The following is an 84,550-nucleotide window of genomic DNA, read 5'->3' on the forward strand; positions in this document are numbered from 1 at the left end:
CCGGCGCGCTCCCGGGCGAGGCCGGAACCTCGGCGGCGGGCGTGACCACCGTGGGTTCCTCGTCGGCGGCGGGTGGGCGGCGTCCGGCGGTGGGCAGATCGTGGTCAGTCACGGGTCACGCCCGGAAGAGGTGGCGGCGGATGGCCGCGACGTTGCCGAAGATCCGCACGCCGAGGACCACCACCACGCCGGTGGAGAGCTGCCCGCCCACGCCGAGCTGGTCGCCGAGGTAGACGATCAGGGCGGCGACCAGGACGTTGGAGATGAACGAGACGACGAACTGCTTGTCGTCGAAGATCCCGTCGAGCTTGGCGCGGACCCCGCCGAACACGGCGTCGAGCGCGGCGACCACGGCGATCGGCAGGTAGGGCTGCAGTGCGGCCGGCACGGTCGGGTGGAACACGATGCCCAGCGCGACTCCGGCGACGAGGGCAAGTACGGCGATCATCGGCCGCCTTCCGAGGGAGAACTGCTTACCGAGGCACTGGTCGAGGGCGCGAGGGAGGGTTCGGCCACCCGTAGCTTCAGCTCCGTCGCGGCCGGCAGCGTCACGTCGTGCGCGTCGGACGCCTCGAACGACATGCCGTACTTCGCGGCGAGCTCCTTGAAGAACCGGCCCGCGTAGCCGTCGCGGAAGTCCTTCGCCAAATCGTCCGGCCCGATCGCGATCACCTCGTACGGCGACGTGACCGGCTGGAAGTCGACCAGCACCGCCTCGCCGGCCTGGCGGATCGTCGACGTCGCGGTGAGCCGCTGCCCGTTGATCGTGATCGCCTCGGCGCCGAGCGACCAGAGCGCGTTGGTGGCCAGCTGCAGGTCGGTGTCCTTGACCTGGGCGACCGTGTTGCGCTCACCGGTGACCGCGTTGATCGGGGTGGGCCCGTCGGCGACCTTGATCTTCGCGCCGTCGCCCTTGACCGGGGCGAGCCCGGTGGCCGCCTCCAGGTCGCGCAGCCGCGCCACGGTGGCCCCGCCGAGCTCGCGCTCGCGCAGCTGGGACACCTCGTCGCCGAGCTTGTCGGCCTGGCTCTGCAGCTGGTCGGTCTGGTCGCGGCGGCTCTGCACCTGCTCGATCAGCGCGGCGCGGGCCTTGGTGCGGGCCGGCTCGTCGGCGACGGTCTGCTGGTAGGCGACGACGAACAGGAAGCCGAGCGCGACCAGGGTGACCAGCGAGATGCCGCTGCTCGCCCACCGCCGGGCGCCGGTCGGGCCGCCCTCGACGGCCTTGCGGGCGGCGGCGTCGGCGTAGCCGGGGTCGAGCGGGTTGCGGAACAGCTCGGTGAGGAAGTCCGGGGCGAAGACCCTTTTGGGCTGTTCGTCCGTCATCCGGCGGCCTCGGTGACCGGTCTGCCGGCGTTCTTGTCGGCCCGCAGCAGCTGCGCGGTCTGGGTCAGGTAGAGCGCCGCGGCCGCCCAGTACAGGCCCAGCGCCCACCAGGCCAGGCCCCAGCCGATCGGGGTGAGCCAGGACGAGGCCGAGTCGACCGCCTGCGCCAGCAGGATCACCGGGAACGCGGCCAGCAGCACGAACGTGCCGGTCTTGCCGACGTAGTGCACCGGCGGCGGGCCGTACCCGTGGCGGCGCAGCACCAGCAGGGCGACGGCGAGGACCGCCTCGCGCAGCAGCAGGGCGCCGGTCAGCCACCACGGCACCACGCCCCGGATGGTGAACCCGATCAGCGTGGCGAGGATGTAGAGCCGGTCGGCGAACGGGTCGAGCAGCTCGCCCAGGCGGCTCACCGAGTTCATCCGGCGGGCCACGAAGCCGTCGACCCAGTCGGTGGTGCCACCGATCGCCAGCACGATCACGGCGGCGACGTCCTTCTCGGGCCCGAGCAGCAGGTAGAGGAAGAGCGGCACGCCGAGCAGCCGGACGAAGCTGATCACATTGGGAATCGTCCAGATCCGGTTGGAGGCGACGGCGGACGGCGCAGGCTGCTGCGACATCGCGACTTCCTCTCCCCCTCCGGCACGGCTGTCCCGACCAGCCGTGACCGGTCACTCGCCCGGCAACTATAACCAGCCCCGAGGTTCGATCCCGTCACCAGTCGCGTGACGCACACCGTGTCCGCCGTCCTAGGACCCTCAGTGGCGGCCCCGGCGCGCCCGGACGTAGTCGTCGACGACGTATCTGCCCAGCTCGGCGGCGTCCGGGCTGAAGACGCGGCCGCCGTTGCGCTCGGCCACCGCGCCGACGAACCGCTGCAGGCCCGGGTCCTCGCCGAGCATGAAGAAGTTCAGCGTGGCGCCGAACCTGGTCAGGTGGTCGACCTCGCGGATCGTGGCGCGGATCGTCTCGGGCAGCGGCGGCCACCAGAACAGCGACTCGCCGTCCTCGAGGTGCGCGGTCGGCTCCCCGTCCGTGACGATCATGACAACCGGCTCCGAGCCCGGGTGCCGGCGCAGGTGGCGGCCCGCGAGGTTGAGGGCGTGCTGCAGGTTGGTGCCCTTCTCGGCGGTCGGGTCGATCGCGGCGAGCTGGCCCTGGGAGAGCACCGAGGCGTACTTGCCGAAGCCGATGATCTGCAGAGAGTCCTGCGGGAACTGGGTGGCGACCAGGTGCGACAGCGCGAGCGCGGTCTGTTTCATCGGCCCCCAGCGGCCGTCGGCGAACATCGAGTAGGACAGGTCGACGCAGAGCGCCACGGCGGCCGAGGCGCGCCGTTCGGTCTCGGCGACCTCGAAGTCGTCCGGTTCGAGCCGCACCGGGAGTGTCGCGGTGCCCGTCCCGGCGCGGCGGCGCACCGCGTTGCCGATCGTGCGCACCACGTCGAGCGGCTGCTCGTCGCCGAACTCCCAGCGCCGGGACGAGCCGATCAGGTCACCGGCCGCGCCGGCGTCGCGCAGGTCGTGCTGGCCCTGCCGCTTGCTCTTGAGCTCGTCGAAGACCTGGGCCAGGGCGGTGCGGCCGAGCCGGCGCAGCGCCTTCGGCGAGAGCGTCAGGCCCTCCTCGTCGCGGGTCACCCAGCCCTGCCGGGTCAATTCCCGCTCGAGGTCGCGCAGGCGGCGCACGTCGTCGGCCGCGGACCGGCCGAGCTGCCGCTCGACCATCTCGACGTCGATGTCGTCGAGGGTGGCGCCCGGGTGTTCCTGGCCGAGCTGGCCGAGCAACTCGTCCAGATCGCCGATCTCGCCGAGGGCGGCGGCCGCGTCGCCGTAGCCGAGGTCCTCGGGGCCGCGCATCCGCTCGCCGCGTCCCCAGTTCAGCTGGGGGCGCAGGGCCCGCAAGTTGTCGGTGAGCTCGGCGAGCTGCCCGCGCAGGGGGCCGTCGCCGAGCGCCTGCTCCATCAGCCGGGACAGCTCCTCCTGCTGCTGGGGGCTGAGCGAGCGCATCAGCCGCTCGGCCGCCGCGGCCTGCCGGGCCAGGGAGTCGATCAGCTCCTCGATGTTCTGCGGGTTCTCCGGGAAGAACTGGCCGTGCTTGTCCATGAACCGCTGGAAGGCGTCGTCCGTGTTCTCCCCGCGGGCGTGCCGCTGGAGCAGGTCGTTGAGGTCGGCGACCATCTCGGAGACGCCGTCGAAGTTGCCGTTCTCCAGCGCCTGTTTCATCCCGGCGAACCGCTGCTCGACGACCTCGCGCCGCAGCCCGTCGAGGATCTGCTGGTAGAGCGCGCGTGCCTCGTCGGAGGCCCAGTCGTACTCCGCCAGTTCCTGCACGGCGCGGGAGGTCGACCGGGGCAGGTTGTCGAGCATGGCCTCGTTGAAGCGGGCGGTGTCGTCGTCGCGCCGGCCCAGCTCGTCGCGCTCGGCCGCCACCGCCTGGTCGAGCAGCTGCTGCGCCCGCGTCACCGCGCCGTCGAGGTTGCCCCGCCGCAGCGCCTCGCGTCGCATCCGCCGGGCCCGGGACCGCAGCTCGTCGAGCCCGCGGCCGTCCCGCGGCCCGCGGCGCACGAGGTCGCGCAGCACGTCCCGCAGGGAGTCGCCCTCCAGGACCCGCTCCCCCACCTCGTCGACGGCCGCCCGCACGTCGTAGGGGGGCGCGAGCGGGTCGGGCCCGTCGCGCCAGGCCCCGTATCGGAACCGATTGCCCGCCATGTCAGCTCCCGTACAGCGTGCGTCCGTCGTCGGTCAGCTCCTTGGCCAGCCGGCGCGTCAGATGCAGCCCCTCCAGCACGAACTCCACCCCCGAGGCGGCCTGGCCCGGGGACGGCGCGTCGCCCAGTCCGAGCCGGTCGAGCACCTTGGCCAGGCCCGGCACCGTCCCGATCTGGCCCAGCAGTTCCTCGGCCGAGACCAGCTCGCCGGTCTCGATGATCGCGCCCTCGGCGACCAGGTCGGTGAACCCGGACAGGTCGAGCCCGCCCAGCCGGTCGCGGAACGTCTCGGCCGTGGCCACCCGCAGCAGGTGGGCGAGGACCTCGGTCTCGCGACCCTCCTCGCCGCTCTCGAACTCGACCTTGCCGCGCAGCGTCGAGGTGACCGAGGCCGTGTCGCCGATGCGCGCCACCGCTTCCCGCTCGCCGCGCAGGCCGGCCCGGCGCAGCGCGGAAGCGGCCACCGTCTCGGCGGCCGCGATCGCGAACCGCGCCGAGATGCCGGAGCGCGCGTCGACGGCCGGCGACTCGCGGACCGCTCGCGTGTACCGTGCGATCACGTCGACCAGGTGGTCGGGCACGGCGGCGACCAGGGCCGCTTCCTGCCGGACCAGCTCGGTCTCGAGCGCGAGGTCGACCGGGTAGTGCGTGCGGATCTCGGCGCCGAACCGGTCTTTCAGCGGGGTGATGATGCGCCCGCGGTTGGTGTAGTCCTCCGGGTTGGCCGAGGCGACCAGCAGCAGGTCGAGCGGCAGCCGCAGCTGGTAGCCGCGCACCTGGATGTCGCGCTCCTCCAGCACGTTGAGCAGGGACACCTGGATGCGCTCGGCCAGGTCGGGCAGCTCGTTGACCGCGAAGATGCCCCGGTTGGTGCGCGGCACGAGTCCGAAATGGATCGTCTCGGGGTCGCCCAGCGCGCGGCCCTCGGCCACCTTGATCGGGTCGACGTCACCGATCAGGTCGCCCACGCTCGTGTCGGGCGTGGCGAGTTTCTCCCCGTACCGCTCGGAGCGGTGCAGCCAGGAGATCGGCAGCAGGTCGCCCGTCTCGTCGGCGAGCCGGCGGGTGGCCGGGGTGATCGGCAGGTAGGGGTGCTCGTGCAGCTCGGACCCGGTGATGAACGGGGTCCACTCGTCGAGCAGGCCGACCAGCCCGCGGATCAGCCGGGTCTTGCCCTGACCGCGCTCGCCCAGCAGCACCATGTCGTGCCCCGCGAGCAGCGCCCGCTCCACCTCGGGCAGCACGGTGTCGTCAAAGCCGACGATGCCGGGGAACCGCGGCGCGCCCGTGCGCAGCCGATCGAGCAGGTTGTCGCGGAGTTCCTCTTTCACCGTGCGGAACTCGTGGCCCGAGGCCCGCAGCTCGCCGAGCGTGCGCGGGAGATCGGCGGGAGGGTTGGGCGTGATCGCGAGAGGTGCGTCTGTCACGGAAGAAAAGCTACTCCCCGGGTGTGACGGGAAAGTGTGATCGTGGTGGCATCGATCCCGGGAATAGGCTCGCGCCATGACGGAGATTCTGCGGCTGGCGGCGTTCAGCGACGATCCGGCGGGCGGCAACCCGGCGGGCGTGGTGCTCGACGCGTCCGGCCTGAGCGACGAGCGGATGCTCGCGATCGCGGCCGAGGTCGGGTACTCGGAAACCGCGTTCATCGTCTCCCGCGACGGCGGGAAGTACCGGGTTCGCTACTTCAGCCCGCTCATCGAGGTGCCGTTCTGCGGGCATGCCACGGTGGCCACGGCGGTCGCCCTCGGGCCGGGTTCGCACGTCTTCGTCACCAACGCCGGCGAGGTGCCGGTCAGCGTCGACGACGAAGGGGTGGCCACGCTGACGAGCGTCGACCCGCGTGTCTACGACCTGGACGACGCGGAGCTGACGGCGCTGCTGGCGGCGCTGCGGTGGAGCCAGTTCGACCTCGACGAGTCGCTGCCCCCGAAGGTCGCGTACGCCGGGGCGTACCACCCGATCGTGGCGGCGGCGAGCCGGAAGCGGCTCGCGGAGCTCGACTACGACGAGGCCGCCCTCAAGGCGCTCATGGAGACGCGCGGGTGGACCACGATCCAGCTGGTGTTCCGGGCCGCCGACGACACGTTCGACGTCCGCGACCCGTTCCCGGTCGGCGGCGTCTACGAGGACCCGGCCACGGGCGCGGCGGCCGCGGCGCTGGGTGGTTACCTGCGCGAGCTGTGGATCGTGCCGGACGAGGCGACGTTGCACCTGCGCCAGGGCGACGACCTGGGACGCCCCAGCCGCATCACCGTCCGCCTCGTGCCGGGATCGGACGGGGTCCGGGTCAGCGGGCGGGCGGTGCCGATCGAGGGCTGACCCGGGCGCCTGCCTAGGATTGCGGGCGAGATGAGCGCGACGATGATTGGCCGCGGGCTGGCGGCGGGGCACGGGGACCGCGTTCTGTTCTCGGGGCTCGACCTCGTGGTCGCCCCCGGGGACGTGATCGGGCTCGTGGGTGCCAACGGTGCGGGAAAGACGACCCTCCTGCGTACGCTGGCCGGACTCGTGCCCCGGGAAAGCGGGACCGTCACGCTCAGCCCGCCCACCGCCAACGTCGGATATCTCCCCCAGGAGCGGGAACGGCGCGCGGGCGAGACGGTGCGCGACTTCCTCTCCCGCCGCACCGGCGTCGGACCGGCCCAGCTGCGGATGGATGAAGCGGCGGCCCGGCTCGCCGACGGGAGCCCGGGCGCCGACGACGAGTACGCGGTCGCGCTCGAGAGGTGGCTCGACCTGGGCGGGGCCGACCTGGAGGAACGCGCCGCGCAGGTGGCCGGCGAGCTCGGGCTGACGATCGCGCTCGACCACGCCATGACCGGGCTCTCCGGCGGGCAGGCCGCGCGGGCCGGCATGGCGTCATTGCTGCTCAGCCGGTACGACATCTTCCTGCTGGACGAGCCGACCAACGACCTCGACCTCGACGGTCTGCAGCGGCTCGAGGAGTTCGTGGCGGGGCTGCGGGCGGGGACGGTGCTGGTCAGCCACGACCGGGAGTTCCTCGAGCGGACCGTCACCAAGGTGCTGGAGCTCGACCTCGCGCAGCAGCAGGTCAACCTGTTCGGCGGCGGCTACGCCTCGTACCTGCAGGAGCGCGAGCGCGGCCGGCGGCACGCGCGGGAGCAGTTCGAGGAGTACGCCGACAAGAAGTCCGACCTGCTCGACCGGGCCCGGATGCAGCGCGCCTGGATGGAGAAGGGCGTCAGGAACGCCCGCCGGAAGGCGCCCGACAACGACAAGATCGCGAAGGCGTACCGGACCGAGTCGACCGAGAAGCAGGCGGCCAAGGCGCGGCAGACCGAGCGGCTGATCGAGCGCCTCGAGGTGGTCGAGGAGCCCCGCAAGGAGTGGGAGCTGCGGATGGAGATCGCCGCCGCACCCCGGGCCGGCGCGGTCGTGGCCACCCTGCGCGACGCCGTGGTACGCCGGGGCGACTTCACGCTGGGCCCGGTCACGCTGCAGATCGACTGGGCCGACCGGGTGGCGATCACCGGCGCCAACGGCTCGGGCAAGTCCACGCTGCTGGCGGCCATGCTCGGCCGGATCCCGCTGGAGTCGGGCAGCGCGCGCCTCGGTCCCGGCGTGGTCGTCGGCGAGGTCGACCAGGCGCGCGGCCTGTTCCTCGGCGACGAGCCGCTGATGACGGCGTTCGGTGCGGCGGTGCCGGACTGGCCGGACGCGGACGTGCGTACGCTGCTCGCGAAGTTCGGCCTGCGCGCGGCCCACGTGCTGCGGCCCGCCGCGACCCTGTCCCCGGGCGAGCGGACCCGGGCGGCGCTGGCCCTGCTGCAGGCGCGCGGGGTGAACCTGCTGGTTCTCGACGAGCCCACCAACCATCTCGACCTGCCGGCGATCGAGCAGCTGGAGTCGGCCCTGGCGAGCTACGACGGCACGCTCCTGCTGGTCACCCACGACCGCCGCATGCTCGACGCGGTACACACCACCCGCCATCTCGAGGTCGCCGACGGCAAGGTCACGTAGACCGCTTTGTCCGATCAGGCGAAAGCCCTCGCCGATCAGGCCAAATCGGTGGCTTGTCACGGCTCGGTGACCGACAGTTAGGGGAGCGTGTCCGACCGGTCCGTGGGGTGGCCCGATGTCGCACGATCCTCGTCCTTCGCAACGCACTCGTTCGCAGCGCCCTCCGGCGCCGGGGGCGGCGCCGCTCCGGCCGCTAGTCGCGGCCCTGCTCGCGTGCGCCGCGGTGCTCGTGCTGTTCGTGGCCGGCGCGGCGGCGTCGCGCTTCGGCAAGAAGCCGGCCGCGGCCACCGCCGCCGACGCGCCCTCGACGGCCGGGCCGACCACCAAGCCGCCGCCCGGCATCGGCGACCCGGCGCGCGACGGCAAGTTCGAGTTCGTGGTCACCCGGGTGGACTGCTCCCGCACGAGCCTGGGCGTCGAGCACCTCAAGCGCACCGCGAAGGGCCGGTTCTGCATCGTCACCCTGTCGGTTCGCGACATCGGCGACGGCTCGCAGTACTTCCTGGGCCACGCGCAGAAGGCGCTCGACGCGGCCGGCGCCGCCTACGGCAACGACGAGATCGCCGGACTCTACGTCAACCGCGACAACCAGACGTTCCTGCGGCGGCTGACCCCGGGCGACCGGGTGACCGGCCAGCTCGTCTTCGACATCCCGAAAACGGCCCGGCTGACCAGTCTCGAGCTGCACGACTCGCTGCTCTCCGGCGGCGTCAAGGTCGCGCTGAAATAGCTCCGGGCACACGTCGGTACTCGCGCGGCGACACGCCCGCGACTCGCTTGAACGCCGTGCTCAGGGCACTTTCCGAGCCGTACCCGACGGCGTGCGCGATTGCCGCGAGGGTGCCGTCGCCGCGGCGCAGGCGGTCGGCGGCCAGTTCGATGCGCCACCCGGTCAGGTAGTCGAGCGGGCCCTGCCCGACGGCCTGCTTGAACCGGGCGGCCAGCGTCGAGCGGGACACCGCCGCGGCCCGGGCCAGCTCGGCGACCGTCCACGGGCGGGCCGGGTCGGCGTGCAGGGCGCGCAGCGCGGGCGCCACGACCGGGTCGGCGAGGCCGCCGAGCCACCCCGGGCCGGCCTGCGGCGCGCCGGCCAGATGCACCCGCAGGATGTGGATCAGCATGATCAGGGCGAGGTGCTCGGCGATCAGTGTGGCGGCCGGCGGGCGGTCGCGCAGCTCGGCGTCGACTTGTTCGAGCGCCCAGCGCAGGGTGGCCGCGGCCGGGGTGCCGCCGGGCACGTGCACGACCGGGGGCAGCGCGTCGAGCAGCAGCGCGCGGGCCCGGTCGCCGAAGTCGAACCGGCCGCCGAGCAGAAACACGTCGCCGCCGTCGCCGGCCCGGGCGATGCCGCCGGCCGCCGCCGCGAACACCGGGCCGGCCGGGACCGGCGGCACCCCGGGCCCACTGGCCAGCACGAAGCGGCGCGGCCGGGTGAGCAGGAAGCAGTCGCCCTCGGCGAGCGGCAGCGGCTCCTCACCCTCGATCGTGAGCAGGCACGACCCGCGGCGGATCGCGTTGAACTTCACGTACGGCGGCGGGTCGAAGTCGAGCGCCCAGGTGCCGCCCGCGACCAGGCCGACGGAGAGCCGGCTGCGGGTGCCGACGAGCGAGAGGACATCGTCGAGGGGATCAACCTGCTGGACGCTCACGCAACTATTCTGGATCGCAGACCATTCTCCGTCCAGTCCGTCAGACGCACGCTGGAGGCATGAGAATCACCACGCCTTTCACGGCGCACAGCACCGCCGCCGACGTCCTCGCCGGCATCGATCTCACCGGCCGCCGGGTGATCGTCACCGGCGGCGCGTCGGGGCTCGGCGCGGCGGCCGCCCGGGCCCTCGCCGACGCGGGCGCGGACGTCACGATCGCCACCCGGAACCCGGCCGCCACTGTTGCCGGCACCCGCACCCTGCCGCTCGACCTGGCCGATCTCAAGGACGTGCGCCGCTTCGCCGAGACCTGGGACGGTCCGGTCGACGCGCTCATCGCCAACGCCGGGATCATGGCGCTGCCGTCGCTGGAGCGGGCCGCGAACGGCTGGGAGTTGCAGCTCGCGACCAACTTCCTCGGCCACTTCGCGCTGGTCACCGGCCTGCGGGAACAGCTGCGCGGCGGCCGCGTCGTCATGGTCAGTTCCGGCGCGCAGCAGGGCGCTCCCGTCGACTTCGACGACCCACAATTCCAGCGTCGGCCGTACGACCCGTGGACCGCCTACAGCCAGTCCAAGACCGCCGACGTGCTGCTCGCCGTCGGGCTCGCCCGCCACTGGCCGGACGACGGGACCACCGCGAACGCGATGGCGCCCGGATCGATCCACACCCGCCTGCAGCGGCACCTCGACGCGGCCACCATGCGGTCGTTCGGCGCGCTGGACGACGACGGCAACCTCGTCACCCCGGACCACTTCAAGACCCCGGAGCAGGGCGCCTCGACCGAGGTGCTGCTGGCCGCCTCTCCGCTGCTGGCCGGCGTGACCGGCCGCTACTTCGGGGAGGACAACCAGGAGGCCGAGGTCGTGCCCGGCGGCGATCGGCGGCCCGGCGCGGTGGCGTCCTGGGCGGTCGACCCGGCCGCCGCCGACCGCCTGTGGGAGCTGGCCCTCACCGCGACGCGGTGAAGGCCGCGCCGATCTTGCCCTCGTTGCCGGACCGGTCGAGGCCGCTCAGGCAGTACACGGCCGAGCCGGCCGGCGGCGCCGGGTCGGCCACCTGCTGCCCGGTGCGCCCGGTCGCCACCAGCGTGGCCTTGTCGCCGCCGACCCGGTAGAGCGCCCAGCTGACCGGCTGCGGCCCGGCGCCCGGCCTGAAGTCGAAATGCCGGGCGTTGCCGGCCCGCCACTCCCGGGTCAGGGTGGGCGCGCCGGGCGGGCCGGCCGGCAGTTGCTTCATGACCGGCACGAGGGCGGGCGCGGAGTAGTGGTTCTTGCTGTACAGCGCGACCGCGCCCAGCTTGTTGCTCCGCACCGACGCGGCGCTGAAATGCACCTCGCCCTGCACGCCGGCCTGCTCGTCCATGGTCAGGTGGCGGTCGATCTCGGCGGGGTTGCTCCAGGCGCCCTTCTCCCCCACCCGGTAGTCGGCCTGCCCGATGTACAGCTGCACGCGGGTGCCCTTCACCAGCGACGTCCACCAGGGCAGCATCTTGGCGTAGTCGGCCTTCGCGAAGCCGACGTTCCAGTACAGCTGCGGCACGATGTAGTCGAGCCAGCCCTGCTGGACCCACTTGCGGGTGTCGGCGTAGATCGCGTCGTACGACTCGAGGCCGCGCGAGTCGGAGCCGGCCGGGTCGGTGGTCTTGTTGCGCCAGATGCCGAACGGGCTGATCCCGAACTTCACCCACGGCTTGAGCTGCTTGATCCGCTGGCTCATCTCGCGGACCAGGGTGTCCACATTGTCCCGCCGCCACTGCGCGCGGTTCTCCCCGTGCCCGTACTTCGCGTAGCTGGCGTCGTCGGGGAAGTCCTCCCCGTTCTGCGGGTACGGGTAGAAGAAGTCGTCGAAGTGGACGCCGTCGATGTCGTACTTCTGCACCGCCTCGAGCATCGCGTCCTCGACGAAGCGGCGGGCGTCGGGGTTGCCCGGGTCGAAGTAGAGGCGGGAGGTCTTTCCGGTCGGGTAGGCGATCGCCCACTCCCGGTGGGCGAGCAGCGGGTGGTTGGGCGCGAGCTTGGTGAAGTCGGCGCCGGGCCCGTCGGGGGCGGGCTGCGTACCGCGGAAGGGGTTGAACCAGGCGTGGAACTCGAGGTTGCGCGCGTGCGCCTCGGCGACCATGAAGGCCATCGGGTCCCATCCGGGTGACCGGCCGTCCCTCTTCCCGGTGAGCCACTCCGACCACGGAGCGTATTGGGACGGCCAGAACGCGTCGCCGCTCGGCCGCACATGCACGAAGATCGCGTTGTGGTGCTGGGCGACGGCGAGGTCGAGCCACCTCTCGTACTCCGCCTTGACCTGCGCCTCGGGCAGTCCCGGCTTGCTGGGGAAGTCGATGTTCATCACCGTGGTGAGCCACATGCCGCGCAGCTGGCGGGTCGCGCTGACCGGGACTCCGGCGCAGGTGCCGGCCGGGCCGGGCGGGGCGGTCGCGCCGGGCGCCGGGGACCAGGAGCCGCCGGCGGCGGCCGGTGGGTCGTAGGCGGCGGCGCGGAGCAGACCCAGGCCGAGGACGGCAAGAGCGAACAGCAGAGACGCCAGGGGGAGGACGAGACGGAGGGACGGACGGCGGCGGTGCATGCCCACCACTATGCCTTGCCGGGCCGGCGGTCCCGGCGGCCGTAGAGTTCTCGGACATGACCGTCGTCGTCGTGGGAGCCGGGATCGCCGGGCTGGCCTGCGCCCGTGAGCTGGTGGACGCGGGCGTGCCGGCCCGGGTGGTCGAGCGGGAGAAGCGGGTGGGCGGCCGCCTCGCGAGCGAACGGATCGGCGGGCGCTGGGTCGACACCGGCGCGGCCTACGTGACGGCGGACGATCCGGCGTTCCTCGGGCGGCTGCAGACGTGGCGGATCGACGGGCTGGCCCGGCCGTGGACCGACACGCTGCGCGGACAGGCCGGTCCGCCGACGATGCGCTGGGCGGCGCCGGGCGGGCTCAACAGTCTCGCCGCCGACCTCGCGCGCGGCCTGGAGGTGACTCTGGGTGAGACCGTTTCCGCGCTTCCGAAGGCGGACGCGGTCGTGCTGGCGATGCCCGGGCCGCAGGCGCTCGCCATCGCCGACCTGGCGGCCGCGCGCGAGCAGTCCTGGTCTCCGGTGGTGACGGCGATTCTCTCGTACGCGCAAAGGGGTTGGCGGGATTTCTCGGGGATCTTCGTGAACGACCACCCGATCCTGTCGACGGTCGTCGACGACGGCGACCGGCGCGGCGACCGGGCGCCGGTGCTGGTCGCGCACTCGACGGCGGCCTTCGCGGAGTGCCCCGACCCGGGACCGCAGATGGCCAAGGCCGTCGCCGAGCTGCTCGGCGCCGGTGACCCGGTGTCGGTGACCACCCGCCACTGGCCGTACGCGGCGCCGAAGCCCGGTCACGGAGGGTTCGCGCGGCACGGCGACGTCTACCTCTGCGGTGACGCCTTCGGCCGGCCGCGTGTCCAGACGGCCTGGCTCAGCGGGCGGGCGGCGGCGCGAGCCATACTTCAGACCACCGAGCGGTAGACCGCCATCGTGTCCTCGGCGATGCGTGACCAGCTGAAATGCTCGACCGCGCGGCGCCGCCCGGCCTTGCCCATCCGCTCGGCCCGCTCGGGATCCTCGATCAGCTTGGTCATCGCGGCGGCGAAGTCCGCGATGAACGCCTCGGGGTGAACGGGCGTGCCCGTTCCGTCGGCGACCTGCTCGATCGGCACCAGAAGGCCGGTCTCGCCGTCGGCCACGACCTCGGGGATGCCGCCGGTCGCGGTCGCCACCACCGCGGTCTCGCAGGCCATCGCCTCGAGGTTCACGATGCCCATCGGCTCGTAGATCGACGGGCAGACGAAGACCGTGGCGTGCGTGAGGATCTGGATGACCTCGGTCTTGGGCAGCATCTCCTGCACCCAGATCACGCCGTGCTCGTCGCGGACCGCGCGCAGCTCGACCGCGAGCGCCTCGACCTCGGCGGCGATCTCCGGGGTGTCGGGCGCGCCCGCGAGCAGGATGATCTGCGTCTCGGCCGGCAGGTCACGGCAGGCGCGCATCAGGTACGGCAGACCCTTCTGCCTGGTGATGCGGCCGACGAAGACGACGCTCGGGCGGCTCAGGTCGATGCCGAGCCGGTCGATCACGTCGGTGCCGCGGTCCGGCCGGTACTGCTCGGTGTCGATGCCGTTGTAGACCACCCGGATCTTCTCCGGATCCACCGACGGGTACGCGGTGAGCACGTCCCGCTTCATCCCGCCCGACACGGCGATGACGGCGTCCGCGTTCTCGATCGCGACGCGCTCGCAGAAGCTGGACAGCGCGTAGCCACCGCCGAGCTGCTCCGCCTTCCACGGGCGCAGCGGCTCGAGACTGTGCGTGGTGACCACGTGCGGGACGCCGTGCAGCAGTTTCGCGGTGTGGCCGGCGAAGTTCGCGTACCACGTGTGGCTGTGCACGATGTCGGTGCCGGCGCAGCCGTTCGCGATCGCGAGGTCGATGCCCATCGTGCGCAGGGCCGCGTTGGCTCCCTCGAGCTCGACCGGCTCGGGATAGGCGGTCACGCCGGGCTCGGTGCGCGGGCGGCCGAAGCAGTGCACCCGCACGTCAGCGAGGCGCCGCAGGTCGCGGGAGAGGTATTCCAGGTGGACGCCGGCGCCGCCGTAAACCTCCGGCGGGTACTCCCGCGAAATCAAGTCGACACGCACCCCAGGGAGCCTAGTGCCTTGGGCGGATCCGGGCGCGGCACCGTTCAAGATCGGGTAACCTGTCCTCGCTTCTTCTTGACCGGCATCCCTGTCGGCTGGCGTTCGAGCTGGCGGAAAGTTAGCGTCCTTCCATGGCTGTCAAGGTGCTTGCGATCGTTCTGGCCGGTGGTGAAGGTAAGCGCCTGATGCCCCTGACCGCCGACCGGGCGAAGCCCGGTGTGCCGTTCGGCGGCATCTACCGCATGATCGACTTTGTTTTGTCCAACCTGGCGAACGGCGGCTATCTCAAGATCGTCGTGCTGACCCAGTACAAGTCGCACTCGCTCGACCGGCACATCACCAAGACCTGGCGGATGTCCACGCTGCTGGGCAACTACGTGACCCCGGTACCCGCGCAGCAGCGGCTCGGCCCCCGGTGGTTCGCCGGCTCGGCCGACGCCATCTACCAGAGCCTCAACCTGATCAACGACGAATCCCCCGACTACGTCATCGTCTTCGGCGCCGACCACATCTACCGCATGGACCCGAAGCAGATGGTCAACGACCACATCGCGTCCGGCGCCGCGGTCACCGTGGCCGGCATCCGCCAGCCCAAGTCCCTGGCCGACCAGTTCGGCGTCATCGACGTCGGCGCGGACGGCAAGCGCATCCGCGCCTTCCGCGAGAAGCCGCGCGACGCCGAGGGACTGCCCGACTCCCCCGACGAGGTGTACGCCTCGATGGGCAACTACGTGTTCACCACGCGCGCCCTGCAGGAGGCCGTGACCAAGGACGCGCAGAACCCCGACAGCAAGCACGACATGGGCGGCAACATCATCCCCATGATGGTCGAGCGGGGCGAGGCCAACGTCTACGACTTCCGCGACAACGAGGTGCCCGGCTCGACCGACCGCGACCGCGGCTACTGGCGCGACGTGGGAACGCTCGACTCGTTCTACGAGGCCCACATGGACCTCATCGCCACGCTCCCGGTCTTCAACCTGTACAACCACGAGTGGCCGATCTTCACGAACTACGGCTCGTGGCCCCCGGCGAAATTCGTCCACGGCTACGACGACCGCCAGGGCCGCGCCATAGAGTCGATGATCTCCCCCGGCGTCGTGGTCTCCGGCGCGCTGGTCGAGCGTTCGGTGATCTCCCCCAACGTACGCGTGAACTCGTGGTCCCACGTCGAGGGATGCGTGCTCATGGAGGGCGTCTCCGTCGGCCGCCGCGCGATCCTCAAGAACGCCATCATCGACAAGAACGTGATAATCCCCGAGGGCGCCCAGATCGGCGTCGACCTCGACCGCGACCGCAAGCTCTACACCGTCTCCGACAACGGCATAGTCGTCATCGGCAAGGGCCAGCGCGTCGAGCTCTAGCCGTTCTCCGCGCCCTACCGCCCTGACGACCCGGCCGCCCCGGATTTCGCTCGCGGAGGATGACGAGCCCGCCCGGTCCGTCCTGAAACAGTTGGCTGCTCAGGACGGATACGGGACGGGAGGATGTCGTGCGATCTCTGGGGACCGAGCGGACGGGTCCCGTCCCGACCGACCGGCCTGGGGTGGGCTGACGACGTGGCCGACGACCTGTCGCTCGGCCTCAGCAGCCTGTTCGTCGTCGCGGTGGTCGCCGCGCTCGCGCCGGTCGCCGTCGGTCTGTTCGCCCGGCTCAGGGTTCCCCAGGTCGTCTTCCTGATCGTCGGCGGCGTCGTCATCGGTCCCGACGTGCTCGGGCTGGCCGACCCGGCGAGCATCGGGCTGCTGTCCAACGTCGGCCTCGGTTTCCTGTTCCTGCTGGCGGGCTACGAGTTGGAGCTGCACCTGTTCCGGGAGCGGCCCGGTGTGCTCGCCCTGGCGGGATGGTTCGTGACGGTCGCCCTGGCCTGCGGCGTCGTGGGTCTGCTGGCGGCCGGCGGCCTCGTGCACGCGTTCGTGCCGGTGGCGCTCGGGCTGACCACCACCGCGCTGGGCACGCTGCTGCCGATCCTGCGCGACAACGACATGCTGGGTGGTCGTCTCGGGCCCTACGTGCTCGCGACCGGCGCCGTCGGCGAGTTCCTGCCGGTCGTGGCGATCGCCATCTTCCTCGGTGCGAACGGCAAGTTCCTCGGGTTGATCTCGCTGCTCGCGGTGGGCGTTCTCGCTCTGGCGCTCACCCTGGCGCCCCGGCTGGCGCGCGGCCGGATCCGGCAGATCCTGGACGAGGGCGAGCACGCCACCGCCCAGACCACGTTGCGCTGGACGCTGGTCCTGCTGCTCCTGCTGCTCGTGGTCGCCGACCGGTTCGGCCTGGACGTGGTGCTCGGCGCGTTCCTCGCCGGCGTGGTGCTGCGCCGCTGGGCGCCCGGTGACGTGCACGCGCTCGAGGAGAAGCTGGACGCCGTCGGCTACGGCTTCTTCATCCCCGTGTTCTTCGTCGCGTCCGGCATGGCGCTGGACCTTGATTCGATCATTTCGGCCCCGGGCCGGCTCGCGATGTTCTTCGTCCTGCTGCTGGTCATCCGCGGCCTGCCGACGCTGCTGCTCTACCGGACCGCGTTGACCTTCTCGGAGCGCGTCGAACTGGGCTTTCTGGCCGCCACCGCGCTTCCGCTGCTCGTCGCTCTCAGCGAGATCGGGCTCGCGAACGGATCCATGCTGCCGGAGAACGCCGCCGCGCTGGTCGGTGCCGGCGTGCTGTCGGTGCTGGCGTTCCCGGCCGCGGCCGTGGCGATCGACCGTCGCCGCGCCCGATCGCGGCCGGCGGTCGATGCCGGGGCCGACCCGCCATGATGAGTCGCGAGCACGTGCGCGACTCGTTGTGGGTCCTACCGGCGCTGTCGGTCGTCGGCGCGCTCGGCGCCGGCGCCGTGCTGTCGGCGGCGAATCTGGACGCCGGGTCGCCGCTCGCGTTCCAGGGCACCCCGGACGACGCCCGGACGCTGTTGATCGGCATAGCGGGCACGATGGTCACGGTCATCGCGCTGCTCCTTGGCCTGACCGTGGTCGCCCTGCAGCTCTCGTCGACCCAGTACTCGCCGCGGCTGCTGCGCAACTTCCTCCGCGACCGCCCGAACCAGCTGGTCCTCAGCGCCTGCGTCGCGACGTTCGCGTACTCGACCGCCGGGCTCTACACGGTCGGCGTGTCGGGTGGCAGCCGGACCACCGAGTTTCCCCGGCTGGCCGTGACCGGGGCGATCGTGCTGCTGTTCGTCAGCCTCGGGATGCTGGTGTTCTTCGCCGACCATCTCGGGCATTCGATCCAGATCGACTCGATCATGGCGGTGGTGGAGCGCAACACTCTCGCCGTCATCCGTGGCGGCCTGCTGGAGGGTGGCGGCACCGGATCGCCGGTCGCCGCGACCGCCCTCGCGGTGCCGGCGCCCCGCTCCGGATACGTCCAGGTGGTCCGGGTCGAGCGAATGCTCGCCGCGGCGCGCGGCGGCGGCCTGCGGGTCCGGCTGCGCCCCCGTCCCGGCGAGCACGTGGTGGCCGGCACGACCCTGTTGTGGATCTGGCCGGCGACGACGGCGAGGCCGGCAGCCACGGCCACCGTGCCCGAGGCGCTCGTCCACGCGGTACACATCGGCCGGGAACGCACCTTCGACCAGGACGCGGCGTTCGGCTTCCGGCAGTTGACCGACATGGCCTGCAAGGCGTTGTCACCGGCGGTGAACGACCCGTACACCGCCGTGCAGGCCATCGAACGGCTGTCGGTGCTGTTCCGCGTGCTGGCGACCCGTCCGCTCGGCTGTCACGTCGACCGGGATCCCGGCGGCGCCGAGGTGACGGTGCCCGGCTGGACCTTCGGCGAGTACCTGGCCACCATGTCCGGCCTGATCCGCCGGTACGGCGCGGCCGAGCCCACCGTCGTCACCGCGCTGCTGCGGCTGCTGAGCACCTGCGCCGCGGTCGACGGGCCGGACCCGGGCCGCCCGGCCGCCATCGAGGAGCAGGCCCGCCTCCTGGTCGAGGACGCCGAACGCGAGGTACGTCAGCCGGCCGACCTCCGCGAGGTACGAGCCGCGGCGGCGGCCGTGCGGGCCGGCCTCGACCGCTGACGGCAAGCCGGGTGCGGCCTTGGTCGCCTGGTCAGGAGATCTGTGCGCCGGGGTCGCCGGCGGTGCAGGTGATGGTCATGGTCACCGCGTCGCTGCCGTGGCGGAAGGTCGCCGCCGGGGACGGGCCGGGCGTGGTGTCGACCGACTCGAGGTGGTAGGAGCGGGCGGGTGACCAGGACAGGATGTGGGCCGTCTCCGGGGACGGGCAGGTTGCGGTGACCGTGCCGCCGGGCGAGGTCAGCACGCGCTCGGACGATACGGGTGTGGTCGCCGTCGTGCCGGGCGGCGATGAGGCGGTGGGCGTGGCCGGCGTCGGCGTCGGCGTCGCCGGCCCGGGTGTCACTGGCGGCGCGCCGGGCACGGCCGGACCGCCGCGTCCATCGGCTGCGGTCGTCCCGGCCGGACCTGAGGGCGTCGCACCGGAGCCGACAGCGGCCGGTGCTCCCCCCACTACGGCGCGCTGGGCGGAGCCGCCGGGAGCGGGCGTCACCGCCGGGCCGGCCGCACCCGGTCGGCCGGATCGCCCTTCGTCCGCCCTGGACGCCAGCCAGCCGGCGGTCGCGGCGGCGGCCAGCACCACCACCGCCGCCATCGCGACGGCCGGCCGCCATCTCGCGCGCCACCACGTCAGCCGGGCCGGGGATCGGAGGATCAGGGACGGCTCGGCGGGGATCGGGGCGCCGGCCGGTGCGGGCGGCGGCGTGTCCTCGACGATCTCGAGGCCGGCGGCGTGCCCGAGCAGGCGGGTGACCTCGCGGGCGGCGGGGCGCTCGGACGGCTCCTTGCGCAGGCAGCGCAGGCAGAGGTCCACGACGTGGCCCGGGACGGGGTGCAGCGGCACCAGCGGCGGCGGCTCGGCGTAGAGGTGGCCGGCCAGCACGATCGTCCGGGACTCGCCCGACCACGGCGCGCGCCCGGAGAGCAGGCGGTAGAGGAGGACGCCCAACGCGTACACGTCGGAGGCCGGGGTGATGATGTCGCCGCGGAGGCGCTCGGGCGCTATGTACGTCGGCGTGCCGAGAACGGTCTCGTCCGGAGCTCGCCGTTCGCGGGCGGCCGATGTCGCGACGGCGATGCCGAAGTCGACGACCTTCGCCCCGCTCGGCGCCAGGATCACGTTGGCCGGCTTGATGTCGCGGTGGACCAGGCCGGCGGCGTGCGCGGCGGCCAGCCCGGCCGCGACCTCGGCGCAGACCCGCAGCGCGAACTGCGGCGGGATCTCGCCGGCCCGCATGCGCTCCAGCAGCGTGCGGCCGGGCACCAGCTCGAACACGACGTACGGGACCGTCTCGCCGGCGACGACGCACTCGCCGTAGTCGTGGACCTGGGCCACGTTCGGGTGCGCCAGCGCCGCCGCCGCGCGGGCCTCGTGCCTGATCAGGTCGAGCGCCCGCGGATCGCGAGCGTGCGGGGCCAGCATCTTCACGGCGACCGTGCGTGCCAGCACGATGTCCCAGCCCCGCCAGACGACCGCCATCCCGCCGGTCCCGACCGGCTCCACCAGGCGGTACCGGCCGCCGAGCAACAGGCCCGGGCGGGCGGCGGGAAGATCGGTCTCCACCCCCGGCAGTCTGCCGCGCCGCGCGAGGATCCGCATCCGGTGATCGTACGATCGCGTGGGGTTGCGGTATTGATTCTCAAGAATTGATCAGCGGCGGTCGCGGAGCGTCTGCGAGGGCGACTCGCCGAATCGGGCTCGATAGGCGCCGGCGAATCTGCCCAGGTGGGTGAAGCCCCAGCGGTACGCCACGTCGCTCACGCTCACCTGCCAGGGGTCCGATCGGGACAGTTCGTGGTGGACGCCGTCGAGGCGTATCCGGCGCAGGTAGGACAGGGGTGACACGCCGACGTGCTGGCGGAACGCCTCCTGGAGCACGCGGACGCCGACGCCGGCGATCTCGGCCAGGTCACCCGCCGTGTACTGGCGCGAGGGCTCGGCGTGCATGGCGTCGAGCGTGCGCTTCACGGTGCGCGGCCGGCGCGGGCCCTGCAGGCCGGCCGGCTCGTCACCGTAGGGGTGCTCGACCGTGAGGGCCAGGCCGCTGATGACCATGTCGCGCCAGCGGGCGGCCATCCGGGGCTGGGCGGCCAGCGCGTCGGGGGCGCACAGCTCGCCGTGCAGCAGGCGGACCAGGGCGACCCACGTACGGCCGGGGGCCTCGGACACGTCGAAGCTCTCGCCGATCAGCAAGGGTGACACGATCTGCTGGTCGAGGGCCGCGTCCAGCTCGCGTTCCAGTGCGGCCCGCTCGACCTTGACGCTCAGCAGGCGACAGGTGCCGGGCCAGTCCAGGTCGATGTCGCCGATCGGGCGGTAGACGGCGGCGCGGGTCGGGTCGGCCAGGACCGCCGTGCCGCGGTGGCGCGAGCGCAGGGTTCCGGTCAGCGGGGCCAGCACGTGGTAGGACGTCTCCAGGTCGGCGATGTTCACCCGGATGTCGGAGCCGTAGCTGATCTGGCCGACGGTGACCGGGCCGATCATCACCACGTCCCCGGCGAAGAAGAAGTTGCTCGCGTCGCCGACGGGAGTCACCTGGAGCGGGCCGTAGAACATCTTCCGGCAGAACGCCCTGGCCTCGTCCACGTCGCTCGTCCGCAATGCCACGTGGACCGGGGAGTCCCCCGGGTGGACAGCCATGCCGTCCACCCTAGACCCGAGGACTCAGGCCGCTACCGCCTCCGACGGCCAGGAGAACTCGGCCACGCCGCCGTCCGGCACGTCGATCTCGGCCAGGGCCGTCACCGGGTCCCGCCAGACCGTGTACCGGCCGGCGGGAAGGCTGTCGATGACCACGGCGAACGACGCGCCGCCCTGGACGTACCGGGCGCGGACCGCGGCGTGCGTGCGCACCGCCGGGTCCGCGACCGGGCTGACCTCGATCTCGTGCCCGTGCAGCCGGCCGGGGGTGTGGATTACCAGGGCCCCGATGCCGGCGCCGATGTTGAGGACGACCGTTCCCTGGCCGGACGGCGTCAGCGTGTGGTGATCGTGGCTCACGGGTTGTTGAATCCATCGAACGGGGTACCGAGGAACGGGAACTTCTTGAGCAGGCCGGAGCTGACGTCCTTGATCGACAGACCCTGCTCGACCAGGCCCGCGGCGGCGTCCGGCTTGAACGTCGCGTCGACCAGCGCGAATGTGACGCCGGCGATGGCGCGGATGGAGATGGACACGACGTCGTCCTCGATCCGCCGGCCGTTCGGGAAGCCGGCCAGGTCCCCGGCGAGCAGGCCGAACGCCTTGGGGTCCTTGGCGGGCGGCACGGCGGTGTTCAGCCGCAGCATGTCCGCCTTGGTGTCGCCGGTGGCGTTCTGGAAGTTGTCGATCAGGCCGTCGGGGATGCCGGTGAGCAGGATCGCGACCAGGTCGGCCCGCGCGGTGCCCGCCTTGTTCAGCTTGGCCAGGTTGTCGAACAGGCCCGGGTACAGCACCGGCAGCAGCGATGCCAACTCGGGCTTCTCGACAAAATGGGAGAACCGTTTGTCCTCGGCCGGGGACAGCGAGTTCCACAGGTCCTTCTGCGCCATCGGCACGATGACCTCGTTGAACAGCGGGTTGCCGAGCCGGGACACCTGCACCTGCGGGCCGACCTCGACGTCCACGTTCTTCTTGTCGCCCTTGCGCACCTGCACCTGGCGGCGCGACGCGGACGTCCAGATGCCGATGACCGCGCCGGGGTCGCGCCCGCGCACCTTCTTCTTGCCGTCCCGGCGCACCGCGGACAGCGGCACCTGGATCGCGATCGAGTGGACGTTCAGCTTGTCGGTGGCATTGACGGCCTTACCGGCGTAGTTGAAAAGCTTCTGACCGACCAGGTGTTTGTCCTGGAACGGCCGCAGCGTGCCGAGGTCGAAGATGGCCCCGAGGTCGACGAAGAACGCGTCGGCGCGCTGGCCGGCGAACACCTTCTCGCCGGTCTTCAGCTTCTTCACCGCGTCATCGGCGAGCTTGCCGTAGTCGGGGATCGACAGCTTGCCGACGTTGCAGGGCGGGCAGGGCAGCTTCTGCGCCAGCACCGTGCTCTTGCCGTGCGCGTCGACCTTGGTCACCGAGTAGAACTGCCGGCGGTTCCAGTTCGGGTCGTCCAGCGACTTGATCTGACCGGTGTTGTACAGGAACGTGTTGTTGTTGCGCAGCTCGGTCCGGAAGCGGAACTGGTAGGTCAGGTCCGGCCGGGCGTCACCGTTCGAGTCGATGTGGATCTCGTAGAGAACGTCGTCGCCGAACTCGAAGAAATTGGGCCCGCTGGCCGGAAGCTGCAACGGGACATAGTTCGCGATGATAGTAACCATGTCCGGGTCGTCGGGGCTGACGAACGCATAGAGGTCGGACGAGTCCGCCACCGGATCCTTGCTGATCTCGGGGGCTTCACGATGCGAAGACATTTGATGAATCCCCTTTTCAGCGCTTCACGGCTTTGAGCAGGCGGGCGGCGAGCTTCTTGTCGGTCAGCGTGGTCTTCGAGCCGCCCGAGAAGATGTCGAACGTGCCCTTCGAGGCGTCCCGCAGCGAGATGACCAGCGGCTGGCCGTCGTCCTTCGCGGTCGTCTCGCCGGCCAGGCTCAGTCCGGTGACGCCGGCGACGGAAACTCCGACACCCGCGGTAGCGGCAATGGCGAGAACTCGGCGGCGGGACAGGCGGTTGACCGCCCGGCTGCCGTAACGAACACGACTCATGCTCGGCCTTTCGTCATTTCTTTCGGAAGGACTGGAACGGGCTTGCAGCGTCGACGCCCATCAGTACGAAGGCCGAACCGTTGCGGTTCAACGGTTTTCGCGCCGCTTCCGGAGAAAGCCCGCAATCAGCGCGTACGCAAGAAAGCCGGCCCCGACGACGAGAGCGCCCGCGACGATCTGGTGACCTAGCGTGACCTTGCTGGTGTCACCAACCGGAGTGATGGCCTGGGCCGTCTCCGTCGCGGCGGGGGCTTCCGTGGTCTCCTCGGTGACCGGTTTTGACGCGGAGGGAGGCGGCGCGGTCTTCTTCGGCTTCGCGGTCGCCGACTTCGTGGCGACGGGCGCCGCGGCCGTCACCGCGGTCTTCTTGAAGACCAGATCCGAGCACGAGTAATAGGTGTCCGGCGTGCTCGACGTCTGCCACACGATGTAGAGCATGTGCCGCCCGGTCCGGTCACTCGGCAGCTTCACGCTCATCTGGTACGACCCGTCCCGCAGCGGCGGGTCCTTGATCTCCGCGAGCGGCTTGCTCGCCAGGTCGTCCCACGTGAGCTTCTGCTTCGGGTCGTACCCCTGCTTGGTGAGATAAATCCGGAAACTTCCGGTGTGGGGCAGCGTGGCCTGGTACTTGATCGCCAGGGACTTGCCGCCGGCGACCGTGGTCGACGGGAAGTCGTCGCGAGCGATGTCCAGCCCCTTGAAGTCGGGCAGACCACCGCTGCACAACTTCCCGTCCGGCACGAACTTCCGATCGTTCCCGTTCACATCCGGCACCCGGACGTTGTCGAACGTTCCGAACTGACCGCCGTTGGCCGCCCGCGCCGCCTTGCACGCGGCCGTGCCCGTCGCGGTACCGCCGCCGGCCGCGCAGGCCGCGCTCCGGCTTATCGGCGTGGTCGGCGCCCCGTGCGCGAGCGCGGGCACGGCGGCGAGCAACGGTGGCAGCAGCCCCGCGGCAACGGCGGCGGCCAGTCGGCGAATCTTCACGGTCTCTCCAAGATCGGCACGCGGGCCCGGCAGGCTCCGCGAGGAGAGGTACGCATTTCCGTGGTCGACCGTTCACCTTCGCGACCGGTGTGATTGCATGGCGGGGATCCGCACAGAACCGGAGGATGAAGATGGACAAGCCCGAGATCGGCCCGATCCAGGGCGACCCGCCCGCCGACCTGGTGATCGAGGACATCACCGTCGGCGACGGGCCCGAGGCCGCTCCCGGCCAGTACGTCACCGTGCACTACGTGGGCGTCTCCCACTCCAACGGGGCACAGTTCGACGCCTCGTGGGACCGTGGCGAGCCGTTCGCGTTCCCGCTCGGCGGCGGCCAGGTCATCGCCGGCTGGGACCAGGGCGTGCAGGGCATGCGCGTCGGCGGCCGCCGCAAGCTCACGATCCCGCCCCACCTGGGCTACGGCTCCCGCGGCGCCGCCGGCGTCATCAAGCCCGGAGAGACGCTGATCTTCGTCGTCGACCTGCTGGGCCTGCAGTAGCTCTTCTTCTGCCGAGGGAGGCGGGCTTGCCGGGCCCGCCCCCTCGACGGATGTCAGCGGAACAGGGCGAGATCGATCGAGTCGGCCATGGCGCGCTGGCCGGCGACGTTGGGGTGCAGGTGATCGGCCTGGTAGGCCGGGAGCACCTGGCTCGGCAGCTCCGGGTCCCGGATCGCCGCGTCGAAGTCGGCCACTCCGTCGAACAGCGGGGTGGAGCGGACCCACGCGTTCACGACCTGCCTCGTCTGCTCCTGCTCGGTCGTGAAACATCCTTCCGGGCACCCGTACGGCGTGATGGTGGCCCCGATGACCCGGATGCCGGCGCGATGGGCGCGTTTCGCGATCGTCGCGAGCCCGTCGATCAAGTTGGGCGCGGTCGCGTTGTACCCGACGTCGTTGATGCCGTCGGCGAGGATGACGTATCGCGCGCCGGTCTGATCGCGCACGTCCGCCTTCTCCCGTGCGAGACCCGAGATGCTCGTTCCCGCCCCGCAGCAGTCGGTCCGGTCGGTGAGCACCTGGTTGCCCCCGATGCCCTGGTTGAGCAGGCCGTAGCGCCCGCCCAGCCGCGCCGCCAGCACGTCGGTCCACCGGTCGTTGCCGTTCCACGTCGTGTAGGCGCCGTCCGTGATCGAGTCGCCGAGCGCGACGATGCTCCCGCGCACGCCGGCCGCCGCCCGCACGTCCACGCCGTCCAGCCAGAACCACGAGTTGACCGTCCCGCCGAAGGCGGCCGCCCCCTGTCCCGCCTGGTTTCCCGCCGCCACGAACTGCGTGCCCTGCGCCGCGTCGTGCCCGGTGATGGACGCCGCGTCGCCGCCCGCGGTCACAAAGAGGTCGACCGCGAGATCCTGCCCATACGCGACCCCGAGCCGAACCGGATCGCTGAGAACCGTCTCTCCTTTCGCGACGGTCACCGCCCCGCGCCCGCGGAACGTGACCCGCCGCGAGGTCCCCGCCACCAGATCGGCGGCCCCCGGCGCGACCGCCCGCGCCACCCCCACCGCGCCGAAGGTCACGTCGGCCTCGCCGAACGTGTTGGACAACCGCAGCCGCAGCGACGGCCCACCCACCGTCGGATGAACGAGCAGCCGCAGCGTCTGCGCCGCGAACGCCGGCCCGGCCTCCCGCTGCGGGCTGGTCGACCAGGCCCCGGTCCACCCGGGCGAGGCCGACGCCGCGCCGGGAGCCGCCACCATGGCCGCGGCCGCGAGCACGGCGGCCACGGCGGCACGGCACAGATACATAGATCTCGATGTCTTGGGCATGCCATCGATGGTCGTCGAACCGCTTCGACAGCACAACCCCGGCCCACCGGCTGGGAGGGTCCGGCAGTACCGGGGAAGCCCACCACTGCCTGCCGCGCCGGAAATCAGGTTTCGTGGAGTCGGACAGGGCCGTCGGACCAGTTGAGGGAGTGGGCATGGCAGCACAGAACCGCCTGATCACGCTGAACAACGGCGTACGGATGCCGATCCTGGGTTTTGGTGTCTTCCAGGTCCCGGACGACCAGACCGAGCAGGTCGTCACCGACGCCCTCGCGGCCGGCTACCGGGCGATCGACACCGCCGCCTCCTACGGAAACGAGGAAGCGGTCGGCCGGGCGATCGCCAAGAGCGGCATCCCGCGCGACCAGCTGTTCGTCACCACCAAGATGTGGATCCAGCACACCGGCGAGGAGACCGCCCGGCGCGAGCTCGACAAGTCCCTGCGGAAGCTCGGCCTGGACCACCTCGACCTGTACCTGATCCACCAGCCGCTCGGTGACTACTACAGCTCCTGGCATGCCATGGAGAAGGCGTACGGCGAGGGTCTGGTCAAGGCGATCGGGGTCTCCAACTTCTACCCCGACCGTCTCGTCGATCTCATCCTGCACAACGACATCACCCCGGCGGTCAACCAGATCGAGACCCACCCGTTCTTCCAGCGCGCCGACTACCAGCAGCTGATGCGCGAGCGGGGCGTGCAGATCGAGTCGTGGGGACCGTTCGCCGAGGGCAAGAACGACCTGTTCACCAACCCCGTCCTGGCCGCGATCGCCGCGGCGCACGACAAGTCGGTCGCGCAGGTCGTGCTGCGCTGGCTCATCCAGCGCGACGTCGTGGTGATCCCGAAGTCCGTGCGCCCCGAGCGCATGGCCCAGAACCTCGAGGTATTCGACTTCGACCTGACCGACGACGAGATGACCCGGATCGCCGGCCTCGACACCGGCGCCTCGGTGTTCTTCGACCACCACGACCCGCAGATGGTCGCGTGGCTCGGCGGCCGGCGCGTCGACTGACGCAGGAAAGGGCAGTGCGCTGAAACGCCTTCTCATCCCGTCCGCGGCACTGTTCTGGGGACTGCAGTTCTCCCTGCTCAATCCCGCGCTCGCGCTGATCCTGGCCGCCCTGCTGGACGCCACACCGGCCGAGATCGGCTGGGTTCTCGCGGTCTACAACGCCGGCGGCTTCCTCGCCTCGCTGGTCCTCCCCGCGTACGCCGACCGGCGCGGGGAGTACCTGCGCCCGCTGCTGGCCTGCGCCGTCCTGACCGCGGCGCTCGCCGCCGCGCTCGCGAGCGTCACCACCCTGCCCCTCGCCGTGATCGCGCTGGTCGTCCTGGGCGGCCCGGCGGGAGTGGGCGTCACCCTCCTGTACGCCCATCTCAAGCACGCCGGCTTCACCACCTCGACGGTGATCAACGTACGAGCGGTCGTCTCGTTCGCCTGGGTGGCCGGGCCGCCGCTGGCCACCCTCATCATCGGCCGGCTCGGCGCCCGGGCCGTCCTCGTCGCCCTCACCGCGATCGCGCTGCTGAACGTGGCCACCAGCGCGGCCATGCTCACCGGCCGCACCCGGCAGCAACCCACGCCGCCGTCAAGCGCCGAGGCACCGGACGCGGAGGCACCGATGTCGCGGGCCCGCGTCGCGACCGTGACCGCCGTGTTCGTCGTGCTCCAGGCCACCAACGCCACCGTCGTGTCGATCATGGGCCTGTTCGTCACCGACACCCTCGGCATCAACGTGATGTGGTCCGGAGCCGCGCTCGGCGTCGCCGCCGCACTCGAGATCCCGGCCCTGCTGGCGATCGGCCGGCTCACCCACCGCTTCTCCGACCTCGCGCTGATCGCCTCCGGCTGCCTCGCCGGGGTGGCCTACTACGCGGTCATGACGGTCGTCCCCGGGCCCATGCTGCTGCTCGCGGCACAGGTGCTCAACGCCTGGTTCTTCGCCACGATCGCCGGCACCGGGATCGCCCTGTTCCAGCGGATCATCCCCCGGCCGGGCCTGGCCACCGGACTGTTCACGAACACCCGCCGCCTCGGCGCCATCGCCTCCGGCCCGCTCATCGCCCTGGCCGCGCTGACCCCGCTCGGCTACCGCGCGGTCTTCGCCGCCTGCGCCGTCCTCACCGTCGCCGCGCTGATCACCATCCGCCTGGCCGGGCGGCCCGGCGCAGCGCGCACGACAGTTTCGGAGATGGCCGAGGCCCGGGCCGAGTGAACCAGCCGCGGGTCACTCACTGCGGCGGCCGAAGCCGCCCCGGCGGCCGGTGGGCTGGGGGCGGCAGGGTGGGCGGGCCGGAACAGGACCACCCTGCTCCGGCCCGGTCCCCTCTCCCCCGGGCTCTGGCTCCAGCGGATCACCGATCGGCGTCATTTGACCCCCTTCAGCGCGGCGCAGCCCTGCTCCTCCGGCAGGAGAGGACGGAAGGTGACCGACCATAGTGCACCGCCGCTCTTCCATGGGGTGACGACGGTAGCGTCCTTCGCCGCGGCCAGCACCGCGTCCTTCTCGGCGCCGGTGGACTCGACGCAGCCGATGCCGATGTTGGCGTTCAGCATGTCGCCGGGGAGGGCGGCGCCGGGCCAGGTCTTCATCACCGGCTCGGCGGCCTGCGGGGCGACGTACTTGTGGGCCAGCGAGGCCAGCATCGACGGCTGGTAGGCGATCGGCTTGGCCACCCCCTCGGCCGCGGACAGGCTCTGGAGCTTGTCCACGTACGCGGCGAGCTTGGTGCGGGCCGTGCGCTGGGCGGCGCTGAGGCGGGGGTCGTTGGGCTGGGCCTGGCTCAGGGCGACGACGCTCACCGACTGGTCGCCCACGGTGACGCGGGTCGACGGGGCGTCGGCGATGTTCGGGCTGCCGAAGTCGGCGCCGTTGCGGACACCGGCCTCAGTTCCCCGGCGTACGAGATCCTGCACGAACTCGGGGGTGAGCATCTGCTCCTGGATGTTGGGCAGCGCCTTGCCCGGATAGATCATCGTGGTCGGGCCCTGCGTGATCAGGCGGCCGTCACCATAGATGCTGACAGCGGGGATACGCCCGACATTTTGCTCGGCGGGGACGAACCCGCCGAAGGACTCGACGCGCACCACGAGGTCGTCGGCGGCCGGGGCCGAGGCGCTCTCGAGCGGACGCGAGTCCGCCGCGCCCGCCGGATCGTTCGCGGCGCAGGCGCTGATCAGGAAGAGGGGAACGGCTGCGGCGACGAGGGTGCCGCGGAGACGAGTCATGCCCGGTTGGACGAGGCAGGCGGACGAAAGGTTCCGGCTTGTCCGCGGATTTCGGCAGAAAAGGTGGACGCCGAGCGCGGCCGGGGTGAACAGGCGGGACGCGGAAATGAGGTGGCCGGCCCCGGGCATCGGGACCGGCCACCCCTCTTCGGGGGCGGGGCGGAAAGCTATTTCACCGAACCGAGCGACAGTCCCTGCACCAGCTTGTCCTGGGCGGCGAACCCGGCCACGAGCACCGGCAGCGACACGACGAAGGCCGCCGCGCAGAGCTGGGCGAGGAACAGCCCCTGGCTGGTGACGAAGCTGGTCAGGAACACCGGCGCGGTCTCGGCGACGGTCGCGGTCAGCACGCGCGCGAACAGCAGCTCGTTCCAGCTGAAGATGAAGCAGATCAGCGCCGTGGCCGCGATGCCCGGCATGACCACCGGCGCGATGACCGACCGCAGCGTCTTGGTCAGGCCGGCGCCGTCGACCGAGGCCGCCTCGAGCATCTCGACCGGCACCTCGGAGAGGAACGAGCGCATCATCCACACCGCGATCGGCAGGTTCATCGAGGTGTAGAAGACGATCAGCAACCAGATGTTGTCGAGCAGCCCGGCCTTCTGCGCGAACAGGTACAGCGGCAGCAGTCCGGCCACGATCGGCAGCATCTTGGTGCTGAGGAAGAAGAACAGAACGTCGGTCCATTTACGGACGGGTTTGATACTCAGCGCGTACGCGGCGGGGAAGCACAGCAGAAGCACGAGGATCGTCGAGACGACGCTGGCGGTCAGGCTGTTGAGCAGGGGCGGCCAGGGCGAGGCCCCGCCGGAGAAGAACTCGCGGTACCCGTCCAGCGTGAGCGGCGCGAAGACGGCCGGCGGGTTGGTCGCCGCGTCCTCCTCCGAATGGAATGACGTCAGAACCATCCACAACACCGGAAGGACGAACAGAATCCCGACCACCCAGGCCAGCAGCGACAGCCACGGTCCGCCGCGGTCCTTCTTCTTCGGTACGGAAGCAACGACGGCGCTCATCGGTTGGCCTCCTGCTTGAAGAGCGACGAGACGGTGCGCAGGGCGAACGTCGCGATGATGATCGTGCCGAGGACGACGATGACGGCGGCCGCCGAGGCCCGTCCGTAGTCGTGCGCCTGGTAGAAGATCTGGTAGATCGTGTACGGCAGGTTGGCCGTGCCCAGGCCGCCCGAGGTGATCGTGAAGACCGCGTCGAAGTTCTGCACGATGTAGATCGAGCCGAGCAGCGCGCCGAGCTCCAGGTACTGCCGCAGGTGCGGGAGCGTCATGCTGCGGAAGATCTGCCAGCTGTTGGCCCCGTCGATGCGCGCGGCCTCGACCACGTCGAGCGGCCGGCCCTGCAGCCCGGCCAGCAGGATCAGCATCATGAACGGCGTCCACTGCCAGACCAGCGCGAAGATGACCGCCCACAGCGGCATGTTGCTGATCCAGTCGGGCTGGGGCGGGTTGTCCGAGCCGAACAGCTTCCACACCCAGGTGATCGCGCCGTTGAACAGGCCGTACTCCGGGTTGTAGAGAGCGTGCTTCCAGAGCAGCGCGGCGGCGACCGGCACGACCAGGAACGGCGCGATCATCATGGTCCGCACGAAGCCGCGGCCGCTGAACTTGCGGTCGAGCAGCAGCGCGATGCCGAGCCCGAGCAGCAGGCTGATGATCACGACGCCGGCGGTGAGATAGATCGTGGTGAGGACGGCGTCACGCATGTTGACGTCGGTGAACACCCGCTTGAAGTTGTCGAACCCGGCGAACCCGATCTCGTCGGGGTAGTACGCGTTCCAGTCCATGAACGAGATGACCAGGGTGGCCACGAACGGCAGCTGGGTCACGATGATCATGAAGATGAGCGCGGGCATCAGCGGCGCCCGGCGGGCCCAGGCGATGCTACGAGCGGTACGAGCGGGCCGGGCCTCGGTTCCCGGAGACGACGTGGTCTTCTCGGCGACGGACGTCATGACTCACCCCTCCTGCCGGGACTGGTACCGCTCGGCCACGTCCTGGGCGAGCCGTTGCCCCCGTTTCAGTGCCTCGTCGACCGACATCTGGCCGGCGATCGCCGAGCTCACGTACTGCGAGACCTGGGTGCCGAGGTCGGTGAACTCGGGGATGTCGATGAACTGGATGCCGATCGCGGGCCGCGGCTGCACGCCGGGGTTGCGCGGGTCGGCGCTCGAGATGGCCGCCTCGGTCGGCGCCGCGAACGACTGGGCCACCGCCAGGTAGTCCTGGTTCTTGTAGGTGGAGGCTCGCTTGCCGGCCGGGACGCTGGACCAGCCGACCTTCTGCCCGACGAGCTCCTCGTACTGGCGGCTGGACGCCCACGAGATGAACTTCCAGGCGTTGTCCTTCTTGTCGCTGGCCTGCTGGATGCTCCACGACCAGGCGTACAGCCAGCCGGAGCTCTTGGTCTTGTCGACCGGCGCCGCAACGTATCCGATCTTGCCCTTGACCGGTGAGGTGTCCGCCTCGAGCGAGCCGGCCGCGCTGGTGGCGTCGTACCACATGGCGGTGTTGCCCTGAACCATGTTGTTGAGGCACTCGGTGAAGCCGGCCTGCGGCGCGCCGTTCTCCCCGTGCGCGCGCACGAGGTCGACGTAGAACTGGGTGGCGGCGGTGAACTCGGGCGAGTCCACCTTGGGCGTCCAGTCCTTCTCGAACCAGGTGCCGCCGAACGTGTTGACCACCGTGGTGAGCGGGGCGAAGATCTGGCCCCAGCCGGGCTGGCCGCGCAGGCAGATGCCGCGCATGCCGGGCTGCTTGTTGTCGATCTGGGCGGCGATGTCGGCGACCTGCTGCCAGGTCGGGTTCTCCGGCATCGTGATCCCGGCCTGCTGCAGGACGTCCTTGCGGTACATCAGGAACGACGACTCGCCGTAGAAGGGCTCGCCGTAGAGCTTCCCGTCGTCGGCGGTGAGCGACTTGGTCATCGACGGCAGGATGTCGGCCTGGTCGAACTGCGTGTCGGCCTTGGTGTAGTCGTCGAGCGGCGCGATCCACTTCGACTTCGCGTAGATCGGGATCTCGAAGTTGCTCAGCGACGCGACGTCGTACTGCCCGGCCTGGCTGGAGAACTCCTGGCTGATCTTGTCGCGGACATCGTTCTCGGGCAGCACGGTGTAGTTCACGTGGATGCCCGTGGTCTTGGTGAAGTTGTCCTCGGTGAGCCGCTGCAGGTCGATCATCTGCGGGTTGTTCACCATCAGGACGTTTATCGTGTCCGGCCCGCCGCCGCCCGGTCCCCCGCCCCACCCCGCGCACCCCGCCAGTGCCGCGGCGAGCGTGGCGGTCATCGTCACGGCGAGCGTGGAGCGGATGTGCGCGCGGGACATGTGGCCTCCCCGTCGAGGCTGGTGTGACGCCGGTAACACAACGGACCTCAGTACATGCCTGAGATCACCTAATGTCAACCTTTCGTCACCTGCGGTTGCATCAACAGGCGTCTACCCCCGACCGAACGTCCTAGTCCGATCCGGATACCACGCGGGCCGTACGGCCGAAGACCTCGACGACGTCGCCGGGGTGCAGCTGGCGGCCGCGGCGGGTGTCGACCTCGCCGTTGACGGTCACGTCGCCGGAGGCGATCAGGACCTTGCCCTCGCCACCGGTCTCGATAAGATCGGCGAGCTTGAGGAACTGTCCGAGTCTGATCATGTCGCCGTCGATCTCCACGTCACGCACCCCGACATCATCGCCGAAGGCCGCGGAAAAGTTCTCGGCGGGCGTTGAACCTTTCCGGCGCCGGTTACGAACTACCCCTCGTGAGGCACTTCCACCTTGCCCGCCGAGCGGGCGTACCCGCCGTGGCCGCGGTGATCGGCGCGCTGATCGCCACCCCGGCCCTCGCCGACGCCACGGTCTCCCCCACGACCGCCGTCCAGGGCAGCGGCGAAAACCTGACCTTCCACGTGACCAACAACGGGAACCTTCCGCTGGGCACGGTCACCGTCAAGCTGCCGGCGGACACGTCGGTCGCCGAGGTGTACCCGCTGTCGGTGGACGACTGGGCTCCGAAGATCCAGATGCGGAAGGTCGCCGAGCCGCTGACGACCGTCCACGGCACGAAGACGGACGAGGTGACCGACTCGATCACCTGGCTGGCCGTCGGCGGCCACCAGCTCGCTCCGGGCGCCTCGGCCGACCTGCCGATCGCGATCGGGCCGCTGCCCACGCTGAGCACCATGCAGTTCACCATCACCACGACGTACGCGAACGGCGCGGCCGGCCCGCTCATGCCGCCGGTGCCGCTCACGCTCACGCCGGGCGACCCGGGCGCGGCCGTGACCGGCCATGACCATGGCGGTACGGCCGACGGGACGACCGGCGACACCACCGGCACCGACGAGGAGAACGCGGTCTTCGCCGACGCGGTGGCCGACGCGACCCGCGGCCCGTCGATCTGGGCGATCGGCGGCTGGGTGATCGCGGCGCTGGCCCTGCTCGCGGCGGCGTTCTACTTCGTGCGCGGCCGGCACCGGGCCGGCGACGAGGACGACGAGCCGGAGGACGAGCCCGAGTCCGCGACGGTCGCCACCGAGGACACCGACGAGAAGCAGCCGGTCACCGCCGGCAAGTGGAGTATCCGGTAGAAGGACTCCCGCGCTGGTGGACGCGGGACGGTGTCGTGCTGATGCGCGTGGGGCGCGGAACACGACCGGCGAGTGGGGCCACATGGGCATGGCCCGCGACTCGCGGACGACGGGGTGGAAGGGGTTCGGCCCTTCCACCCCGTCGCACTAAACCGACACGGTCCGGGGCGACTTGAGCGCTTCCACGATTTCCTGCTCCACCCGGGCCGAGTCCTCGTGCGGAACCTGGCAGGTGCCGGCCGCGATGTGCCCGCCGCCGCCGTAGCGCAGCATCACCTCGCCCACGTCGACCGGCGAGGTGCGGTCGAGGATCGACTTGCCGCAGGCGAAGACGGTGTTGAGCTTCTGCCGCCCCCAGATCACGTGCACCGACACCCGGGACTCAGGGAACAGCGCGTACACCATGAACCGGTTGCCCGCGTGGATCACCTCCTCGTCGCGCAGGTCGACCACGACAACGTCGCCGTCCACGTGGCTGACCCGCTTGAGCTGCTCGACGAACAGGTCGTACTGGGACCGGAACAGGTCGGCGCGCTCGGCCACGTCCGGCAGCCGGAGGATCTCGTTCACGTCCTGTATCTCCAGGCACGCGTCGATCAGCTGCATCATCAGCTGGTAGTTGGAGATCCGGAAGTCCCGGAAGCGGCCGAGGCCGGTGCGGCTGTCCATCAGGAAGTTCAGCAGCGTCCAGCCCTCGGGGTGCAGCACGTCGTCGAGCGAGTACTGCGCCGAGTCGGCCTGGTCGACCGCGCGCATGAGGTCGTCGGAGACCTTCGGGAACCGGGCCCGGGCGCCGAAGTGCTCGTAGATGACCCGGGCGGCCGAGGGCGCGTCGGCGTCGATGACGTGGTTGTCCAGGTTGCCCTCGTTGCGCAGGGTCTCCGAGTGGTGGTGGTCGAAGACCATGTACGCACCGGGCGCGTACGGGAGATTGGTCAGGATGTCGTTCTCGGTGACCTCGACCTCCCCGTCCTGCACGTCCTTGGGATGGACGAACTTGATCTCGCCGATCATGTCGAGGTGCCGAAGCAGCACGGCGCAGACCAAGCCGTCGAAGTCGCTCCGGGTCACGAGCCGGTACTTCACGAGTCCCCCTCTAGCGCGCAGACTGATACGACCCAGTTTGCCACTTTTGTCGTGGTGGCCCTGCTCGCATCGAGAGATGAATCTGAACGCCGGGCACCCGGTCTGCGTAAGGTTTCGTCGGATGGTCACAAAAGTCGGAGGACTCGAAGACGATGGACAACGTTCCCCAGCTCATCCAGGAGCGCAGCGCCCCACCGGCCACGCTGGTGATCTTCGGCGCCTCGGGTGACCTGACCCGCCGCAAGCTGTTGCCCGCGGTGGAGAGCCTCGCCCGGCACAACCGCCTCCCCAGCGAGTTCGCGCTGGTGGGTGTCGCCCGTACCCCGATGGCCGACGACGACTTCGCGGGCAGCGCCCTGGGCGGGCGCGGCCTGGCCGACAAACGACAGCTCCAGGGCGGAATCAGGTACGTCTCGGGCGGCTACGACGACCCGGAGACGTACAAGCGGCTCTCCGAGGTGCTCGACGAGCTCGACGCGTCCCGGGGCACCAGCGGCAACCGCCTCTTCTACCTCTCCACGCCGGCCGAGGCGTTCGAACCGGTGATCAACGGCCTGGCCGGCGCCGGTCTCAACCACGCCCGCGAGGGCTCGTTCTCCCGGCTGGTCATCGAGAAGCCGTACGGCCGGGACCTGCCCAGCGCCCGCGAGCTCGACGGCATCGTGCACGCGGCGTTCGACGAGCCGCACGTCTTCCGGATCGACCACTACCTGGGCAAGGACACCGTGCAGAACGTCCTCGCCCTGCGCTTCGCCAACTCGATCTTCCAGCCGATCTGGGACCGCTCCTGGGTCGACCACGTGCAGATCACCGTGGCCGAGACGCTCGGCGTCGGCACCCGCGGCGGCTTCTACGAGCACGCCGGCGCGATGCGCGACATCGTGCAGAACCACGTGCTGCAGGTCCTCGCGCTCGCGCTGATGGAGCCGCCGGCCTCGTTCGACTCCGAGGGGCTGCGCAACGAGAAGGTGAAGCTGCTCCAGGCCATCCGGCTGCCCACCCACCGGGACATCGCCGACCTCTCGGTGCGCGGCCAGTACACCCGCGGCGGCACGCGGGAGGACCTCATGGCCGGCTACCGCGAGGAGGCCGGGGTCGACCCGCTGTCGCGAACGGAGACGTACGCGGCGATGCGCCTGAACGTCGACAACTGGCGCTGGGCGGGCGTCCCCTTCTACGTGCGCACCGGCAAGCGGCTGCCGGCCCGGGTCACCGAGGTCGCGCTGCAGTTCCAGCGGCCGCCGCACCTGCCGATCCCTCAGGACCAGCTGACCGGCCTCGAGGCCGACGCCCTGATCCTGCGGATCCAGCCGAACGAGGGGATCTCGCTGCGCTTCGGCGCCAAGGTCCCGGGACACTCGTTCCGGGTGCGCACCGCCAGCATGGATTTCTCGTACGAGCAGACGTTCGCGGAGGAGTCGCCCGAGGCGTACGAGCGTCTCCTGCTCGACGCTCTTTTGGGCGACCCGACGCTGTTCATCCGCACGGACGAGGTCGAGCAGTGCTGGCGGATCGTCGACCCGATCATCGAGCACTGGCAGAACGATCCGTCCCCGATCCCGACGTACGAGGCCGCGTCCTGGGGTCCGACCGATGCCGAGCGCCTGATCGGCCGTAGTGGGCGGCATTGGCGTAACGGTGCCGTCTCCTGATTCGGTTCCGGGTTGACGGTTCCGGGCGGGGGTGACCCAAGATCGACCGGTCAGGCTTGATGCCGATCTTGGGTCACCCCCGCCCGGAACCTTGCATGGCTTTCGGCTCACGCCAGGATCTTGGTTGCTCGCCGCTGGGTGCATGGCCGGGCTTCGGCGCCCACCTCGCCCTCTCGGGTCTGGCTGCCGCGCTGTGGTCGCCCCACCGGTCCCCTCACCCGGGCCAAGCTGAGTGGTGGGTCAAGCGAACATTCCGCGCCGCTCACGCTTCTCGCCGGCACCGGCCTGCGTCGCCGCGGCTGCCGCGCGTCACCCTGACCGTCGCCTGGCCCAAGAGCTAACAGCTCTTACGACCTGGCCCGGCCAGCGTGAGGTTCTGGGTGTTTGGCTTGGTGGGGAGCGCTGGCGGCGCGGAATGTTTGCTTGGGCCATCGCTCAGGCCGGCCTGCGTGAGTTAAGCGGGTGGCGTGACCGGAAGCGCGGAAGCCAGACCACCTGGGGTGAGGTGGGCGCGAGGCTCAGCCAGGCAGCCAGCGGTGGGCGACCAAGGTCCTGGCCGCAGCTGAATGCCATGCAAGATCCCGGGCGGGGGTGACCCAAGACCGGCATCAAGCCTGACCGGTCGGTCTTGGGTCACCCCCGCCCGGGATCGTCCAACCGTAAGCGATCGGGAATGCAGCAGGCTCAAGCTGGGCGGTCGGCCAAAGAGGCCGCGGCGACTTCCAGGAGGGCGGAGACGTTCCCGGTGGGGGCGACCGGGAACGGCTCCGGGTCTGAGCATCGGTCCAGCAGGAGCTCGACCAGGGCGGCGCGGTTGACGACGTCCGCGGCGTGGATCGAGCCGGGCAGGATGCGGATCTCGAGCGTGTCGCGCAGCGGCGTGTCGGTCAACAGCTGGGTCAGGTTCACGTCGAAGTACTTGGTCAGCTCGCCCTCGGCGGCGGCCTTGCGCAGTTCCTCGATGCTGGGCACCTCGCGGCTCGCGGCGGCCACCAACTGCGGGGGCAGCGGGGCCAGGCGGCGGCAGGCGGGGTTGGTCTGCAGGACCTCGCGCAGCGCGTCGCGGTAGTGGGCGAACAGCAGCACCACGTTGGCCAGCGCGCGCGGGTCGCGGAACGGGGCGCCGTTGACGTGCAGATGGACGGCCGCCTCGCGGGGCACGGTGAAGCCGAGCTCGCGGGCCGGCTCGAGCAGTTCCTCGAGGGCCTCGGCGTGATTCTCGGCCAGCGGCGGGGTGACGATCTCGCAGGGGCGCTCGCGCTCGGCGCCCTGGGGCGCGACCAGCGCGATCGTGGCGCCGGACGGGTCGTCCAGGCGGACCACGTCGCCGACCAGCTCGGGCTCGGTGTCCCAGAGCGCGGCGATCGGGTCGAGCACCCGGTCGTGCGGGGCGCCGGGGTCGCAGCGGGCGGCGATCAGCGAGATCAGCCGCGGGTCGTCGCTGAGGACGCGGTACCAGCCGGGCGGCGGCGCGGTGCGCGGCTCCAGGTCGTCCATCAGGGTGATGTCGTCGACCAGGGCGCACAGCTGCGAGCCGTCGGCCCGCAGCACCTCGAAGCCCTGAGTCAGATGCAGGAACCGCCCCAGGCCCGGGACCAGGGACGGTTCACTGTCGGAATGCCAGACCGGTCGGATGCGGCCGCCTATGCGTCCGGCCAGGTCGTAGGCGAGGCTGCGCCGGCTGCGGCCCGGTGGGGCCATCAGCTCGATCTCGAAGCCGGTCCGCCGGCGCAGGCGGGGGGTCACGGCTGGATCGGCAGCGTCTGCCCGGCGAGAATGCGCTTCCCGCCCTCGACCTTCGCGGCGTACGCGGACTTCAGGTGCCAGATCTTGGATAGCTGCACTGCGTCGTCGACGTTGTAGCCCTTCTTGAAGAAGGCCTCGACCTGCTTCTCCTGCTTGGCCGCCGCCACGTTGGCCGGCTTCGGCTTCACGGGCACCGGCTGGTGGGCCAGCAGCTTCTTGCCGGCCAGGTACTTCGCGTCGGTCGGGTCGGAGAGGTGCCAGATCTTGGCCAGCTTCTCCGCCTCGTCCCACGTGTACCCGGCGCCGAAGAAGGCGTCGAGCTGAGCCTGCATCGCCTTGATCTTCGGGTCGTTCGGGTCGACGGTCGGGTCGGGGCTGTTCGGCGTCGCCGGGAAGGGCAGGGTCTCGCCGGCCAGCAGCCGGCGGCCGGCCTCGGCCTTGACGTTGCCGATCGGGGCCTTGACGTGCCACAGCGCGGACAGCTTCACCGCGTCGTCGTAGTCGTAGCCGGCGGCGAAGTACGCGGCCCAGTACTGGTTGAGCTGGGCCTCGCTCATCGACGGGATCGTCGACGGCGTGGCGGCCGGAACCGCCCCCGCCGGAAAGTTCACGGTCGACGTGTTACGGGCGTTACCGGGGAGCAGGTTGGGCAGGGACACCACTCCGGCCACCGCGACGGCGGCCAGTGCGGTGCCACCGGCGACCTGAAGGCCCCGGCGACGACGCTTGTACTTGGTGGAGAGCTCCTGAACGCGGGCATAGACGGCCGCGGAGTCGGGAGTCTGGTTCTCATGGGTCTCGAAGGCCTCGCGCAGCTGATCTGCGTGCTCGGTCACGACTTCTCCTCGGCATGGATGCGTTCCCGCTCCGACAGGCGGAGCGTTTTGAGTGCCCTCGAGGCATGACTGCGCACCGTCGCCGGGGCGCAGCCGAGAAGATCCGCGATCTGGTCGTCGTCGAGCTGCTCGTAGTACCGCAGCACGAGCACGGCGCGTTGTTTGCGGCCCAGTGTCGACAACCGGGCCCACAGAGCGTCCGCCTCGACCACTCCGTCGGCGTGGTCGACCACCCCTCCCCGGGCGTCGTCCAGGTCGACCAGTTTTTCCCCGACCGCGTGCACATGCCGGAACTGCCAGCTGCGCCGCCACGACAGGTACTCGTTGAGCACCATGCGCCGCACGTACGCCTCGGGCGAGTCCGACTGACCGATGCGCCGCCACTTGGAGTGTGCCCGCGCGAGCACTTCCTGGACGACATCCTGCGCGAGTTCCCGGTCGCCGGTCAGGACGACCGCGTAACGCAGGAGACTTTGCAGCCGGGCCATCGCGAATTCCTCGAAGGTCACACCCATAACGACGGTCGCGCGAGGCCGTTTGTGCAGTGCCATACGAGATATTTTCCCGTACTAGGGGAGATCAGGTTTGGGGCTTGCGAGCCGACAACACCTCGAGGGCGCGGGCCGCGTGCGCCTGCATGTTCGTCTCCGAGTGGATCACCTCGATGACCGTCCGGTCGGTGTCGATGACCAGGGTGATGCGCCTGGTGCTCATGGGGCCCAGCGGCAGCCTGCGCTTGACGCCGAGCGCGGCGGCGACCTTGCTGTCCGGGTCGCTGAGCAGCGGGTAGTCGAAGCTGTTCAGCTCGGCGAACTTCTTCTGCTTGTCCGGCTTGTCGCGGCTGATCCCGATCCGCTGGGCGCCGGCCTCGCGGAACTCGGCGGCCAGGTCGCGGAACGTGCACGCCTCGGCGGTGCAGCCGCTGCTCATCGCGGCCGGGTAGAAGAACAGCACGACCGGGCCGCCGGCCAGGTACTCGCCGAGCGTGCGCGGCACGCCGTCCTGGTCGGGGAGCTCGAAGTCGTCGATCACGTCGCCTTTGTTTGCCATGTCAAAGAAGCTACTCGGTCGTACCGGCGAGTAACAGGTCGCAGTCATCCTCGCCGGATGATCCGGGCATTCGCCGCCATCACGGAAGCTGATCCGTGGCGCGATGCCTTCTCACCTCAGGAGGGTGACCACATGAACAGCCACGGCGTGTACTCCGAGGTCGGCACCCTGCGGAAGGTCCTGGTCTGCGCGCCGGGCCTCGCGCACCGCCGGCTGACCCCCACCAACGCCGACGATCTTCTCTTCGACGACGTGATGTGGGTGGAGAACGCCCAGCGCGACCACGCCGACTTCGTCAACAAGCTGCGCCAGCGGGGCGTCGAGGTGATCGAGCTGCACGAGCTGCTCGCGCAGACGATGGCGATCCCGGACGCGAAGGCTTGGCTGCTCGATCGCAAGATCGTGCCGAACGAGGTCGGGGTCGGGCTGGTCGACGACACCCGCGGGTTCCTGGAGACGCTCGAGCCGCGGCAGCTGGCCGAGTTCCTGATCGGCGGGCTGGCCACCTCCGACCTGCCGGACGACTTCCGCTCCGGCTACGTGACCCTGGCGCGGGAGTCGACCGGCATCCGCGAGTACCTGATGCCGCCGCTGCCGAACACCCTCTACACCCGGGACACGACGTGCTGGCTCTACGGCGGGGTCACGCTGAACCCGCTGTACTGGCCGGCCCGGCACGACGAGACGCTGCTGATGAAGGCCATCTACAAGTTCCACCAGGACTTCGCGGGCAACACGATCTGGTGGGGCGACCCGGAGAAGGACTGGGGGCAGGCGACCTTCGAGGGCGGCGACGTGATGCCGGTCGGCAACGGCGTGGTGCTGGTCGGGATGAGCGAGCGCACCTCCCGGCAGGCGATCACCCAGGTCGCGGCGGCGCTGTTCGAGCAGGGCGCGGCCGACCACGTGGTGGTGGCCGGCATGCCGAAGCTGCGCGCGGCGATGCACCTCGACACGGTGTTCACCTTCGCCGACATCGACCTGGTCACGCTCTACCCCGCGATCGTCGACGGGATCCACGCGTTCTCCCTGCGGCCGGGCGAGGGCGGCAACGTCGACGTCACCGACCACGGGACCAAACCCTTCGTCGAGGTGGTGGCTCAGGCTCTGGGACTTCCCTCGCTCCGGGTGATCGGCACCGGCGGCGACGTGTACGCGTCGGAACGGCAGCAGTGGGACAGCGGGAACAACGCGGTCGCCCTCTCCCCCGGCGTCGTCTTCACGTACGACCGCAACACGCTGACCAACACGCTGCTGCGCAAGGCCGGCATGGAGGTCATCACGATCGTCGGGGCGGAGCTCGGGCGGGGTCGCGGCGGCGGGCACTGCATGACGTGCCCGCTCATCCGGGACGCCGTGAAGTTCTGACCGGCCGGCACCGGAAGGGGGGCTGATCTCGATGCGCCGGAACACCGGACTGATCCTCGGGGCGGCGGCCGTCGTGCTCGTCCTGGTCTCCGGCGTCATCGGCGGCCTCATCGGGCGGGCGTCGGCGAGCGACGACGCCGCCACGGCCGCGACCTGCGCCGCCACCACCGTCGCCGCCGACGTGCTGCCCTCGGTCGTCACCGTCGGCGTCTCCAGCGGCACGAGCAGCGGGAACGGCAGCGGCGAGGTGATCCGCGACGACGGCTACATCCTCACCAACGACCACGTCATCTCGCCGGCCGGCGCCACCGGCAGCATCGAGGCGCTGTTCAGCGGCGGCCAGAGCGCCCCCGCCAAGCTCGTCGGCCGGGCACCCCGGGTGGACCTCGCGGTGCTCAAGGTGGACCCGCCGAACGGCACGCCGGTCATCGGCATCGGCAAGTCGTCGACGCTTCAGGTCGGCCAGCCGGTGGTCGCGCTGGGCGCCCCGCTCGGCCTGTCCGGCACGGTGACCGCTGGCATCGTGAGCGCGCTCGGCCGCGACGTGCCGGTCCCCGGCGACGGGGTGACCGCGATCCTGCCCGGCGCGGTGCAGACGGACGCCTCGATCAACCCGGGCAACTCGGGCGGCGCGCTGGTCGACTGCGCCGGCGACCTGATCGGCGTCAACACGGCGATCGCGACCGTGCCGAACGCGTCCGGCGAGGCGGGCGGCGGCAGCGTCGGCATCGGCTTCGCGATCCCGGTCGACGTGGCCATGGTGGTGGCCGACGAGCTCATCGAGCACGGCTCGTACGACCCGCCGACGCTGGGCGTGGAGGCCGTGCCGGTCCCGCCCGCGGTGGCCCAGCAGTTCGGCGTGCCGTCCGGCATGTACCTGCGGGTCGTGCAGCCCGGCGGCCCGGCCGACAAGGCCGGCCTGAAGACCGGCGACATCGTGACCTCGATCGACGGACGGCCGATGAACAGCCCGGAGAGCCTGTTCCTCGCCACCGTGGGCAAGAAGCCGGGCGATCAGGTCAAGGTGCAGTACAGCCGGGACGGGAGCAGTGGTCAGGCCACGGTGACGCTGGGCTGAAGATCCACCGGGGGCGATCGGCGGGCGGGATCGATAGGCTGTTCGCCACCGCCCCCCGCTCTCCACCGAAAGCGACACCGCCATGCAGGTCTCGGTCGCGCACCACCCGCCGAACACGGCCGTGCTGGTGCTGCGTGGTTCCCTCGACATCGACACCGCGCCCGCCCTCAAGGCGAACCTGAACCGGCTCGTCGAACGGCCGAGTCCCCGCGTCGTGGTGGACGTGTCGGGGCTGGACTTCTGCGACTCGATGGGGGTCGGCGTGCTGGTCACCGCGAGCGGCCGGGCCACCGAGCGGGGCGGCTGGGTGCGGCTGGCCTCGCCGTCCGGCTTTCTGCGCCGGCTGTTCGACACCCTCGGCCTGACCGATTACCTCGCGCTCTTCCCGGACGTGGCGGCCGCCCTCAAGGAGTGAGGGCGGCCTTTCCCGTCCGGTATCAGCTGGTCACGCCGAAGACGATCCGGCCCAGCGTGTCCTCCGTACCGATGAAGCCCTCGGACGGCAGGAAGGCGCTGTCGCCGAAGTCGACGTCCACGTCGTCGGCGGTGCCGCCGACGCCGTCCGGCCCGACCCCGAACAGGGTGGCGAAGCCGGTGCCGCCCGCGTCCATCAGGTTGGGCTGGGCGTCCTGGTTGTCGGTGTGGAAGTCGCCGAAGAAGTGCCCGGCCTCGTGCGAGATCACGTTGCTCAGCGCCTGGCCGAGGAACCCGATGCGGTCGCTCGAGGAGGTCAGGTACGTGTTCAGCGACGCCTCCGAGTCACCGGCCGGGGCGCTGAGGATGTCCAGCAGCACCAGCGCGGTCTCCGAGGTCTCGAAGTTGCCCGGGTCGATGCTCTGCGCGATGCCGATCGTCTCGACCCCGGACTCGTCGATCGTGCCGCCCACGATGATCCGGCTGGTGTTGGCCTGGCCCCACGGGTCCTTGTCGTCCTTGCTGTTCTTGATCTTCAGCTTGAACTTGGCGTTCAGGCCGCTGGCCACCATGTCCTTCTTGATGTTCTCGGTGACCCCGGCGACCACGGCGTCGATCAGCGCGTCCTCGTCGGCCCGGGTCAGCCCCCAGTTGGCCAGGAACGCCGCGAACGGGCTCAGGTCGCGGTTGCCCGGCCCGCCGAAGACGCCGGTGTTCACGCGGGCGCCGTCGAAGTCCAGGTAGAGCGTCTGCACCGGGGTCGCGCCCTGCAGCGCCGGCCGGTACGCCTCGACCGTGATGTCGTACGCCCCGGAGCCCGCGGCCACGCCCACGTAGTGCCAGCCGGCCTTGGTCGCGACGTAGTCGGTGACCGCGTTCCCGCCGGCGGGCAGCGGCGAGGCCATCGGGTAGATGTAGGACGCGTCCTGCTCGGAGCCGTGCACCTCGCGCGGCGTGGTGTCGTACACGGTGAGATAGGTGGGCGAGCCCTTGACCGAGGCGCCGAGCACGTCGCCGGGCTTCAACTTGATCGCGAAGAAGTCCTTGTCGATGGCGCCCGAGGTCATCGTCAGCGTGTACGGGCCCTCGCTGGGCGGTGAGGTGTCGCCGATCCCGCCGCCGGAGGCCGAGTCGAACGGGTCGGCCGGCAGCCCGCCGTACGCGGCGACGGCCAGATAGAAGTCGCTGGTCGTGGTCACCTGGTAGGTGATCTGGCTGTCCAGGCCGCTGAAGTCGTCGTTGGACGCCACCAGCGTGCCGTCCGGCGCGAACAGCAGCAGCACGGTGTCGAGGATGCCGACCGGGGTGGCGGTCTTGAGGGTGAGCACCTTCCCGGGTGTGGCCGACAGCTTGTAGAAGTCGAAGTCGTTGCTGCCGTCGCCGGTCTGCCGTCCGTGCGGCCCGTCGCCGATCTGCGAGTCCACGATCGCGCCGGTGCGGAAGTCGCCGATCCCGGTGTCGCCGGCGAGCGTGATCGAGCCGTTGTCCTCGGCCGGAGCCGGGACGTTCGGCGTACTGAGCGTCTCGTTGTCGAGGCTGCCGAGCACCCGGATCTTCGAGTACTGGCTCGCGCCGGTGCCGAAGCCGGTCACCCGCTGCGCGTTGGCCGGGGTGTCGTTGCCGCCGTACGTGCCGTCGATCTCGTCCTCGTCGACCACGACGGCCGGCGTGGTGGCGGCCGCGGCGGCCAGCGAGCTCGCCTTGACCCGAGCCGCGGCCTTGGTCTTGGCCTGGGCCTTCATGTAGTTGGCCCAGCCCGCGTAGTCGACCTTCGAGGCGTCGGCCACGTCGGCGAGGAACGGGTTGGGACCTTTCGGTTTCGATCCGTAGGGAGCCTTCGGCGCGATGCCGATGCCGGCGGCGAGCGAGGCCTTGTCGGCTGGGCTAAGTCCGCTGCCCGGTGTAGAGGCGGATGGAGCGGCCTGCACGGCACCTGGCGTGATCAACGCCAGGCCGAGCGCGGCCGCGGAGATGGTGGCGATGCTCCGTCGCATCAGCGTCCCCCTTCAGCTCATCCGAAACCCCCCGGTCACGGATGGCAAAGGCGACGTTACTCACGACGAACGTCAATATCTAGAGTTGTCGATACGCCGTAACATTCCGCTATCCGGTTTTGACGCGCTCCAGGGCGGCGACGGCCGCGCCGCGGGCGCCGGCCATGTCGAGGTCGGCGACCAGCGCGAACGACGTGGCCGCCTGCTGCTCCTGCCGCAGCTGGGTGGCCTCGCGCACGGAGTTGAGGAACCACTGCCGGAAGCGCGGTTCGGCCTCGACGACGCCGCCACCGAGCAGGTACGCGTCCGGGTCGGTGAAGTTCGCGGCGATCGTGAACAGCTTCCCGATCGCCTTCGCCTGCTGCCCGAACACCGCCAGGGCGAGCGGGTCCTCCTTCTCGCCGTAGCCGCGCAGCAGCTTGGCCGCCCTGCCGATCGGCTCGGCGGCGAGCGGGTGGTCGGGGAACTTCGACAACCAGTACGGCAGCAGGTTGTTCTTGATACCGGTCAGCGAGGCGACGCTCTCCACGTCGCCCTCGAAGCCGCAGTTGCAGGCCGGCATCGGCTGGTCGCTCTCGAGGACGCCGTGCATGGGGATCTGCACGTGGCCGAGCTCGCCGGCCATCCCGGCCGCGCCGCTGACCACCCGGCCGCTCTCCACGACGCCGCCGCCCATGCCGGTGCCGACGATCGCCGCGATCGAGGAGCGCCGCATGGCGTCGGCCCCGAAGTGGCGGTGATGGGCGTAGAGGGCGGCCGCGTTCGCGTCGTTGTTGTAGATCACCGGCAGGCCGAGCCTGGCCTCGAGGGCGCCGCGGACGTCGAAGCCGTGCCAGGACACCTGGTTGAAGTTCGTCGAGCCCTTCGACGAGATCACGCCGGTGGCGCTGGCTGGGCCGGGCGTGTCGAGGCCGACCGCACGCACCAGCGTGAGCGGGGTGCTGGTCAGCTCCAGGATGTTCTGGAACGCCTCCGCGAGCGCTTCGACCGCCGACTCGGGACCGTCCTGAACGAGGCTCGGATTTTCCACGAGGTGATCGACGAGGAACTGGCCCGTCGCGTCGAGCACGGTGGCGTTGTTGCAGGTGCCCCCGTTGTCGAGGCCGACGACGACCCAGGAGGCGGGAGTGCGTACCGGTTCTGCCTGATCCACGAGAGTGAGCGTACGTCCGGTTCCGCCCCCGGTGGTACGGGTGCGGCCGGATTGCGCGTCGGTTAGTCACGGTTGCAGCGGCGAGGCGCTCCCCCGAACGCGTCGAAGGGTCTCGCATGACGACCCGCCGCACGCTCCTCGCCGCCGCCGGTGCCGCCACCGCCGTGACCACTCTCGGTCTGACCGAGGCGGCGCCGGCCGCCGCCGCCGTGGAGAACGACCCGATCGCGCACCTTCTGCGCCGCGCGACCTTCGGCCCGACGCCCGCGTCGCTCGCGGAGGCCACCCGGCTCGGCGTCAACGGCTGGCTGGACCGTCAGCTGAACCCGGCGTCGATCGACGATGCGAGGGCCGACGCGGTCTTGTCGCGACTTCCGCTGGCCGGGGCGAGCATCGCCTCCGTGCGTTCCACGATCAAGGTTCACTCGTACGAGGCGTTCGGGCAGCTCGGCCGGGCCGTGGTGGCCCGGGCCGCGTGGAGCGAGCGGCAACTGTTCGAGGTCGTCGCCCAGTTCTGGGCCAACCACCTGCACATCACCGCCCCGTCGAGCGGAGTCTGGGACAGCCGCCCCGACTACGAGACGCAGGTGATCCGCAGGTACGCGCTCGGCAAGTTCGCCGACCTGCTCAAGGCGTCGATGCGGCACCCGGCGATGCTCACCTACCTCGACAACCGCTCGTCGACCAAGGCGCACCCGAACGAGAACTACGCCCGCGAGCTCATGGAGCTGCACACGGTCGGACTGATCTACTCCGAGGACGACGTGCAGCAGGCGGCGCGCCTGCTGACCGGTCTGACCGTACGAAGCGACGGCACCTACGCGTACGACGCGGCGCGGCACGCCGGCGGCCCGGTCTCGGCGCTCGGCTTCACCCACCCCAACGGTCCCGGCGAGGCCGGTCCGCTCGCGTTCGCCGACTACCTGGCCCGGCACCCGGCGACCGCCCGCCGGCTGGCCGAGAAGCTGTGCGTCCGGTTCGTGGCCGACGTGCCGCCGGCGTCGCTGGTCACCCGGCTCGCCCAGGTCTATCTGGACAACGACACCGCGATCGTGCCGGTCCTGCGCGCCCTGTTCACCTCGGCCGAGTTCGCCGGCGCGTACGGCCGGAAGTCACGCACCCCGTTCGAGGACATGGTCGCCACGGTCCGCGCGCTCGGGCTCGGGCCGGAGACCAGCGGGATCAAGGCGCTCGACGCGCTGTACAACGCGATGGTCGACGCCGGGAACGCGCCGTTCCGCTGGAGCACGCCCGACGGCTTCCCGGACGTCGCGCCGGCCTGGCAGTCCCCGTCGCTGTTCCTGCTGCGCTGCAACCTGCACCTCAACCTGGCCGCCGGCTGGTATCCCAGCCAGCTCACCCGCCCCGCCGACCTGCTGAGGTCACTGGTGCCGTCGCTGCCGGCGACGTACGGCGCCCTGGTCGACGCGCTGGCCGTGCGGCTGACCGGGACGCGGCTGCCGGCCGCGCACACCGCCGCCGTGCTCAGCGTCGCGGGAAAGCTGCCGACCAGTCCCCTGAGCTCCTCCGACAAGTCCCTCGCGGGCAGCGCGCCGTACCTGATCGCGCTGGTCCTCGACTCGCCGACCTTCCAGCTGAGGTGATCATGAAGTTCCGCGAATGCGACCTCTCCCGGCGCGGCCTGCTGGGCGCGGCCCTCGGCGGCCTGGCCGGCGCGGCGCTCTCCACCCGCGTGGCCTTCGCCGACCCTGGGTATACGGGCGACACGCTGGTCGTGCTCTCGCTGCGCGGGGGCTTCGACGGCCTGTCCGCGATCGCGCCGATCGGCGACCCCGACTACTACCGGGCCCGGCCCGCGATCGGCCTGCCCAAGAGCCAGGTCATCGCCGGCGACGGCACCTTCGGCCTGCACCCGGCCCTCGCACCGCTGCTGCCGGCGTGGAAGGCCGGGCAGCTCGCCGCAGTGCACGCCGTCGGCCAGGGCAACCCGACCCGCTCGCACTTCGCGGCCATGGAGGCCATGGAGAACGCGGCGCCCGGCACCTCGATCCGCACCGGCTGGCTCGACCGGATGCTCGGCGTCACCGGCGCGACCGGCCCGCTCGCCGGCGTCTCGCTCGGCCACGCCATGCCCGCGCGGCTGCTCGCCGGGCCCACCCCGGCGGTGTCGATGGCCTCGATCGACAAGTTAACCCTGGCCGGTGATTCCGAGAAGCGCCCGATGGCCGCCGCACTCAGCAAGATGTACGCGGACGCGAGCGGCCTGACCGCGATCGCCGCGCTGAAGGCCACCGCCACCGTGCGCGGCGCCACCTACCAGCCCGCCGCGACGTACCCGGCCACCGAGCTCGGCGCCGCGCTGCGCGACGTGGCCCGCCTGATCAAGGCCAAGGCCGGCCTGGTCACGGCCGCGGTCGACTGCGGCGACTGGGACATGCACGACGCGCTCGGCACCGCGGTCAAGGGCCAGCGGATGTACGACAACCTCACCGAACTGGCCACCGCGCTCGCCGCCTTCACCGCCGACCTCGGCCCGGCCGGGATGGCCTCGACGACGCTGCTGACCATCAGCGAGTTCGGCCGCCGCGTCGAGGAGAACGCCTCCCGCGGCGCCGACCACGGCCACGGCAACGCGATGCTCCTGCTCGGCGGCGCGGTGCGCGGCGGCCGGGTGTACGCCACCTGGCCCGGCCTCGCCCCGGCGGCGCTCGTCGACGGGGATCTCGCCGTCACCACCGACTACCGCGCGGTCATCGGCGAGATCCTCCAGAAGAGGTGCGGACTCGGGGCGCTGGACGCGGTGTTCCCGGGCGTGCGGCCGTCCTCGTTCGGGCTGGCCACCTCCCGTTCATGAAGGGTGTTTAGGCTGGCCATTGCTATGGAACCAGCCAACGGGCACGTCGTGCTCGACACCGGACAGGACGACGGGTTCACGTCGCTACGCCGACCCGGACGACCCCGTGCGGCCCGGTACGAGCTCGGCCGCTCACTGCGCGAGCGCGCACACCGCACCGACATGCAGTACTGGACGCCGCCGTCCGGCCGCGCCGACCCGGTGCAGCAGGTCATCGAGCAGAACCAGGGCCGCCAGCCGTGGCTGGTCCCGATCCGGATCGGCCGCATGATCGCCTCGCCGTACGCGTTCCTGCGCGGCTCGGCCAACATCATGGCCGACGACTTCGCGGCGTTGCCCGCCACCGGCATCACCCCGGTGATCTGCGGCGACGCCCACCTCGGGAACTTCGGCTTCTACGCCTCGCCCGAGCGGGAGCTGGTCTTCGACCTCATCGACTTCGACGAGGCGCACCCCGGCGCCTGGGAGTGGGACCTGCGCCGGCTCGCGGTCAGCGTGCACGTCGCCGGCCGGCAGAACGGCTTCCGCGAGACGGCCTGCGCCTACGCGGTGCACCACTGTGTCGAGGAGTACCGCGAGCAGCTGGCGCAGCTCGCCGAGAGGCCGCTGCTGGGCCGGTCGTTCGAGCGGCTCAACGTGGAACGGTTACGCTCGGCGGCCTCGAAGGAGAGCTTCCGCGAGGAGATCGAGCGGGCCGCCCGACGGGCCCGGCGCCGCACGAGCGACCGGGCGCTGCCCCGCTTCACCGAGCGGCGCGACGGCACGTTCAAGCTGGTGCAGGAACCACCGCTGATCACCCGCCCGTCCGACGGCGAGTGGGACGCGCTGGCCGAGGCGCTCGACGGGTACCTGAACTCGCTGCCGCCGCACTGGGCGCGGATCCTCGGCGGGTACCGGATCGTCGACATCGCACACAAGGTGGTCGGGGTCGGCTCGGTGGGCCTGCGGGCGTACGTCGCGCTGTGCGAGGGCAGCAGCTCCGACGACGTGCTGTTCCTGCAGCTCAAGCAGGCGCGGCGGTCGGTGATCGCGGTGCACCAGCACGGCGAGTTCGCCTGGCACCGCCACCAGGGGCAACGGGTCGTGGAGTACCAGCAGGCGCTGCAGACGGTCAGCGACCCGCTGCTGGGCTGGACCACGGTCGGCGACACGCAGTTCTACGTGCGGCAGTTCCGCGACATGAAGGGCGCGATCCTGGTCGAGGACATCGACGCCGGCGCACTCGCCGACTATGCCGGCATCTGCGGCTACCTGCTGGCCAAGTCGCACGCCCGCACCAGCGGCGCGTCGATGATCGCCGGGTACATCGGAAGCAGCGACAAGCTGGCCGACTCGCTGAGCCGGTTCGCCCGGGCGTACGCCGACCAGGTGGAGAGCGACCACGCGGCGCTGGTGGCCGCGGTCCAGCGTGGCGTGCTGCCGGCGGAGCGCGTGGCATGAGCGGCCTCGTCGCGCTGTCGAACCCCGCCCTGCTCGCCTTCTGGTCCGAGCGGCACCTGTGCACCCTCACCACGCTGCGCAAGGACGGGTCCCCGCACGTGGTCGCGGTCGGCGCCACGCTCGACCCGGCCGCCGGCCTGTGCCGCGTGATCTCCTCGGCCACGTCGGCCCACGTGCGGCACATCCGGAACGTCGATCGGGCGCGAGTGGCGGTCTGCCAGGTCGACGGCGCCCGCTGGACCACGGTCGAGGGGCTCGCCGTGGTCCGGGACGACCCTTCGTCCGTTTTGTCCGGGGAGGAGCTCTACGCCGCCCGGTACCGCGCGCCGCGCCCCAACCCGCTGCGGGTCGTCATCGAGATCAGCGTGACGAAGGTCCTCGGCTCCTCGGCCTTTACTGGGTAGCGTCGACGGGGTGAGCAGCTTCGAGGCGGATCCCGAGGTCGGACCGGAGCTTCCGGTCACGATGGAGTTACTCGAGGGCGCGCCGGTCGCGCTGGGCGGGCCGCGCGGCTTCGCCGTCACGCGGACCCTGCCCAACCGGCAGCGGCGCCTGGTGGGCGCGTGGTGCTTCCTCGACGCGTACGGTCCGCACGACCTCGGCGACTCGCCGGGCATGCGGGTCGGTCCGCACCCGCACACCGGGCTGCAGACGGTGACCTGGCTGGTCGCGGGCGAGGTGCTGCACCGCGACAGCCTCGGCAACCTTCAGGAGATCCGGCCGGGGCAGCTCAACCTGATGACCGCGGGCCGGGGCATCTCGCACGCGGAGGAGACGCCCGGGACGCATTCGCCGGTGCTGCACGGCGTACAACTGTGGGTTGCTCTGCCGCACGCGGACCGGGACATGCCCCCGGCCTTTGCCCACCACTCTGATCTGCCGGTGGTCGCCTTCGGCGACGTCACCGCGACCGTCCTCATGGGCACGCTGGCTGACGCGACGTCACCCGCGCGGACCCACACGCCCCTGGTCGGTGCCGAGCTCACCCTCGCTGCCGGGGCGTCGGCCACAGTGCCGCTCAAATCCGATTTCGAGTACGCGGTACTGGCGCTGGACGGTGCGGCCACGGTGGACGACGCGACCCTCAAGCCCGGACCGCTGCTCTACCTCGGCTCCGGGCGTCCATCGCTGCGCCTGGCCACCTCGTCGCCGTCCAAGGTGCTGCTGCTGGGCGGGGAGCCGTTCTCCGAGCGCTTGGTGATGTGGTGGAACTTCGTCGCCCGCGAGCACGACGAGATCGTCCAGATGCGCCTCGACTGGGAATCGCACACGCCCCGGTTCGGCGAGGTGCACGGGTACGACGGGCCGCCGATGCCGGCGCCGGCGATGCCGCTGACCCGGCTGGTCCCGCGCGGGCGCGTCCGCTGACCGTCACCGTCCTCCCGCTTGGCGCTACGAGCGCGCAATCCGCTTGACGCGGTTCCTGGGCAGGCGGATGGTCGAAGGGTCGGTCGGTACTCTCCGGCCGCGAGGAGCTTCTCGTGACGTTCTGGGATGTGGGGAAACTCGTTCTGATCGTGGCCACGCCCACGCTGCTCGGCGCGGCGATCGTCTATGCCCCGCGATGCTGGGTGGCCGCCACCGGGTACTGGGACGCGCACCGGCCGAAACCCCCGCAGCCGATCGGGCCGCCCATCGAACAGCTCGCGGCCGACCTGCGCCGGCTGCTGCGGCTGCACGGATCGCTCACCGCGTCGGCGGCGGTCGCCATGCGCGCGCACCGGTTGTGGGCGGTGGAGGCCGCGATCGCGGTGCGTGCGACCGAGGCCGCGCGGGCGCTCGAGATTCCGCACCGGGAACCGGAAACGCCCGGCGCGCTGCGGCGCGATGAGCTGGTGTCGCTGCTCAGGGCGCTGTCGGCGGCCGGGCTGGTGTTGCCGACCAAGGTCGGACCGTTCACGTCGGACGGTCGCCTCGGCTGAGGTTTCTTGCTCTTGCGTCCGGTGCGAAACGGCGGCGGTGTGCACCCCGCCGCCGTTCCTCTCCCGGTTCGCGCCGCCATGACCTCACACGGGCATGGGGGGCAAGCCGTGTGAGCGGTCCTGGGGTGTGGCGCGAGGGTGGCCGCTAATTACGGGGGCGGCGACCACCGGCCGGGGGATTGAGGGTCTCCAGAGTCCAAAGGTCGAGGCGGCGTGTGGCCGCCCGCCAGGTGGCGCGTACGGCGCCGAGGTCGAGGCGCGGCATACCGCATCCTTTCGCGTCGGTGTCGTTCGGTCCGGAGCCCTGGGACCTCGGTGTCCCGGGCGCTCATCCACCGTGACATCCCCTAGCACCTTGATCCGCAAGAAGCGAGAGTGGTGTTCGCCACCCTCCGGTAACCAGATCTTCACCCGCGGAGGGCCGTCATCAATTCGTGGGATTCCTCAAAACGAGTTTAAGAGTTTCTTAAGTCGCCATTTCGGCACGCCGTGACGTGGCGTCAATTCCGGCCCGCGCCCGGCACGGATCATCCGAGCGTTTGAACTGTTCGTGCGGGCGTTGCGTACTCTGCCGCGAGGAAACACACGCGGCCCGTGCGACGGCCGCGCCGACTCTCGGTCACCACGCGGCCACGCGGCCCGGTGACGCGCTCACGAGGGTGCTGGCGCACGTCGCAAAAGCGTGGTTAACCTTCCACATCCGCCGGATGGAGGGGGGAATCCATCCGGGCCGGAGGGAGGTCCGTCTTGGGGAGAGCGGGGGGCACGATGCGGCACAGGGGTGAGGGAACGACCCCCGGTCGCCGCCTGCCCTCCCACGGGGCCGCCGCATGAGCTTCGAGGACGACGAATACTGGGACGACGAATACTCTGAGTATTCCATCATGCCGAATTCGGCAGTCGTTCAAGAACGCCAATACACGAAGCGGTCCGGCCCCGACCCGGTAATCCCCACCCGGCGCCCCTCCGGCGACGGTCCGGTCGACGAGCTGGCGGAACGCCGGCAGCGCCGCGCCGCGGGTAACAATCCGGCAACGCCGGCCCGCGCCTTCGACGGGCAGCGGCCCAGCTGGCTCGACGACCCCGACTTCTCCCCCGTCGACACGTCGGTGCCCAACCTGGCCGGCGACCTCAAGGACGTCGACCTCAACCGGCCCGAGCTCGCCACCGACTTCGACGCGCCCGACTACCCGATCAGCAGTACGGGCCCGATGCGGCGCGACGACCGGTTCGGCGACTTCCCCGACGACATCGACGAGCCGTTCGACCATCGCGACCTCGAGGCGTACGGGCACGGCCCGCAGACGACCACCCGGGTGGGCACGCCCGAGGAGCCGGCGAAACCGGCCCGCAAGGGGTGGCTGCGCCGCAACAAGCACGCCCAGGAGGCTTCCGCCGCGCCGGCGCAGGCCGACCCGCGCACGGGGTCCGGTCCTGGCGCCGCTCCGGGGCCCGCGTCCGCTCCGGGCGCCGGGTCGGGCTCGGGCTCGGGTAAGAAGGGCCGCCGGTCCGGTGGGCAGCCCGCTCCGGACCCGCGTGTGGACCGGGCCGCCGACCCGCGTATTGCCGATTCGCGGGGTGTTGATCCGCGCGGTGGTCAGCCCGGGCGGGACATGGCGGCTCGGGTCGCTCCGCCGGAGCGCGGCAACGATCAGCGCGACGGCGGGCGCCCGGATGCCGACCCACGAGTGGCGGGCCGCGGCCCCGCGCCCCGGGGCGGACAGGCCGGTCGCGGCCCCCGGGTCGCCCAGGTCGTGCCCGAGGACCTGCAGCGCGGCGCCGACCCGCGGGGTGGACGGCCGGGACGTGGAGGCCCGGCCGAACAGCCCGGACGGCGCGATGCCGAACCGGCCGCCAGCGGACGGGCCCGCGTTCCCGAGCCGCGCGCGGACGATCCGATGGATCTCTACCGCCGCCCCGGCCCGGAGCAGCCCGGCCGCCGCCGGTCCGACGGCCCGGAGCGTGACGATCGCCGCTTCGCCGCCGACGGCCCGGAGCGCGGCGATCGTCGCTTCGCCGCGGACGGATACTCCGAGCGCGGCGGCCGGCGCGAAGGCTGGTCCGACGACGAGGCCCTGACGGCCGGTGGCCGCCGCTGGTCCGGCGACGCGGACGGTCAACGCCGCGCCGGCGACGGCCGCGACCAGGAAGTCCGGCGCTGGGCCGGCGACGGAGACTCCCGCTGGGCCGAAGGCGAAGGCCAGCGCCGCGACGACGACCCGGAGCGCCGAGGCCGGCGCGGCTCCCGCGCCGACGGACGCGACGCCGCACGCGGGCGCCGCCCGATCGACGCCGAGCTCGACATCACCGACTCGCGCCTGCGCCGCCCGGCCGGCGCCGACCCACGCGGCCGGCGCGCCCCCGACGAGCTGGAGAGCACCGAGTCCCGCCTGCAGCGCCCGGTCGGCGACCCGCGCACCCGCCGCGGCGAGCCCGCCGCCTGGGCCGACACCCCCGACCAGCGCCGCCGCCCGGCCGGCCGGATGGGCGAGCGCACCGCCTTCTGGGACCCCGCCGAGGGCGACGAAGCGGCCGCCCGGGGTGGCTACCGCGGCGAGCCCGAGCACGACCAGCCCGGCACGCCCCGCCGCGGCGCCCCCACCGACGACCGCGCCCGCCGCCCCGGCACGCCCCCGCTCACCGCGGCCGGCGACTACGACCAGGGCTACCGCCCCGTCGGCGGAACCGGCTGGTCCGAGGACGACCCCCGCGCCCGCGACGGGGCGTGGTCCGGGGAGCGCTCGTCCGAGGTCGCCTGGGCCGACAACTCCAGCTGGGAAGACAAGCCCGAACGCGTCACCTCGTGGGACATCGAGGGCGAGGCCACCTGGACCGACGAGCCGGTCGAGGCCACACCCACCGCCGACCTCACCGACCACCGCGCCCCCACCCGCCCACAGCCGGACCAGCCGGCCGGCGCCCGCCCGCCCGCCGACGCCCGGCCCGCGGCCGGCGCCCGCCCGCCTGTCGACGCGCGCCCGCCTGTCGACGCGCGCCCCGCGGCTGGTGCACGCCCAGCCGCCGATGCACGCCCCGCGGCGGCCGACGCGCGGCCGGCGCAGCCCGGCGACGAGTTCGAGGACGCGCGCCGTCGTGCCGACCAGGCGCGTCCCGACGAGGAGACCGACGACCGCCTGGACGGCGACGGCCCGCGCGTCATCAGCAAGGCACCGCAGCCCACCCAGCCGCGAGTGATCGGCCGCGAGGAGCCCCCGCCGCTCCCACGCGTAGTCAAGAAGGCCGAGCCCACCGCCACGCCCCGCGTGGTCGGATCCAACCCGGCCACCCCCGCCGCACGCGTGGTCACTCCGCCGCCGGTCACCCCGACCCCGACCCCGACCACGCCGGCCCCCGCCACCACCCCACCGCCGGTGGCCCCGGCCGCGGCCGGCCAGCAGGCCCCGCCCACCCGCCGCCCCGACCACCTGGACCCGGCCGCCCAACACCGCCCCGCACCTGCTGGCTTGCCGTCGGAGACCGGCACCCGCCTGGGCGTTCCTCAGCCCGGCTCACCGGCCGACACGGGCTCCCGACTCCGCGCGCCCCAGCCCGGCTCCCCCGCCGACACCGGCTCCCGGCTCCGCGCGCCCCAGCCCAGCTCGCCGGCCGACACGGGGACCCGCCTCGGCGTCCCCCATCCCGGCTCGCCCGCCGACACCGGCAGCCGCCTGGGAACGCCGGAACAGGGCTCGCCGGCGGACACCAACTCGCGGCTCGGCGCGCCCTACCCCGACGGCCAGCCGCGCTCCCGCCGCAGCCCGCGAACCGCCCACGTCATGCTCGGCGACGGCAACGACCCGTGGTCGATGGTCCCCGACGAGGCGCCCCCGGCGGCCGAGCCGATCAGCGGCCTGTCCCGCCCGATGTCCCCGGACCTCCCCCGCCCCGGCATCGACCCAAACCGTCCCGTCAGCCCCGGCCCGGTCCAGGCCGGCCAGCCCTACCCGGCGCCGACACCCGGCACGACACAGCCTGGTGCCGTCCCGCCCGGCGCGATGCCACCCGCATCGGTCCCGCCCGCCGCAGCGCGGCCCGGTGCCGTCCCACCCGCGGCGACGCCACCCGCATCGGTGCCACCGGCGGCGGCGCGGCTCGGTGCCGTCCCGCGTGGGGCGATGCCGCCCGCATCCGTCCCTCCGGCAGCGGCACACCCGTATGGCGCGGTGCCGCCGGGTGCGGCGCAGCCGGGCCGACCGGTCGTTCCGGGGCAGCCGAACCAGCCCGCCGGGATGCCACCGGCCGCCGCCGCGCAAGCGCCCGCTCAGCCGACGGCGCCGGGGGCCGCGTCTCCGCCGGTGGTCCCCTATCTCCCGGGACAGCAGACCAGGCGGCCGGACAGCGCCCCTGTCTCGCCCGCCGCTGCACGGCCGCCCCTTCCGGCGGACATGCCGCGGGCGGGACGTGGGCCGGCCACCGCGACCGGGCAACCGAGCGGTCCAATCCCGGCGTCGCCGATCGCCGGCGGGCAGACACCTGGCCTCTGGCCGGCGCCGCCGACGCCCGTAAACCCGGCACCCGCGCAGGCCGGGTCTGGGCATCCGTCGCCCTCGCAGGCCGCACCCACGCATCCGGCACCGGCACCAGCTGCTTCCGCCCATCCGGCACCAGGCCAGGCCGCACCCACACAGGCGACACCCACACCTCCGGCGCAGGCCGCGCCGCAGCCGGGCCAGACGGCGATGCCGCAAGCGCCCGGAACCAGGCCTACTTCGCTCGCGTCCGCGCCGGTCAGCGCGCCGTCGGGCGCTCGGCCGCCGCAACCGGTCGTGCCGCCGCAGCCCGCCCCGCGGCCGGATGGCGGCCCGCGGCATGGGATGCCGCCGGGTCAGGCCGCACCGCAGCAGTTCACCGGGCCCGCGCAGCAGCCCGCGCCGGCGCAGCACGTCGCACCCGGACAACAGCCCGCACCCGGACAACAGCCCGCACCCGGACAACAGCCCGCACCCGGACAACAGCCCGCACCCGGACAACAGACCGCACCCGGACAACACGTCGCACCCGGACAACAGACCGCGCCTGGACAGCAGGTCGCGCCCGAACGGCCGGTCTCGCCGGCGGTGGGAACGCAGGCGGGGCAGCCGCAGGCTGGGGCCGTTGGGGTGCCGACGCAGCGACCGCCGGGCGATGGGCAGCAGGCCGGAGAACGAGCTGGGCGGCACGGTGCGCCGGAAGGGGCCGCGGAGGGCGGTCGCGAGGACGCTGGGGCGCAGGCCGATGGGCGGCGGGGAGCGCACGCCGCGCCCTACATGGATGCGGACGGGACGCTGCACAACCTGCGGCCGATCGGGCGGCTGGTCGTGTCGGGGCCGGATCAGGAGCCTCGGCGGCCCGCGGACTCCAACTTCAAGGGGATGTGGTTCACCGGGCCCAAGGAAGCTGACGCCGAGGCCGCTGAGGACTCTGCCGCCGGCGCCGGCGATGATTCCGACGCCGGTGGCGGGGACGGGCTGGTTATCGACCTGGACCTCGCGGGACTGCTCAACGGGGTGGCGATCGAGGCCGAGCCGTCCGCGGACGACGACGGGAAACGGCCGGAGCCGGGTGCCGACGCCGAGCCGACCAGCGATGACTCGGCGAGCGGGACGACCACCGAGGCAACCGGGCGGCGGAGCGGCGCGCCGGACGCGGCCACGGTGAAGGCCGAGGTCGCCGAGCGGATGGCGGCGCTCGCGCTCGTGCCGGGGCCCGATCCGGTTTATGACAAGGACGCCGAGCAGCCCAAGAAACCGCCGGCGGCGTTGTCGGCCAGCGATCTCGAGGCCATTCGGTGGCGGCTCGACGGTGGCACGCTGCGGGAGGTCGTGGACGACAAGGAAGCCCTGCGGGTGCTGGGAGAACGGCTGGACGGGCCGCTCGCCGACGAGGTCGACAACGTGGCCAAGGCTGGCTTGCTCAGCGTACGGGCCGAGGTCTACCGGCTCCTGGGGGAGCTGGGGATGGCGGCGGCGGCCAGCCGGTTGGCGCTGGCGCACGCCGAGTCGGCGCGGGACGTGCAGTCGATGGTGATCGCGCAGGCGGAGCTGGCGCACATCCTGCGGCTGCGGGGGGACTTCCAGGAGGCGGACCGGCTGTTCGTGCGGGCGGCCTCGGCCCGGGTGCCGGAGACGCTGCGCAGCGTGGTGCACGAGAACGCGGGGCGGTGCTGCTTCGATCAGGGGCGGCACATGGAGGCGCTCGATCACTTCGCGCGGGCGGTCCGGCTGGGGCGGCCGGACGATCAGGAGCTGGCCGAGCGGATCGGGGTCTGTCTCGAGGCCGTGTACATCCACGTGCTGCGGGACGGGTGGGGGCCCTATCCGCGGGAGCTCGCGGAGATCAACCCGACCCCGAGCCCGAAACCCGCCCAGAAGACGCAGAACGACGCGTTCGACGAGACCACGGCGGAGCAGCGGATCGTCAAGCCCCGGTGACGGACGGGGACGGCAGCTGGTCGACGTTGTGCCTCGGCGACGGTGGGTGGGCCATCGCGGTGCGGCCGCGGCCGCCCTCCTTCGCCTCGTAGAGCGCGGCGTCGGAGGCCGCTCCCAGCTCCACCGCCGTGCCGGCGTGGTCGGGCAGGACGGCGATGCCGATGCTCAGGCCGGGCGGGCCGCAGGGCAGGCTGCCGCCGGTCTCGGTCACCACGGTGCGCAGGTCGTCGGCGGCGCGGCGGGCGCCCAGGCGGTCGGTGCGCATGAGCATCACGAACTCGTCGCCGCCCAGGCGGCCGACCACGTCGTCGCGGCCGGCGGCGACCTCGCGCAGCGCGTTGGCGACCACCTGCAGCGCCTGGTCGCCGATGCCGTGTCCCCAGGAGTCGTTGATCTTCTTGAAGTAGTCGATGTCCAGGGTCATCAGGGCGACCGGTTCGCCGGTGCGATGGGACTTCTCGACCGCGCGGGCCAGCTCGCCGTCGAACGAGCGGCGGTTGGCGACGCCGGTGAGCGGATCCGCGTACGCCTGGGTCTCGAGCACCTCCCGCAACCGTTCGTTACGGCCCCGGAGTGACCAGACGACCACCGTGGTAAGCAGCATCGCGACCGTGAGCGATGCCCAGTCGGAGACGCCCCGGTTGGCGCCGAGAAGCGGGAACACGACCGCGGCGTTGCCGGCCGAGACGAGCGCGACGGTCAGGTAGTTGACCACGCGACTCAGGAAGTTCGCGGCATAGAGCACCGGCCACAGGTAGAACAGCTGCGCCCCGGTGCTGGCGTCACGGGTGGCCAGGTTCAGCACGGTGACCATGCCGATGCCGAAGAACGGGGCGATCAGCCAGAAGACGGACGGGACCTTCTCGGGCCGCCAGCGGCACAGCGCGCCGGCGCCGCAGAGCAGGAACGTCAGCGTCACGAACGTGAGGACGCCGCCGATGGTCCGTTTCTCCGGCAGGATCACGCCGGTCACGAGCATGAACGGCCCGGCGCCCATCAGCAGGTACGCCACGGACCGGGACGCGCCCGCCTCGTCGCGCAGCTGAAATGGCACTTGCCGCCTCCTCGTGTCGGTTAGACATTCGGTTGAAGCGGCAAGCTTCTGAGCGTTTCAGACGGGCTCGGCGACGGGCTCCGGGAGAGGTTCCTTACGCCGCTGGCCGGCCATCGTGACGCCCAGGCTGGCCACCATCACCAGGGCCAGGGCGACCACCTCGAGGGCGGTCAGGCGCTGGCCGAGCAGGAGCAGCCCGGCGATCGCGGCGGCGGCCGGCTCCAGGCTCATGAGGATTCCGAAGACCCTCGTCGGGATGCGGCGAAGCGCGTTGATCTCGAGGCCGTAGGCGAAGACCGAGGAGAGCAGCGCCACGGCCGTGGCGCCGATCAGCAAGGTCGGCTTGTCGAACACGGCGCTCGCGCCGGACGCGCCGAACGGGAGAACCACTAGTGAGGCAACCGCCAACGAGACGGCGAGGCCGCCGGTGCCGGGGACCAGTCCGCCCAGCTTGGCGCTGAACACGATGTACCCCGCCCAGCAGAGGCCGGCGAGGAACGCGAGCAGGAGCCCGGAGAGCGGGGCGGAGCCGCCGTTGGCCGAGCCGAGCAGCACCACGCCGCCGGCGGCGAGCACCGCCCAGAGCACGTCGATCACCCTGCGGGTCTGCACGAGCGAGAGCAGCAGCGGGCCGAGGAACTCGACGGTCACGGCGATGCCGAGCGGGACCGTGCGCAGCGAGAAGTAGAAGACGAGGTTCATACCCGCCATGACGGCGCCCAGGACCGCGGCGGCCCGCCAGGCGGCGCCGGACCAGTCGCGCAGCCGCGGCCGGGTGAAGATCGCGATCACAACGGCCGCGATGGCCAGGCGCAGCAGGGTGATGCCGGCGGCGCCGAGGTCGTCGAAGAGAGTCTTCGCCACGGCGCTGCCGAACTGCACGGAGGTGATCGACGCCAGCACCAGCAGTGGCGCGGGCAGCTCAGGCCGTCTCATGTCCCCAGAGTCTCGTGTGTCGGTAACGAGCGGTAAGCGGGAGCACCCCTTCTGATGCCCCCGCTCACCTTCTTACTCCGGGGGTACGACAATCAGCCGACTATCAGCCTGCGATCCCGCTCACGGGCGGGACGGTCAGGGTGCGCTCGGCGGGGGTGCCGCCCAGGATGATCTGGCGCAGCGCCGTGTTGTTGGCGGTGTTCGTCTCGGCGAGCTTCTTGGCCGGGTTCGCCATGACCTGGATGTAGTAGGTGCCGTTCGGCAGGTCGGTGATCTCGAACGACTGGCCGGGCCGGTCCTGGGTGTAGGTGTCGCCGTTGCCGATGTCGAGCACCTCACGCACCGCGACGACCGTGTTCGCCCCGCAGGAGGTGGACAGGTCGGTGTTCTCCGGCCGCCACTTCGCGTTCGGGATCGTGTAGTCGACGGCATCCGTGTTGGCCAGGCAGAACGCCTCCTTGCCGCTGCGCACCGCGAGCTTCTGGGTCGAGTCGAGCAGGTTGTACTGGGCGAAGTCGGTGAAGTGCCAGTGCTTGTGCCCGACCCGGTCGTCCCACTCCATGGTTCCGGCCTGCTGGGAGCCGACCTGGTTGCCCTTGGCGTCGAAGAAGTACTGGTAGGCGTCCATCAGGTCGGTGCCGGACCGGCGGAACCCGTCGACCAGCAGCGGGGACGTGCCGGCGTTCCAGACCGTCGCGCCGAAGTTCACGTACCACTTGCCGTCCGCTTCCTGGGACAGCGAGATCCCCCAGGCCGGCAGGGAGCGCAGGTCGGGGCGGGGGCCGGTCTTGGGCGCGGCCTTGAGCGTGGTGGCCGGGCGCTTGGCCGGGGCACGCAGCGAGGGCACGTACTCGGAGACCTGCTGGCCCTCATGATCCTTGAGTGAGGCCGAGGCAGAGGATTTGCCGAGATCCGCGTCTTCGACCGTGACCGCCACGTGGACCGTCGACTGCGAGGCCGGGATCCCGAAGAGCTGCTGGTAGCGCGGGTTCACCGTCGCCGTCGCCGCATAGCTTCCCGGCGCGAGGTCGAACGAGTCCCCGTCGTACGCGGGCACGGCCGAGTCCCACCCGGCCTGGACACCCCAGACCGCCCCGAGCGTGAACGGGTTGTAGTTCCCGCACTGGGTCGGGTACGGCGTGGTCGCGGGCGCGTCCGGCCGGGTGCGCGCCGACCCCCACGAGTTGCCGCAGAACGACGTCGTGTACTGCTTCACGACCGCGCCGGACCGGTCGGCGATGGTGATCGACACGAAGTCCTTGAGGCCGCTGAAGTCGGTGACCGTGCCCGCGGGCAGCGCCACCTTCTTCTTCTTGCCGTTCTGCACGACCGTCTGCTCGGCCGTGACCGGCTGGTCGTAGCCGGTGCGGTGCGCCCAGATCTCGAACGGGTCCTTGCCCGCGATCACGTGCAGCCCCAGGTCGAAGTCGAGCCACACCTCGCCGTCGAAGACGTACCGCTCGGCCGTGACCGCACCGGAGGCGGCCACGAACGACAGCGGCGGCGGATTCGCGGCCGCTTGGGCGACGCCCACGCCCGCGGCGGTGACCACGAGCACGCCGGCGGCGGCGCCCCGGGCGAGCAGCCGGGAGCGGCGGTGACGGTGGTTCTTCGGATCGCTCATGAGGTCCTTCCGGTCAGGCGGCCGGCGGTCACCGGCCGCGTGCCGGACCATCCAATGCGGACACTTGCGGGGTTTCCTGGGGGGATTGCCCGCATTGGCACGAACCCGGGGCTAAATCGGCCTATCCGGGGCGCCGGAACCAGGGATCCACCACCTCTCCCTCCAGCGGCGGATCGACCGGGTAGTTCCGGCGCCCGGCCACCGGCAGACCCCGGCCGGTCTCCGGCTCGTCGTCGACGACCGCCGCGTGGCGGCCCGCAGCCAGGTCAACCGCCGGCCGCGGGCCGGCCGGGTCGACAGCCGGCCGCGGGCCGGCCGGGTCAACCGCCGGCCGCCACTGCCCCGGGCGCGGCGTCATGGCCGCCGCCGCGCTGTAGGAACGCACGTCCGGCCGCGGCCCGGCGAAGGACGGCCGGGGGTCGCGATCGGGGAGAACCTCCGGGCGCAGGGCCGGACCGCCGGTCGGCCACAGTCGCGGCGCGCGCCGCGCGGCCAGATCCTCGGCCCAGCCGAAGCAGAGCAGCGCGACCACCGTGAGCACCAGCGCCGCGGCCAGATCGACGACGTCGCCGAGCTTGCCGTCGAGGTCGTCGAGGGCGACCAGGGTCAGCACCGGCCACACCGCGGCGATCGCGATGTTGTGCCACAGATAGACCGTGACCGCCCGGGCGTTGAGCAGCGTGACCAGCTTGTCCAGCGGCCGCACCCGGCCCAGCCAGTTCATCGGCGGTTGCCACCGCAGCGCCACGAGCACGAACGCGACCGACCACAGCGCCTGCGACTCGGAGACGTCGTTGAGGTCCCACGGGTCCTCGCCCTGGTGGCCGTGCAACCAGTAGAGGGCGGCAGCTCCCAGCAGAAGCGCGATCGGGTACGCGAGCCAGGGCGAGAGGCGGGCCAGCCGGCCGTCGCGGTGGGCGAAGCCGGCGATCCAGCACGCCCCGAACGTCGCGAAGTCCCACATCGCCGCGTCGGCGGTGTCCGGCAGGGAGAAACCGGTCACGTCGAGCACCGCGATCAGCGCCAGCGGCAGGGCCACCGCGGCCCACCCGATCCGCCGGTACAGGGCGTACAGGAATGGCGAAAGCAGGATGAACCAGAGGTAGGCGCGGATGTACCAGAGCGGCTCCCACGCGTCGACGCCGGCGTCGCTGCCCGGCGGGTCACCGACCGGGAAGATCCAGAACAGCAGGCGGGGCAGGCTGAACGGATGCTCGCCGCCGGCCTCCTGCCGCCAGCCGGCGACCAGCATGACCGGCACGGCGACGAGCCCGAGCAGCCACAGTGGAGGCAGCAGCCGCCGCATCCGGGAGGTGACCACCTGGCCGGCGCCGCGCTTCTCCAGCGACGCCGCGGTGAGCGAGCCGGCCAGCGCGAACATGACGCCCATCGCGGGGAGGACGATCGACAGCCATGGCCAGCCGAAGAGGTGGTAGACGATCACCCGGACGATCGCCGCGGCTCGGAGGAGGTCCAGGTAACGGTTTCGCACCGAGCGACCGTAGCGGCGGTCATCGGCGTGCCGGGACCGTCCGGGCGGTCGGGAGATAAGCCTCGCGGGCTTACCCCAAAGGAATGAACTGTCCGGTTTGTCTGTGCGATTGTGCGACCGGCATGTGACCGTGGCCGGTTTGTGACGTTGACCCCTGGCATGGAGGCGCCGCGGAGAGGCCGGGCGCCGGCGATCGACAGGGATGACGCGGTATGCGAAGGAAACGTCTGGTGATTGTCGCTGCGGCGGCGTCGGCGCTGTTGCTCACGGGGGGCATCGCGGCCACGAGCGCCGGCGCCGAGGAGACGCCGGACGTGCCCGGTCTGCCGGGCTTCACGATGCCCGATCTGTTCGGCTGGTCCCAGTTCGGCGACAGCGACGACAGCGCGGACGGAGACGGCTCGGCGTCTGGCGACGCCATCGCCGGTGACGATGACGGCGACGGGTCCGATGTGGGCGGCGACGACATTTCCGGTACGGCGGAGAAGCCCGGCCCGGACGCAGGAGCACTGACCCCGGTCGACCCGGCCCAACCTGCCCAGCAGCAGCCCGCGGATCGCCCCAAGCCCGCGGCCGCCCCGCAGCGACCGGCCCCCGTCCGCCGCCCCGCACCGGCTCAGCGGCCGGCCCCGGACTCCCCCGGCTTCGCGCCGCAGCGCCCGACGTCCGGCCTGATGGCCGCCTCCCGGGAGGACGTCACCGCGGCCGACATCTCCAGCAGCCCGAACGCGCCGGTGCAGCAGCAGGTGCTCGCGCTGATCAACCTCAACCGGCGCCGGCACGGCTGCGACGCCGTCTCGCTGGACCGCCGGCTCATCGACGCGGCCAACGAGCACGCGTACGACATGGCCCGTCACGACTACTTCGCGCACGAGTCGCGCAACGGCGACGGCGCGGGCGACCGGGTGAGCGAGGCCGGCTACCGCTGGAAGCGGTACGGCGAGAACATCGCCCGTGGCGTGGACAGCGCCTACGAGGTGGTCGACGGCTGGATGCACAGCCCGGAGCACCGGGAGAACATCCTGGACTGCCGGCTGGACCAGATGGGCGTCGGTCTCGCCATCGCCGGTGATCACACTCCGTACTGGGTTCAGGACTTCGCCACGCCGATGACCTGATTTGCACCCCTGATCACTCTCAACTCCCCCCGGCGCGAACCGATTTCACTCCCAGATTCGCGCCACGGTCGTTCCCCACACACCGCGGCGAGCGTGGTTGTGCTTCGATGTGCGAACACATGTCCTGGGGAGGACCAAGTTGCGAGTGAGACGGGTTACCGCCCGCCTCGCCGGGGCCGCTTTGGCGACCCTGGTGGGCGGCGGTCTCGGCGCCATGGCGCTGACGCCTTCGGGCGCCGGAGCCGCGGTGCGTACCGCCGTTCCGGCGGCCAAGGTCGTGACCACCACCGTGGTGACGAAGGCGGCGGCCGCGGGCTGCGCCACCGGTAAGTACCAGAAGCAGGTCGAGGGTTACCTCAAGAAGATCGGCGGCTACGGCGCCGTGACCGTCGACGGCAAGCAGTCCGCCGCCGACTGTGCGGCGATCAAGAAGTTCCAGGTCCGGTTCGGCATCAAGCCGGCCCAGGGCCTGGCCGGTCCGACGACGTACGACGTGGCCAAGCGGCTCGCGTCGACGAACACGGCGGCCTGCAAGGCGAGCAAGACCGGGCTGACCTTCTGCGTCGACCTCACCCACCAGACCACGTGGGTGATGAAGAGCGGCAAGGTGTACCTCAAGCCGACGGTCACCCGTACCGGGATGAAGGGCTACCGCACGCCGGCCGGCACCTTCAGGATCAACAAGCGGACCAAGAAGGAGTGGTCGGACCCGTACCACGTCTGGCTGCCGTACTGGCAGCGCTTCATCGGCGGGCGCGGATTCCACCAGACCACCACCTACATCCACGACAAGTGGCGCGGTTCGCACGGCTGCGTCAACCTGCTGCCGCAGGACGCGAAGGCGTACTACGGCCTCGGCAAGATCGGCTCGACGGTGAAGGTCTTCGGGCGTCGCCCGGGTACCTGATCCGCGGACAGCGTTTTCGGCGGCGCCCGGGCCTGCAACCCGGGCGCCGTTCTTTTGTGCCGTTATGCGGCCTCGCGCCGGGCGTGCGTCGTCAGCACCTCGTGGCGGGGAAAGTAGCGCTCGCTGCCGTCGCCGGTGATCAGGAGCAGGCCGTCCCGGCCGAGCGTGTAGGTCACGTCGAGGAACCGGCTGACGGTGTCGTCGTGGTGCACCACGGTCAGTTCGTCGGCTCGCTGCATTGTCACTCACGTCCTTCGGTTGCGTTGCCGGGGGGAATACGGGCCGGGACCGGGGGACGGTTCACTCAGGGTGAGGCGCACGGTCAAGCCCCGATACCCGCTTGCCCGTTTTGTCCACCGCGGTGTCGGACCTCCGACGGCCGCGGGAGAGATCATCGACAACGCCCGGCATAGAGTGGCGTCCGTGCTCCGCGAAGCCCCACCCCGGATCCGGCCGACCCGCGCCCGGCTGCGGCCGGGCGTTCTCGCGCTCGGGATCGTCGCGCTGGTCTCGCTCACCGCGGCCTCCTGCGGCGGCGGCGACAGCGGTGTGACCGTGGGCTCGGCGTCGATCGGCACGGTCGACGAGATCGTCGAGGCGCCCGGCTCGGTCACCGCCCGGGCCGCCGCCACGCTCAGCGCCCCGGCCGCCGGCACCCTGGCCGACCTGCGCGTCGAGGCCGGTGACGAGGTCCGCAAGGGCGACGTGGTGGCGATCATCGACTCGCCCGAGCTCGAGGCCCGCCGCGACTCGGCCGCCAAGGCCCTCGACCAGACCGCGCAGGGCGGCACGCCGTCGGTGAGCCTCTCCGGCTACACGGCCGTCCGCCGGCGCACCGACAAGCAGGCCGCGTCCGCCTTCGACGACGCCCGCGCGGCCGCCGCCAAGGTCACCGATCCCGGGGTGCGCACCGTGCTGCTCAAGCAGGTCGACGCGGCCGAGAAGCAGTACGAGGCGGCCTCGGACGCGGCCGCGGCGGCGTTGCGCTCGGTCCAGCGCGGGGTGGCCTCGCTCGGGCAGGCGGTCGGTGCTCTCTCCGCCGCGCAGCGGCTTCAGGCCCAGCAGGCGTACGACCTCGCGAACGCGGCTGTGGACGCACTCACCTTGCGCGCGCCGGTGAGCGGAACCGTGCAGCTGGGCGGGCCCGCCGCCGGCGGCGGAAGCACGTCATCGCTGAGCGACCTCCTCTCGTCTGGAACGGCCCCGGCGGCGACCGGCGGTTCAGCGTTGCCCGGCGTCGACGAGGCGGTCCCGCAGGGCGCCTACGTCGCGGCCGGCACCCCGATCGTCACGATCGTCGACGTGAGCCGGCTCGGGCTTGTCGCCGAGGTGGACGAGACCGACGTTCTCCTGGTCAAGCCCGGAGTGAAGGCGACCGTCGAGCTCGACGCGGCGACCGGCGTCACCTACCAGGCCGCCGTGCGCGCCATCGACCTGCTCCCCACGACCTCGGCCCGCGGTGGCGTCTCCTACCGCGTGCGGCTCGACCTGACCGGAGGCACGCCCACGCCCCGGCCGGGCATGAGCGCGGTGGTCCGGCTCCAGGTGCGACAGGCGGCCGGCACGGTGACCGTCCCCGCCTCGGCGATCGTCAACGCCGACGGGCAGGACACGGTCTGGGCGGTGCGGGACGGGCGGTACGAGCGAGTGCCCGTGAAGCTCGGCGTGCAGGGCGAGGACGTGGTGCAGGTGACCTCGGGCCTGTCCGCCGGCCAGCAGGTCGTGGTGGGCGGGGCCGACCAGGTGCACGCCGGCGACAAGGTCTCATGACCGGGCCCGCGATCGTCGCGGTCGACGTGACCCGCACCTACCAGCTCGACGGCGTCTCGGTCGAGGCGCTGCGCGGCGTGTCGCTGACCGTGGCGGCCGACGACTACCTGGCCATCGTCGGCACCTCCGGCTCCGGCAAGTCGACGCTGATGCACCTGCTCGGCGCGCTCGACCGGCCCACCAGCGGCACGCTGCTGATCGGCGGGCGGGACGTGTCGACGCTGTCCCCCGCCGAGATGGCCCGGCTGCGCAACGAGACGATCGGGTTCGTCTTCCAGTCGTTCCACCTGCTCGCGCGCACCACAGCCCGGGACAACGTGGCGCTGCCGCTGGTCTACCGCGGCGTGGGCCGGCGGGAACGGCGGGCGCGGGCGGCCGAGATGCTCACGCGGGTCGGGCTCGGGCACCGCCTCGACCACCGGCCGAACCAGATGTCGGGCGGGGAGCAGCAGCGGGTGGCGATCGCCCGGGCCCTGGTGACAGGGCCGTCGGTGCTGCTGGCCGACGAGCCGACCGGCAACCTCGACTCGGCCACCGGCGACTCGGTGCTCGCCCTGCTCGAGTCGCTGAACGCGGACGGGGTGGCGGTCGTCCTGGTCACCCACGACCGGGACGTCGCGGCCCGCGCCCACCGCCAGATCGTCATGCGGGACGGGCTGATCGTGGACACCTCGGCCGTGGCGGCCACTCCCTCGGCGGAGGCGGAGGCCACCTCGCCGGCGGAGGGGGCGGAATGAGACTGGCGGAGGCGTGGCGGGTCGCCGTCGACGCGCTGCGGGCCAACCGGCTGCGCAGCGTGCTCACCATGCTCGGCGTGATCATCGGCGTGGGCGCCGTGGTCGCGCTGGTCTCGATCGGCACCGGCACCAAGCACCTCATCGAGCAGCAGGTCGAGGGCCTCGGCTCCAACCTGCTCATCGTCGTGCCCGGCCGCCTCGACCCCGGCGCCGCCCCCACCTCGTCCCCGCTGACCATGGACGATGTGGACGCGGTCACCCGGGTGGTCGGCGACCGGTCCCGGGTGGCGGTGACGATCAGCTCCGGGGAGACGATCCGGGCCGGGTCACGGTCGGCCTTCGCCAGCATGCAGGGCGTTCTCGAGACCACGCCGAGCGTCTTCGTCCGGCATCTCGACCGCGGGACCTATTTGACGCGTACGGACGTGACCACCGGCCGCCGCGTCGCGGTGCTGGGTGCGGGCATCGCCAGGCAGCTGTTCGGCGACCGCGACCCGATCGGACGGCAGATCACCATCGGCGGCGTCCGCTTCCGCGTGATCGGCACCTTCGAGCAGCTCGGGCAGAGCCTGGGCGTGGACCGGGACAGCGAGGTCCACATCCCGGTCACCGCGGCCCAGCGCCTGCTCGGCACCGACCGCATCGACGGCCTGGCGATCCGTGCCCCCGACCGCGACACGATCGACCAGCTCGGCGCCTCGGTGGTCGCCACCCTGGTCAAGCGACATCCCGACACCGACTTCAGCGCCGTGACCCAGGAACAGATCCTCGGCGTCCTCGGCGACATCCTGGGCGTGCTGACCGGGGTGCTGGCCGCGATCGCCGGCATCAGCCTGCTCGTCGGCGGGGTCGGCGTCTCCAACATCATGCTGGTGTCGGTCCGCGAGCGCACCAAGGAGATAGGCCTCCGCAAGGCCGTCGGCGCCCGCCCGCGAGACATCGGCATTCAGTTCCTGCTCGAGGCCGTCCTGCTCACCACGATCGGCGGCGTACTCGGCATGGCCCTGGGCATCTCGGCGGCGGTGCTGGTCGACCGCCTGACCCCGGTGCCCGCCGCCATCACCTGGTGGTCCCTGGCCCTGGCCTTCGGCGTGTCGGCCGCGGTCGGCATCATCTTCGGCGTGATCCCGGCCCAGCGAGCCGGCCGCCTCGACCCGGTCGTCGCCCTCCGGACAGAGTGATTGCCCCCATCCGGGCAGACTGGGCCGCGACCGTCACACCGATGGGGAGGCCGTGGAGTTCCAGATCCTGGGGTCGGTGCGGGCGGTGCACGACGGGGCCGCGCTTGCGCTGGGCGGACCGCGGCACCGCCGGCTGCTGGCTGTCCTGCTATTGCACGCCGGGCAACCGGTGCCCATCGGGCGGCTTGCCGAGGCGCTGTGGGGTGACGAGCCGCCGCGGCGGGCGGCCGAGATGGTCCACGTGCGCGTCAGCGAGCTGCGCGCCGCGCTGCGACCGGCCCGGGGCGGGGAGCGGCACGCCGGGCTGATCGCCGGCGAGGGCGGGGAGCGGCACGCCGGGCTGATCGCCGGCGAGGGCGGCTACCGGCTCGCGGTCGCCGAGGGCGAGCTCGACTCCCGCGAGTTCACGCGGCTCGCCGCGGCCGGGAGCCGGGCGCTCGCCGCCCGGGAGTTCGCCACCGCGAGCGAACTGCTGGCCGACGCCCTGTCCCGGTGGCGCGGTCCCGCGCTCGGCGAGTTCGCGGACGAGCCGTTCGCCCGGGTCGAGGCCGCGCGCCTGGAAGCGCTGCGGGCGCAGGCGACCGAGGACCGGTTCGAGGCCGAACTGGCGGCCGGGCGGCACGGCGCGGTCGTCGCCGGCCTGCTCACCGCGGTCGCCGAGCATCCGCTGCGCGAGCGGTTCCGGGCACAGTTGATGCTCGCGCTCTATCGCTCCGGCCGGCAGGGCGATGCCCTCGCGCAGTTCGCGGAGGCCCGCGCGACCCTGGCCGACCAACTGGGGGTCGACCCGGGCCCGGACCTGGCCGCCCTGCACGAGGAGATCCTCCGCCACGATCCGAAGCTCGCCCCGCATCCGGCGGCCAGTAAGGCGGGCGGGAGGCCGGTCGCGGCCGAGGCCCTCACGAGCTTCGTCGGGCGCGAGCGGGATCTCGCCGAGACGCGGGCGCGCCTGCGGGCCGGCCGGCTGGTCACGCTGACCGGGCCCGGGGGCGCCGGGAAGACCCGCCTCGCCCTCGAGGTGGCCGCCGACTTCCCGGGCGACACCTGGCTGGTCGAGCTGGCCGCACTGCCCGCCGCCGGGCTGGTCGCCCCGGCCGTGAGCGCCGCGCTGCGCGGGCGCGAGCCGCGCGACACCGCCGGCCTCCTGCTGCTCGACAACTGCGAGCACGTCCTCGACGAGGTCGCGGCGCTCGCCGAGCAGCTCCTGCGCGCCCGCCCGGGCCTGCGGATCCTCGCCACCAGCCGGGAACGCCTCGGCATCGTCGCCGAGCGCCTCTGGCCGGTCGGCGGGCTCGGCACACCCGCGGCCGGCGAGGTCACCGCGGCCGGGGCCGGCCGGTCGGACGCCGTGCGGCTGCTGGTCGACCGGGCCGCCGCCGTCCAGCCCGGCTTCGCCCTCACCGACGCGACCGCCCCCGCCCTCGCCCAGATCTGCCGCCGCCTCGACGGCCTGCCGCTCGCGATCGAGCTGGCCGCCGCGGCCGTGCCCGCCCTCGGCGCCGAGCGGATCGCGGCCCGGCTCGACGACCGGTTCGCGCTGCTCAGCCGGGGCAGCCGCACCGCCGAGCCGCGCCACCGCACGCTGCGGGCCGTGGTCGACTGGAGCTACGACCTGCTCGACGACCCGGCGCGGCGGCTGTTCGACCGGCTCGGCGTCTTCGCGGGCGGCTTCACGCTGGAGGCGGCCGAGGCCGTCTGCGCCGACGCCGGTGATCCCCCGGTGGCCGCCTCACTGGCCGGCCTCGTCGACAAGTCGCTGGTCACCAGGGACGGCGAGCGCTACCGGCTGCTGGAGACGCTCCGGGCGTACGCGATCGAGCACGGGGCCGTGACCCCCGGCCTGCGCGACCGGCACGCCGAGCAGACCCTGGGCATGGTCGCGTCGGCGCGACGCGCCTTGCGCGGCAGCCGGCAGCCGGCCTGGCTGCGGCGTCTCGAACGGGAGCACGGCAACATCCGGGCGGCGCTCGACTGGTCGATAGCGCGGGGCGACGCGGCGACGGCGGTGCGGCTCGCCGGCTCGCTCTACCCGTTGTGGGACCGGCACGGCCACTACCGGGAGGGGCGGGAGTGGCTCACCCGGGCTCTGGCGATCGAGCCGGGAGTGCCGCCGCTGGTGCGGGCGCGGGCCCTCGACAGCCTCGCCGGCCTCGCCGTCATCCAGGGCGACCTCGACGCGGGGGCGGCCGCCGCCGAGGAGTCCGCGGCGCTGAGCCGCCAGGCCGGCGACCCGGCCGGAGTGGCCCGGGCCCTCACCACGTCGGGCCTGGCCGCCTTCTACGCCGGCGACAACGGCCGGGCGGTCGCGGTGCTCGAGGAGTCGGTGCGGCAGGCGCGCGCGGCCGGCGACCGCGGGCTGGCCGGCTTCGCGCTGATGTACCTGGGCGCGACGGCCCTCGCCCGGGACGCGTACGCCGAGGCCGTGTCCCGCTGCGAGGAGGCCGAACCCGACCTGCGCGCGGCCGGCGACCCGGAGGGCCTGGCCTGGATCCGGATCGTCCGGTGCGGCGCGGCGGTGCGCACCGGCGAGGGCCCGGCCGCCGTCGAATCGCTGGCCGAGGCGATCGGCGGCTTCGAGACCCTGGATCACCGGTGGGGCCTGTCCATCTGCCTCCAGCTGGCCGCGGAGATCGAGGCGGCCCGCGGCGAGACCGGGCGTACGGCCTGGCTCGTCTCCGCCTCCGAGACCCTCCGCCACGACGTCGACGCGGCCGACATGCCGTTCCTGCGGGCGTGGCGCGCGGCCCTGATCGCGTCCTGCCGGGGCGACCCCGGGTTCGCCACCGAGTGGGCGGCCGGCGCCGCCGCACCGATCGGCGACGCCGTGGACCGGGCGAAGGAAACCGGTAAGGAATCCCGAAGGGGTGCTGCCTAGCGTCGGCGGGGTGAGAGTTCTGATCGTCGGAGCGGGGATAGCCGGTTTGGCCGTGGCCCGGGCGCTGCGGGCCTGGGGCGCCGAGGCCGAGATCGCCGAGCGGTCGCCGGCCGCGCGCACCGAGGGCGCCGGGATCTATCTGCCCGGGAACGCGGTGCGGGCCCTGGACGATCTGGGGCTCGGCGAGCAGGTGCGGGCCCGGGCGGTGGAGATCCGGCGGCAGCGGATCGCCGACCACCGGGGCCGCCCGCTGATGGACCTGGCGACCGCCGACCTGTGGCGCGGGGTGGGTCCGTGCCTGGCGCTGCCTCGGGCCGACCTGCACGAGGTGCTGCTGGCCGGGGCCAAGGAGACGCCGATCCGCTGGGGCCGGGCGCCGGCCGCGATCGCCGAGACCGGGCCGGACGCGCGGGTCACGTTCGGCGACGGCGTCGAGGAGCGGTACGACCTGGTGGTGGGCGCCGACGGGGTGCATTCCGCCGTACGGGACATGATCTTCGGGTCCGGGGCGGTGGCCCGGCCGGTGGGGCAGCACGCGCGCCGGTTCGTCGCCTCGTACCCGGAGTCGGGACCGGTATGGTCGCTCATGGTGGGCCACCGGACGGCGTTCCTCACCATCCCGATCGGCGGCGGGCAGGTGTACTGCTACTGCGACGGCCCGGCCGACGGCTTCGCCGAGCCGGCCGCCACGCTGCTCGCCGGGGCCACGGACGTGCACCGGGCCCCGGTCGAGGAGGTGGCGCTCGCCCGGTGGTCGCGCGGCCGGACCGTGCTCGTCGGCGACGCCGCGCACGCCACCTCGCCGAACATGGCCGAGGGCGCCGCCATGGCCGTCGAGGACGCGCTGGTGCTGGCCGGCTGCCTCGCGGCGGGCGGCACGACCGCCGGTGCGCTGCACGCCTTCGAGCAGCGGCGGCGGCCCCGCACCGACTGGGTACGCGCGCAGACGCACCGCCGCGACCGCAGCCGCAACCTGCCGGCCGCCGTGCGCGGCCTGGTGCTGGGCCGCTTCGGCGAACGGATGTTCCACGCCCACTACCGCCCGCTGCGCGACCGGCCCTAGCCTTTGTACTGCCGCTGCGGCCGCCCGAGCAGGCTGCACCCGTGAGTTCTCGGTGAGGACGGTCGGCATCGGTCGCCGTCGGTGAAGACGCCGGGGTGGTCGTTGTCCCATCCGTCCCAGGAGACGCGGACGACCACGGATTCGGCGGGCGGGTGAAGCTCGGTGAAGAAGCGCAGCTCAACCACGCGTACAGTCCATCCCTCCGCGGAAAGAGGCGCTGTCCTCGATCCGTACCTCTGAGGGCTGAAAAATGCCTAATCTGGGCTTGTGCGGCAATACGGACAGGCGCCGGAGGTCGAGGCCGTCATGACGGCTCTCGTCTTCCGTGCCGGGCCGCTGCTGTGCGCGCTGCGGCTGGACGAGGTCGTCGAGACGATGCGGCCGAGGGAGACGCTGCCGCTCGCCGGGACGCCCGCGTTCGTGCGGGGCATCAGCGTGCTGCGCGGCGTCCCCACCCCGGTCATCGACGTGTCCCGGCTGCTCGGCGGCGGACCGGCCGAGCCGGAGCGGTTCGTCACCGTGCACACCGAGCGGGGCGCGGTCGCGCTGGCCACCGGCGAGCTGCTCGGCATCCACGCGGTCGACACCGACGCCGCCGGCGGGCATCCGGCGCTGCTGGGTGGCGCGTCGAGCCGACTGGTCGCGGGAGTGGGCAGCGTGGAAGACGAACCGCTCCTGCTGTTGCAGAGCATGCGCACGGTGCCCGACGAGGTGTGGGAAGCGGCAGCGGCCGCGGGCGCGCCGTGACCGGCGAGGACGAGATCACCCGGTTCCGCGAGCTGCTCGCCCGCCGCCTGGGCTGGACCTTCACCGACCGGGACGCCGCGCAGCTCGCGCCGCTGCTCGACGAGCGGGCCCGGCACCGGCGGATGAGCCTCACCGATTACCTGCACCGGATGGCCGTCCGGCCGTGGGCCGACGAGATGGCGGCGCTGGTGGAGCGGCTGAGCATCACCGAGACCTACTTCTTCCGGCACCGCGAGCAGTTCCGGGCGCTGCGCGAGGAGGCGCTGCCCGAGCGGATCGCGGCGCGCTCCGGGCAACGGGCCCTGCGGATGTTGTCGGTGGCCTGCGCCTCGGGCGAGGAGGCGTACAGCCTGGCGATCGCGGCGCGCGAGGCGCTGCCGCATTCCGGCTGGCTGATCAGCGTGCTCGGGGTGGACGTCAACCCGGTCATGCTCGAGCAGGCGACCGCCGGTCTCTACTCGGCGTGGTCGCTGCGGGAGACCCCCGACGACGTACGCCGTCGCTGGTTCCACCCGGACGGGTCCGAGTACCGCCTGGACGCGGACGTCACGCGGATCACCCAGTTCCGGCAGTACAACGTGGCCGACCCGGACGAGGAGCTGTGGCGGCCCAGCCAGTACGACATCATCTTCTGCCGGAACCTGCTGATGTATCTCACGCCGGGGGTGGCCTCGTCGCTGGTGTCCCGGATGGCGGCGGCGCTGGCCCCGGGCGGCTACCTGTTCCTCGGGCACACCGACTCGCTCGGCGCCGACCCGGCCGGCCTCGAGCTACGCCACACCCACCACGCCTTCTACTACCGCCGCCCGCCGGCCGGCGCCCCTCCCCCGGTCCAGCGTCCGGCCCTGGCGTGGGCCTGGGCGGAGCCGGCGCCGCCGGCCGACGAGGTCTACACCAAGGCCGTCGTGCTGCTCGGCGAGGAACGGTTCGCCGACGCCCTCGCGCTGCTCACCCAGCGCCCGCCGGTGCCGGAGCGGCCCCGCGACCGGCTGTTGCGCGGCGTGCTGCTGGCCCAGGCCGGCCGGCTGGGCGAGGCGACCGAGACCGCTCGGCGCCTCATCGACGAGGACGGACTCAACGCGGACGCGCACCAGCTGCACGCGGTCTGCCTCGAGGGCGCCGGGGAGGTGGAGGCGGCGATCGGGCAGTACCGGCTGGCCGCGTACCTGGACCCGGGCTTCGCGCTGCCCCGGCTGCGGCTGGCCCAGCTGGCCCGGCGGCACGGCGACGAGCGGACCGCGGCCGCCGAGCTCGAGCGGGCGCTGGCCCGGCTCCCGGGCGAGGACGAGATGCGGATCCTGTTCTTCGGCGGCGGGTTCGGGCGGATCGCGCTGACCGTACTGTGCCGCGCCGAGCTGGAGGCCTGCGGCCGGCAGGGGGCATGGCGATGACCGTGAGCGTCGCCGACCGGATCGCGCGGCTGCGCCTCGACTTCGACCGCTCGTTCGCCGAGCCGGTGCGCCGGCACGACGAGGAGCACGTCGAGCTGCTGGCCGTGCACGCCGGCGGCCGCCCGTACGCCCTGCGCCTGGCCCAGACCGCCGGACTGCACCCCGATCGCCCGGTCACGCCCCTGCCCGGACCCCTCGCCGCGCTGCTCGGGCTGGCCGGGTTCGCCGGCACCGTGATCCCGGTCTACGACCTGTCCGCGCTGCTCGGGCACCCCGGGCCGGACCGGCCGCGGTGGATGGTTCTCGCGGTCGGCGCGCCGCCCCTGGGGCTGGCCTTCCACGAGCTGGACGGGCACGTCCGGGTGGAGGCCGAGGCGATCGTGGACGAGGAGCCGGCCGAGGGTCAGCGGGGCTGCCTGCGCGGCATGGTGCGGCTGGACGGGGCGCCGCGCCTGATCGTCGACGTGCCGGCGACCCGGGCGCTCGTGCACGCGCTCGCGGGGCACATCCAAGTCACCGAGGAGACCAGGCGATGATGACGGGACGCACATTCGGCGCCAAGCTCGCGGCCGGGTTCGGCCTGACCCTGGTGCTGACCCTGCTGATGACGGCGACCTCGGTGCTGGCTCTGCGATATGTGATGACCACCAAGGACAAAGTGGTCCACACCGCGTCGACCAGCCTGATCGAGGCGCAGACGCTGAACGCCCTCATGGAGCAGCGGATCGGCGACTACCGCGCCTTCCTGCTCTCCGGCACGGCCGAGTGGCTCAACACGACCAACCAGGATCGCCGGGCGTTCCTCGACCAGGTGATCCGGGTGCGCGAGACGCTTGACGACGACACGGCGGACAAGCTGCTGGACACGGTGTCGACCGCCGAGGCCGCGCACGCCGCGGCGATCGACGAGGTGGTCGCCAAGCGGCAGAAGATCAAGAGCCTCGTCAGCACCTCCCAGCTCTCGAACGACAAGGTCAAGCCGACGAGGCTGGCCGTCCAGGCGGCGATAACCAACCTGCTCAACCGGATCAAGAAGATCGTCAACGACATCCGCAAGCAGTCGTCGGACCGGGCCACCGTCGCGATGATCTTCATCGTCGGCTTCGGCGGGCTGCTGGTCGCCTCGGCGGCGGGAGTCGCCTGGCGGCTCAGCCGCGACCTGCGCCGCGAGGTGGGCGCCGCGGTCGGCCACATCCAGAGCTCGTCGTCCGAGCTGGAGGCGGCCGCGGCCCAGCAGGCCACCGGCGGCCGCGACCAGGCCAGCGCGATGAACGAGATCACCACGACGATCAGCGAGCTGCTGATCACCTCGCGGCAGATCGCGGACAGCGCTCAGCGGGTGTCCAAGGTCGCCGAGGACACGGCCGAGGCGGCCCGCACCGGCGACGCCACCATCGACCAGACCCGCGCCTCGATCAACGCGATCCGGGCCCAGGTCGACCAGATCGTCCAGCACATGCTGGCGCTGGGCGAGAAGTCGCAGCAGATCGGGAGCGTGGTCGACCTCGTCTCGGAGCTGGCCGAGCAGACGAACATCCTGGCGATCAACGCGACCATCGAGGCGAGCGGCGCCGGCGAGTGGGGGCGCCGGTTCGCGGTCGTCGCGGAGGAGATCCGCAAGCTCGCCGACCGCACCGCCGGGTCGGCCAAGGAGATCCGGACGCTCATCGACGACGTACGCGGCGCGGTGAACACCACCGTGATGGCCACCGAGATCGGCGCGAAGGCGGTCGACGCCGGCTCCCGGCAGTTCGACGACGCCACCAACTCGTTCCGCCGCATCGCCCAGCTGGTGGCGACCACCAGCGACGCCACCCGGGAGATCGAGCTGTCCACGAAACAGCAGACCACGGCGGTGGAGCAGGTCAACTCGGCGGCCTCGGACACGGCCCGGGCCAGCCGGGAGACCGAGGCCAGCGCGGTGCAGACCAAACAGACCGCGGCGCACCTGAGCACCCTCTCGGGCGACCTGCTCGACCTGGTCGGCACCGGGCGGCACTGAGATGGCCGAGGCCCGGGACCCGCTGCGATACTTCCGGATCGAGGCACGCGAGCTGGTCGACCAGATCAGTGCCGCGGTCCTCGACCTGGACCAGCAGCCCGGGCCGGACCTGGTGGCGCGGCTGCTGCGGTTCGCGCACACGCTCAAGGGCGCGGCCCGGGTGGTCAAGCAGACCGAGATCGCCGACCGGGCGCACACGATCGAGGAGGTGCTGGTCCCGCACCGCGGGAACGAGACCGCCCTGCCGACGGACGACATGCGGGAGCTGCTGCGCCTCAACGACGAGATCGCCCGATTCGTACGGGACCTGGAGAGCCCCGCGGAGAATTCGGCCGAGACTCCCGCCGAGGACGACGAGCCCGCCCCCCGATCCGTGACCGCCGATCTCGACGAGCTGCTCGACGCGATCGGCGAGGCCAACGCCCGGATCGCACCCCTGCGCGACGGCCGCCGGACCCTCGCGCGGATCCACCGGGGCGTCGAGACGCTCGGCGAGCAGCTGCGCTCCGGCCGCGAGCCGGTCGACGTCCGTGCGACCGTCCAGCGCCTCGCCTCCGACCTGGCCGGGCTCGGCCGTCGCTTCACGGACGCGGTCGACCAGGTCGAGCGCGAGCTCGACGAGGTGCGCGGCCGGGCCGAGAGCCTGCGCCTGGTCGCCGCCGGCACGATCTTCACGGCCCTGCACCGGGCCGTGCACGACGCCGCCGAGGCCGAGGGCAAGCACGTCCGTTTCGTCTCCGGCGGCGCCGAGACCCGGATGGGCCCGCAGCTGCTCAACCAGGTCAACGGCGCGTTCCTGCACGTCGTGCGCAACGCGGTGGTGCACGGCATCGAGCCGGAGGAGCAGCGCCTGGCCGCCGGCAAGCCGGCCGAGGGGACCATCACCGTGCAGGTCGAGCGTCGCGGCCGGTGGGCCCATTTCCGGTGTACGGACGACGGGCGCGGCTTCGACCTGGCGGGGCTGCGCCGGATCGCCGCGGCCCGCGGACTGCTCCCGGCCGGGCGCGAGCCCGATCCTCAGGAGCTGATCGACCTCGTGCTGCACGGCGGGGTCAGCACGTCGGGCACGGTCACCGAGGTCGCCGGCCGGGGCATCGGCATGGACGTGGCCCGGGACGTGGCGGTCCAGCTGCACGGCTCGGTGTCGATCACCAATCGGCCGGGCCAGGGCGCGACCGTCGAGATCGCCGTGCCGCTGACCCTGCTGAGCATGAACGGCCTGATCATGGAGGCGGGCGGCACGGTCGCGACCATGCCGATGGACGCGGTGCGCCGCTGCGTGCGGCTGGCGCTCGACGACGCCGCCGACGCCAGCGCGAGCGGCCGGCTCGCCTACGAGGGCCAGGTCGTCCCGTTCCTGCCGCTGGCCCGGGCGCTGACCCCGGCCGCCCACGGCCACGCCAACCCCGGCGTCGCGGTGGTGCTGACCGCCGACGAGCGGACCGTGGCGGTCGGCGTGGACCGCCTGGCCGGCACGACCACGCTGGTCGCCCGCCCGCTGCCCGACCTGGCCCCGGCCGCCCCGGTGATCGGCGGCGTCGCCATCGACCTGGACGGCAACCCGCGCCTGGTGCTCGACCCGCACGGCCTGGTCGCCGCGGCCCGAATCAACGCCGGCCGCAGCGCGCCGGCGAGCGAGCTGACCGCGCCGCCCCGGCCCATCCTCGTGGTCGACGACTCGCTCACCACCCGGATGCTCGAGCGCAGCATCCTCGAGTCGGCCGGGTACGAGGTCGACCTCGCCGCCTCGGCCGAGGAGGCCCTCGAGATGGCGCACGCCCGCGACTACGGCCTGTTCCTCACCGACATCGACATGCCGGGAATGGACGGCTTCGCGTTCGTCAGCCGCGCCCGGGACGACCCGGACCTCGCCGCGATCCCCGCGATCCTGGTCAGCTCCCGCTCCTCGGCCGACGACCGGCGCCGGGGCGAGGACGTGGGCGCCGCCGCGTACGTGGTGAAGGGCGAGTTCAACCAGGAGGAGCTGCTGGCGCACATCCGGAGGCTGATCCTCTGATGATCCGCGTCCTGCTCGTGGAGGACTCCGCGACGATGCGCGGTCACCTGCGCGAGTCGCTGGCCGCCGATCCTGACCTGCTGGTCGTGGGAGAGGCGACGGACGGCCCCCAGGCCGTCGAGCTGGTCGGACGGCTCCGGCCCGACGTCGTGACCATGGACATGATGCTGCCGACCATGAGCGGGCTGGTCGCCACCGAGCACATCATGGCCGAGCACCCGACCCCGATCCTGGTGGTCTCCTCCGCCGACCGGCAGGAGCTGTTCAGCACCTACAACGCGCTGGCGGCCGGCGCCGTCGACGTGCTGGAGAAGCCGCGTGGCGACGCTACCGACGCGGACTGGGGGCGCCGGCTGTGCTCCGCCGTACGCCTGGTGTCGCGGATCCGGGTGATCACCCACCCGCGGGCCCGGCTGGACGGGCGCAAACCCGCCCCGGATCTCCCGCCGCCCCGGCCGATGGGCGACATGCTGCGGGTGGTGGCCATCGGCGCCTCCACCGGGGGGCCGCGCGCCCTCACCGAACTGTTGCGCACCCTGCCGCTCGGGTTCCGCCCGCCGGTGCTGTGCGTGCAGCACATCGCGGCCAGCGAGCCGTTCGCGGTGGCGTTCTCCGACTGGCTGGCCGGGCAGACCGGGCGCGACGTCTGCTACGCCCGGGACTGGACGCCGGTCGAGTCGCTGTCCGGCCGGGTCGTGCTCGCGCCGCCCGATCGCCACCTGCTCGTCCGCGACGGGGTGCTGCGCCTGAGCGACGCGCCGCCCCGGCACTCCTGCCGGCCGTCGGTGGACGTGCTGTTCGACTCGGTGGCCGCCGAGTTCGGCGCGGTCGCGGCCGGCTGCCTGCTCACCGGCATGGGCCGCGACGGCGCCGAGGGGCTGCTGCGGATGCGCGGCCGGGGCGCGGTGACCTTCGCGCAGGACGAGGCGAGCTGCGTCGTGTACGGGATGCCGAGAGCGGCCGCGATGCTCGGGGCCGCCGGCTACGTGCTGCCCCCGGCCCGGATCGCGGCCCGGCTCGCCGAGCTCCAGCCGATCGGGAGCCGGCTGTGAGCCGCCGAGTGCTGATCGTCGACGACAGCCTGACCGTGCGGATGGATCTGCACGACGCGTTCACGGCGGACGGCTTCGTCACGCTGCTGTGCGCGACCGGCGCCGAGGCGCGGGCCGCCTTCGCCGCGGACGGCTTCGACGCGGCGGTGCTGGACGTGCTGCTGCCCGACGCGGACGGCCTCGAGCTGCTCACCGAGCTGCGCCGGCTGCCCGGCAGCACGAGCGTGGTGACGGTGCTGCTGTCCACCGAGGACGAGGTGGCCGACCGGCTCGCCGGGCTGCGCACCGGCGCCGACGAGTACGTGGGCAAGCCGTACGACGCCGGCTATGTGGTCGGCCGGGTGCGGCAGTTGCTCGGCGAGGCGCCGCGGCCGGCCGAGGACCGCATCACGATCCTGGTGATCGACGACAGCATGACCTTCCGCGAGCAGCTGCGCGACCTGCTCGAGGCGGAGGGGTTCGCGGTGCTGACCGCTCCGTCCGGCGAGGACGGCCTGCGGGTGGCCGCCGACCGCCGGCCGCAGGCGATCATCGTGGACGGGGTGATGCCCGGCATCGACGGCGCCACGGTGATCCGGCGCGTACGGCTCGACCCGGCCCTGCGCGACATCCCGTGCATCCTGATGACCGCGGCCGACGACTACGCCACCGAGCTGCAGATGCTCGACGCCGGCGCCGACGCGTTCGTCCGCAAGCAGCAGAACCTCGCGATCGTGCCGGCGAAGCTCAACGCGGTGCTGCGGCAGAGCGCCGAGCAGCTGCCGATCGAGGTGACCGGCAGCCTGCACGGGCCGAGCAAGGTGCTGGCGCTCACCCCCGACCGGGAGCGGCGGGACGAGCTGGCCGACGCGCTGCGCTCGGACGGGTACGACGTGGTGCCGGTGGCGTCGACCGGCGACGCGCTCGACCTGCTCGCCGAGCGGCCGGTCGACTGCATCGTGCTCGGCCTCGGGCTCGACGGCGACCTCGGCCGCGACGCCTGCCGGCGGATCAAAGACGTACCGGTGATTGGCGAGACACCGGTGGTCATGACCGGCGAGAACGACGACGACATGCTGGCCTGCCTGGCGGCGGGGGCGGACGACTACGTCCGGTCCGGCGCCGGGTCCGAGGCGCTACGGGCCCATGTCCGTACGCAGATCAGGCGCAAGCAGTCGCACGACGAGAGCCGGCGGATCCGCGAGGAGCTGATGCGCCGCGAGCTGGACGCGGCCGAGGAGCGCGCGGCCCGCCAGCTCGCGGAGACGCGGGCGGCGCTCGTCGAGGAGCTGGAGTGGCGGAACCGGGAGCTGGAGGCGTTCTCCGGGTCGGTATCGCACGACCTGCGCGGGCCGCTGCAGGTGATCAGCAGCTTCGCCGAGCACATGCTCGACGACGAAGACGACCCGCTGAGCACCGAGGCCCGGCGGCGGCTGAGCCGGATCCAGGCGGCGGCGGCCCGGATGGCCGATCTGGTCGAGTCGCTGCTCATCCTGGCCCGGGCCAGCCGCGGGCAGCTGCGGCGGTCGTCGTTCGACCTGACCGCGATGGCGTGGCAGGTGGTGGGTGAGATGGAGGCGCGGGACCCGTCCCGGAAGGTGACCTTCGTCGTGCGGGAGGGCATGACGGCGGACGGGGACGAGGGGCTGGTCCGGGTGATCCTGGAGAACCTGGTGAACAACGCGGTCAAGTTCACGGCCAAGGTGGAGGAGCCGGCCGTCGAGATCGGCGGGTCCGGGGACCGCTTCTTCGTGCGCGACAACGGGGCCGGATTTCCGTCCGGGAAGGCCGGGGAGTTGTTCCGGCCGTTCGCGCGGCTGCACAGCGCGGACGAGTTTCCGGGCACGGGAATCGGGCTGACCACGGTGCATCGGGCGGTCGAGCGGCACGGCGGGGAGATCTGGGCGGAGGGAGAGGACGGGCGAGGGGCCACCTTCTGGTTCACGCTGCCGCCGGCCGCGCCGTCACCGGGCGGGGACCGCCGTTCCCAGCCCCGGCGGCACGGCTGAGCCGGGGCCGGGCAGCACGTCCACGTCCTGCGGGCGCATCGGCTCGCCGCAGTGGGAGCAGTGCGGCTCGACGTGGCTGATCTCGTGGCAGGCGTGGTGGCGGTAGAGGACCGGGGGGCCGGCCTCGCCGGCCAGCCATTTGTCGCCCCAGGCGACCATGACCATGAGCAGGGTGATGAGCTCGGTGCCCTTTGCGGTCAGGACGTACTCGTGGCGGGGCCGGCGGTCGTAGGGCCGTCTTTCGAGGATGCCGTGGTCGACCAGGTGGTTGAGGCGCTCGGTGAGCACCTTTCGTGAGATGCCGAGGTCGGCCTGGATCTGCTCGAACCTGGTGAAGCCGGCGGAGACGTCCCGCAGGATCAGCGGGGACCAGGGCTCGCCGATCACGTCCAGGGTCCGGGCGATCGAGCAGGCCATCTCGCTGTAGTTCGTGCGTTGCATGGGGCCAGTTTAATCGGCAGGGTTCCTTCAGGGAACTCTGGGTGTTAGCGTCTCCTCAAGGAACCCCGGAGGGAGAGAACGATGCTTGACCCAGTTGTTCGGCAGAGTCTTGAGGGCACGCCGATGGTTCACCTCGCGAGCGTCTTGCCTGATGGTGGGCCGCATTCGGTGCCGTTGTGGGTGGATACGCGGGGGGAGCAGATCGTCTTTTTGACCGGGCCGGAGTCGCGTAAGGCGCGCAGTTTGCGGCGGGATCCTCGGGTGGCGCTGTCGTTGACGGTGGCTGACAACCCTTATGAGCCGATCGTCATTCGGGGGCATGTCACGGAGTGGGTCTCGGGGGATGCCGGGTGGGAGATCATCGATCGGATCGCTGTCAAGTACACGGGGAGGGCTTATCCGCGGGGGCAGGAGCGGGTTGTGGGGGTGATTTCGCCTGATCGGTGGTCGGTCGGGGTGGGGTGAAGACCGTGGGGCTCCGCCCCACACCCCGGCCTCGGCTCGGAGATGCCTCCGCGCTTCTCTTGCGGTGGGTGGGGTGATCTCTGATCTTCCCCGGAGGTGTGGACACCTTGAAACTGGGCGTTGATGTCCAGAGGAAGGGGTGTCCCTGGTGGGGCGTCCATCGAGGTTCACACCCGAGTTCAAGCGGCCCGGCGACGCCGGCGGACAAGGACGCGGAGATCGCCCGGTTGCGGGCGCAGGTCGCCGAACTGCAGCAGGAGAAGCTGGTCCTGCGTAAGGCAGCCGCGTATTTCGCCAACGAGATGGATCGGTGACCAGCCGCTTGCGGTTCATCTGCGCCCACCGCGCCGAACCCGGCGTGAAGCGGTTGTGTCAGATCCTGGCTGTCTCGGCTTCCGGTTACTACCGGTGGCTGAACACGGAGCCCGCCCGGCAGGCCCGCGCGGCAGCCGAAGACCAGCTCGCCGTACGGATCCGGCAGGCCCACGAGCAGTCCGGCGGCGCCTACGGGTCACCGCGGGTCACCAGCGAACTGCGTGAGCAGGGCGTGCTGGTCAACCACAAACGCGTCGAGCGGGTCATGCGCCGCCGCGCGATCATCGGGATCCATCAGCGCCGCACGGTGCGCACCACCATCCCCGGCAGCAACGCGCCGGACGTGCCGGACCTGATCCGCCGGGACTTCACCGCCACCAGGCTGGATCAACGCTGGTGCGGCGACATCACCTACCTGCCGGTGGCCGGCGGCTGGCTGTACCTGGCCACCGTCATCGACATCGCCTCCCGACGCCTGATCGGCTGGTCCATCAATACCCATCTGCGCACCAGCCTGATCACCGACGCCCTCGACGCCGCCGTGACCGCCCGCAGCGGCCAGGTCACCGGGGTGATCTTCCACTCCGACCGCGGCACCCAGTACACCAGCAACGCATTCGCCCAAGCCTGCCAGCGGCACCAGATCCGCCGCTCGACGGGCCGGGTCGGCACCAGCTACGACAACGCCCTGGCCGAAGCGTTCTTCGCCACCCTCAAACGCGAACTCCAGATCAACCACCAAACCTGGACGTCCGAAGCCGACGCCCGCCGCGACGTGTTCCGCTGGATCGC

General features: G+C 72.1%; 75 protein-coding genes (1 of these 75 only partly in view). 40 read left to right on the top strand and 35 right to left on the bottom strand.

What is annotated here, in order from left to right:
• The 6 genes from A3CQ_RS0128915 to A3CQ_RS0128940 all read right to left on the bottom strand — a co-directional run.
• Window positions 1-112, bottom strand: partial view of a DUF881 domain-containing protein gene (locus tag A3CQ_RS0128915; RefSeq protein WP_020514445.1) — the 5' end (the start) only. The gene continues 908 nt to the left of window position 1, outside the view; the window shows 112 of its 1,020 coding nt (coding positions 1-112); its start codon is at window positions 110-112; its stop codon lies off the left edge, out of view.
• 3 nt (window positions 113-115) lie between these two features.
• Window positions 116-448 carry a small basic family protein gene (locus A3CQ_RS0128920; RefSeq protein WP_020514446.1) on the bottom strand — a complete coding sequence of 111 codons (333 nt, stop codon included), beginning with the start codon at window positions 446-448 and terminating at the stop codon, window positions 116-118.
• Entirely contained in the window at window positions 445-1,326 is an 882-nt protein-coding gene (locus A3CQ_RS0128925) for a DUF881 domain-containing protein (protein ID WP_020514447.1), read from the bottom strand. Before A3CQ_RS0128925 ends, A3CQ_RS0128920 begins: the two co-directional genes overlap by 4 nt.
• A complete protein-coding gene (gene clsA, locus A3CQ_RS0128930; RefSeq protein WP_020514448.1) occupies window positions 1,323-1,946 on the bottom strand; it encodes a cardiolipin synthase ClsA in 624 nt (207 codons plus the stop codon). Before clsA ends, A3CQ_RS0128925 begins: the two co-directional genes overlap by 4 nt.
• 138 nt (window positions 1,947-2,084) lie before the next feature.
• A complete protein-coding gene (locus tag A3CQ_RS0128935; protein WP_020514449.1) occupies window positions 2,085-4,034 on the bottom strand; it encodes a VWA domain-containing protein in 1,950 nt (649 codons plus the stop codon).
• A gap of 1 nt (window position 4,035) precedes the next feature.
• The gene (locus A3CQ_RS0128940; RefSeq protein WP_020514450.1) at window positions 4,036-5,460 is read right to left on the bottom strand and encodes a sigma 54-interacting transcriptional regulator; all 1,425 of its coding nucleotides are present in this window, start codon (window positions 5,458-5,460) and stop codon (window positions 4,036-4,038) included.
• A gap of 76 nt (window positions 5,461-5,536) precedes the next feature.
• Here A3CQ_RS0128940 and A3CQ_RS0128945 point away from each other — a divergent pair, with 76 nt between their 5' ends.
• The 3 genes from A3CQ_RS0128945 (at window position 5,537) to A3CQ_RS0128955 (ending at window position 8,747) form a co-directional block, all read left to right on the top strand.
• Window positions 5,537-6,355: a PhzF family phenazine biosynthesis protein gene (locus tag A3CQ_RS0128945; RefSeq protein WP_020514451.1), complete on the top strand. Its 819-nt coding sequence runs from the start codon at window positions 5,537-5,539 to the stop codon at window positions 6,353-6,355.
• Between the two features lie 30 nt (window positions 6,356-6,385).
• Window positions 6,386-8,017 (top strand): ABC-F family ATP-binding cassette domain-containing protein, encoded by a 1,632-nt coding sequence (locus A3CQ_RS0128950; RefSeq protein ID WP_020514452.1) that lies wholly within the window; start codon window positions 6,386-6,388, stop codon window positions 8,015-8,017.
• 115 nt (window positions 8,018-8,132) lie between these two features.
• Window positions 8,133-8,747: a DUF4352 domain-containing protein gene (locus A3CQ_RS0128955; protein WP_063713618.1), complete on the top strand. Its 615-nt coding sequence runs from the start codon at window positions 8,133-8,135 to the stop codon at window positions 8,745-8,747.
• Here A3CQ_RS0128955 and A3CQ_RS0128960 read toward each other — a convergent pair.
• Window positions 8,728-9,666, bottom strand: a complete 939-nt coding sequence (locus A3CQ_RS0128960) for an AraC family transcriptional regulator (protein ID WP_020514454.1) — start codon at window positions 9,664-9,666, stop codon at window positions 8,728-8,730. The two genes, A3CQ_RS0128955 and A3CQ_RS0128960, sit on opposite strands and share 20 nt — an antisense overlap.
• Before the next feature lie 59 nt (window positions 9,667-9,725).
• Here A3CQ_RS0128960 and A3CQ_RS0128965 point away from each other — a divergent pair, with 59 nt between their 5' ends.
• Window positions 9,726-10,634, top strand: a complete 909-nt coding sequence (locus tag A3CQ_RS0128965; protein WP_020514455.1) for an SDR family NAD(P)-dependent oxidoreductase — start codon at window positions 9,726-9,728, stop codon at window positions 10,632-10,634.
• On the opposite strand, the gene A3CQ_RS0128970 is transcribed toward A3CQ_RS0128965, so the two are convergent.
• A complete protein-coding gene (locus tag A3CQ_RS0128970) occupies window positions 10,618-12,246 on the bottom strand; it encodes a glycoside hydrolase family 10-like protein (protein ID WP_040433137.1) in 1,629 nt (542 codons plus the stop codon). The genes A3CQ_RS0128965 and A3CQ_RS0128970 overlap by 17 nt on opposite strands.
• 56 nt (window positions 12,247-12,302) lie before the next feature.
• On the opposite strand from A3CQ_RS0128970, the gene A3CQ_RS0128975 reads away from it, so the two are divergent.
• On the top strand, window positions 12,303-13,163 hold the full coding sequence (locus tag A3CQ_RS0128975; protein ID WP_020514457.1) for an NAD(P)/FAD-dependent oxidoreductase: 861 nt from the start codon (window positions 12,303-12,305) through the stop codon (window positions 13,161-13,163).
• Here A3CQ_RS0128975 and glgA read toward each other — a convergent pair.
• Window positions 13,145-14,332 carry a glycogen synthase gene (gene glgA, locus A3CQ_RS0128980; RefSeq protein WP_020514458.1) on the bottom strand — a complete coding sequence of 396 codons (1,188 nt, stop codon included), beginning with the start codon at window positions 14,330-14,332 and terminating at the stop codon, window positions 13,145-13,147. The two genes, A3CQ_RS0128975 and glgA, sit on opposite strands and share 19 nt — an antisense overlap.
• A gap of 131 nt (window positions 14,333-14,463) precedes the next feature.
• On the opposite strand from glgA, the gene glgC reads away from it, so the two are divergent.
• The 3 genes from glgC (at window position 14,464) to A3CQ_RS54430 (ending at window position 18,356) form a co-directional block, all read left to right on the top strand.
• Window positions 14,464-15,696, top strand: coding sequence for a glucose-1-phosphate adenylyltransferase (gene glgC, locus A3CQ_RS0128985; protein WP_026206314.1), 1,233 nt, complete (start codon window positions 14,464-14,466; stop codon window positions 15,694-15,696).
• A 195-nt stretch (window positions 15,697-15,891) separates the two neighbouring features.
• Window positions 15,892-17,088: a cation:proton antiporter gene (locus tag A3CQ_RS54425; RefSeq protein ID WP_020514460.1), complete on the top strand. Its 1,197-nt coding sequence runs from the start codon at window positions 15,892-15,894 to the stop codon at window positions 17,086-17,088.
• Window positions 17,085-18,356: a DUF2254 domain-containing protein gene (locus A3CQ_RS54430; RefSeq protein WP_084699270.1), complete on the top strand. Its 1,272-nt coding sequence runs from the start codon at window positions 17,085-17,087 to the stop codon at window positions 18,354-18,356. The genes A3CQ_RS54425 and A3CQ_RS54430 overlap by 4 nt, the downstream gene beginning before the upstream one ends.
• 31 nt (window positions 18,357-18,387) lie before the next feature.
• Here the strand turns inward: A3CQ_RS54430 and A3CQ_RS54435 are convergent, their stop codons facing one another.
• The 6 genes from A3CQ_RS54435 to A3CQ_RS0129025 all read right to left on the bottom strand — a co-directional run bounded on the left by A3CQ_RS54435 (window position 18,388) and on the right by A3CQ_RS0129025 (window position 24,021).
• Entirely contained in the window at window positions 18,388-19,953 is a 1,566-nt protein-coding gene (locus A3CQ_RS54435; RefSeq protein WP_051115384.1) for a serine/threonine-protein kinase, read from the bottom strand.
• Window positions 19,954-20,004: 51 nt separating this feature from the next.
• Window positions 20,005-20,994 (bottom strand): AraC family transcriptional regulator, encoded by a 990-nt coding sequence (locus A3CQ_RS0129005; protein ID WP_040433139.1) that lies wholly within the window; start codon window positions 20,992-20,994, stop codon window positions 20,005-20,007.
• A 24-nt stretch (window positions 20,995-21,018) separates the two neighbouring features.
• Entirely contained in the window at window positions 21,019-21,354 is a 336-nt protein-coding gene (locus A3CQ_RS0129010; protein WP_020514463.1) for a hypothetical protein, read from the bottom strand.
• On the bottom strand, window positions 21,351-22,742 hold the full coding sequence (locus A3CQ_RS0129015) for a DUF4331 domain-containing protein (protein WP_020514464.1): 1,392 nt from the start codon (window positions 22,740-22,742) through the stop codon (window positions 21,351-21,353). Before A3CQ_RS0129015 ends, A3CQ_RS0129010 begins: the two co-directional genes overlap by 4 nt.
• A 16-nt stretch (window positions 22,743-22,758) precedes the next feature.
• Complete coding sequence (locus A3CQ_RS0129020) at window positions 22,759-23,034, bottom strand: hypothetical protein (protein WP_020514465.1); 276 nt, start codon at window positions 23,032-23,034, stop codon at window positions 22,759-22,761.
• 87 nt (window positions 23,035-23,121) lie between these two features.
• A complete protein-coding gene (locus tag A3CQ_RS0129025) occupies window positions 23,122-24,021 on the bottom strand; it encodes a lytic polysaccharide monooxygenase (RefSeq protein WP_020514466.1) in 900 nt (299 codons plus the stop codon).
• Between the two features lie 131 nt (window positions 24,022-24,152).
• Between A3CQ_RS0129025 and A3CQ_RS0129030 the strand changes: the two genes are divergently transcribed.
• A complete protein-coding gene (locus tag A3CQ_RS0129030; protein WP_020514467.1) occupies window positions 24,153-24,521 on the top strand; it encodes an FKBP-type peptidyl-prolyl cis-trans isomerase in 369 nt (122 codons plus the stop codon).
• A 53-nt stretch (window positions 24,522-24,574) separates the two neighbouring features.
• Here the strand turns inward: A3CQ_RS0129030 and A3CQ_RS0129035 are convergent, their stop codons facing one another.
• Window positions 24,575-25,789 (bottom strand): GDSL-type esterase/lipase family protein, encoded by a 1,215-nt coding sequence (locus tag A3CQ_RS0129035; RefSeq protein ID WP_245577359.1) that lies wholly within the window; start codon window positions 25,787-25,789, stop codon window positions 24,575-24,577.
• Window positions 25,790-25,944: 155 nt separating this feature from the next.
• On the opposite strand from A3CQ_RS0129035, the gene A3CQ_RS0129040 reads away from it, so the two are divergent.
• Together A3CQ_RS0129040 and A3CQ_RS54440 are read left to right on the top strand one after the other, a co-directional pair.
• Entirely contained in the window at window positions 25,945-26,802 is an 858-nt protein-coding gene (locus A3CQ_RS0129040; RefSeq protein ID WP_040433156.1) for an aldo/keto reductase, read from the top strand.
• 49 nt (window positions 26,803-26,851) lie between these two features.
• On the top strand, window positions 26,852-28,006 hold the full coding sequence (locus A3CQ_RS54440; RefSeq protein WP_342663702.1) for an MFS transporter: 1,155 nt from the start codon (window positions 26,852-26,854) through the stop codon (window positions 28,004-28,006).
• Window positions 28,007-28,158: 152 nt separating this feature from the next.
• Here the strand turns inward: A3CQ_RS54440 and A3CQ_RS0129050 are convergent, their stop codons facing one another.
• The 5 genes from A3CQ_RS0129050 to A3CQ_RS0129070 all read right to left on the bottom strand — a co-directional run bounded on the left by A3CQ_RS0129050 (window position 28,159) and on the right by A3CQ_RS0129070 (window position 32,711).
• The gene (locus tag A3CQ_RS0129050; protein WP_026206315.1) at window positions 28,159-29,019 is read right to left on the bottom strand and encodes a hypothetical protein; all 861 of its coding nucleotides are present in this window, start codon (window positions 29,017-29,019) and stop codon (window positions 28,159-28,161) included.
• A gap of 167 nt (window positions 29,020-29,186) precedes the next feature.
• The gene (locus tag A3CQ_RS0129055) at window positions 29,187-30,035 is read right to left on the bottom strand and encodes a carbohydrate ABC transporter permease (RefSeq protein ID WP_020514473.1); all 849 of its coding nucleotides are present in this window, start codon (window positions 30,033-30,035) and stop codon (window positions 29,187-29,189) included.
• A complete protein-coding gene (locus A3CQ_RS0129060) occupies window positions 30,032-30,988 on the bottom strand; it encodes a carbohydrate ABC transporter permease (RefSeq protein WP_020514474.1) in 957 nt (318 codons plus the stop codon). Before A3CQ_RS0129060 ends, A3CQ_RS0129055 begins: the two co-directional genes overlap by 4 nt.
• Window positions 30,989-30,991: 3 nt before the next feature.
• Window positions 30,992-32,362, bottom strand: coding sequence for an ABC transporter substrate-binding protein (locus A3CQ_RS0129065; protein ID WP_020514475.1), 1,371 nt, complete (start codon window positions 32,360-32,362; stop codon window positions 30,992-30,994).
• 130 nt (window positions 32,363-32,492) lie between these two features.
• Complete coding sequence (locus A3CQ_RS0129070) at window positions 32,493-32,711, bottom strand: RNA-binding S4 domain-containing protein (RefSeq protein ID WP_020514476.1); 219 nt, start codon at window positions 32,709-32,711, stop codon at window positions 32,493-32,495.
• 80 nt (window positions 32,712-32,791) lie between these two features.
• Between A3CQ_RS0129070 and A3CQ_RS0129075 the strand changes: the two genes are divergently transcribed.
• Window positions 32,792-33,619 carry a DUF1775 domain-containing protein gene (locus tag A3CQ_RS0129075; RefSeq protein WP_169516319.1) on the top strand — a complete coding sequence of 276 codons (828 nt, stop codon included), beginning with the start codon at window positions 32,792-32,794 and terminating at the stop codon, window positions 33,617-33,619.
• Between the two features lie 147 nt (window positions 33,620-33,766).
• Here the strand turns inward: A3CQ_RS0129075 and A3CQ_RS0129080 are convergent, their stop codons facing one another.
• A complete protein-coding gene (locus A3CQ_RS0129080; RefSeq protein WP_020514478.1) occupies window positions 33,767-34,705 on the bottom strand; it encodes an exopolyphosphatase in 939 nt (312 codons plus the stop codon).
• 152 nt (window positions 34,706-34,857) lie between these two features.
• Here A3CQ_RS0129080 and zwf point away from each other — a divergent pair, with 152 nt between their 5' ends.
• On the top strand, window positions 34,858-36,357 hold the full coding sequence (gene zwf / locus A3CQ_RS0129085; RefSeq protein ID WP_020514479.1) for a glucose-6-phosphate dehydrogenase: 1,500 nt from the start codon (window positions 34,858-34,860) through the stop codon (window positions 36,355-36,357).
• Between the two features lie 684 nt (window positions 36,358-37,041).
• On the opposite strand, the gene A3CQ_RS0129090 is transcribed toward zwf, so the two are convergent.
• The 4 genes from A3CQ_RS0129090 to A3CQ_RS0129105 all read right to left on the bottom strand — a co-directional run bounded on the left by A3CQ_RS0129090 (window position 37,042) and on the right by A3CQ_RS0129105 (window position 39,989).
• Window positions 37,042-38,103, bottom strand: coding sequence for an amidoligase family protein (locus A3CQ_RS0129090; RefSeq protein ID WP_020514480.1), 1,062 nt, complete (start codon window positions 38,101-38,103; stop codon window positions 37,042-37,044).
• Window positions 38,100-38,939, bottom strand: coding sequence for a hypothetical protein (locus tag A3CQ_RS0129095; RefSeq protein WP_020514481.1), 840 nt, complete (start codon window positions 38,937-38,939; stop codon window positions 38,100-38,102). Before A3CQ_RS0129095 ends, A3CQ_RS0129090 begins: the two co-directional genes overlap by 4 nt.
• The gene (locus tag A3CQ_RS0129100) at window positions 38,936-39,454 is read right to left on the bottom strand and encodes a SigE family RNA polymerase sigma factor (protein WP_020514482.1); all 519 of its coding nucleotides are present in this window, start codon (window positions 39,452-39,454) and stop codon (window positions 38,936-38,938) included. The genes A3CQ_RS0129095 and A3CQ_RS0129100 overlap by 4 nt, the downstream gene beginning before the upstream one ends.
• A 64-nt stretch (window positions 39,455-39,518) precedes the next feature.
• Window positions 39,519-39,989: a peroxiredoxin gene (locus tag A3CQ_RS0129105; RefSeq protein WP_020514483.1), complete on the bottom strand. Its 471-nt coding sequence runs from the start codon at window positions 39,987-39,989 to the stop codon at window positions 39,519-39,521.
• A gap of 132 nt (window positions 39,990-40,121) precedes the next feature.
• Here A3CQ_RS0129105 and A3CQ_RS0129110 point away from each other — a divergent pair, with 132 nt between their 5' ends.
• From A3CQ_RS0129110 to A3CQ_RS0129120, 3 genes are all read left to right on the top strand, one after another.
• Complete coding sequence (locus A3CQ_RS0129110) at window positions 40,122-41,357, top strand: arginine deiminase (protein ID WP_020514484.1); 1,236 nt, start codon at window positions 40,122-40,124, stop codon at window positions 41,355-41,357.
• Between the two features lie 31 nt (window positions 41,358-41,388).
• On the top strand, window positions 41,389-42,435 hold the full coding sequence (locus A3CQ_RS0129115; RefSeq protein ID WP_020514485.1) for a S1C family serine protease: 1,047 nt from the start codon (window positions 41,389-41,391) through the stop codon (window positions 42,433-42,435).
• Between the two features lie 82 nt (window positions 42,436-42,517).
• Entirely contained in the window at window positions 42,518-42,850 is a 333-nt protein-coding gene (locus tag A3CQ_RS0129120; RefSeq protein ID WP_020514486.1) for an STAS domain-containing protein, read from the top strand.
• Window positions 42,851-42,872: 22 nt separating this feature from the next.
• Here A3CQ_RS0129120 and A3CQ_RS0129125 read toward each other — a convergent pair whose 3' ends face one another.
• Window positions 42,873-44,843, bottom strand: coding sequence for a hypothetical protein (locus A3CQ_RS0129125; protein WP_020514487.1), 1,971 nt, complete (start codon window positions 44,841-44,843; stop codon window positions 42,873-42,875).
• Window positions 44,844-44,952: 109 nt separating this feature from the next.
• On the bottom strand, window positions 44,953-45,996 hold the full coding sequence (locus A3CQ_RS0129130; protein WP_020514488.1) for an ROK family protein: 1,044 nt from the start codon (window positions 45,994-45,996) through the stop codon (window positions 44,953-44,955).
• A gap of 116 nt (window positions 45,997-46,112) precedes the next feature.
• On the opposite strand from A3CQ_RS0129130, the gene A3CQ_RS0129135 reads away from it, so the two are divergent.
• The 7 genes from A3CQ_RS0129135 to A3CQ_RS0129165 all read left to right on the top strand — a co-directional run bounded on the left by A3CQ_RS0129135 (window position 46,113) and on the right by A3CQ_RS0129165 (window position 58,583).
• A complete protein-coding gene (locus tag A3CQ_RS0129135; RefSeq protein ID WP_020514489.1) occupies window positions 46,113-47,600 on the top strand; it encodes a DUF1800 domain-containing protein in 1,488 nt (495 codons plus the stop codon).
• 2 nt (window positions 47,601-47,602) lie between these two features.
• The gene (locus A3CQ_RS0129140) at window positions 47,603-48,811 is read left to right on the top strand and encodes a DUF1501 domain-containing protein (protein ID WP_040433145.1); all 1,209 of its coding nucleotides are present in this window, start codon (window positions 47,603-47,605) and stop codon (window positions 48,809-48,811) included.
• A 24-nt stretch (window positions 48,812-48,835) separates the two neighbouring features.
• Window positions 48,836-50,251, top strand: a complete 1,416-nt coding sequence (locus A3CQ_RS0129145; protein ID WP_020514491.1) for a DUF2252 domain-containing protein — start codon at window positions 48,836-48,838, stop codon at window positions 50,249-50,251.
• Complete coding sequence (locus tag A3CQ_RS0129150; RefSeq protein WP_020514492.1) at window positions 50,248-50,655, top strand: TIGR03618 family F420-dependent PPOX class oxidoreductase; 408 nt, start codon at window positions 50,248-50,250, stop codon at window positions 50,653-50,655. Before A3CQ_RS0129145 ends, A3CQ_RS0129150 begins: the two co-directional genes overlap by 4 nt.
• A 10-nt stretch (window positions 50,656-50,665) precedes the next feature.
• On the top strand, window positions 50,666-51,619 hold the full coding sequence (locus A3CQ_RS0129155) for a pirin family protein (RefSeq protein ID WP_020514493.1): 954 nt from the start codon (window positions 50,666-50,668) through the stop codon (window positions 51,617-51,619).
• Between the two features lie 113 nt (window positions 51,620-51,732).
• On the top strand, window positions 51,733-52,173 hold the full coding sequence (locus tag A3CQ_RS0129160) for a hypothetical protein (protein ID WP_020514494.1): 441 nt from the start codon (window positions 51,733-51,735) through the stop codon (window positions 52,171-52,173).
• 884 nt (window positions 52,174-53,057) lie between these two features.
• The gene (locus tag A3CQ_RS0129165) at window positions 53,058-58,583 is read left to right on the top strand and encodes a hypothetical protein (protein WP_157296468.1); all 5,526 of its coding nucleotides are present in this window, start codon (window positions 53,058-53,060) and stop codon (window positions 58,581-58,583) included.
• On the opposite strand, the gene A3CQ_RS0129170 is transcribed toward A3CQ_RS0129165, so the two are convergent.
• From A3CQ_RS0129170 to A3CQ_RS0129185, 4 genes are all read right to left on the bottom strand, one after another.
• On the bottom strand, window positions 58,570-59,637 hold the full coding sequence (locus A3CQ_RS0129170; RefSeq protein WP_020514495.1) for a GGDEF domain-containing protein: 1,068 nt from the start codon (window positions 59,635-59,637) through the stop codon (window positions 58,570-58,572). The genes A3CQ_RS0129165 and A3CQ_RS0129170 overlap by 14 nt on opposite strands.
• A gap of 57 nt (window positions 59,638-59,694) precedes the next feature.
• Window positions 59,695-60,573, bottom strand: coding sequence for an EamA family transporter (locus A3CQ_RS0129175; RefSeq protein WP_040433147.1), 879 nt, complete (start codon window positions 60,571-60,573; stop codon window positions 59,695-59,697).
• 103 nt (window positions 60,574-60,676) lie between these two features.
• Window positions 60,677-62,197, bottom strand: a complete 1,521-nt coding sequence (locus A3CQ_RS0129180; protein ID WP_020514497.1) for a lysyl oxidase family protein — start codon at window positions 62,195-62,197, stop codon at window positions 60,677-60,679.
• A gap of 121 nt (window positions 62,198-62,318) precedes the next feature.
• Entirely contained in the window at window positions 62,319-63,689 is a 1,371-nt protein-coding gene (locus A3CQ_RS0129185) for an acyltransferase family protein (protein ID WP_020514498.1), read from the bottom strand.
• Window positions 63,690-63,919: 230 nt separating this feature from the next.
• On the opposite strand from A3CQ_RS0129185, the gene A3CQ_RS57775 reads away from it, so the two are divergent.
• Together A3CQ_RS57775 and A3CQ_RS0129195 are read left to right on the top strand one after the other, a co-directional pair.
• A complete protein-coding gene (locus tag A3CQ_RS57775; protein WP_051115385.1) occupies window positions 63,920-64,807 on the top strand; it encodes a CAP domain-containing protein in 888 nt (295 codons plus the stop codon).
• A 145-nt stretch (window positions 64,808-64,952) separates the two neighbouring features.
• Complete coding sequence (locus A3CQ_RS0129195) at window positions 64,953-65,714, top strand: L,D-transpeptidase family protein (protein ID WP_026206317.1); 762 nt, start codon at window positions 64,953-64,955, stop codon at window positions 65,712-65,714.
• A 62-nt stretch (window positions 65,715-65,776) separates the two neighbouring features.
• Here A3CQ_RS0129195 and A3CQ_RS61120 read toward each other — a convergent pair whose 3' ends face one another.
• Complete coding sequence (locus A3CQ_RS61120; protein WP_157296471.1) at window positions 65,777-65,959, bottom strand: hypothetical protein; 183 nt, start codon at window positions 65,957-65,959, stop codon at window positions 65,777-65,779.
• Window positions 65,960-66,128: 169 nt separating this feature from the next.
• On the opposite strand from A3CQ_RS61120, the gene A3CQ_RS0129205 reads away from it, so the two are divergent.
• The 5 genes from A3CQ_RS0129205 to A3CQ_RS0129225 are packed head-to-tail and all read left to right on the top strand — an operon-like array spanning window position 66,129 to window position 73,340.
• Complete coding sequence (locus A3CQ_RS0129205; protein WP_020514501.1) at window positions 66,129-67,484, top strand: efflux RND transporter periplasmic adaptor subunit; 1,356 nt, start codon at window positions 66,129-66,131, stop codon at window positions 67,482-67,484.
• Complete coding sequence (locus A3CQ_RS54450; RefSeq protein ID WP_020514502.1) at window positions 67,481-68,221, top strand: ABC transporter ATP-binding protein; 741 nt, start codon at window positions 67,481-67,483, stop codon at window positions 68,219-68,221. Before A3CQ_RS0129205 ends, A3CQ_RS54450 begins: the two co-directional genes overlap by 4 nt.
• Window positions 68,218-69,402, top strand: a complete 1,185-nt coding sequence (locus A3CQ_RS0129215; RefSeq protein ID WP_020514503.1) for an ABC transporter permease — start codon at window positions 68,218-68,220, stop codon at window positions 69,400-69,402. Before A3CQ_RS54450 ends, A3CQ_RS0129215 begins: the two co-directional genes overlap by 4 nt.
• A 52-nt stretch (window positions 69,403-69,454) precedes the next feature.
• Window positions 69,455-72,277 carry an AfsR/SARP family transcriptional regulator gene (locus tag A3CQ_RS61785; RefSeq protein WP_020514504.1) on the top strand — a complete coding sequence of 941 codons (2,823 nt, stop codon included), beginning with the start codon at window positions 69,455-69,457 and terminating at the stop codon, window positions 72,275-72,277.
• A gap of 10 nt (window positions 72,278-72,287) precedes the next feature.
• The gene (locus tag A3CQ_RS0129225; RefSeq protein ID WP_211216708.1) at window positions 72,288-73,340 is read left to right on the top strand and encodes an FAD-dependent monooxygenase; all 1,053 of its coding nucleotides are present in this window, start codon (window positions 72,288-72,290) and stop codon (window positions 73,338-73,340) included.
• Here A3CQ_RS0129225 and A3CQ_RS0129230 read toward each other — a convergent pair.
• The gene (locus A3CQ_RS0129230; protein ID WP_020514506.1) at window positions 73,337-73,525 is read right to left on the bottom strand and encodes a hypothetical protein; all 189 of its coding nucleotides are present in this window, start codon (window positions 73,523-73,525) and stop codon (window positions 73,337-73,339) included. The genes A3CQ_RS0129225 and A3CQ_RS0129230 overlap by 4 nt on opposite strands.
• Window positions 73,526-73,607: 82 nt before the next feature.
• Here A3CQ_RS0129230 and A3CQ_RS0129235 point away from each other — a divergent pair, with 82 nt between their 5' ends.
• From A3CQ_RS0129235 to A3CQ_RS0129265, 7 genes are read left to right on the top strand one after another with little or no spacing between them, the layout of a single operon-like run.
• Window positions 73,608-74,087 (top strand): chemotaxis protein CheW, encoded by a 480-nt coding sequence (locus tag A3CQ_RS0129235; RefSeq protein WP_020514507.1) that lies wholly within the window; start codon window positions 73,608-73,610, stop codon window positions 74,085-74,087.
• Window positions 74,054-75,478 (top strand): CheR family methyltransferase, encoded by a 1,425-nt coding sequence (locus A3CQ_RS0129240; RefSeq protein WP_020514508.1) that lies wholly within the window; start codon window positions 74,054-74,056, stop codon window positions 75,476-75,478. The genes A3CQ_RS0129235 and A3CQ_RS0129240 overlap by 34 nt, the downstream gene beginning before the upstream one ends.
• Window positions 75,469-76,014: a chemotaxis protein CheW gene (locus tag A3CQ_RS0129245; RefSeq protein ID WP_020514509.1), complete on the top strand. Its 546-nt coding sequence runs from the start codon at window positions 75,469-75,471 to the stop codon at window positions 76,012-76,014. The genes A3CQ_RS0129240 and A3CQ_RS0129245 overlap by 10 nt, the downstream gene beginning before the upstream one ends.
• Complete coding sequence (locus A3CQ_RS0129250; protein ID WP_026206319.1) at window positions 76,011-77,480, top strand: methyl-accepting chemotaxis protein; 1,470 nt, start codon at window positions 76,011-76,013, stop codon at window positions 77,478-77,480. Before A3CQ_RS0129245 ends, A3CQ_RS0129250 begins: the two co-directional genes overlap by 4 nt.
• Window position 77,481: 1 nt before the next feature.
• The gene (locus tag A3CQ_RS0129255; RefSeq protein ID WP_020514511.1) at window positions 77,482-79,497 is read left to right on the top strand and encodes a hybrid sensor histidine kinase/response regulator; all 2,016 of its coding nucleotides are present in this window, start codon (window positions 77,482-77,484) and stop codon (window positions 79,495-79,497) included.
• Window positions 79,497-80,549 carry a chemotaxis-specific protein-glutamate methyltransferase CheB gene (cheB, locus tag A3CQ_RS0129260; RefSeq protein ID WP_020514512.1) on the top strand — a complete coding sequence of 351 codons (1,053 nt, stop codon included), beginning with the start codon at window positions 79,497-79,499 and terminating at the stop codon, window positions 80,547-80,549. Before A3CQ_RS0129255 ends, cheB begins: the two co-directional genes overlap by 1 nt.
• On the top strand, window positions 80,546-82,537 hold the full coding sequence (locus tag A3CQ_RS0129265; RefSeq protein ID WP_026206320.1) for a response regulator: 1,992 nt from the start codon (window positions 80,546-80,548) through the stop codon (window positions 82,535-82,537). The genes cheB and A3CQ_RS0129265 overlap by 4 nt, the downstream gene beginning before the upstream one ends.
• Here A3CQ_RS0129265 and A3CQ_RS0129270 read toward each other — a convergent pair.
• Entirely contained in the window at window positions 82,493-82,978 is a 486-nt protein-coding gene (locus tag A3CQ_RS0129270) for a winged helix-turn-helix transcriptional regulator (protein WP_020514514.1), read from the bottom strand. The two genes, A3CQ_RS0129265 and A3CQ_RS0129270, sit on opposite strands and share 45 nt — an antisense overlap.
• 81 nt (window positions 82,979-83,059) lie before the next feature.
• Here A3CQ_RS0129270 and A3CQ_RS0129275 point away from each other — a divergent pair, with 81 nt between their 5' ends.
• The 3 genes from A3CQ_RS0129275 to A3CQ_RS0129285 form a co-directional block, all read left to right on the top strand.
• A complete protein-coding gene (locus A3CQ_RS0129275; RefSeq protein WP_020514515.1) occupies window positions 83,060-83,443 on the top strand; it encodes a TIGR03618 family F420-dependent PPOX class oxidoreductase in 384 nt (127 codons plus the stop codon).
• A gap of 107 nt (window positions 83,444-83,550) precedes the next feature.
• Window positions 83,551-83,757: a hypothetical protein gene (locus A3CQ_RS61130; RefSeq protein ID WP_157296473.1), complete on the top strand. Its 207-nt coding sequence runs from the start codon at window positions 83,551-83,553 to the stop codon at window positions 83,755-83,757.
• Window positions 83,754-84,550, top strand: a 797-nt coding sequence (locus A3CQ_RS0129285; protein ID WP_020511819.1) for an IS3 family transposase, incomplete at its 3' end; no start/stop codon positions are given. The genes A3CQ_RS61130 and A3CQ_RS0129285, both read left to right, overlap by 4 nt.

It is taken from the genome of Paractinoplanes globisporus DSM 43857 (genome assembly GCF_000379645.1).
Lineage (GTDB): Bacteria > Actinomycetota > Actinomycetes > Mycobacteriales > Micromonosporaceae > Actinoplanes > Actinoplanes globisporus.

Bases quoted from the DNA above. Each gene is read 5' to 3' on its own strand.
- A3CQ_RS0128920 (WP_020514446.1), bottom strand. From the start codon at position 448: ATGATCGCCGTACTTGCCCTCGTCGCCGGAGTCGCGCTGGGCATCGTG.
- A3CQ_RS0128925 (WP_020514447.1), bottom strand. From the start codon at position 1,326: ATGACGGACGAACAGCCCAAAAGGGTCTTCGCCCCGGACTTCCTCACC.
- clsA (WP_020514448.1), bottom strand. From the start codon at position 1,946: ATGTCGCAGCAGCCTGCGCCGTCCGCCGTCGCCTCCAACCGGATCTGG.
- A3CQ_RS0128935 (WP_020514449.1), bottom strand. From the start codon at position 4,034: ATGGCGGGCAATCGGTTCCGATACGGGGCCTGGCGCGACGGGCCCGAC.
- A3CQ_RS0128945 (WP_020514451.1), top strand. From the start codon at position 5,537: ATGACGGAGATTCTGCGGCTGGCGGCGTTCAGCGACGATCCGGCGGGC.
- A3CQ_RS0128950 (WP_020514452.1), top strand. From the start codon at position 6,386: ATGAGCGCGACGATGATTGGCCGCGGGCTGGCGGCGGGGCACGGGGAC.
- A3CQ_RS0128955 (WP_063713618.1), top strand. From the start codon at position 8,133: ATGTCGCACGATCCTCGTCCTTCGCAACGCACTCGTTCGCAGCGCCCT.
- A3CQ_RS0128965 (WP_020514455.1), top strand. From the start codon at position 9,726: ATGAGAATCACCACGCCTTTCACGGCGCACAGCACCGCCGCCGACGTC.
- A3CQ_RS0128970 (WP_040433137.1), bottom strand. From the start codon at position 12,246: ATGCACCGCCGCCGTCCGTCCCTCCGTCTCGTCCTCCCCCTGGCGTCT.
- A3CQ_RS0128975 (WP_020514457.1), top strand. From the start codon at position 12,303: ATGACCGTCGTCGTCGTGGGAGCCGGGATCGCCGGGCTGGCCTGCGCC.
- glgC (WP_026206314.1), top strand. From the start codon at position 14,464: ATGGCTGTCAAGGTGCTTGCGATCGTTCTGGCCGGTGGTGAAGGTAAG.
- A3CQ_RS54430 (WP_084699270.1), top strand. From the start codon at position 17,085: ATGATGAGTCGCGAGCACGTGCGCGACTCGTTGTGGGTCCTACCGGCG.
- A3CQ_RS54435 (WP_051115384.1), bottom strand. From the start codon at position 19,953: ATGCGGATCCTCGCGCGGCGCGGCAGACTGCCGGGGGTGGAGACCGAT.
- A3CQ_RS0129005 (WP_040433139.1), bottom strand. From the start codon at position 20,994: ATGGCTGTCCACCCGGGGGACTCCCCGGTCCACGTGGCATTGCGGACG.
- A3CQ_RS0129015 (WP_020514464.1), bottom strand. From the start codon at position 22,742: ATGTCTTCGCATCGTGAAGCCCCCGAGATCAGCAAGGATCCGGTGGCG.
- A3CQ_RS0129020 (WP_020514465.1), bottom strand. From the start codon at position 23,034: ATGAGTCGTGTTCGTTACGGCAGCCGGGCGGTCAACCGCCTGTCCCGC.
- A3CQ_RS0129030 (WP_020514467.1), top strand. From the start codon at position 24,153: ATGGACAAGCCCGAGATCGGCCCGATCCAGGGCGACCCGCCCGCCGAC.
- A3CQ_RS0129035 (WP_245577359.1), bottom strand. From the start codon at position 25,789: ATGCCCAAGACATCGAGATCTATGTATCTGTGCCGTGCCGCCGTGGCC.
- A3CQ_RS0129040 (WP_040433156.1), top strand. From the start codon at position 25,945: ATGGCAGCACAGAACCGCCTGATCACGCTGAACAACGGCGTACGGATG.
- A3CQ_RS0129050 (WP_026206315.1), bottom strand. From the start codon at position 29,019: ATGACTCGTCTCCGCGGCACCCTCGTCGCCGCAGCCGTTCCCCTCTTC.
- A3CQ_RS0129055 (WP_020514473.1), bottom strand. From the start codon at position 30,035: ATGAGCGCCGTCGTTGCTTCCGTACCGAAGAAGAAGGACCGCGGCGGA.
- A3CQ_RS0129060 (WP_020514474.1), bottom strand. From the start codon at position 30,988: ATGACGTCCGTCGCCGAGAAGACCACGTCGTCTCCGGGAACCGAGGCC.
- A3CQ_RS0129065 (WP_020514475.1), bottom strand. From the start codon at position 32,362: ATGTCCCGCGCGCACATCCGCTCCACGCTCGCCGTGACGATGACCGCC.
- zwf (WP_020514479.1), top strand. From the start codon at position 34,858: ATGGACAACGTTCCCCAGCTCATCCAGGAGCGCAGCGCCCCACCGGCC.
- A3CQ_RS0129100 (WP_020514482.1), bottom strand. From the start codon at position 39,454: ATGGGTGTGACCTTCGAGGAATTCGCGATGGCCCGGCTGCAAAGTCTC.
- A3CQ_RS0129105 (WP_020514483.1), bottom strand. From the start codon at position 39,989: ATGGCAAACAAAGGCGACGTGATCGACGACTTCGAGCTCCCCGACCAG.
- A3CQ_RS0129110 (WP_020514484.1), top strand. From the start codon at position 40,122: ATGAACAGCCACGGCGTGTACTCCGAGGTCGGCACCCTGCGGAAGGTC.
- A3CQ_RS0129115 (WP_020514485.1), top strand. From the start codon at position 41,389: ATGCGCCGGAACACCGGACTGATCCTCGGGGCGGCGGCCGTCGTGCTC.
- A3CQ_RS0129120 (WP_020514486.1), top strand. From the start codon at position 42,518: ATGCAGGTCTCGGTCGCGCACCACCCGCCGAACACGGCCGTGCTGGTG.
- A3CQ_RS0129125 (WP_020514487.1), bottom strand. From the start codon at position 44,843: ATGCGACGGAGCATCGCCACCATCTCCGCGGCCGCGCTCGGCCTGGCG.
- A3CQ_RS0129135 (WP_020514489.1), top strand. From the start codon at position 46,113: ATGACGACCCGCCGCACGCTCCTCGCCGCCGCCGGTGCCGCCACCGCC.
- A3CQ_RS0129140 (WP_040433145.1), top strand. From the start codon at position 47,603: ATGAAGTTCCGCGAATGCGACCTCTCCCGGCGCGGCCTGCTGGGCGCG.
- A3CQ_RS0129145 (WP_020514491.1), top strand. From the start codon at position 48,836: ATGGAACCAGCCAACGGGCACGTCGTGCTCGACACCGGACAGGACGAC.
- A3CQ_RS0129150 (WP_020514492.1), top strand. From the start codon at position 50,248: ATGAGCGGCCTCGTCGCGCTGTCGAACCCCGCCCTGCTCGCCTTCTGG.
- A3CQ_RS0129165 (WP_157296468.1), top strand. From the start codon at position 53,058: ATGCCGAATTCGGCAGTCGTTCAAGAACGCCAATACACGAAGCGGTCC.
- A3CQ_RS0129175 (WP_040433147.1), bottom strand. From the start codon at position 60,573: ATGAGACGGCCTGAGCTGCCCGCGCCACTGCTGGTGCTGGCGTCGATC.
- A3CQ_RS0129180 (WP_020514497.1), bottom strand. From the start codon at position 62,197: ATGAGCGATCCGAAGAACCACCGTCACCGCCGCTCCCGGCTGCTCGCC.
- A3CQ_RS54450 (WP_020514502.1), top strand. From the start codon at position 67,481: ATGACCGGGCCCGCGATCGTCGCGGTCGACGTGACCCGCACCTACCAG.
- A3CQ_RS0129215 (WP_020514503.1), top strand. From the start codon at position 68,218: ATGAGACTGGCGGAGGCGTGGCGGGTCGCCGTCGACGCGCTGCGGGCC.
- A3CQ_RS0129245 (WP_020514509.1), top strand. From the start codon at position 75,469: ATGGCGATGACCGTGAGCGTCGCCGACCGGATCGCGCGGCTGCGCCTC.
- A3CQ_RS0129250 (WP_026206319.1), top strand. From the start codon at position 76,011: ATGATGACGGGACGCACATTCGGCGCCAAGCTCGCGGCCGGGTTCGGC.
- A3CQ_RS0129255 (WP_020514511.1), top strand. From the start codon at position 77,482: ATGGCCGAGGCCCGGGACCCGCTGCGATACTTCCGGATCGAGGCACGC.
- cheB (WP_020514512.1), top strand. From the start codon at position 79,497: ATGATCCGCGTCCTGCTCGTGGAGGACTCCGCGACGATGCGCGGTCAC.
- A3CQ_RS0129270 (WP_020514514.1), bottom strand. From the start codon at position 82,978: ATGCAACGCACGAACTACAGCGAGATGGCCTGCTCGATCGCCCGGACC.
- A3CQ_RS0129275 (WP_020514515.1), top strand. From the start codon at position 83,060: ATGCTTGACCCAGTTGTTCGGCAGAGTCTTGAGGGCACGCCGATGGTT.